The organism is Parafilimonas sp. (assembly GCF_051953455.1).
In the GTDB taxonomy this organism is placed as follows: domain Bacteria; phylum Bacteroidota; class Bacteroidia; order Chitinophagales; family Chitinophagaceae; genus Parafilimonas.
This window is the reverse complement of the sequence record NZ_JBQCIT010000014.1, coordinates 346,029-461,371: the sequence shown is the minus strand read 5'-3', so window position 1 is coordinate 461,371 and position 115,343 is coordinate 346,029. Positions and strand designations below refer to the sequence as shown.

The following is a 115,343-nucleotide window of genomic DNA, read 5'->3' as shown; positions in this document are numbered from 1 at the left end:
TACCGTTATATTAAGGTCTGTTTTATTTTGCGCAGTGCCGCTTGAATAATCAGCGCCTGATTCCACGCCAAAGTTCACGTCAACGCCTTTTATCAAACTGCCTGCAAGATTATTTAATTGTTCGGTTAAAATGCGGCTGGCGCTTGCCCTTAGTTCCCCTTCAACACCGGTGCCGCCGGCAGAGCTTACAAATGGATTTTCCTGTATAAACCTGCCCAGTAATAAAAGTGCAAATACCTGTTTATTTAATTCGCCTTCATCATTGCGCACCTGCTGCAGTTTATCTGAAACATCGCTCCATTGCGCGGCAGTTCTTTCAGGCAATACTATATCGAAAGTTATCACGGGCTTTAATAATTCGCCCGTCATGTGCAATAAAACCTGGAAGGGCAATTTCTCTTTATACCTTGTCATCTCAGCAGTAGAATTACCGGAAACAGAAGATTGCATTAAATCGATAGAAGGTGTGTTGATATCATATACAGCCGTTACATCAATATTAGCTGCCGTGGGGTCGCCCGTCCAGGTAATAGTGCTTCCTTTTTGAATAAGAAACTGTCTTTTTAAAATGCTTAGTGATAAATTATAGGAGCCGCTTTCCAGTTCGTAAGCGCCGGTTAAAGTGGTTTTGCCACTCCTGTCAACACCGCCATTTAAATTGGCCCTTCCTTTCAGCGTTAATGCATCGCCATTTCTTTCATCAATTACCACGGTAAATTTTGCGGAGCTGTCTATTTCAATATTAGCATCAACCGATATGCCTGTGAGTTTGGCGATGGCTGCAGAGTCAATCACCACTTCTGCCGTATCTGCCGGGTTATCCTTATCTATAAAAACAACCACGCCTTCTCTTGATTGTACTTCCGGGTCTGATTGCGGCAGCACAAAAACAAAATCAGTAACCTTATTCACTCTCAAGTCGCCGTTTACAGTTGGCGCAGTTAAATCTCCTTTTATATCTGCGGCGGCATCAATATTCAGTTTGCCATATAGAATGCGGTCGGTGGCCTGTGGAGCATCTACTACTGTAAAATCATCAGCGTTTAAAGTGAGATTAAAGGTGAAGCTTTTATAATCTTTAGTAAGAATATCGCCATCAATGGTGGCTTTATTGCCGGAAGAATCAACGAGGTCAAAATTATTAAAATGAATACCGCGTGAATTGACGCGGATAACATCTTTGGGAATAGTAAACCTTTCTCCTGAAATAGTGGGAACGAATGAAGCATTCGCAAAATTTAACCTGCCGTCTATATTTGGTGCCGAAGTTGTGCCTTTAATAGCAACCTTACCTTTTAAAGAACCTCTTATATCATCCAACTGGCCTGCTGCGAAGCCTTTTATCATAGCCAGGTTTAAATTATTCATGGCCAGGTTCAAGTCCATCCTGCCTTCACCGGTATAATATAAACCGGTTAAACGAACATCGTTGCCCTTACCGGTAATGGCAACATTTGCGTTATATGCATTGGCTGTTTTATTATCAACTTTTATGGCCAGGTTGCCGATTGTATCTGTTTTGTAGGCAAGGTTATTTATAGTTAAGTCTGAAGTAAAAACCATATCCTTTGTGGGATTGGTGATTTCCGCCGTGCCGTTAATAGTGCCTGAGGCTAGCAAAGAATCCTGGTGGGCAATTTTAGTGATGGTAGCTATTTCAAAATTTTTCAGGTCAATTTTTATGGGCGCTGCCGGCGATGGTGCAGTGCTGTTTAATGATAAAGACTGGTTACCCTGGCTGATGGAAAAATTATTGATAACGATCCCTGATGAATCGTATTGAATGGAATTGTTGGCGCCAACATTCCACCTGTCGCCATCTAAAATAAGATCTGGTTTTAAGCTCACCCTGAAACCGCTGTCAACCTGGTTTAATAAAGCACCCAGCGCATACTGTGTTTTATTTTTGGAGTCATTGGAATTAACATCCACATCCAGCTGGTTATTGGCAACCTTTGCACTTAGGGCGGTTTTATATAACTGCGTTGAACCGGCTTTAATCCCATCCACAGAAAGGTTTGCATTAAAAGCATCTGCTGCTGATTGCGCATTTACGTTTAAGCTGTCAATTTGATTGGTGCCGAAAATTATGCGCTGGCTTTTTGCAGTTAACCCCAAATCATTTTGCGCTGAATTCAGGTGTGCATTTACAGCAATGGAATCGCTTCCCTTTAAATCCGGCATTAATTGTAACACCAAACCTTGCGGGCGAACCGTGGCGTCAAACGTCCAGTTTTGCGCCGTAATATTTTTCTGTTCGTAGCCCGGTAGTTTATAGTATTGATTGATGACCTGCTGCAATGCCTGTGCTATTTCCGTTAATTTATACTGGCCAACGAGTGCAGCATCCATATCATTGCCCGCTTTAATTACAATGCTTTTATTAGTGGAGTCGCCGCCTGCAACAAGAGAAATGCTATCTGTATTTAATTTCTGGCCGGCCCTTGTTAAGGAAAGATTATTGATGTTAACTGTTCCAACCAGGTCATCAGGATTGGTGGAAGGAAGATCTGCCGTTATATGCCCGCTTAAACTTAATGTATCACTCATCAAGTTTAATGCTCTTGCATTCAATGTATCTATTAATAAATCTAATTTCAGCGGTGGATAGGTTGAGGGCGTATTCAGCTTGGCCGTAAGATCAAGGTTTAAGGCAATGGAAGAATCTTTAATAGAAGCTTTTGTGGTGTTAACGCCGTCATTAATTTCACCGTTTACATTTAATCCCTGGTAAGTATAGCCTTTTACTTCGGCGCTGGCCACATCAAGATTATATTTTGCATTGGCTTTCTTTATGTCAATGCCTTTGCCGCTTGCCGTTAGATTAGCGGTAATTTTGCCAAGATTATCCGGTTGCTTCATTAAATACCCTGCATCAACATCCTGGAGTTTTGCATTCACCGCATACACATCGCCGGGCTTCATGCTGCCGTCAACATTTATATTGCCTTTGTTGGTTTTTAATGCCAGTTGTGTATTGAAGGCACTGGTGCTGCCTTTAAAAAACCCGGTTAAGGCAAAATGGTCAGGAAGGTTAATATTATCCGGTAAAGTTTTGGGCGGCAACAAGCTGAGTATATCTCTTTTGGTTGAAGTAAACTGGTTAATTTTTACATTATAATAAGCCCGTTTGGTATCGGGCAAACCCTGTAAACGTCCTGATAGTTTTACATACGTATCACCATACCCGCTCAATTCAAATGTTGGTATGGAAAGATCGCGTATAAAACCTTTAACCGCCGCATTCAGTTTTATGGAAGATAATTTATAATTGCCCATCGTTCTTTTATACGAAGGCATGAATGCCAGGAAATCTTTTACAGCGATTTTTGAATTGGGCAGGTTCGCATCAATATATAAAGCGCCAATGTTTTTGGATATGGCTTCTGTTGAAGGATATTTTACAATGAGTTTATTTTGAATTGTTGTGCCGTCAGTTTGCAGCAATAAATCGGTAAGTGATGCGGTTGTATCGCTGTAATAAAATCGTGTATGAAATTTTTGTAAGGCAAGCCCGCTTTTTTCGTTCAGTGCAAGCTGGTCAATATTGCCTTTAAATATCGCCGGCGTAAAACTTAAACTATCACCTTTTAAAATAAAATCTTTTATGTGTAAATGACTGGCGTCAAAACCTTCGGTCAAAGGCTTTGCACTGTTGTCGTCATAAATGAGTTCATTATTTTTAAAATCAGCTTTGGTTAAATAAAATTTCCAGGGATTATTTAACTGGCTGTCGGTTTTAGCGGCAACCACATCTTTTGTTGCTTTAGCTTCCTGCGATTTACCAAGGCCAACTTTAATTACCGAATTATTAAATGTGAAATCCTTCAGGCTTATATGGAGGTTTTGCAGATTGATATTTTCAGGGTGTGTACTTAACTCCCCAATCTTTAAGAATGCCAGTAATGCCGAAACATCGTTCCTGTAATTAAAATAAATGCGCTGCAGGTTTAAGCCACTCAATTCAAGCGTGGGCATTTGCGATGATGATGCAGACGGTGGCGGTACAGGGCTGGTGCTGTCTTTATTTTTAATTAAAGGTTTATACTGGTAAACTTTTGCATTGATATCTGCAATGTTGATATCTTTTATTTTATAAATGAGTTTATCCGGATCGAAAGTATCAATGCTTGTTTTAAAATCACCGAGATAAAAATAAACGTTGTTGCCGCTTTCATCATCTTTAAACTTTGCCGTAATATTCTTTAAAACAATTTTGCCAATCTTGAATTTCATGGCGGCGGAAGAGTCTTCAGGGGCCGGCGTTTTTTTCTCTTCACTTGCAAAGGCTTTTACAATATAATCGAAATTGAAACTGGTGTCGGGATAATTGCGGTAAATGTTTGCCTTAATACCATTCAACTCAAGGTATTGAAGGTTTACTTCGTTGCGCAGCAGGCTGAATAAGGAAATGTCAACTCTTATTTTACCACCATATAAAAGCGTGTCTTTTCGCTGGTCTTCAAAATAAATTTTTTCTAAAACAATTCTTTTGGGAAAATCGAGCCCAAATTTTCCTATTTCAACCTTGGTTTTAATTTTTCCTTCGAGGTAGGCAACGGCTTTATTCTTTGCGAAGTTTTGAACGGCGGGTACCTGTATCAATATATAAACAAGCACGATTAAAAAAATAATGATGCCAATTATCCATGCAGCAACTTTTAAAACCGCCTTGCCAATTTTTTTTGCGTTCAACCGGTATTGTTTTATTATCCTGAATAATTACAGCAATAAATTCTTAAGCCTGCAGCGCAATTATCGTTTTTAATAATTGCTCAAAATACTTCAACAAAATTATTGGAGAAAATCCTCAGACATTCAGGCAGATACAATGCCAAAATTATTTTTTTGCAATATAAATTACCGAGCTGCATTGAGAAGCGTTCTGCAAAGCTTTTATATTTGAGCGAAGGCCGTTAAAAAAGGCTTTTACAAAATTGCTTTTGCCTGAAACATATTTTTCACTTAAAAGGCTCACATAAAAACTGTCGAACCACATGGGCTTGTTGTTCGCAGGTGTAAATTTATGTGCCTGTAAAAGTTGTTGCATGCTTGCAGGAGAGAAGTGGTAGAGATGCCGCGGCACATCATAAGCTGCCCAGTTTCCGTTATAGGTTTCAGCATCAAAACTGGTATAATTGGGAACGGCGATCATTAATAGGCCACCGGGTTTTAATAAGGCGTGAAATGTATCGAGATATTCATGCAGGCGGTGTACGTGTTCCAGCACATGCCATAAGGTAATAGCATCAAAACTGTCGGGCGCAAGATTAAATAAATTTTCTGCCGGTTGTAATTCAATACCAAAATCTTTTTTTGCATTCAATCTTGCCGTTTCATCGGGTTCAAGACCTGTTACATACCAGCCCGCATTTTTCATGGCAGCTGCAAAGGCACCCGTGCCGGCGCCAATATCGAGGAGGTTGCCGGCTTTTATGCCGCTGTATTTTTCAACCAGCTTTCTTTTTGTTTGTAATGTGACGGAACGAACTGTATGATACAGTTTATTCACCATGCCTTTTGACGTATTGGAATGGGAAATATATTCTGATGACTGGTAATAAGGACCAATGCTTTCTTCATCAGGTACATCCTGTGTAAAGCGAAGCGTGCAATTATTACATTGCCATACTTCAAAATATTCGTGGCTTACAGTTTCATCTTTTGCTTTCAGCACGAATTCAATATTCGTACCTGAACAGGCCGGGCAATTATTATAATGAATGGTATTGCTCATGCGGCTTATATAATTTCTTTCAGTTTTTGTACAACAGTATCTATTTCTTCTTTTGTATTATGCCTGCTGAAAGAAAAACGAACCGTTACAAAATCTATATCAGCATTTGGGTTAATGGCGCTTATTACGTGGCTGCTTACGTTAGCGCCACTGGTGCAGGCGCTGCCGCCGCTGGCGCATATATTATTTATATCAAGATTAAATAATATTAATTCGCTCTTTTCATTTTTGGGAAAATTGGCGCTTAATACGGTATATAAACTGTTGCCGGCATAATCGCCGTTAAAACTTGCGCCTTCAATATTGTTTTGCAATTGCTGCAGCATATAGTTTTTTAAACCGCAGATATAGGCTTTGTCAGCTTCATAATTCTTTGTGGCCAATTCCAGGGCTTTTGCAAAGCCCACAATGCCATAAATATTTTCAGTGCCGGCCCGCATATTCCTTTCCTGGCTACCGCCTTGTATAAAAGGGCTTATCTTATTTTTCTCACTTATATAAATAATACCAATACCTTTTGGGCCATGAAATTTATGCGCAGCGCCGTTTATAAAATCAACCGGCGTTGCATGCAGATTGAAGGGAAAGTGACCAACGGTTTGCACGGTATCGCTGTGAAAAACCGCATTGTATTTTTTGCATAGCTCACCCACTGCATGTATATCGGTAATGTTGCCAATTTCATTGTTGGCATGCATTAAAGTAACCAGTGTTTTTTTGTTGGATGCCGAGAGTAATTTTTCCAGGTCATTCAAATCAATATGACCGTCAGGTGAAACTTTTACAAATTGCAGGTCGATGCCTTTTTGTTTATGCAAATGCTCTACCGTGTGTAATGTGGCGTGATGCTCCAATGGGGATGTTATAATTCTTTCACAACCCAAATCGATTATGGCAGCGCACAAAGCCGTGTTCGTGCTTTCTGTGCCGCCGCTTGTAAAAAATATTTCACCGGGGTTAGCGCCTAATATTTTTGCAACTGTTTTGCGTGCATTTTCCACAGCCAGCCTTGTTTCCCTGCCATAACTGTAAATAGAAGAAGGATTGCCGAAATGCGTGGTTAAATAGGGCATCATGGCATCAAGTACTTCCGCATCAAGGGGGGTAGTTGCAGCGTTGTCAAAATAAATTCTTTGCATAGCTTCTCAAATCAAACAATAACAGAAAGCTGCGAAGGTAAAAGCTATCGGTGTAATATATAATTTTTATGCTGTTTAATGATGCTGATATATTCAAAGCACTATAACCGCTTATAAAAAAGAAAAGTAAAAAAGCAGCTTTAATTGTTAAGTTTTTGTCATAGAAATGTTATTTTGGCGCACAGGGAAGTGACCGGCTTACAGTAAACAAGAGTCTCGTATCTGCTTTATTTACATAATTTATTTAAAAACCAAATTCCATGCTTAGATCCACGATCATTACAGGATTTTTTTTGCTGTTATTTTATGGTTTAAATGCACAACCGGGGCAAACAATAACCGGTACGGTAACTGCTTCTGACACAAAGCAACCGCTTGAAAAGGTAGCTGTGCAGGAAAAGGGTACCAGGAATTCAGTGCTCACCGATAATACCGGCAGGTATTCCATTACATTGTCCAAAGGCAATGCAACGCTCGTATTTTCTTATGTGGGGTATGATACCAGGGAATCTGGTGTTGGCAGCTCTGCAATTTTGGATGTAGCGCTTGAGCCATCCGGCAATGCCCTAACCGATGTGGTGGTTACGGCACTGGGTATTAAGAGGGAAGTGAAGACTTTAGGCTATGCCTCGCAACAGGTTGATGCAACTCAAATTGCACAGGCAAAACAACCGAACTTAATTAATGCGCTGCAAGGAAAAGTGGCAGGCGTAACCATACAAAGCTCCGGTGGCGGGCCGGGCCAGGGCGCCAGTATTTTAATTCGTGGCGTAAATTCTATCAGCCCTTCAAATGATAACCAGCCTTTGTTTGTGATTGATGGCCTGCCGGTGGATAACAGCACCTTTACAACCGGCACCACCGGCGACAGAGGCGCCAGTATGCCTAACCGGCTGTCTGATTTAAACCCGGATGATGTTGAAAGTATAAATGTGCTGAGAGGTGGTGCAGCAACGGCTTTATATGGTTTGCGCGGGGCAAATGGTGTTATAGTTGTTACAACAAAGTCCGGCCAGGCCGGTAAAATGCGCGTGAGTTTTAATGCATCTTATAATATTGACAACGTAAATAAAATACCGGATATCCAGTTAAAATATTCACAGGGATGGATGGGCGTGTATGATTCAACCGATTTCTGGCCGGCATGGGGGCCAACCGTTGAAGAAGCCAAAAAAATTGATCCTTCCCATCCTGATAAGCTGTTCAATAACTGGAAGCATGCTTACAATACCGGGCATCAATTCAGATCAGGCGTAAACTTTTCCGGCGGCAGCGAAAAAATTACCTATTCTTCCTCTTTTTCTTATTTAAAGCAGGAAGGCGTTATTCCCAATACTTTTTACCAGGCGGTTAATGGCAGGTTGAATGGCCAGCTTAAATTCAGCGAGAAATTTAAAATGGGAACGTCGATTTATTATACCAATACAAACGGTAATTTTTATGATGCCAACAGGTATAATGAAGACCTGGTTTACTGGACGCCAAGATGGGATGTACGCGACTATCTTACACCGCAGGGAACCATGAAAAGCTACGGCAATGATAATCCCATTTATCAAACTGCCACCAACAAATTCGGCTCGCAGGTAAATCATATTATCAGCAGTGTAAATTTTGCTTACTCACCTGTAAAGTGGCTTACCGCAACCTACCTGGTGGGAGTTGACCAATATGGTGATGCGAGAACGGCAACCGCACCCGGCGCGGTTGGTTTTCCCGGTGAGTTTATTGCCGCCGACAACCAGGATTATGATGGTAAATACGGAACTGGTTTTGTTCATGACTACCAGTTAAACTACCGGCAAATCAATTCGAACCTGCTGCTAACGTTTGATCATACCTGGGCCAATAAATTTCAAACTACATTCCGCGTGGGCAATGATATATTAGACAGGAACATAAAACGTATATCAGCCGAAGGTAGCGGGCTTGATGTGTATAACTGGTTTTCTTTAGCGAATGCAAAACATACACAAATTGACCAAACGAGAACAAAATACCGCATCATTGGTTTATACGGCGATCTTACTTTGGGTTATAATAATTATCTCTACCTGACATTAACAGGCAGAAACGACTGGACTTCATCATTGGAAATGGATAACCGTTCTTTCTTTTATCCTTCTGCAAGCCTGAGTTATATTTTCTCACAGCACTTAACAATGCCATCATGGTTCACGTATGGCAAGTTCAGGGCTTCACTTGCAGGTATTGGAAAGGATGCGCCGCCCTACAGAACCAGTATTACCTATGCGCCTTCCGGTTCTCCAATTTCCAACAATGGTGTAGATATTATTCGCTGGACACGTAATTCAAATGCCGGTTCTGTAGATCTTAAGCCGGAAAAAACCACCACGTTTGAAATAGGCACAGATTTGAGTTTTTTCAAAAGCCGGCTTGGCCTTAATTTAACCCTGTATAAATCTAACAGTAAAGACCAGATCATAGATGTAACTACCACTACCACTACAGGATTTGGTTCCATCACCTTAAACGCAGGTGAAATTGAAAACAAGGGTATTGAAGTTACTGTAACGGGAAATCCTGTAAAATCAAAGAATTTCAATTGGGATATCTCAGCCAACTTTTCAGCCAACCGTAATAAAGTATTATCACTTTATGAAGGCTTAAGGAGTATTTATATAGGCAGTGTATTTGGTTATGGCAGGTCAACAATAAGCAGTTATTATGTTCCGGGCGAGCCTGTTGGAAATATATGGGGAACACCCGTTATGCGCTATGGCGATGACCCGGCAATTGCAGACGATGCCGTTCATGCGAATAAAGATTTGCCCGTGCTTATTGGTGACAACGGTTTTCCTGTTTATGCAGACGGCACCAATCAAAAAATATTGGGTAACTCTTACCCAAAATGGTTAACCGGCGTTAGCAATACGTTGACCTATAAAAACTGGAGTTTGTATTTTATGTGGGATGCACAGTTGGGGGTGCATAAATACGACCAGTTTACCAACTTTCTTGCTGCCTTTGGCGAATCTACAGTTACCCTTAACCGTAATGAAACAATTGTGTTTGATGGCGTAACCGCAGATGGCAAGCAAAACACTAAACCTGTTTGGCTTGGCCAGGGCGTAGGGCCGGACAATGTTGATTATGGGGCAGGATATTACAGGAATATTTATCGTGGCGTTTCAGAAAATTTCGTGGAAGATGCATCATGGGTTAGGCTACGTACAGCAACCCTGTCTTATTCTTTGCCTGAAAACTTAATCAAGAATTCATTTATAAATAATGTTTCGCTTTCATTTACAGGCACAAACCTTATTCTTATTACAAAATATAAAGGATATGATCCCGAAACACGCAGTGATGCCGCACCGGGAAGCAACCTCAATGTAAGCTCAGGTTTCAGTTATCCTGCCTTGCGGAGCTATATATTTTCTCTAAACGTAGGGTTCTGATTGTTAAGCATTATTTATTTTAAAAAAAACAAAGAAATGAGCAAACTTAAAATATATAAAAGATTAATGGTTTTTGGTTGTATGGTTCTTTTGTTGGGCAGTTGTAAAAAATACCTCGACATCAATCAAAACCCAAATGCAGCGCTGCAGCCGCCAATTGCCGGCTTATTGGCAAATGTTACGAATACTGCAGCCATAAATGTGTTCAGAATAGCAGACTGGACATCTTACTATACACAATACCTCGCTTCACCCAGTGCAGGGGCTTCTACCGATACTTATGAAGATGTAGATGCCAGCAGTGCATGGAACAATTATTATAATATAATGACCGATTTGTATGATATGAAGATGCAGGGGCGCGAAAATGGTTTAAATGCTTACATAGGTGTTTCTGATGTATTAATGGCTTTACATATCAATATGGCTTCCAATGTGTGGGGAAATATTCCGTATTCGGAAGCTTTTATAGGGGTTGATAACATTCATCCTGTTTATGATGATCAGAAAGCTTTATATGATACTTGTCTTAAATTACTCAATGATGGCATGGCTGCTTTGAACCAACCTGATGCTGATGGTGAATTAGATGCCAGCAGTGATTTCATTCATGCCGGTGACGTGGCTGCATGGATAAAAACCGCACATGCACTAAAGGCCCGTATGCTGAACCAGGTTTCTAAAACTTCATCTTACAATGCAGATGCTGTTCTGGCTGAATTGGCACAGGCCTATACGAGTAATGAAGATGATGCACAAATAACAGCCTTTGACGGCTTTAATCCTTGGGCGCAGGAAGCACATAATAATGCGAGTTTATTGCTGGACGGATGGCTGTCTGCCAATTTTGTAAATGCAATGAACGGCACTACTTATGGATTATTCGATCCGCGGCTTCCGCTTATTACAGATACCACCCGTTACGGCGATTACAGGGGAACAGTTAATGGTGCTGGTGCAATTGGCAATAATACCGTGCATAATGAATGTTATCTTACAGTAGGCAAATGGTATTCAAGCGATCAATCGCCATTGGAAATTATAACCTTTGCTGAATGTAAATTTATAGAGGCTGAAGCTAAATTCAGAAAGGGTGATAAAGCCGGCGCATACGCAGCTTACCTTGCAGGCATAACGGCAAACATGAATAAGATAGGTGTAAGCGGCGGCGATATAACTTCTTACATAACCAATCCCATAGTTGCCGTAGGTGAAGCCGGTATTACCTTAAAGCTCATATTTAAAGAAAAATATGCAGCGCTCTTCCTGAGCCCGGTAACCTGGGATGATATGCGCCGCACAGATTATGATTATAAAGATTTCAGTTTACCTGTGGGGGCTGCTTTAAATACATTTATAAGACGCATGAATTATCCTTCTACAGAAATTTCAACAAATGGCAGTAATATACCAACCGTTCAGCTCTCAGATCATCTTTGGTGGGATCAATAGTAACGCCGGTTAAATAATTTGCCTGTGAATTACATGATAGTGCGGCAGCAATGCCGCACTATTTTTTATATGTATCTTTTTATATGCACCTTCTTTCTTAACAACCCTTCCCAAACACAAATCTTATCTTTACATAAATTCTTATTCATTATGTGGAAGAACAACATCCTGGAGACTATTGGAAATACACCGTTAATTAAGCTGAATAAAATAACGAAGGACTTTCCGTGCACGGTGCTTGCCAAGGTTGATTATTTCAATCCCGGTAATTCCATTAAAGACCGCATGGCTTTAAAGATGCTGGAAGTGGCTGAACAGGAAGGTAAATTAAAACCCGGCGGCACTATTATAGAATGTACAAGCGGCAATACAGGAATGGGCCTTGCTTTGGCAGCCTGTGTAAAAGGTTATAAATGCATATTTACCACTACAGATAAGCAGAGTAAGGAAAAAATGGATATTCTTAAAGCAGTAGGCGCAGAAGTAATAGTTTGCCCCACGAATGTTGAGCCTGACGATCCGAAAAGTTATTATTCTGTTGCAAGAAGGTTAGCCAAAGAAATTCCCAATTCTTACTTCTTTAATCAATATGATAATCTTGCTAACCGGCTGGCGCATTATGAAACCACCGGCCCTGAAATATGGGAACAAACCGAAGGTAAAATCACACACCTTGTTTGCACAGCGGGTACAGGCGGCACCATTACAGGTACTGCCCAATTCCTGAAAGAAAAAAAACCCAATATACAGGTGTGGGCCGTTGATGTGTATGGTTCACTGCTCACCAAATATTTTAAAACGGGTGAGGTTGACATGAATGAAGTGCACCCTTACATAAGTGAAGGTTTTGGCGAAGACTTTGTACCTGCAAATTATGATATGAGCGTGATTGATCATTTTGAACAGGTAACTGATAAAGATGGCGCTATTATGGCACGCCGCATTGCAAAAGAAGAAGGTATTTTTATTGGTTACAGTGCAGGCAGTTGTGTGCAGGGGCTGATGCAGTTGAAAGATAGATTAAAAGAAGGCGACCTGGTGGTTTGTATCTTCCATGACCATGGCAGCCGGTATGTTGCAAAAATTTATAATGATCAATGGATGATGGAGCGCGGTTTTCTTGATGTAAAAACATTTAAAGATATTATAAGCGCAAGAGAAGGTAAGCAACTTGTTACTGTTCAGCCTTCGCAGACCGTTGCAGAAGCAGTTGAACTGATGAAGAAATTTGATATTGAAAACATTCCTGTAATGAACGGCAGCGGGCCCGTTGGTTCTGTAAGCGAAACGGGTTTGTTTCAAAAAGTGTTCGATCATCCTGAATTAAAAGATTCAACTGTTGAAAGCATTATGGAAAAAGCGTATCCTGTTGTTGATTTTGATACTCCGGTTGAACGGCTTGGCAGTTTAATTAACAAGGGCAACGGCGCCGTTTTGGCAAAAGATGAAACAGGCGATTATCACATCGTCACCAAATATGATGTAATACAAAGCCTGGCGAAATAACATTATTATATCAGGCCCCGCAGGCCAAACCGGCGGGCTTTACCGAAAATGATAAATGCAAATGGCAGCCGTAACAACAGTTGCCATTTTTTTTGTAGTACTTATTAAAGCAAGGCCATGCTGAATGATTCATTGTATAAAAGATTATTTATAAAATCTGTAGAACAGGCTGTAACAAATTTTAAAATCATCAGTTTTGAAGAAAACCACAACCTTCAGTATAAAGCAGGGCAGTATATAACTTTGGTGCGTTTCAGTTATAATGAAGAAATACGCCGCTCTTATTCCATTACATCTTCGCCGGATTTAAATGAACCATTATCAATAGGCGTAAAGCGAATTGATAACGGTTATTTTTCGCGTTTGCTTGTAGATCATGCCGCTCCCGGCAATGAAGTAATAACTATTGGCGCCGGTGGCCTGTTTGTTTTGCCGGATAATATTGATGCCTTTAAACAGGTCTTCTTTTTTGCTGCAGGCAGCGGCATTACACCTGTTTATGCGCTTATAAAAACTTTATTATTTGTACATCAGCATACAAATGTTGTTTTGATTTACAGCAATGCATCAGAAGAAAAAACAGTTTTTTTGAATGAGTTGAAAACACTTGAAGAGAAATTTAAATACAGGTTTACTATAAGGTTTTTATTCAGCAATATTTTACAGCTTGCCAAAGCCCGGTTGCACCGGAATTTAATCATAGGTTTTTTAAGGGAATTGTCTGTTGGAGATTATGGGCAAACCTTGTTTTATATCTGCGGGCCGCAATCGTATATGCGTTTATGCACTTATACATTGCAGGAGCATGATGTGCCGAAGAATAATATTAAACGTGAAGACTTTGGGATCAATGTGGTTAAACGTGATGTTTCTCCGCCCGATAAATCTTCTCATACTGTGTATATAAAGCTGGGTGATAATAATATTCAATTTGGCGTTCATTATCCTGATTCTATTTTATCGGCAGCGAAGAAAGCCAATGTTGTTTTGCCTTACAGTTGCGAAACGGGCCGCTGCGGCAGTTGTGTTGCCAAATGTATAAAGGGCGATGTTTGGCATTCGTATAATGAAGTGCTTACGGAAAATGAAATTCAGCAGGGCCTTGTATTAACATGCGTTGGCCATGCTATAAATGGCGATGTTGAACTGGAAATAAATATTTAACAGCGTGTGAATACTATCGGTCTGACGCTTTATGCGTCTGACCGCACAGCCTGCTATCCCGGAGTTTAACTACTGTTTACCAGACCAATAGTGTATCAATAAGTTGGTTCGCGGCAACGGCCGTTACATTCTTTCCGGCATTTTAATACCTAATAAATGCATACCTGTTTGCAAGGTTTGCGCTGTAAGCTGTGCAAGCTTTACACGTAATGTTTTTTTCTCCTCGCTTTCTGCATTAGCAATGGAATGTTCAGTATAAAATGAATTAAATGTTTTGGCAAGATTGAAAACATACAACGCAATTTTGGAAGGATCATATAACGTTGCTGCTTCTTCAACCGTTGCAGGAAACTGCTCCAGCAGAATTATAATTTCTTTTTCCAGTGGTAATAAGGGCTGATGTTCTGCGCTCACTACTGACCACTCACCACGCACTTTCCTCAATACGCTTTTAATTCTCGCATAAGTGTATTGAACAAATGGGCCGGTAAACCCGTGAAAATCGATGCTTTCCTCAGGATTAAAAACCATTTTCTTTTTCGGGTCAACCCTTAATAAAAAAAACTTTAAAGCGCCAAGGCCGATTGTTTCATACAGCTCAGTTAATTCAGCTTCTGTAAAATCTTTTACCTTGCCCAGCTCTTCTGTTTTCTGCCTGGCAATGCTGATCATTTCATTCACTATATCATCTGCATCCACTACAGTACCTTCACGGCTTTTCATCTTTCCGGAAGGCAATTCAACCATACCGTAGCTTAAATGATGGATGGCTTTTGCATAGGGTAAACCCAGTTTTTCGCAAATAAGTTTTAATACTTTGAAATGATAATTCTGTTCATCGCCCACCACGTAAATGCTTTCATCAATTTTATACTCTTCATATTTATCAACAGCAAGGCCAATATCCTGCGTTATATAAACGGCAGTGCCATCTTTACGGCGAACGATTTTTTTATCAAGCCCGTCATTGGTTAAATCAATCCAAACACTGCCATCTTCTTCTTTATAAAAAATGCCTTTTTCCAGGCCAGCTTCTACTAAATTCTTACCCAGAATATAGGTCTGGCTTTCGTAATACACTTTATCAAAATCAGCGCCGATCCGGTTATACGTTTCGTCAAAACCTTCATACACCCAACTGTTCATCATGCTCCACAATTCAATCACATCGGGCTTTCCGGCTTCCCAGTCAACCAGCATTTGTTGCGCCGCATTCATAATAGCCGCTTCTTTTTCTGCTTCTTCCGCGCTTAAACCTTCTGCTTCCAGTGTTTTTACTTCACCTTTATAGGCTTCATTAAATTTTACATAATAATCGCCCACAAAATGGTCACCCTTTGTGCCTGTTGATTGCGGAGTTGCGCCATTGGCAAACATTTTCCAGGCAATCATGCTTTTGCAGATATGAATGCCGCGATCATTTACAATACAGGTTTTTATTACGTTGTTGCCAATAGATTTTGAAAGCTCTGCAGCGCTCCATCCTAAAAAGATATTTCTTAAATGACCGAGGTGCAAAGGTTTGTTGGTATTGGGTGAAGAATATTCAACCATAATTTTTTTATGGCTGATCTGCTGTTTGCCAAATGAAGTATTGTTGTAATTATCTGAAAGAAAATTTATCCAGTAGCTATCTGCAATAACCAGGTTTAAAAAGCCTTTTATAATATTATAAGATTGAAAAATGTGTGGGTTATTATCAACTAAGTATTTTCCCAGTTCGTTGCCCAAAGCATCCGGCGATTTCTTTAAAGGTTTTAATAAAGCAAATAATACAATAGTATAATCGCCTTCAAATTCAGGTTTGGTAACGTTTACGGTAATGGCAGATTCATCAATTGAAATATTATATAATGTTTCAATTACTTCTTTAGTTCTAAGTTTAATAATGTTTATAAGACTCATAACAAATTGTGAGGCGCAAAAATACTATAGGCAACTTGTAAAATCTTCCTTAAATCTGTAAACAAAAAAACAGGTGCATTTTTTGCTGTTACCTTCGCCCGATGCAAAAACTACATGCATTCATACGAAAAATGGTTTTGGCGGTGGTGGATGCATTTTATCCTTTATTCAGGCGTTTCATGCCTTTGCAAACCTTCCGGTATGCCGCCTGCGGCGGCGCCAATATGATTTTTGACATAGTGGTTTTCATGCTTTCCTATAATTATTTTCTTAATAAACAAATAGTTTATATAGCCGGTGTTGCTATTAGCCCATACATTTTTGCATTTATTATTTCATTTTGTATTTCTTTTCCGGTGGGTTTTTATTTAAGCCGTTATGTGGTATGGCAGCAAACCAAAACGCGTAAACGCGTACAAATTTTCCGCTACTTTTTAATTGTAGTGGCCTGCATTGCGCTCAATTATTTTTTCCTGAAATTATTTGTTGAAGGATTTCACTGGTGGCCTACTTTTTCAAAAATTATCACAACTTTTATTGTTGTATTATTCAGTTATTTCACGCAACGAAATTTTTCTTTTAAAGCTGCGGCCGAAAAGGAAGAAAACGCTGCGATAGCAGAGGATGAATTAATAGATTAGCGCCTCTACTACCCAACCTATCCTGCTAAAAATTTCGACATTGTTATTGCCGGTTTAGCTAAATGGCACGATTTTCTTTTTATAAGCCTAAAAAACCGGTATGAAAAAAATAAGAAGTATTTTCCGTTTATTGTTTATGGCCCTGTTTTTATCTGCAATGATTGTTTCTTGTGCACCTCCGGGAAAAGGCCACAGGCCCCCAAGGCCACCAGCACCTCCGGGAATGCCTAAACATCCGTAACAGTTTAAATATATAAAAAAGCGCTTTAAGGGCGCTTTTTTATTATGGAATTATGCTGTTATTATAATTAAAAGCCAATGGAATTTCCGCCGTCAACCGGTAATACAACTCCCGTAATAAACCCCGCGCCTTCGCTGGCAAGAAATAATGCCGCTTCGCCTATATCATCAGGTTGTCCCATTCTGCCCATTGGCGTTCTCGCAAACACCCGTGTTTTGCGGTCTATATCTTCATTGAGTGCTTTGGCCGTCATATCAGAATAAATAAAGCCGGGTGCAATTGCATTTACGCGAATGCCTTTTGGTGAAAGTTCTGTAGCCATTGCCCTTGTAATGCCGTCAATTGCAGATTTGCTGGCAGAATAAGCAATCACTTTAGGCAAGCCATATTGCGCTGCCATTGAACTGATATTAATGATGCAGCCTGAATTATATTTCAGCATGTCTTTTACCACTTCGCGACTGACAGCAAATACAGCATTAAGGTTTGTATGGATGATGGCAGCAAAATCTTCATCCGTTACTTCAGTAAATTCTTTTTTCATATTAATGCCGGCATTATTTACCAATATATCTATCCGGCCATGTATTTCTACAATTTTTTGTATGAAGGAAGGAATGCCTGCAAGATCACTTAAATCGTAACACATGATATGGCATGATGAACCCAGTTGTTGCTGTGCATGCTCAAGCTTTTCAATATTGCGCCCGATAATGATCGTTTCTATATTATGTTGAGTGAACTTTTTTGCTATAGCCAAACCCAGGCCCGAACCTCCACCCGTAACAACTGCAATTTTTTTCCTGTTATCTTCCATATTCTAAAATGTTGGCTGCTTTATATTTTCGCTTTAAGATAATCTTTAATTAAGCGAAATGGCATTAAATATTGTAATCGGTTGCGTATATTTTATTAAAAATCCGGATAGCACAATAAAGCTACCCGGATTATTTTTTAAGCGCGTTTAAATATATTGGTTAATGATATTTTCCAGCAATTCCTGCTTGCCGCTTTTTACAGCAGGCTCGCCGTTTTCGGCTGCATAATTTCTAAGGTCTTCAAAACTCAGCTCGCCGTTTTCAAAAGCTTTGCCTTTGCCGCTGTCGTAACTGCTGTAACGTTCCTGCTTCATTTTTTTGTAAGGAGATAAGTTCAGCACCTGGTCAGCAATAATCAGTCCCCTTGCAAAACTATCCATACCGCCTATGTGGGCATGAAAAATATCATCTTTATCAGTGGAATTGCGCCTGATTTTGGCATCGAAATTCACGCCTCCTGAACCTAATCCCCCGGCTTCCACGATAATCAACATTGCTTCTGCCAGTTCATTAATATTATTAGGAAACTGGTCTGTATCCCAACCGTTTTGGTAATCGCCGCGGTTGGCGTCAATGCTGCCGAGCAAACCTGCATCTGCGGCGCATTGCAATTCATGTGTAAATGTGTGGCCGGCTAAAGTTGCATGGTTTACTTCAAGGTTAAGTTTAAAATCTTTATCGAGGCCATTATGTCTTAAGAAACCAATCACTGTTTCAGCATCATAATCGTATTGATGTTTCGTTGGTTCACAGGGTTTTGGTTCAATAAGAAATGTGCCGGTAAAACCATTTTTCCTGGCATAGTCTTTTGCAGCATGCAGAAATTTTGCCAGGTGTTCTTTCTCCCGCTTCATATCAGTATTTAGCAGGCTCATATAACCTTCCCTGCCGCCCCAGAAAACATAGTTTTTGCCGCCTAATGCAATCGTTGCGTCTATTGCGCCTTTTACCTGTGCAGCCGCATGCGCCAGCACATGAAAATCGGGGTTGGTGGATGCACCGTTCATATACCGGCGATGCGTGAAAACATTGGCGGTGCCCCATAATAGTTTAACGCCGCTTTCCTGTTGTTTTTGTTTGGCATATTCAACCAGTGCCTGCAGCCTTCTTTCGTTTTCTGCCACATCGCTTGTATAATCCACCACATCTATATCATGAAAGCAATAATAGGGGAGGCCTAATTTTGTAAAGAACTCAAACGCAGCATCCATTTTATCTTTTGCCCTTTCTACCGCATCTTCTTTTTTGTCCCATTCAAAAAACTGGGTTGGCTGGCCAAACGGATCGGAACCATTGGCACAGAAGGAATGCCAGTAAGCGCCTGCAAATGGAAGCCATTCTTTCATAGGTTTGCCTGCTACAACTTTATCGGCATCATACCACCGGAAGGCAAGCGGGTTATCTGTTTTGGGGCCTTCATATTTTATTTGTTCTAAGCCCGTGAAATATTCTTTTTCCCCGATTGTAACTTTCATGTTTATATGTTTTTAAAATATATTTTTTTTGACAGGTACCGTTTTTAATGTCCGGTTGTTTGCAAAGGCTTGCCAGAATTGTTGCATAAAACGGCTATGATGCCTGCCCTTAATCCGGCGGCGGCAAGATACCGATTATAGCATTTTAGCATAAGTGTATTTATGTATAAACCTTTAAACCGTTAGTTTCATAAAGCAAGCCTGCCTTAATAATTGCAAATATATATTGATTGTTATGAAATCGGTTACATAAATAAATAAAGTTTTTTTGATAGCAGGTGAAACATTCGCCTAAGGCATTTTTTTTACAACCCGTAATATAAAAATACCTTTTACATAAAATGTGGTTGCAGAAACAGCCGGATGCTTACCTTCAATTTTTATTACTTTCGATTTTTACCGAATGACAATTAAAGATTCTTTTAGCCTTGCTTATCGCACCGTCCGCAGTAACAGGTTGCGTACGGGTATTACTGTGGCGATTATTGCTTTTGGGATTATGGCGCTTATTGGCATCATTACCGCCATACAGGCCATGAACGAAGGATTACGCAACAGTTTTTCTACCATGGGCGCTAACGGCTTTACCATTTCTTATAAAGAACGTTTCAGGTTTAATGATGATAATGATAACGGAGATGCCGATAAAACTAAAAAAGCTAAAAAATCGAATCTTGATAAACCCATACAATTGAACGAAGCAGAAACTTTCAAAGAAAAGTTTCATTATCCGGCAGCTGTATCTATTTCATTGGGCGGGTACAGTAATTATGAAATTCATTATGAGGATAAAAAAACAAATCCCAATGTCCGCATGAACGGCGGCGATGAAAACTATCTTGCCGTAAACGGTTTTACCATTGAAGCAGGAAGAAACTTAACGCCTGCCGATGTGCATAGCGGCCGCAATGTATGCCTGCTTGGAAGCGATGTTGCTACTAAATTATTCGGACAGTTAAAAGATAAAGCGGTTGACAAATTTGTAAATGTGGGAGGGAAGCCATACCGCGTAATTGGCATACTGAAATCAAAAGGGTCGAGCGCTTTGCTGCGGGCGGATAATGTTATCATAACTTCTTATAACAATGTGCGGGCAACGGGCTTTGGCGCCAGTTCTTTTTTGATAGGTGTATTGGCAGACGATATCTCGCTGGTTGACGGTGCCGTAAATGAAGCCACAGCCGTTTTCAGAAGTGTGCGCAAACTTCTGCCTACAGACACCGATAACTTTGTAATTGAAAAAAGCGATAAACTGGCTGCTACATTCATAAGCTTATTGGGAAGCATACAGGCCGCCGCTGCCGCCATTGGTTTAATCACATTAATTGGCGCAGCCATAGGTTTAATGAATATTATGCTGGTTTCTGTAAATGAACGCACCCGCGAAGTTGGATTAATAAAAGCGCTGGGCGGAAAGCGCAGCAATATCCGCCAGCAATTTTTATTTGAATCTGTTATTATAAGCCTGCTGGGCGCATTGTTTGGAATTGTGCTCGGTGTAATTATCGGTAATGTATTTGCCATGCTGCTTAAAGCCGGTTTCGCCATTCCGTGGGCGTGGGTTATTGCCGGTATCATTATATGCTCAGGTGTTGGTTTGCTTGCGGGCATATGGCCTGCCGTAAAAGCATCAAGACTGAACCCGATTACAGCTTTAAGATACGAATAGCGCCAGGGCTGATTGTATGTGATGCATAGAAACTTATAAGTGCATGAAATTATTTATTCAGTAACTGAATAACGGCGTAACCGATAAGGGAAAGGATTATTACTGCAATGATTGCCATCAGTTCCCATGACAAACCTTTGAAGCTGCGTTTCATTTTTTGCTTTCTTGCAGCAGTTTTTTTGCGCAGGTTATCATTGAGCTGTCTTGTAAAAAGATCTATTTTTTCAGCAGAAGAAAATTGCTGCAACCCTTCAACGCCATCACTTATAAACGCAGAACCGGCCATTTTTTTTTCAAAGGCATTGGCTTCCTCCTCAGTTAATTTACCATTTATATAATTCATTAACTGTTCTTCATTCAGTTCGTCATCCACATTCCATATTTTATTTAACTCACTCATCTGCTTTATGCAATTTTCTTTCAACAAGTAATTTCAAATTACGTTTGCCATTCTGAATATAACTTTTTACCTGCATGAGGCTAAAGCCGGTTAGCTCACATATTTGCTGGTAAGATTTTTTTTCAAGATAAAATAAAGTTATACATGTTTTCTGATCTTCATTTAATTCTCGCAACGAAGTTTCAACCAGCGATATCATTTGCTGTTTTTCAATTTCTTCCTGTAATGGAAACGCTTCATCTGCAATATTATCCGTGAATTCAGCTACATGTTTTTCTCCGTGCCGGCGTAGTTGCATGAGACAATAATTGCGGGCAATCATATACAGCCAGCTTTTAAAATATTGTACAGGATAACGCTGCAACTCATGAATTACCTTTAAAAATATTTGCTGCACTGCATCCTTCGCGGCTTCTTCGTTTTTTAAATATTTCATGCACACACCCAGCAATAACAATGTATAACGCTGCAATAAAATTCCCAGCAGGCGGTTGTCGTTTGTTTGCTTAAACTGAGCCAGTAATTCCTGGTCGCTTATATGTTTTGATTCTTTTTCGCTCAAAGGTGTAAGACTTATTTACCAGATGCATTTATGGGTTAAATTCCATAAAGTTATGTGGATAGCAATTGTAAAGCTGTATTAATTAATTACCATTACAAGATTTTGTTTTTGAACATATTTTACAGGCTCACCATTTTGTAATGCAGGCTGCCAGTGCGGGCTTTGTTCAATGAGGTCAAATATTACCGCATCAGCGGACCATTCAAGGGAGTTAAACAAATAAACATCCTGCGTTTTTCCTTCAGTACTAATAGTAAAACATACTGTGACTGTATATTTCCCGCGCCCAACTATGGAAGTAAACCGGTCGGGCACTTTCAGATTTTTGGAAATATAGTTGGTCCAGTCATTTGCACCCTTCTTAAATACTGCTTCTTTTTGGGTAACCGCTATTTCATGCCCACCAGTTGTATCACTGACGGCCTGTTGGAATGTTTCTTTTTTTAAAAGTTTTCCGTTGTCATATTTTTCATAATAGGTATATTTAGTGCTATCGCCAAGAAAATAATACCAGTAGCGATCTTTTTTAAAATTTGCAACCCATCCGCAGCTATCCATTTTTCCTTTCTTATTATACCAGCAAAAAAGGCCGTTTGGTATACTCAATGCCGCATCCTTATATACTTCCTGTTTAATCATAGGCCCAAGTTTTTGATAATACCTGCACACATATTCCGTATCACTTTTCTTTATCTCCTGCATAAAATAGGTACATTCATCAATAGATGATGCTGCAGACCAGTCGGCATTAAAGGCATAAAAACTTTCGTTTGATTTTTGTGCTAAACTTATTTGTGTTGTACACAGCAATAACACTAAGGGTAAGCATTTAAGGGTTGGTTTCATATAGTTTTATCAAAATAATCCAAATAAAAGTGAATCTACTTTTCTTATTATTTCACCGAGGTCTTCTTCTTTTTCGGGGAATTTATTTTTGTCAACATTTATTACCAGTACCGGGCCTGCTTTATAATTTTCAATCCAGCGGTTATAGAGTTCGTTTAATTTTTTTAAATAATCGAGGCGGATATTTTCTTCATATTCGCGGCCGCGTTTCTGAATCTGATCAACGAGCGTGGGCACAGATGCTTTAAGATAAATAAGCAGGTCTGGCGGCTGCACCATTGATTGTAAGGTTTTGAAGAAATTGAAATAGTTATCAAAATCACGTTTATTCATAAGCCCCATGTCGTGCAGGTTAGGTGCAAATATGTGTGCATCTTCATAAATAGTGCGGTCTTGTATCACCGTTTCGGTGCCGTTATGAATATCGAGCAATTGGTTTAGCCTGCCATTCAAAAAATATATCTGCAGGTTAAAACTCCAGCGCGGCATATCTTCATAAAAGTCCATCAGGTAAGGGTTGTGATCAACATCTTCAAACTGCGGAATCCATTTATAATGTTTGCTCAGCAATTCTGTCAGCGTGGTTTTTCCTGCTCCGATATTGCCTGCTACGGCAATATGTTTCGGTTTTTTTTGTTTCGCCATACAACCTGAAATTCCTAAATTTTTTTAGATAATGAGAGATACTGGAAGTACATTTCAAACTTAGAACATTAAAACTGAATTTCAAACATAATTCAGGTTCATTGCATCCCTTATTAATTTTATTGTTTTCATTGCATTTGCCCTTGCCTTTTCACCGCCTTTTTTTATAACGTAGGTAAGATATTCCTTATCGTTTTCAATGGCCTTTGCCTTCTCACGAATGGGTTTTACAAATGCAGCCATATCTTCTGCAAGTTGTTTTTTCATATCGCCATACCTTATGGTGCAGTTTTCATAATCCTGCTGGTACTTTGAAACAACTTCGGCACCGCTCACAAGCTGCATGAGTAAAAAAAGATTTTCAATATAGTCAGGCTTGGGTGTGCCGGGCTCAGTGGGGCCGCTGTCTGTTTTCGCCTTCATAATTTTTTTTCGAATGAGATCGTCATCATCGGCAAGGTAAATGGTAGCCATCTGGTTGGCACTCTTACTCATTTTTCCATCACCATCGAGGCCCAGGATTTTTGTAAGTGACGCGCCATAGTTAAAGGCAGAAGGTATAGGAAACACTTCGCTGTAACGATGATTAAACCTTTCAGCAAAATTCCTCGCCATTTCAAGATGTTGTTCCTGGTCTTTGCCCACCGGCACCCTTGTGGCGCGATGAATTAAAATATCAGAAGCCATCAATACCGGGTAAGTAAGCAGGCCGGCATTTACGTTTTGCGGATGTTGCCGCACTTTATCTTTAAACGTAACCGTCTTTTCCAGTTCACCTTTATAAGCAAGCATATTTAAATACAAATAAAGCTCTGCAATTTCAGGTACATCGCTTTGCACATAAATAACTGCCTGATCAGGATCGAGGCCTGATGCAAGTAATTCTCCCAACAGCCGGTGCACATTTTGACGTAATGATTTTGTATCGGGATGTGTTGTTAAGCTATGCCAGTCAACAACACAGAAATAGCAATTATATTCATGCTGCATGCGCACCCAGTTCTGTACTGCACCAAAATAATTTCCAAGGTGCAAAAAGCCTGTAGGCCTTATTCCACTTAAAACGGTTTCCTTTACCATGTGGCGAAGATAAGTGCATTGATTATTTGATGCGGCATTGATTCATGTGAATTGTCTTTTTGATTTCCGGCTTCCGGAGACACATACTTTCTATAAAAGAAAAATGGCGGTTACAGTTTACATTTAAATGAATATTATGATAATAATAAAATAGCAGCTACAAAACTGTAACTGCTATAGATATTTGCATCAGGATTTTATATTAATAATCACCGGGATATAATGATCTTTTGAGTAAACTTAATTTCTCCATAACCTATCAGCACTATATATGTTCCCGATGTAAGTGAAGGAAGCAAAACGCGTTGTGAGATGAAATCCGCATTTTGTTTTTGCCAGGCAATTTTGCCCGTGGCATCTATCACCTGTACATTCATTTTTTGAATGGATTTATCTGCCGGCACTTCTATATTGAAATTATTTTGAACGATGGTTGGATAAATTCTTATTTGCCTGTTGTTATTTGCTGCAGTTGATAATGCTTCAGGTGCTTCAAAATGTGAACTTGTAAATGAGGGGCTGGCGGTTGACAGTACGGTGAAATCGCCAAATGCTGTTAAACCCGAACGGCTTATAGACCTGTACGTGGTGCCGGTAGCCGTACCGGCTTTATTTACCTGGTAATCCCAATGATTGCTAACATACCTTACCGGCATACATTTGGTATAATCAAAGTTGGGAAGCTCATCTGCCGGTTTTTTCCATTGTGCTTCTATAACAGCATTAGCGCCGCCGGCCACAGCTTCATTAATAACCCATGCAGCTTTTATGCCGCCGCTGGAAACAGATAAACCAGAACTTCCGTTTAATAAGGCAGAATCCCGGCAACGAACGGAGTATGCATCCGGCGTTCCGTTTTCTGTAATGGTTATTTGATTATAGGTGCTTTTGTTAAACCCTACGGGAAAAACAAAAGGCGTATTCTTTACATTCATCTTTTTTAAAACACCTGTTCCGTTTGTTATAAAAAAGCGCTTGTTATTAAAGTTTTGAATTACACAATTCTGGCCCATTGTAAAAGTTTTGCTGTTAAGCCTGATCCAGTTATTATCTTTTAAAAAAGCGACTGCATTTAGTACCCTTTCATTATCCAGGAGATTAATAAAATAACCCGAATCTTTATTCACCTGCAGCTTGTAAATAGTTCCTCCGGTGTTTTTTAAATTGGAATTGCCTGTGCCGAAAAATTTTAAAACCGAATTGTTATAAGTATAAGTGCCATTGTTGGTAAAGTTTGTTTGCACGCTATAAGCACCGTTCCCTGAAAGTGAGGCGCCGGCATTATTAATCAAATCTGCACCTGTAATTATTTCCCCGTTATTGCTCACAATTCCTGCAGATGTATTGGTAAAAGATGCTGCTGTATAAACAACAGCGCCACTCTGTATTGTAATTTCCGCCCCATTATTTACCATCTGCGAATGCACCTGCTGCGACAGGAGCAATAGTATGGGCAGCAAGGCAATCCGCATAGCACTTTTAATTGATTTCATAATGTAGTTTTTAAGATGAAATAATTGAGGCGCATTAATTACCAAGACACATTATATTCCAGGTAATGCTTTGGTTTATCGTAGAATTGCTTGTGTTAAGAAGCCTGCATTTGCAGCTTGTTGCTGTTACGTTATATATTATAAGCTGGAGCTGGTACAGCGGGCCGGTGGTTCCGCCATTGGAAACAATATTGCCAACATATACCTGTGGTGCACTGCCAAACCCGCCAATAAAGCCTATTGATGCTTCAGGTGATAAGGAATGCGGGGCAAGGTTGTTTATGGTAAAAGCTGCGGTACGTGTGTAGAATTTTATATTGGTGCTGCCGGAAAGATTATATAAAACGCCCTTATTATTATTAACCGTTAAAGTGCCGGTAACTTTTGCAGAACCGTTTACAGTTGTTGTTCCGTTTAATTCTGTTGTACCCACAACATCCAATTTTGCAGAAGGTGCCGTGGTGCCGATGCCTACATTTCCGCCATTGGCTATTGTTAGCCTCGATGCTCCATCCTCAGCAATATTAAAATAATTACCGCCGCTGCTGTAGGTCATTATCCAGTATTTGGAATCTGTTGTATTATGAAGCGCAACGGAGCCATCATCTACCTGCATTTTATATATAGGCGATTGGGTACCTATGCCGAGATAACCGCCCAGGTAGCAATTACTGTTTGAATTAATAGTTCCGTTTACATCCAGCTTGAAAGCTGGTGTTGCAGTGCCAATGCCTACATTTTGGGCAAATGCGCTGCATGCAATAACTAAACATAAAAAAGAGAGTACAATTTTGTTTTTCATCGTTAGTTTTTTTGATTGATAGAATTGGTCGGTGAAACTATTACATGGCAAACAGCGTTTAAAGCTGGTTTATTAAATGGCCGTAACCATTTATTAAGCGGTTAGATTTTTATAAAAATTTTAGAGGGCAGGCACTGTGATTGCAGGCGCAGGTGTGCTTAACTTTTTTCCCGAAACTTTTAGTAAGGCAGGTTACGCAATTTATCTTCATTAAGCAATGTGATGGTGCTGCCTTGTAAATCGATTAATTTTTCGCTTTTAAAATCCGATAAAGTTCTTATTAAAGATTCGGTGGCAATGCCGGTAGCCTGCGCCAGATTTTCTCTTGAAATACTTATGGTGTTGGAGTTTTTTTCACGCTTAAATTTTTCAAACATCTGGATAAGCTGGTAAGCTACTTTTTTTCTGAGTGAACTATATGCCAGGTTAAGCAGGCTTTCTTCTTTATCAAGAACATTATGCGCAATTAATTTTATAAACTGTTTTGCCACCTGCGAATCGCCGGAAATAAGTGCTAAAAATTCTTCTTTGGGAATATGCATTATTTCTGCATCTTCAAGCACCTGCGCATTTTCTTTATAATTTATATCTTCCAGTATATAGGTATAGCCAAAAAAATCGCCTTCGCCATAAATGTTTGTGATCAGGTCTTTGCCGTCTTCGTTGGTTTTATATGTTTTAACTTTCCCGCTTTTTATATAATATACTGTTTTCGGCCGATGACCTTCAAAATACAATGCTTGCTTTCTTCTATAATCATATAATTCCCTTTCAGATGAGGTAAGTGGTATAATGCCTGTTTCTTTTACATCCTGTATAAATGCATCTGCATTTTTATTATTCTTAATGGCATTTTGCTTAATGGATTCCGATTTCTTAAGCCTTATTTCAATTGCATTCAGCAGTTCAATACCATCAAAAGGCTTGGTTAAGTAATCATCGGCGCCCATTTCCATTCCTTTTCTCAAATCTGTTTTTTCGGATTTTGCGGTTAAAAAAATAAACGGGATGCCATAAGTTTCTATTTGTTTATTTAAGAGATGCAATACGCCATAGCCATCTAACACAGGCATCATAATATCGCATACGATTAAATCGGGCCTTGCCTCCAATGCCAGTTCCACGCCTTTTTTCCCATCTTCAGCGGTAATAACTTCATAATTGGAAAGCTCAAGAATTTCTGCAATGTTTTCGCGAACCTGGGCATTATCTTCTATTACAAGGATCTTTTTCATTCGTCCAAGTTTGTTTTTGATTGTCTCATGGAACCGCTATGTACATTCCCCGTGTGAGGAAAATTATCATGCCTGGTTTCATTATAATTTTGGAATGCGGATGGTAAATGTAGTTCCCTCATCCAGTTTACTTTCAATTGTAATATCGCCATTCATCAATTCAATATATTTCGCCACAATATGCAGGCCCAGGCCTGTGCCTTGTATATTGAATGCATTCTTAGCCCTGAAAAATCTTTCAAACAGATGCTGCTTATCGCTCTCTGGAACACCAATACCATAATCCTGTACCGACAAATTAAAACTATCGGGGTTAAAGCCTGCGGTAACATTAATCATGGATGCTTCAGGTGAAAATTTTGTTGCATTGGACAAAAGGTTCATGCAGATATTTCTCAAAAGATGCTTGTCCAGCATTACCTCGCTGTTGCCGGTGTATTTAAAATCAATTTGCTGGCCGGGCTTAAGGTTTATCTGCATTTCGCTTATCACCAGGTGAAATTCTTTCACGCAGTCTTCAGCGCTCATAGACTTAATATCAGCTTTTATCAGTCCTTCATCCAGTTTATCCAGCGACAGAAAATCGTCGAGGATATTTTTCATATCACCCACGGCATTCTTTATGCGTTCAATATGTTTAATGCGTTTCTCCGGTGCATCTATATTGTTATATTGTTCCAGTAAATAAGAAGAAGATAAAATAGTACTTAGCGGTGTTTTAAATTCATGCGAAGCCATCGATACAAACCTTGATTTTAATTCCCCTAATTCCTTTTCTGTTTTTAAAGCTTCGCTTAATTCTCCTTTTGATTTTTCAAGGGCAGTTAAAGTTTCCCGCAACATTTTAGTGCGGTCTTCAATTTTCTTCTCAAGGCCTGCATTAAGCTGTTTCACTTCTTTGCTTACCCTTTCCAGTTCATTTTTTTGTGCAAGCTGAATTTCTTCGGAGTTTTTTCTTATGGTAATATCAATTACAAACGCAATTACAAAAATTGAATTCTCGATAGTATAATTGCTGAGGCTCACCTCAACAGGGAAAACAGAGCCATCCTTTTTTAGCCCGAATAAATCCCTGCCTGCACCCATTGCCCGTGGCGAAGGATGTTTGTAAAACCCCGACCTGTAATGTTCGTGTTTTGATTTTAATGACTGCGGAAGAAGTATGTCAACCGGTTTGCCAAGCACTTCTTCTTTTGTATAACCAAAATCACTTTCTGCCTTCCTGTTAAAGTTGATGATAGAGCCCTGCGCATCCGTTACAACAATACCAATGGTTGCATAATTAAACAAAGCCTCAAATTGTTTTATTGTATCTGGCATTTTTATATTATTGAAATCATCGCTGCAAAATTAATCTTCATTGCGTCAACAAAAATGGTTTAAGCAATGATGATGACAATCTGTAAAATTATTGTACAATCATAAGCATTATTTATTGCATAAAAAATGGAAAGGAAGGTTTTTCAGATTGCCTGCTGAAAAAATAATGATAAAATGCGCTCTGTTTTTAAATGCTTTTGCTAAACACCTGGTTATTTAAAGTGCTTATATTTTGCCTGTGCAGCTTTAAATCGAAAGCGCTGGCGATATTCCTGATAAAAAAATGACCTTCGGGTGTAAGCTTTGCTGCTGTTTTATTAAACACTACAAGGCCATCTTCTGCAAACTCCTGCAAGGCAGGAAAACTGTATTCTTCCAGCAAAGGCAAAGATTCTTCAAGAAAATATGTTTTGCCTTTGCAGCAAATATCCAGTATGTATTGTTTGAAGATTATATCTTCTTCATTTAAAAAATAACCTTTGCGCACCGGTATTTCGCCATTATGCACACGCTGATAATACCCGGCGATTGTTTTTTCATTTTGCGCATATCCTGTACCGCTGTCGCTTATGGCAGAAACGCCAAGACCGGCCAGCATACCGGTTTGCTGGGTTGTATAACCCATGAAATTGCGGTGCAACGTTCCATCCACAGAGGCTTTATATAAAGCATCGTGCGGCAATGCAAAATGATCCATGCCAATATCATAATAACCATTATCAAGCAGCAGTTTTTTGCCCGTTAAATACAGTTCAATCTTTTGTGTGGCGCCGGGCAGGTCGTGCTCATCAAACAGCCGTTGCGCCTTACTTGTCCATGGTACGTGTGCATAACTGTAAAACGCAATCCTGTCGGGCCTTAATTGCAATACTTCATTAAAAGTTTGCTCAATGCTGTCAACCGTTTGAAAAGGCAGGCCGTAAATAAGATCGAAATTCACAGAAGTAAACCCGGTTTTTCTTGCTGTATAAGTTGCTTCTACCACATTTTCAAAAGGCTGAATGCGGTTGATGATTTTCTGCACATATTCATTATTATCCTGCACGCCATAACTTATGCGGCGAAAGCCGAGATCAAACAACGTTTGTAAATGTTCTTTGGTTGTATTGTTTGGATGGCCTTCAATGCTGAACTCATGCTGCGGATGAATAACCACATCATTCAATATATTATTTAACAGGCATTTTAAATTTTCAGGCGAAAAAAATGTAGGTGTGCCGCCGCCAATATGCAGTTCGCGTATTACCGGTTTTGTCTCCATCAAATCGCGGTAAAAACTCCATTCTTTCTGAATAGCCGGTATGTATTCACTTTCCACCTTATGATTGGTGGTTATTTTTTTATTACACCCGCAATACGTGCAGAGCGATTCGCAAAACGGCAAATGCATATAAAGGCTTATGCCCCTGCTTTTATTATTGAGCATAAATTGCTCCCTAAAATTCTCTTTCCAGTCATATACTTTTATTCTATCCTGCCAGTAAGGAACGGTGGGATAGCTTGTATAACGGGGCACAGGTAAATTATATTTGTGCACCAGCCTTTTGTCAATAAATGCTTTATTCACCATTAATCAAAATTAACTGGCCTGCACAGCGTGAAAGATGATTGCCGGCATAACCCACTGCCGGAAAAGATGATTTAAATCATGCTTTGGCTGCAATGAAAAATTTAACCTGCTTATATCTTTGATTTCTTTGCATGATTGCTTTAATTTAAAAGCCTCAAAGCATACATAATAAAAATTGAGAAGAAAGAAATTAATTATACAGAATTATAAACCAGCATTAATCTTTTTTATCAACATAAAGAAGATCGGCGCATAAAATCACAAAACGATTGCAAATGAAAATTCCAGAATTTATTATTGTTGTTGCAGCATTACTTTTTTTTAATACCGCTCCGTTTGCACAAGACCGGTATCAGCCCACGTGGGAATCGCTTTCAAAATATCAAACCCCGGAGTGGTTTCGCGATGCGAAGTTTGGCATCTTCATTCACTGGGGCGTTTATTCCGTGCCGGCGTTTGGAAATGAATGGTATCCGCGCAATATGTACCAGCAGGGATCTGAAGAATATAAGCATCATGTTGAGAAATATGGCCCGCAAAATAAGTTTGGCTACAAGGATTTTATTCCCATGTTCAAAGCAGAAAAATTTAATGCAGATGAATGGGTGGCGCTTTTTAAAAAGGCCGGCGCTAAATATGTAGTGCCCGTTGCCGAGCATCATGATGGGTTTGCCATGTATAAAACAGCTTTGTCAAAATGGAATGCAGCAGAAATGGGGCCGCACCGCGATATAGTAGGCGAGCTGGATACAGCCGTTAAAAAGGCCGGCTTGATTTTCGGTGTATCATCGCATCGCATAGAACATTGGTGGTTTATGAATGGCGGCAGGAAATTAAACAGTGATGTGAATGATCCGGCATACGCAGATTTTTACGGCCCTGCAAGAGAACAAAATGAAACAATGAGCCCCGAATATATGAACGACTGGCTGCTGCGGTGCACGGAGTTAGTAAACAAATACCAGCTGCAATTGTTCTGGTTCGACTGGTGGATTGAACAGCCTGCACTGGAGCCATATCGTAAAAGCTTTGCCGCTTATTATTACAATAAAGGCCTGGAATGGAATAAAGGTGTTGTAATAAATAATAAATATGCGCTTGCTTATCCTGAAGGAACAACCGTGCTGGATATTGAACGCGGCAAACTTACAGGCATCAGGAAACTGCCCTGGCAAACAGATGATGCCATCAGCTATAAATCCTGGGGTTATATACCTAATGATAGTTTTAAAACTGCCAAATATCTCATTAATAATTTAATTGATATTGTTAGCAAGAACGGTAACCTCTTATTGAATATCGGGCCGCGGCCTGACGGAACCATTCCTGAAGAAGCACAGCAGCGTTTGCTTGAAATGGGCAAATGGCTTGCTATAAACGGCGAAGCTATTTATGCAACACGGCCGTGGAAAATTTTTGGTGAAGGGCCCACAGAAGTGGCCGGCGGCGCTTTCAGCGATGCAAAAGATAAACCTTTTACAGCCGATGATATACGGTTTACCACTAAAGGCGATACGCTGTATGCCATAATGATGGATATTCCGCACGAAGATATTCTTATAAAAAACCTGTCATCAGCTTCAGGCAATAAAGCAATTGAATCTGTTGTATTGGTTGGCAGCAATGACAAAGTAAGCTGGTCTCAAACCAAAAACGGTTTAGTTATAAAACCGCACAAAAATTACCCTTCAGATTATGCGGTGGTTTACAGGATAGCATTTATTAAATAAAACAGGTTGTATTAAATTAATGAGTTCAAATTTGAAAGGGTTTCAATCTTTCATTAAATGTTTATCAAATCCCGCGGCAACAAGCTGTTCATAAGCCTGCCAAACGTCATCCGGAATTTGCTGATAAACCTGGAAGCCTTTCGCCGGGTAAAACTTTATGCGTTGCAAATCACCCACCATAATATGAATTACTTTTTCCATCGATATTTCTTGTGTGGGATAATCTTCAAATGCAATTTGTGGGGAAGTAACCACCAGCTTTTTATCCGGCCAGTGCTGTTTGAAAGTGGCATAACTTCTTCTTTCCATATATGGCTTCTGCACTACAATAAAAGATGTTGGATCCAAATTTTTTCCTTTCAGCAGTTGTTGTGTGAACAAAATGTTTTCACCGGTATTGGTTGATTTGTTCTCAATAAGTATTGCATCTTTTGAAACCCCCATTTTTAGGGCAACTTCAGCAAATAAATCTGCTTCAGACTGTGTCCACATTTCTTTGGTGAAATTACCGAGCCCGCCGGAGAAAATAAGCAACGGCGCCCAGCCATCAAGGTATAATTGTGCAGCGCGTTCCGCTACACGCAGGTCGTGGCTGCCCAATGCCAGTATGCAATCCGCTTTTTCCAGTGTATGGTTCGTGTGATGATAATCCCAGAGCTTTTTAGCCAACGCAAGCGTTTCTTTATTCAGCATGGCGCTAAAATAAAACAGGAAATTGTTATTGGTTGCAATCTTTTGCTTTAAAAGATGGGGCTGAGGTTTGATTGCATTTTTGCAAACCTTCTGTGAACTTTTCAATAATAAAATATTAGAATTGCCGCATTAATCGTTTATAAATAATAATTGCTGATAACAATTGCAGAGGAATGGCGAAAGGTAAACGTTCTAAGAAAAAGGCTGGTAACAAATTATTTATTATCGCTTCGGTGATTGTGGCAGCCTTATCGCTATTTATCTGGGTTCAATATCTCATCAAACATAAAAAAGAAGCAGCCCGTTTTGCACTTTATCCCGGTTTTGGCATACAGGTACCGCTGGGTTATACTATTCATGGTATTGATGTAAGCAATTACCAGGGTAATATTCACTGGCCTGCAGTGGCACAGATGCAGGACCAGGACATCAGCATAAAATTTGCATTTATTAAGGCTACTGAAGGGCTTAGTAATGTCGACAGGCAGTTTAAACGCAACTGGCAAAAAGCAAAAGAAACCAATATAACACGCGGCGCTTATCATTTTTTCCTGGCCACCAAAAGCGGCCGCAAACAGGCGCAGAATTTTATTAAGCATGTCCAGCTGGAGCCTGGAGATTTGCCTCCTGTACTTGATATTGAGGAATTATATGGCGTGCGGCCAGACAGTATGCGCAGCCGCATTCGTGCATGGATTACTGACGTTGAAGATGCTTATAATGTAAAACCGGTTATTTATACCAGCGCATCGTTTTACAAAAATTTCCTTGGCCATGAGTTTGATGAATACCCATTGTGGGTGGCACATTATTTTGTAAAAGAACAACCCGGTGTTGCTGAAGGCTGGTATTTCTGGCAGCACAATGCAACCGGCAAAGTAAACGGTATAAAAACACGGGTTGATTTTAATGTGTTTAGCGGCGATACTACTTTATTCAAAAGCCTGCTGGTGCCGTAGCCATTAAAAAAAGCTCACATTTTTGAGTTTTGAATTTTTATTTTTGACTTAATGGAATACATCGAACATTTAAGTAAAGATAAAAAGCTGGCTGCGTTTATAAACGGCCCTGTGCATGAACGCATACAGCCGCATAAGAATATTCCGGTGCAATTAATTGGCAGTATTATGAGCCAGCAGTTGAGTACAAAAGTGGCCGACGTTATTTATAAACGATTTCTTGCCTTGTATAATGATAAACCACCAAAACCGCAGCAGATAATTGATACACCGAATGAAATGCTGCGAGCCATTGGTTTATCAAATGCCAAAGTTAATTATGTAAAAAATGTAGCTGTCTTTTGCATGGAGCATAAGGTAACCGACAAAAAGCTGCATGCCATGAGCAATGAGGATATTATTGCATTGCTTACGCAAATAAAAGGCGTGGGTAAATGGACGGTTGAAATGCTGCTGATGTTTGCGCTTGGCCGTGAAGATGTTTTTTCTATTGATGATTATGGCGTACGTTCAGCCATGATTAAAATTTATAAACTGGAAAAACTTGATAAGAAAAAACTGAACGAAAGGCTGCTGAAGATATCAGGCAAATGGTCGCCTTACAGAACGTATGGCTGTTTGTATTGCTGGCATTTAAAAGATAATGCGCCGGTGGTGGAGAAGGCGTAATTGACAGAGAAAATAATAATATTTAACCTGTAAAATAAAAACACAATGCTTACATCCATTCATCCAAAACTGCCCATGCGCAATAAATCCGTTACAAAAGATTATTACATTAATCAATTAGGCTTTGAACAGTTTGGCGGCGATTATGACGGCTATCTCATGATGCAAAAAGATAATATTCAAATTCATTTTTTTGAATTTAAAGAACTTGATCCAAAAGAAAATTATGGCCAGGTATATATCAGAACAAATGATATTGACACCTTTTATCAATGGTTGCTGGATAACAAAATAGCAATACATCCAAATGGGCACCTCGAATTAAAACCCTGGAAGCAGAAGGAGTTTTCTTTGCTTGATCCGGATAACAATTTGCTCACATTCGGGCAGGATGCATAAAGTTTGAAGAAGATAGTTGCGCCATGCACCAGGCAGGGCGCAACCATATTTTTTTAAGGCGTGGCTGGCGCTATATCTTTAACCGGCACCGGCCATATTCCGGGCACAGGAAATGAAATGCCCTTGTTTGCGCCCATTACCATTGCATCCTGGCCAAAATAATACAATGGCCAGCTTTTATACGTAAGCTGTGTTTTGCCAAATACATCAATGGTATTGAATAAAGATGCATCCAGTGAAGAAGGCGCTACCACATCACCTTGCTGATAAATGGGCCATATGGCATCGTTGGAAAAATCGGGCTTGGTGAAATTATTTTTATCAAACTTATCATTAATAAATGTATACAGCGTAATGCCATTGCCATCTGTAAAATATAATGTTTTCCCTGTTCCTTCTGTATAATCTGAAGTATAATTTTTTCCATCGTGACCCACCAACTGGGCATTGGTAAGCATAATCGTGTAATCAGGTTTTGCAACAAACCATATACCACCAACATTTTCGCCTGTGGTTTCGCCCGGCGCTTCAGGTGTGTTGGTGCCACTTACATCGGGCGCATAATAATAAAGTGGCCTGCCTTTATACACCAATTGCGTTTTACCGGAAGCATTAGTGGTGGTACCGAAATCAGCAACGTTGAGGCCGTCGCCAAATTTATCCGCTGTAATGGCATCTATGGTAAACGCCGGCCATACAGCTTCGCATCCGCCTGAGCATGTGCTCGTGCCCGACGCATCGTTGGCAAAATAGTATAAGGTTCTGCCGTCTTTATCTGTAAGAATTTTTCCTAGTGAAGCATTTGTTGCAAGCTGAACCTGTATAGGCGAAGGCGGTGGTGGGGGCGGTGTGTTATCATTTGATTTTTTACATCCGCTTGCTAAAATGAAACCAGCAAAAGCTATGCTTAGATATATAATAAATTGCTGCCTGCTGCTATGCACTATTAAATGTTTGATATTATTTGAGATGCTTTTCATTGCATGAGTTTTAAATGGTAATAAAAAATCCCTATTAACGAGAATTAATGGATGATATACAGAATCTTTATTCGAAGGGTTGGTTTAACAGTCCTCCGAAAATTGTAATGTTGGCTTAATCAGAATCGATTCGATTATTGCTATGGCATATTAAACCAGCAGGAATTTGTAAAGGTTGCTTTAGTGAAACAAATATTATTTGCGCGGTAGTTTACTGCAATATCTTTTGAATTTGAACCTGAAGAAACCGGCATACATTGTAAAAAAATGAAGCATTTTTTATACGAAAACTTATAATATCACAACCGGACTTTATTTTGCGTCATGGAATTTTTTGAGAAAGTACTTAAGTTCGGTATAGTCGGGTTTATCGGGATGCTTGTTGATTTCCTGGTAACCTGGTTATTAAAAGAAAAATTAAAGATAAATAAGTACATGGCCAATAGCCTTGGCTTTACCTGCGCGGTGATCAATAATTTTTATCTCAACCTTAAATGGACTTTCCAGGCTACGGGCAATACAAATATCTTTTTCATAAAATTTATACTTATTTCTATAGTGGGCCTGGCATTGAATAATATGTTTGTTTATCTGTTTAATGAAAGATTTTCCGTAAACTTCTACGTTTCAAAAGTGCTGGCGGTGGTTTGTGTTTTTGCCTGGAACTTTACCGCTAATAACTATTTCAATTTCCATACCTGATGGTTAGCCTTTAACATATTGGTTATCTTTGGGTAAATAAAAATTCTGAATTATGGCTTTTATCATTCCCTGTCTCGATAAATCTCCCCGTTTTGGCTCAAACTGTTTTATTGCACCCAATGCCGCTGTGGTTGGCGATGTTATTATGGGAGATGAATGCAGTGTATGGTTTAATGCTGTTGTTCGCGGCGATGTAAACCATATAAAAATAGGCAACCGGGTTAATGTGCAGGACGGCGCCGTTATTCATTGCACTTATCAAAAAAATGCAACCGAAATAGGAAACAATGTATCCATTGGCCACAACGCTATTGTGCACGGCTGTACAATAGAAGACGATGTGCTGATTGGAATGGGCGCCATTGTAATGGACAGGTGCATTATAAAAAGCAATTCCATAATTGCAGCCGGCGCCATTGTGCTGGAAGGTACTGTGGTTGAATCAGGGGCAATTTATGCAGGCGTTCCCGCTAAAAAAGTAAAAGATATTTCAACCGACAGTATACATGGCGAAATAGAACGCATTGCCAAAAACTACACAAAATATTCTTCCTGGTTTTCTGAATATAATGCAGCAAAATAGATTAAGTTATTGTCTGATAACTGTTGACTGTTGGCCGCAATTTAAAACTTACTGTTTTTGAAACACCCGGGGCAGTAAGTGTTTCCCCAATCAATATTTACGACGATTAATACACAATTGTGTTAATTCATTGTAACTTAAGTAGTTGAGGAAATGCTTTTGCCAGTTATGGAATGAATATTGTTGAGCAATGCTAACTAATTATTAATATGAAACCATTTGAATACAGCACCTTTACCGAAACGGTTATTAGTGAAAACGGCAACCTGCAGGACTTTTACCGTCTTGCTAATGTATTGAGCAAAACCCGCCATGTGCACCTGATGTCAAAAGAAGATGATGCCATAGTGGTTGAATGGCATTACAAATATCGCGGCGATGCTTTATCCCTTCAATACAGCGTTTACAACGGCGTTACGCTGTTGTATAATGGCAAAGACAAAAAGAACGCAGACAAAATTGCCGGCCGGTTACGTAATGGTTAGTAATTATTTTCAGGAATAGATTCGAGGATGTTATAATAGCTCAGATAACGTTCCATATATATTTTACCTTCTTCTACCGCTTCTTTTACTGCACAACCCGGTTCTTCAATATGCAAACAATTATTAAACCTGCATTGCTGCAATAAATTCCGCATTTCAGGAAAATAATGCGATAATTCAGTCCTTTCCATATTGGTTAATGCAAATTCCCGTATGCCGGGCGTATCAATTATTCTCCCGCCAAAGGACAGGTCGTGCATCTCGGCATAAGTGGTGGTGTGCATGCCTTTGCCGCTCCAGTTACTCACTTCTTTTGTGCGAATCCCCAAATGTGGAAGAAGATAATTAATGAATGTGGATTTTCCGGTGCCGCTGTGACCATACACCAGGGTAGTATTATTTTTCAACAGGCTTTTTATTGCATCCAGCCCTTCATTTGTTTTTACACTTATAGCATACACAGAATAATCAATGCTCTCATAAATCTGTTTAAGCTTGTCAAAAGAATCCCATTCCTTCTTTTTATAAATATCAGTTTTATTGAAAACAATTATAGATGGAATATGATAGGCTTCTGCCGCTACAAGGCACCTGTCAATAAAGCCCTGCGAGGTTCTCGGTTCTTTTAAAGTTGCAAGCAATAAAGCCTGGTCAATATTGGAAGCAATTATATGCTGCTGCTTTTTATTCCTCGGTGAATTGCGGGCTATATAATTCTTTCTTTCATAAATATCATGAATGATAGCATTGTTGCCAGCGGTATCTTCCACTTCAATTTCAACTATATCACCCACGGCAACAGGATTGGTGGAGGTTATATCATCAATTTTAAAAATTCCTTTCATTCGTGCATTGTAAATTGCACCATCTTCGGTTTTTGCTGTATACCAACTGCCTGTTGATTTATAGATACGCGCAAGCATTTAACGAAGATAGAGGAAGGCAATTGATAAATGTAATAAGTGGAATGAGCTTTGCAGCATAAAACAAAAAAAATTCACAGATGCATAATTATAAACTTAGCGGAAATGCGTTTGAACCACGGGCAACGAAATTATATGAAAACAGTAATGTTATAAATGTTGGAAAAACAGGGCGCATCGTTTCACTGGCTGCCGGAGCCGTTTTGTATGGCATGGCCATAAAAGGAAAACAAGGCATAGTAAAGAAGGCGCTGCGTTATGGCGGAATGTATTTTCTTTACAGGGGGCTCTCCGGCAATTGTTTACTAACCGCGTTGGCCAAACGCGAAGAGTACAGAATGCATACCCGTGCTGTAAACATAAGGACTTACTTTATTGTAAAAGCGCCAAGGCAACTGGTTTATGAATCATGGCGAAACCTTGAAAGATTGCCACGTTTTTTAAAGCATATAAAAGAGATTAAGGTGATTGATGAATTGCATTCCGTTTGGGTATTGAAAACCCCTGGACGCCTTCCCGCCATTGCATGGAAAGCCGAAATTATTGACCAGGAAGAAGGCCGTGAGTTAAGCTGGCGCTCCCTCCCGGGTTCTAAAATAGAAACTGCTGGTAAAATTACATTTGCTAACACCACCGGCGGAACGGAGGTTAACCTTATGATCAGCTATCGTCCTCCGGCCGGTTATATCGGGTCTGCCGCAGCAACTGTAATCAATCCCTGGCTGAAGGAAGTAGTAAAGGAAGATTTAACTCGTTTTAAAAGGTATATTGAAGCGAAAGCTATTGAATACAGCCATATAGGATATGATTTTACATAACTGTTTTATTTGCTGGTGCAGATTTCAAAAAAAAATGTTTAAGGGAATTTCCGGAATACCGTATAACGCAGCAAAACTTCAATTAAAATATAAATAACTGCGGCAACAAGCAGGGGCAGAAATTTATCTGTATAACGGTTATAAGTTTTTACTTCTATTTTAGATTTTTCAAGCTGGTTTATACTGCCATAAATTTTTTGCAGGGCAGATTTATCGATGGCATGGAAATACTGGCCGCCCGTTTCATCAGCAAGCTTTTTTAACAGGGTTTCATTGTACTGCAATGTTTTATGCTGCACAACCGGCCCCAGCGGTGAATCCACCACTTCATCCACTTCTTTTTCGGAGCCCACTCCAATGGTATAGATTTTTATACCGTAATATTTTGCCATCTGTAGCGCCATATCAGGAGGAATGGTTCCTCCAAAATCAACGCCATCGGTTAAAAGAATGATTATTTTACTTTTTACTTTGCTGTAACGCAGCCTGTCAACACTCGTTGCAATACCACTGCCGATAGCTGTTCCTTCATCCTGCAGGTAACCACTTTGTATATTTTTTACCTGGTTTAAAAGGGCATTGTGATCGGAGGTGAGCGGGCACAAAGTAAAACTCAGGTTACTGAAAATTACAATGCCAATTTCATCACCCGGCCTGTTGCTTACAAAGCTCGATGCTACCTGCTTCGCCGCTTCAAGCCGGTTAGGGTCAAAGTCTTTTTCGGTCATGCTGCCGCTTATATCAAAGCACAGTACAATATCAATTCCTTCTCCTTCATTTTCCGTTTCTGTGAATTTGATGCGTGGCCTGGCAAGCGCCAGAATTAAACATATTAGGGCAAGGCATCTTAACACAAAAGGCAAATGCCTTAACGATACTCTCAGATTTTTGGTTATCCTTACAAAATAAGTGGTGGTAACCAGCATAGATGCCTGCTGCTTTTTGTTGCGCCTTATATATTCATAAATTAATATGGGCATTAACAATAAAGCACCCAAAACCCAGGTATGCGCAAATTCAATATTTCGGTACCAGTCTGTCAGCATCTGTTTTTGCCCTGTTTATATTTTCATCAATGTCTTTAATTATCCGGATAACTTCCTGCAACGTGCTTTTGCTTTCTGTTTCGCCGGGCAAATACCGGGCAAATTTTACCGATGCATTCAAATCGAATATCCGGCTGAAATTATTTCTTTCAGCTATATCCTGCATATAAAATTTAAGACGGGGTAATAATTCGCCTGCGGTTAAATGCAGCGCTTTTATATTGGTTACTTCTTCAATATACTGCCTCGTGGCATCATCCATATCTGAATGGAATTTCTTTACAGCGGCAGTTGATGATAAGCTTTGTTGCTGCAAAGCCTTTAGCTTCTCCAAAGCCCTTTCCAGTGGTGTTCCTTTTAATTCAGGCTTGGGCTGCGGTGCAGGTTTTTTCTTTCTTTTTATGATGATGAGTGCAATAATCGCTATCAGCAAAACCAATAGCGCAGCTATAATTACGGGCCGCCAGTTAAAGCCTGTTTGCACATCAATAATATCTTTTATGGGATGATATTCTTTTAAAGAAGATACATCCACAGGAAGCACGGTTAAATAAAGCGGTGTGGTTTGAAGCTGTATTTTTTTGCCGGTTGATTTTTCCTGGATAATAAAATTAAAAGGACCAAGCTGCCACCGGCCTGAATCGAAAGATGTAATTACAAAGTTTTGCTGGTAAGTGAAATTGCCGGCGACATTAATGGTATCAATGGCAGCGCGTTTCACAATTTCTGCATGGTTAATGGTATCATTTATTTGCGGCCATGTTGCAACAAAGAAATTATTTTCATCTATCCTGTTAAGACTTATTTTAAGCGTAACCTGTTCGCCCAATAAAATCTTATCCCTGTCAATGGATGCAGATACACTTTGCGCGGAAGATGTAAAAAAGATAGCTGATGCAAAAAGGACTAAGAACGTCTTCATTGCACAAGAGAAAGTTGCAACCACTGTTGACTGTTGACTGTTGACTGTTGACCGGTTTCTCATGCCCGCTTCATAAAAAATTGCTGCAAGGCTTTTACATAATCGTCGCCTGTTGCAAGTTGAACAAGATCTGCGCCGGCAAGCCTGAAAACGCGCCTCGCATCTTCCTGAATTTTGTTGAATTGCCTGTTATATTCTGCCCGCATTACCACATCGCTGGTATTTAATAAAATGCTGCGGCCGGTTTCAGCATCCTGCAATTGCAATAAACCCATTTTAGGCAGATCAATATCCCTTTTATCATGCACCTGTATGCCAATTATATCATGGCGTTTTGCGGCAACTTTAAGCGTTTGCTCATAACCGGCATCAGCAAAATCACTTAATATAAAAACAATACTTTTATGCCTTGTAACACGGTTCAGGTAGGCGATGGCTTTCGTAATATCCGTTTGAGATGATCGTGGCTGAAAGGTTATCATTTCACGCAGCATATATAAAACATGTTCTTTGCCTTTTTTTGCAGGAATATATTTTTCAACTTTATTGCTAAAAAAAATAAGCCCCGCTTTATCGTTATTACTAACAGCCGAAAAGGCAAGCAAGGCCGCCATTTCTGTTATCAAATCTTTTTTACTTTGTTTAAAAGTGCCGAACAAACTGCTGGCACTTACATCAATCAATAAAAAAACACTCAGCTCTCTTTCTTCTTCAAAGATTTTGCTGTAGGTATGATCCATTCTTGCAGAAACATTCCAGTCAATAAACCGCACATCATCCCCCGGCTGGTATTCACGCACTTCTTTAAACGCCATGCCCTGCCCGCGAAAAGCAGTATGATATTCACCCGTAAAAAGGTGATTGGTTAAACGCCTGCTTTTTATTTCGAGCGCCCTTACTTTTTTTAATAACTCGCTTACTTCCATTTATGGTTTGTAGTTTATGGTTTGTAGTTTATAGTTGTTGAACTTCAAAAGTTCCGAGGCTCAAACAATTTTTATGAGTAGCTTGACGCCTCATTAAACTTAAAACCTAACTATAAACTACAAACTCTTTACGGCACATTCACCGTTCTCAAAATCTCTGATATAATTGTTTCCGCCGTTATATTTTCTGCTTCTGCTTCGTAGGTTAAACCAATGCGGTGACGCAATACATCTTTGCAGATCGTTTTTATATCATCCGGAATTACAAAACCGCGTTTATGCATAAAGGCATGCGCTTTTGCAGCCAGTGCAAGGTTAATGCTTGCCCTTGGCGAAGCGCCATAGCTAATGATATCACGTAATTTTGATAAATTATACTGATCCGGAAACCTGGTAGCAAAAACTATATCAACAATATATTTTTCAATTTTCTCATCAATATAAACCTGCCTCGTTAATACTTTTCCTGCATTCACTTCATCCAGGCTAACCACCGGTTCTATAATTGGTAATTGCATACCCTGCACCTGGTTGCGGATAATCATTTGCTCTTCCTGTTTATCAGGATATTTCACAATCACCTTCATCATAAAACGGTCAACCTGTGCTTCAGGCAGTGGATAGGTGCCTTCCTGCTCCAGCGGGTTTTGCGTTGCCAGCACAAGAAAAGGCTCCTGCAAATGATATGTTTGTTCTCCAATAGTAACCTGTTTTTCCTGCATGGCTTCCAGTAAAGCACTTTGCACTTTTGCGGGGGCGCGGTTTATTTCATCCGCCAAAATAAAATTGGCGAAAATGGGCCCTTTGCGCACAATAAATTCGTTGCGTTGCTGATTATAAATCATAGTGCCGGTAACATCGGCAGGTAACAAATCCGGCGTAAACTGTATGCGGCTGAATTTTGCATGTATGGCCTGCGCCAGCGATTTTATGGTTAGCGTTTTTGCAAGGCCCGGCACCCCTTCCAGCAAAATATGCCCGTTGCTCAACAAAGCAATCATAAGACGGTCCACCATTTCATACTGGCCTATTATCACTTTGCCTAAAGTGTTGCGTAATGTTTCAGTAAATATGGAAGCCTGCTGAATTTTTTCATTTAAAATCTTTATATCTTCTCCCGTTTGCATTGATTGTATTTATGATTGAAAAATGCTCTGGTTACAAAGTAATGCGGTATAGTATAATGCAAAAAATAATGTTGCAGCTTTAACCAACAATTATGCCGCAAGCAGGCATTTACATGATATTGTTTTATCCTCATACTATGCACATAATAATCGTTAACGTTTTTACGCAGTGCCTGAAAAAATGATTATCTTATTTTTGCATAATCACTATTATGAGTATGCAAATACCAAAAGGAAAGCTGATTGCAATTGGCGGGGCAGAGGATAAAGGCGTGGAAACGGAGATAGGCGAGTTGCAAAAGAATAATCTTAACTTTTTTGAACTGGGCATTTTGCGCCGGATTGTTGAGGAAGCCGGCGGTATTGAAAAGCGGATAGAGGTGGTTACTACAGCTTCTATGATACCGCACCAGGTTGGCGAAAATTATCTTAATGCTTTTGGCAAAATAGGCTGTATAAATGTGAAGCTAATGCATATCCGCACCCGGGAAGAACTGCAGCAACCTGAATATTTAAAACGGTTGAAAGAATGTGATTGTGTAATGTTTAGCGGTGGTAACCAATTGCGGCTTACGGCAACGCTTGGCGGCACTACGTTTATGAAAACCTTGCGGGAAAGGTATTGGAACGAAGATTTTATTATTGCCGGTACATCTGCCGGCGCCATGGCTATGAGCAGTACCATGATCTATGAAGGCAATGCTTTTCGTGCGCATTTAAAAGGACAAGTGAAACTTACGGCAGGCCTTCATTTAATTGATAATGTTATCATCGATTCTCACTTCGAGAAACGTGGCCGCTTTGTAAGGCTGGCACAAGCGGTTGCCGGCAACCCGGCCTGTATAGGCATTGGGCTGGGAGAAGATACGGGCATGATTATAACAGGCGGCAATAAAATGGAAGCTATTGGCAGCGGCCTTATTGTTATTATCGACGGCCACGAAGTAATACATACGAACATCGCTGATATCCCGGAAGGCAACCCAATGAGTATAGAAAACCTGCGCGTTCATTTCTGTGCAAGAGGTAATGGCTACTTCGTTGATGAAAGAAAATTTGTTGAGAAAATGGGTAAAGAAACCACGCCACTCATGACTGATGTTATTTAATCACACCTATTTATTATCGGCCATTACAGGCAAACTAACCTGGATATTTCTTTTAGTTGCTGTAGTTATAATAATTTCTTTTTTGAAAGACAAAAAACAGAAAGGGAAAAAAGTAATCTTTTTTGGCGATTCACTCACGGAATATGGCGCGAACAGAGGCGGTTATATATATTTAATGAAACGCATGCTGAAAGAGCAGCAAATAAACGATTACAACCTTGTTGGAGCTGGCATTGCCGGAAATAAAGTAACTGATCTTCAGGAACGGTTAGTGCGGGATGTAATTTCGAAATCACCGGATATAGTTATTATATGGATTGGCATAAACGATGTATGGCATAAATACTCGCATGCAAATGGTACCGACGAAGATACTTTCAACAAAACCTACCGCAATATTGTGAAGCAGCTACTCGCAGATAATATAAAAACTTTGTTGATTACCCCCAGTGTAGTTGGCGAAAAAACAGACCGCTCAAACCTGGCTGATGATGAACTTGATACCTATTCGCAATTAATCAGGAATATTGCGGCAGATTATCATTTGCCTTTATGCGATATGCGCCTTCTGTTTGCTTTACATGAAAACGAAAATAATCATGCAAATGTTGAAGCAGGTATTCTTACACATGATACTGTTCATTTGAACGATGCCGGTAATAAGTTTGTTGCAGAAGAAATGTGGAAGGCTTTAAAAGCGATGTAATTCTTTCCATATACGTTAACTGCAAACCGCTTTATCTTTGCCCGCAAAATTTTGTATGCTGAAGATTGGAATTTTTGGCGTTGGCCACCTTGGAAAATTTCACCTGAATAACTGGAAAGAAATTAAGAACGCCGAAGTTGTTGGTTTTTACGATCCCGATGATAATAATGCAAAAGAAGTTGAAGAAAAATACCAGGTAAGAAGATTTACCGATATTAATGCCTTGCTTGATATATGCGATGCTGCGGATATAGTAGCGCCTACCAATCTTCACTTTGAATTATGCCAGGCGGCTATAAAAAAAGGCAGGCATGTTTTTGTGGAGAAACCAATGGCTGACACGCTTGATCAGGGAAAGCAGATAGTACAGATGGTGAAAGAGGCAGGTGTAAAATTACAGGTTGGTCATGTGGAAAGATTTAATCCTGCATTTCTCGCCATAAATAACATGACTTTAAATCCTATGTTTATTGAAGTGCACCGCCTTGCACAATTTAATCCGCGTGGTACCGAGGTTAGTGTAATACTCGACCTCATGATCCATGATATAGATATTATTTTAAAGATTGTAAAAAGCGATGTAAAACATATTTCGGCCAGTGGCGTTGCCGTTATGACCGATACACCTGATATTGCCAACGTTCGCATTGAATTTAATAACGGTTGTGTGGCCAATTTAACCAGCAGCCGTATAAGCATGAAGAAGATGCGTAAGATGCGCCTTTTTCAGAAAGATGCTTACATAGGCATCGATTTCCTTGAAAAGAAAACCGAGATTATTAAGCTTAAAACAAATGAAGATAAAGATGCGTTTACATTTGATATTGAAACGCCATCCGGCAATAAAACGCTTGCTATTATCAACCCGCCTGCCACGCCTGTAAATGCTATAAAAGAAGAACTACAATCATTTGTAAAATCGATCAGCCAGAATAAAAATACCATTGTGAACGAAATTGATGGTTTGCTTGCAATGGAAGTAGCACACAGCATTTTAGAGAAGATTAATAAAGCGGCCAACAATATTTCATAATTAAAATATTACAATTGCTGAAATAAAGCTCTGCATCGCAGGGCTTATTTTTTATTATTTAAAACCTGCGTAGCACTTTTAAAAACATGTAACATTATTATACTTAATTTTGTAAGGTAAACTTACAAGTTTTACTTATAATATGGCAAAGCAATCCAATCTTGAGCTTGTTTCAGAAGTTCGCACCACGGTTACAAGGCTTGTAAAAAAACTGCGCAGGCATTCTGCAACGGGCATTACCCTTTCGCTCACCGAAAGATCGGTGCTGGGCTTATTAAGCCGTTCAGGGGAAATGCTGCCCAACGAACTGGCCACTGCAGAAAAAATTACTACCCAGTCAATGTCGCAGATATTAAATCACCTTACCGAAATGGGGTACATTAACAGGCGCGCCTCAAAGGAAGATAAACGTAAATCGCTCATATCGCTTTCTGCAAAAGGCACGGCAATTGTTAAGCAGGTAAGGGATGAGAAAGACAACTGGCTTTACCAGGCAGTGATGCAAACCTGCACTGCGGCAGAAATACAGGCGCTTAAAAAAGCGTTGGTGCCATTAAAAAAAATAGTGGATTTTGAAGATGACTGAAGCAAAACATAAGCGCAACATCACAACGTTTGAAGCATTCAAGAGCCGTAATTACCGGTTATATTTTTTAGGGCAATCCCTATCGCTTATGGGTACATGGATGCAGAAAACAGCCGTAAGCTGGGTGGTGTATTCACTTACGCACTCTAAGTTTATGCTGGGGCTTTCGCTGTTTGCCACTATGTTTCCTGCATTCATATTTTCTTTCGTAGGCGGCGCCACTGCCGACAGGCATAACCGTTACCGCGTATTATTAATAACGCAGGTGGTCTCAATGGTGCAGGCTGTAGTATTAACGCTTATTGTTTTCTTCGGACATTATTCTGTATGGACAATTTTAGCATTAAGTTTTGTGCTTGGTATTATCAATGCCTTTGATGTGCCTGCAAGGCAATCGCTGGTGAACGAACTGATAGAAGATAAAAAATACCTTGGCAACGCCATTGCTTTAAATTCTTCCATGGTTAATTTATCCAGGTTAATAGGGCCTGCCATTGCCGGTTTTATACTTGAAACATTTGGTGATGTATTTTGCTTTGGCATCAACGCCATAAGCTTTATTGCTGTTATTACATCTTTGTTAATGATACGGCTTCCCAAAGCTGAAGTGCAACGTCATAAGAAGAATATTTTACAGGATATAAAAAACGGGTGGAGCTATTTAAAAAATGAAAAGCAGTTAAGGTTCATTATATTCATGCTTGGGTTGATCAGTCTTTTTGTTTTGCCTTTCTCCACCTTAATGCCCGTATATGCCAAAGATATTTTTAAGGGAAACGCTTCCACTTTTGGTGTAATCGACAGCATGATTGGCCTGGGCGCGTTAAGCGGTGCTATGTTTTTAGCTTCGCTTAAACCCAGGGCTAACCTTAGAAAGGTGCTTGGCATAAATACATTGATCTTTGGCATTGGGCTGATATTGTTTTCTTATATGCATCATTACCCCACTGCGCTTGCCTGCGCCGTATTAACAGGCTTTGGAATGATGTCGCAGGTTACCATTACCAACACCATTGTTCAAACCACGGCAAACCCTGCCATGCGCGGCAGGATGATTAGTTTTTATGCAATGGCATTCTTTGGTATGCAGCCACTGGGCGGATTGATCGTTGGTTCCATATCACAATGGATCGGTGTTCCCAATACAGTATTGGCGCAGGGATGCATAGCGATACTGATCGGCATTTTGCATATCCGCTTTTTGCAAAAAAATAAATTCAGCATTAAAAGGAAAACTGTTCAGCAAATGATTCAACCCGCTGAAGAAGCTCCGGCATCTTAAAAATAAATTATGATAACAGCAATTGATATAAACACAGCCCTGGTATTAATCGATCTTCAAAATTCAGTAATGGCTGTACCCATTGTGCATTCTATGGATGATATATTAAGCAACGTCAATAAGCTTATTTCAGTTTTCAGGAGAAAGGGTTTGCCCATTGTTTTTGTAAATGTAAAACCAGGCGGACGCTGGCTGAATGCAAGGAAAGAAACAAAAATGCCTGCCTATCCTGATGATGAAAACCTGTATAAAATAACGGATAAACTGCATATGGAAAGCAGTGATATTTTCATCACCAAACATACGTGGAACGCATTCTTTGAAACGTCATTGAATGATGAATTAAGGCGGCGGCATATCACAGGCATCGTGTTGGCCGGCGTTGCAACGAGCATTGGCGTGGAGGGTACGGCAAGAACTGCAAGCGAGCTCGGTTACAATATAAGTTTTGCATTCGATGCTATGAGTGACCGGAATGAAGATGCGCATAAGCGCAGCCTGGAATATATTTTTCCAAGAATAGGCGAGGTGGGTAGTACGTACGATATTATTGCGATGGCGGAGCAATTGCAATGATAAATGTTAAGATATGCCGGTAAAGGCTGATAAAAAATAATCCGAATTTATATTGCGCAAAAACCCATGCGCAAACAAAAGTTTTTATTATTCATCATTATTGCTTTTTGCTTTTGCAAAACATCCGCAGTGGCTCAAACTGTATCGGAAAACACCGGCTGGCTGGCCTGGTTTAATACGTATAAATTTTCGAAAAGTTTTGGTTTAACATCAGATGTGCAGTTTCGTTCTGCAGATAACTGGGATTACGTACGGAATATTTTGATAAGACCGGGACTTACTTATTATATCAATAACAAAAGTAACGTAACTGCCGGTTATGCATATATCGGCTCGTTTAACAAATTGCCTGAGCCTGCAAAAAATGCACTTACAGAAAACCGCATTTTTGAGCAATATGTTTATGCTGTAAAACTGGGGCAAACATCTTTGCAAAACCGGTTGCGGCTGGAGCAGCGGTTTATAGAACGGCAGGCTGATCATATTTTTTCTCAGCGGCTGAGATATTTTGCGAGATTAATTGTTCCGTTGGTTAAGCAGGAAGCAGCATTCAGCAAAGGCCTTTTTGCTGCTGTGCAAAATGAAATATTTTTCAATATACAGAACAAAGATGCGCTTAATAACAGCGCATTCGATCAGAACCGGGCTTATGGCGCCGTTGGCTATCGGTTTAGCCATAAGTTTGATATGGAAGCAGGTTATCTTAATCACTATGTAAACGGCGCTGCAAATAATGTTTCCAATAACGTTATACAGCTTGCCCTTTATACAAGATTTTAAATGGCAGCGTTTGGAAAGTTTGCAATTTTCTAAAAGCTAATCGTTAAATTTCTCCAACTGCACAATCAGCATTAATTTGCTGCGTTTCCAGTAAAGTCCCAATCTTCACCAACCATCATTCACCAATAAATTTCATTTAATGGAATCGAATGCGCATTCTTTTTTGGGAAGGGACGATTATAAGCCTTCATCATTCACGCAGTTTTTGTGGTGGCTGGCCACTGCTGAAAAAGAGCTGATAAAAGATTGCTCTGTTGACCGTAACCGCTATGCCATTACCGGTGCAGCCGTGTTGGGAACATGGGCCTTCGCCACACTTGCTTGGAGTTATTTTTTCAGTACGGTTGTAAACAGTATGATTGCTGCCATACTGCTGGGTATCTTCATGGGCTTTATTATTCTTGGCATTGACCGCACTTTAATCAAAGGCATTACAGCCGCCAATAAACGCAAAGCATTACCCATTGTTTTCAGGATGTTACTGGCACTAACCATCGGAACATTTATGGCGCAACCTGCATTATTGTATTTATTCAATAAAGAAATTCATGTGCAGATTTCTTTGGATAATGAACATAGAAAAATAGCCAAGCTGCGTGAACTGGATAGTTTATATGCACCTGAAATAAACGGCTTGCTGCAGCAAAAAAAATCAATTCAGCAACAGCTTAATGCAAAATATAATGAAGTGGCAGCGAGCCGCAATGCTTTTATTGCTGAAACCGATGGCACGGGCGGCAGTGGTAAAATAGGCCTGAAGGATATTGCCCGTGCAAAACAAAATGAGTATATAAAACTTAATGAAGCCTATAATAGTTTAAATGCTGAAGTGCAGCCGGAGATAAATAATATTGACAGTGCATTAAGCACCGTCAATCAAACCAAACAAAAAGAAATGCAGGCTTTTAATGTTTTAATGAATGATGGTTTTTTAACGCAGATAGAAGCTTTACATAACCTTATCAAAAATAATACGGCTGCGCAGTTTCGTTATTATTTGCTGATTATTATTCTGGTGTTAATTGAACTGATGCCTGTAATTGCAAAATCATTATTGCCTGATGGAACGTATGATGAAAAAGTAAGGTTGCGTGAGATAATGGAGAAAGAAATTGTAAAAGAAAATATTCAGCAGGAAGGAAAACTGAAAATGATGTATAATACTGTTGCTGCTGAGCAGGAAGGTGAACTTATACATGCTTTTTTTGATGCTGCACAAGAAGAACGCAGGCAGAAAATGCACAACAAGCTTCAGCGCTGGAAAGAAAATGATGGCGGCAGTTTTAATAAGTTGTGGGGTAATTTTAAAAAGGATGTTTTAATGTGAGTACTCTTTCGGGCTGCACATTGCTTCGCTTATCATGTTACTAAAATTGCCCGCGTATATCTTATTTATCTGAAAGTTTCGGTAGGTTTTAATAATTATCATTGCGCAGCACTACTAATATGCAGCGTGATTCTTTCCGCCCTGAACAACATATCAGTTGCCTGGTATATTTTTCTTTTCAGTATAGGGTTATAATCAGGGTGCTTTTCTAAAAACGAATGCACCATATCAGCAGCGCTCTGCGACTGGTATGAGCCAAATGATGTGTTCAGCCAGCGCATAGCAAAGAACACACTGCCGGTTTGCTGCACATCAGCCAACCAATCCAATGTTTGCGGCAGGTACTTTTCCGAGTAAGCAGTCCTTAGCGGGTGATGCAGGTAAGAGAGTGCCGTCAATACCCAGGCTTCATTCATGCGGTTGGTTTTAACCGATAAAGAATTAAAAAAGGAATCTCTTGTATTTGGATTGTTTGAAAGTGATGGCAGCAAATATTTAAACCTCGCTTTCCTGTCTGCATCTGTTATTCTTGAAAGTTGTGCAGTTAAAATAGTATCGGTAGCAGGATACTGCCGTATGGCAAGGTCAGCCGCCATTGATGTATAATCATCGGGCGTTAATAACACACCCTGCGGTGCTTTTTGCATTTGCCATACATGAAAAATATTTTCTGTGGCAGGCTTTGTTACTGCAATGCTTTTATATAACAAAAACAGGATACGCTTTTTTGCTGCATTGTCAGCACGCAGCATAGACTCCCATACAGATGTTTCCATTCCTGCGGCAATTGTATCTCTTTCAGCAGGCAATAAAAATTGCCAATAAATAGTGCTGAACTGCCCGCTTAAAAGGTTTACGATAAGCTCTTCTTTTTCTGTTGACAGGCTTTTAATACATGTATTCAAAAATTCCTGCGGTGTTAATGTAGAACCATTCAAAACATTTTCATACAGGTTAATGTACCCTGATAAACGCATCAGCGGGTCTTTCAGCAGGTATATATTCGGCGGCATATTTTTACCGGCAGGAAATAATCCATAACCATTACCCAGCGCATTGAATAATATAAATGAAGGCTGCTGTATTTTTTCAGCCGCTTTTAATACAACAGATTTTTTATCCATATTCACAGGCAATATTTTTACACTGTCTTTATATACAAATGCCATTGAAAATTGCTGGCTCCACAAACCCGTTTTTCCGCCTTCACCTGCCTGTGCAATTACAAACTGCGTATATATATCGTTTGCAGTACCCATGGCATAGCTTATTACAGGACGTCCTTCCCCGTTAATCCAGGTATCGTTCCACGCGGTAATATCTTTATTGCCTGATTTACGCATGATAGTTATTAAATCAGGCCATCCTGCATTTTTATAGGCGTAAGTTTTCAGATATTCCTGCGCCCCTTTTTGAAAGGCAGCTGTGCCCACGAGCTTTTCCAGTTGTCTTAAAACGATGGGCGCTTTATCATAAATAATTGCACCATATAATAAACCTGCCTGGTTCAGGTTATCTAACTGCTGCCGGATGGGATGCGTGCCTTCTGTTCTGTCAACCGAATAGGCAGCAGGATAATGATCGAGCATAAAACGGAAATTGCTTTTATCATCAGGCATCAGTTCATCCGCTATTTTATCAGCCATAAAATTGGCAAACACTTCTTTCATCCAAACATCATTGAACCATTTCATGGTAACCAGGTCACCAAACCATGCATGCGCTATTTCATGCGATAATAATTTTAACCTGCCAAGCCTTTGGCTTTGCGTAGCGGATTTATCAAGAAAGAGAGAAGATGCGTTATAGTCAATCGCGCCTACATGCTCCATGCCCCCAAACTGGAAATCAGGCATAGCAATAATATCCAGCTTTTGAAAAGGATAGGGAATACCGGTATATTTTTCCATGAATTGCAGTGCAGCATACTGTAACTGCAAAATAGTATCAATGCTGTAATGCAGTTTAGCTGTATCTGTTTCGCGGTAATAAAGGTTTATGAGTGTGTCATTGAACTTTTTTGTGGCTCTTTCAAATTTCCCGGCTACAATAGAAAATAAATAAGTGCTTATAGTATCGGATGTTTTAAACGAATAGGTTTTTTCATTTCTCCTGGCATGGGTGTTTTGCACAGCGCCATTGGAAACAGCAGTCCAGCCTGATGGCACTGTTGCTTTCACGGTAAAAACCGCTTTAAGGTCGGGCTGATCAAAACAGGGCATAAAAGTTCTTGCCCTTTCAGGAACAAACAAAGTGTACATAAATTCAGGCTTGCGTGTAAGCGCTTCGTTGCCTGCAATAAATTTTACTTTAATATTATTGCTTCCTTTTTTTAAAAGATGCGGCGGTATAAAGATGTGTTCATTTCTTGTTATTACACGTGCCTCTTTTCCGTTTACCTTTAGCAACTTAACATGGCTGGAATCATTCTTGAAATCAATCAGTAAACTATCATGTGCATTGGCAAGATCAAATGCAATCGTTTCTTCCCCGGTAATGGCATTTTCTGTTGCTGCAGGAATATGCACAGCAATTGTGTAATGAATATTATTAAGCAAGGCCTTCCTTTTTTGCGCCAGTGAGAAGGAGATGCCCGGATCATTAACAGAAGTATCTGCGGTTATTGCCTTATCAGCTTTACAGTTCACAAATATTATAGCTATAAGACAACAATAAAAAAGTTTTGGGAAGAAAAAGATACTTGGTTTATTCATACACACCTGCTGTTATTGTTTAATTATATGGCGCAAAATAAAAAGAGTTGTCAACTATACTTCCCAAATTAAACATCTTAACAGGCATTCGGTATAAAAAATATTTAGAGGTTGCTTCGCAATTCTCAGCCGCATGGATGATGCGGGTAAAATTTAATGAGTATTTTTTGAATTCAACGATTATTGAAATACATGAAAAAGCCCTGCTTATGGCAAGGCTTTTTCATGGTAGTATTTTTTAACCTATGTGTTTTGTGACGAATAATTGATCATCCACTTCACACCATATTTATCAGTGAAGCTTCCGAAATAATCGCCCCAGAACTGGTCTGCCATTGGCATTTCCACCTGGCCGCCTGCTGATAAACCGTTGAATAATTTATCAGCTTCTTCTCTTGAATCAGGGAAGATGGAAACATAATTGTTGTTGCCTTCAATAAGTTTATGTCCCATCGATGGAACAATGTCTGAAGCCATCAGCAGGTCGTTGCCAACCGGCAGGGCGATATGCATTACGCGGTTCTTTTCTACTTCAGGGAGATTTTCACAACCGGGCGCATTGCCCATTTTAAACACTTCGCCGCGGAATTCGCCGCCAAAAACGGATTTGTAAAAAGTGAATGCTTCTTCTGCTTTACCATCAAAATTGAGGTAAGGATTTAATTTAGGCATGTCGTTAAATTTAAATTGTTGTTTAAAAATTATTAATAAGGAATAGTTTCGTTTACATCATATTTCATGGCTTCATAACCGAGAATTTTACGCATCAAACCTATCTGGCCGCAGAGATAATCCTCTCTTCCAATGCACATACCAATGAAATTCAAAACATTTTCTTCGAAAAAAGAAACATCCATGCCAAGAGGAAATTTTTCTGCCAGCTTATCGTCGGTTGTTTCCAGTAATTTTTGATACGTTAGTGATGAAATTGTATGAAAATTTTCTTTGAGTTTTTCCAATGAGGGATAATCAAATTTTTCATTTAATGCTTTTGCCTGGAAAAACAATTCATTGTATGGATCTTCTTCACGCAAACCAAGTACCTGACCCAGGCCATAACGCATGTTCACAAAATTGCCGGCCATCCAAACTATATGATTGGTTTTGCCATCAATCCGTTTCATGGCATCTGCCGCTGAAATGCCATCTAATGCATTTAAAAAGATTTGGGAATGCATTCTGTATGCAGGAATAATAATTTCAAGTTTTTGAGATTTCGGTGTATTCATAATTGTGTTGTTTTAATGGTGAGTTGCGAGTAGTTAAGTCTAAATTACTTACTGCTCACAACCGACTATTCACTATATAGTTCAGTTCAGTTACCCCGCAGGTAAATTGCCGGCTGGTCAATAACTTTAATTCTGTTTTGTCTTTAATGCCTGTAAACAATGGAATGCCTTGCCCGAGAATAACCGGATTAACAAATAACCAGTAACCGTCAATTAAATTTTGCTGAATAAGTGAATGTGTTGCTGTCGGGCTTCCGAAAAGCAAAATGTCTTCGCCTGCCTGTTGTTTTATTTTATTTATGTTGTCTGAAAGATTGTCGCTGATAATTGTTGTGTTATCCAGGTCTGCGTCTCTCATGGTTTTTGATAAAACAACTTTATGAACATTGTTATACCACTTTGAATGTTCAATATCATGCCTGCTTGCCGCCGGCTTGTCGCCCGCAGCAGGCCAGTAATCTTCCATCATCTGGTAAGTTACCCGTCCATATAATGCAGTATCGCCTTCACTTATCCGCTTACCCACGTGATCAAAGATTTCTTCATCAACTTTAATCCAGTCCATTTCACCGTTTGGACCGGCTACAAAGCCATCAAGCGATATGTGCATGAATGAAATTATTTTCCTCATCGTTTTATTCTTTATTTTATATAGTTTGTAACTGTCTTTGCAGCCAACTGTTAAATGCATGATCCAACTCACTACACCTACTGTTCTGCATATTGCTTAAACCTGTTCAATACTGATTGGCAAAATGCTTCCTGCACATCCCGTGGTGTTTGTTCTTCGGGTTCAAATGTTTCGCGAATGATGGTATTATTATCTATCTGCTGAAATTCAACAACAGATTTTCTTCCATCCTCCTGCGTGTTTTCAATATATTCAAGCTGGATAACCTTGTTATACTTTCCCTTATAATCAAAACCTTCTTTGCCGTCTTTACTTTCCATGCGAAAGAAAAAGCTGCCGCCTTCTTTTACATCATTTAAAGCTTCAGGGCAATGCCAGTTTTCAAACGGTATATTCCATTGTTTGATATCATCGGCATTCGTCCATTTTTCCCAAACAATTTCCAGTGGCTTCTGTATCAAAACTGCTACGGCTATTGGTTTTATTCCTGGCATTGAACAAGATTTAATAAGAGGATTATTTCATAGAATGCAGCCCGATTGCATTGCCTTCGGTATCGGCAACAATGGAACAAAATCCATACTCGCCAATAGACATTTTAGGTTTGTAAACATTGCCGCCTGCAGCTTCAACGCGGCTTTCTTCAACAGCGCAATCTTCACAGCCAAAATATACCATAATGCCATTGCCGCCACCTTTCATGCGTTCCATTTTAACAAGGCTGCCGCTTGCACCAAAGTTTTCACCGGCGCTTGGAAATGATTTCATTTGCATAGCTTCATCCGCAGGGTCAGACATAGGTTGAAGCTTAACATTCAATACGGTTTCATAGAATTTGGTGGCCCTTTCCATATCATTTACATAAATTTCGAACCATACTGCAGGGTTAATCTGTTTGTTTTCCATATAGCTTTATTTAAAATCAAAAGTAGGATAGTGAACATATAAACGAACTTGCCATTTGGCAAGAAATGAATGAGTGTTTTTGGTCTGAAAGTTTAAATAACAGGACAGGTTGCATTGCCTAATTGCCCGTTGTTTTTACGATGTCTTTTCTTATCCTGCTTAATGAAGTATCGGTAACGCCGAGATAAGTGGCGATTTGTTTTAGCGGTACATTCTGGATGACCTGCGGCTTTTCTTTTATAAGCTTCAGGTAACGGTTGGTAGCTGTTTCGGTAATCATATCCAGCGATCTTTGCTTGAGCGAAAAAAGCTGTTGCGAAAACCAAAGCCTGCCCCATTCCCTGAAGCCCGGAAGATTATGATACAATTGCTGAAAGTCATCAAATACAATTTTCCAGGCGATGCAATCTGTAACCGCCTGCAATGTTTCCTGCGATGGAGTGCGCTGAAATAAAGAAGGAGGGGAGATAATGATTTCACCATCCGTGAAAAAGCCCGTAGTAATTTCATCTTCATTGTAATTAATAACGAATGCCCTTACCAGGCCTGTTTCAAGCAAATAATATTCATTGGCAATACAGCCAGATCTTAAAATAATATCACCTTTATTAAAATTTACCTGTTTATGCAAATGCATAATGCTTTGCAAATCGGGTTCAGGTAAAAGCGGGTGTTTGTATATGTTTTGAAATATGGATTGCATAAATGAGGTGAATTCACTGTGGATTCATTATGGAATATAAAACATCCAGCCGCTTTGCATCCGGCATGGTTTGCGATTGCTGTGTATCGCCTAAAATCATTATGGCTTTTTCGTTTTTATTATAAGGCTTCCATTCAGGCAAACCCTGGCCGTTAGGGTTTCCTGTTTTAATAAAGTTTGCCCAGTAAGAAGACATAACGCCAGCAAGTTTATAATCAATGCCTGTCCATGGCCGGTTAACGAATTTTAAATTGTTATAAGCATAAGGCACTTCGCCCGTATGAAAGGCGCCATACTTTGCATATTGCCCTGTACCGGGCACTTTGCGTGTAAAGCGGTATACATAAACATGATTGCCTTGTCCGCTTGCCATATTGGCCCATGTATAGTTTTGCACACCAAAAATTATATCTCTTGAAAGATCGTATTGCGATGAAGAAGCCATAGAATCATTGGCAGCAGGATAATATTGCAAAAGTGTTTTTGCATTATCACCGTATTGCTGCTGGATTTGGTTGGTATAATCACCTGCATTTTTTATCGTGCCCGATAAACCTTCGTTTTCATTCCAGCCGGTTAGTAAAGCCACTTTGTTGGCTTTATTTTCCTGAAAGATTGCAGCAATTGATTGCGGCAATACATAACCATCAATAATAACACCGCGCTGCGATTGGGCTTTCATTAATTCGGATGCCGGCAAATTTCTTAATTCTTCAATTGAATTGGCGTGTAATGCTGTTGCCGTTTTTACGCCGGCTTCTTCCGCCTGCTGAAGATTATTACCCGAATTATTTCTTAAGAAAGATGCGCCGCTTTCTGCAATGGCTTTATTGAACAGGCCTTTTGCAAGGGGAGAAGCCACCAATGCATTTACACTCATGGAGCCCGCTGATTGTCCTGCTATAGTTACGTTACCAGGATCGCCACCGAAGGCGGCGATGTTATGTTGTACCCATTTTAATGCGGCAATCTGATCAAGTAATCCGTAATTGCCTGAAGCATGATAAGGCGCTTCCCTGGTAAGCGCAGGGTGCGCAAAAAAACCGAATATGCCCACGCGGTAATTAATACTTACAAACACAATACCTTCCTTTGCCATAGCCTCGCCATCATAAATGGGCACATTACTGCCGCCGCTTACAAAGCCACCGCCATAAATCCAGACTAATACCGGTAATTTTTTATCGGCAGAGGTGAAGCTTGTCCATACATTCAGGTATAAACAGTCTTCACTAATGGGTTCTTTTCTTATTAAAAATTCTTCACTCCACATGCTGAAGGGCGCAGGCGAACCCTGCATGGGGCTTGCACTGAATGTATCGCAGTTTCTCACGCCTGTCCATGGCTGCACCGGTTGCGGGGCTTTCCATCTCCGTTCACCAACAGGAGGTGCTGCAAAAGGAATGCCTTTAAAAATATTGATACCATTTTGAACAATGCCTGAAACTGACCCTGCATCTGTTTGTACAGCAGGTGTTTTTGTTTGTGCAAATGATATGGCTGAAATGAATAGTGAAAGAAAAAAAGCAGGCAATCGTTTTATATTCATTTTATTGAATTGATACTATGAATTTTATCTAATCGCTTCCTGTAATATTTAAAGCGCCTGGTAATGCGGATTCCCGGTCTGGCCCGGAACGCATGTGGGAACCAGCTTTGTCATCATACAATTTAAATGAGATATATGATCCTATTATTAGTTTACTCATTACGTACCATTTACCACTCACTTGTTCAGCGCTTCCTTAATGCCCTTCTGTACCAGCGACTCCATTATTTTATATCCTTCCAGGGTTGGGTGCACGCCATCTTTTGACAGGTTTGACGGCAAACCTTTTCTTTCATCGGCCATGGCAGAATAATAATCAACATACACAATATGATTTTTATCTGCATAATCTTTCAGCATCTTATTAATGGCAACCACTTTTTCCGCAGGCTGCAGGCCGGGCCGCCACGGAAAATCGTAGGCCGGTAATATAGAACATATAACTACTTTTATATTGTTGGCCTTGGCCAGTTCAGCCATTGAAACAATATTGCCATACGTATCTTCAGGGCGTATATAGCCGGTGTTTTGTGCAATATCGTTTATACCTGCCAAAATCACTACGGCTGCGGGCTGCAGTGCAATTACATCTTCACGGAAACGCACCAGCATCTGCGGCGTGGTTTGCCCGCTTATGCCGCGGTCCACGTATGGGTTCTTGGAAAAGAAATCAGGATCATGGTTTATCCAGCCATCTGTAATAGAGTTGCCCATAAACACTACACGGTCTTTAATCGCCGGTTTTGATTTTAACTGCTGGTTAGCTTCATCATAGCGCTTGATATTAGGCCAGTCTTTCAACATGCCCTGCATCTGTTCGGCCTGTTGCGCATTAAGCGCCACGGCCGATTTTGTAATGTCCATTGCGCTTAGCCAGTCGCCAAAACGTTCAATCCAGTTATCGGTTGGAATATTTTGTTTACGCATACCAAAACCATGGCCGCCTTTTACATACATGTGCAACTCTGCGGGATGTTTTGCAGCTAGCCATTTGTTATATAAACTTATGCTGTGCGGCGCAAGTCCTAACTGGTCATCAGATGCGGCCGTAAGAAACATTGGCGGCGCATCTGCTGATACGGTTGTTTGAAGGCTGTCGGGGAAAAATGCATATACCGGCGCCACAAAATCGGGTTTGTTATCAGCCGTATAATTAAATGCGGAAGCTGCTGCTACAGTACCGCCTGCAGAAAAACCCATGATGCCTATTTTATTGGCATCAATATCATATTCCTGTGCATGTTTGCGCACATAACTGATGGCTTCGCGCCCATCAGCAATTGCCATTAAAATTGCAGTTGTTGTTTCCTCGTCATTTTCGCTTCCTTTGCTTATCATGTCCATCATTTCCTGGATGGGATTATCGTTTTTGCTATGCACCAGGCGGTATTTTAATACAAAACAGGTGATGCCTTTTTTATTAAGCCACTTGGCCACATCAACACCTTCGCTGTTGATGGATAAAAGATGAAAACCGCCGCCCGGCGCAATAATAACCGCCGTATTTGTTTTGGGCGCCGTAGAGTCGGGCAGGTAAACGGTTAATGTGGGATGAGATACATTGTATACTATCGGTGTTTTAAACAGGTTGCTGTCCTGACGAGCTTCATCCCAGTTCCAGTTCTCCGAACCGGGCGCTGCGCCGTTGTATAAAGGAATTACTTTTTGTGCATGAATGTTTAGTGTGAGAAAGAATAAAAGTAAAACTCCGATAAGATTCTTCATGGCAATTGCTTTTTTAGGCTGAAATATAAAACTGTTTTGGTTATGCAATGTATAAAAATTGCAAAGGCCTGGGTATGCTTAGCCACCGAGATGCAGATTATGTGTGCATCTGTGACTGATAAATCTTTATCTGTATTTTATCATTAATAAGATCAGGTTGCCAAACATTGTTATGCCGGAAATTGAATTTACTTTGCCATTATGAACGAAGCGGAAAGAAATATTTTAGGGTTGCATTTGCCCACCGATCCGCGCTGGGTTAACCTTGCGTCCATCAGCCTGGAAGATATTTTAACCGATCATGCCTACTGTGAACAGAAAGCAGCCACAAGCTGCATTTCATTGATACAACGCTACCCTGATAAAATTGAGCTCGTGAATGAATTGTCGCCAATAGTTACGGAAGAATGGGGGCATTTTCGTTTGGTATTGCAGGAACTGCGAAAACGAAATTTGCAACTGGGCAAACAGCGAAAAGATGAATATGTAAATAAATTATTGCAGTTTGAAGTAAAGGGCGGGAGAGAAGAAGACCGTTTATTGGATAAGCTTTTGATATGCGCTTTAATTGAAGCCCGCAGTTGTGAACGTTTTAAACGTTTGAGCGAAGGTTTGAATGATGATTACCTGCGTAATTTTTATCGCCGTTTTATGGAAAGTGAAGCGGGGCATTATGTAACCTTTATTGAACTGGCAGAAACCTATATTGATAAAGATAAAGTGCGCAAACGCTGGCAGGAATGGCTGGCATATGAAGCGGATATCATTAAAAAACTCGAACCAAGAGGTGACAGGATGCACTGAGGAAAGGTTGAAGGTAAAAGTATAGGGTACGAAACAGCAAACGATGTGTTATGATTTATATTACGCAACTGGTATATATTAAAGAAGGACAGGAAGATGTATTTCATGAATTTGAAAACATTGCCATGCCCATAATTTCAAAATATAATGGGCGGCTTTTGCTACGCATCAGGCCTGCAGAAAATAATTTTATAGAGCATCATATTGATAAGCCCTATGAAATTCATTTGGTAGAATTTGAAAGTGAGCAGGACCTGCTGAATTTTTCAAAAGATGAAGAACGAAAACAATTCCTGCACCTGAAAGAACAATCTGTAAAATCAATTTTGCTGATAAAAGGAACACAGGTTTAATCTATAAATAGCATTCCTCTTACCGGCAAATCAATATTGATAGTGCATATAAGCTCAAATAACTAACTCCACTCTTCTGCTTCTTTTTGCTTTTCACGCTTGTAAACCCTTGAAGATAGATAAACGCCTAATTCATATAGACCAAACAATGGCAGGAACACTATCGTCTGGCTATACCAGTCGGGGCTTGGCGTAATAATGGCGGCAATAATCAATAAAACCACCAACGCATATTTTCTTGAGCGGCGCAGGAAATGCGGTGTAATAATGCCCACTTTTGTCAGGGCATAAGTAAGCACAGGCAGTTCATACGCAATACCGCAGCCTAAAATAAGATTGGTAAGGTTATCAATATAATCGTTAATGGTTGGTTGTGTTTGTACGGTATTAAGCGCACTTACCTGGAAAGTGGCAAGGAAATTAAAAGTAAACGGGCCAAGTACAAAATATCCGAAAGCAGCCCCCAGGAAGAAAAAGAAAGAAATCCAAAAGATGACAAACCGTGTGCCTTTAAGTTCCCTTGGTTTAAGTGCCGGTTTCACAAAACGCCAGAACTCCCAGAAAATATAGGGGAAAGCAATAATTAAACCACCCACAAACGCAATAGAAAAGCTGCTGAAAAATTGCCCGCCGAATGTTGTGGTTTGCATCTTCACGTCAACCGGCGCCAGGCATAATCCATCGCCGAGGCCAAGTTTATGGCTGAGGTTGCAAATAACACGGTAGCTTATAAAATCAGGATTGATGGGGCCTGAAATAATATTATCGAAAACCCATTGTATCTTAATAAAGATAAGTGCTGCAAAAAATAAAACTGCAATTAGTGAACGTACAATATGCCATCTTAATTCTTCAAGATGGTCAACGAAAGCCATTTCTCCTTTGCCCTGGTTTCTGCGGCCAATGAATCCTTCAGTCATTTATATTGGTCTTTTATTTTAAAGGGGTACAAATGTACGGGGCTGAATGACAAATGGATTTATAAAAATTATTTACGCGACGAAGTTTAAATGTTTGCAGGTCTAAGAGTTCACAAGTTTATTTGCCCGAGATTTTTCCTAATCCCATTACAAATTCCCAATTCTGCACTAATCAACCAATCAACTATTCAACTCCTCAGCTTTCATTACCGCAATATCTTCAACTTTACCATTTCAATACGGGTATCGCTTACGGTAATAATGTCAAATTCATATTTATCTATAATGATGCGCTCTTTGGCGCGGGGAATGGTTTCATGCTGATTGATGATATAGCCGGATAAAGTTTCAGAATCAGAATCGGGAAAATCGAGGCTATACTTTTCATTAAGATAATCCAGTTCAAGCCTGCCTGAAAAAATAAATTCATTTTCTGCTATCTGTTTTTCAACAAATTCTTCTGTATCATATTCATCTCTTATCTCCCCAAAAATTTCTTCCAGTATATCTTCCATGGTTATAATACCTGCTGTGCCACCAAATTCATCCACCACCCAGGCAATGGTTTTTCTCTCCTTACTGAATTTATTGATGAGGTCTGTGGCGCTCATTGTTTCGGGAACCACAGGTATGGGCAATAAGATGGAGCGTAATTCTGTAGGCCTTTTAAACAGGTCGAGCTGGTGTACATAGCCTTGTATATTGTCTATATTGCCTTCATACACCACAAGCTTGCTTAATTTGGTTTCAACAAAAAGTTTCAGCACATCATCAATGGAAGTATGTAATTCTATCGCTTCTATTTCTGTTCTTGGAACAAGGCACTGGCGAACCCTGACAGAAGGTAATGATAAAGCATTCTCAAAAAGTTCTGTATTCAAATCCTGTGTTTCCGGGTCCTGTTCGCGTGTTTGCTGATAGAAGTTTTCAAGATCAATTTTTATAAAAGGCTCGTTTTTATCTTTTGCCTTTACATTGAACAGGTATTTTAAAACAGCTTCTGATATTCTTACAAATAAAGAAGCTACAGGATTGAGTATTTTATAAAACAATTGAGCTACCGGCGCAAAAAAATTCAGAAGGCTATTATTCTTTGCACGGAAAACAGCCCTTGGCAAAAACACACCGGTGAGTAAAACAATAAGGGAAGAGACAATCGTATCGGCCAGCAGTTTTACATAAGCGTTGGTTAATTTAAGCGGGTTCCATAACGAAGTGCGCAAAAGTTCGCTGAACAGTAAACCATAACAAACAAGAAAAATGCTCATGCCAACCAAACACATACCAATAAACCCGGACGGGGCTTCCATGAACCTTGAAAGAATAGAACCACTGCTCAATCCCTGCTTTTTTTTAAGTTCTACCGACAACCTGCTGGCGCTGACAAACGCTACTTCAATGCCCGAAAAGAAAGCTATAAAAAGCAGTGTAACTGCAATGTATATAACCAGGTTAACAGAATCCATAATTCGAATATAGGAGAAAATATGATTTTATTGATGTTAGACGGGAAATGTATAGCGGGTGATTGGTTCTACATAAACATATTCATCAATAACAACGAACCTTGAAATTTTTACGTTTAATATTCATCATCCACCTTAACGCTATTCTTTGTTTTCTTCAGCCGGCTCCTGGAATTGCTCTTTCTTTCCCATTTCCAATATCCAGTTTTTGCGCCGCAATTCAAAATTGGTACCTAAGTAGAGCCGTCTTACCTGTTCGTTTGCTGCCAGTTCTTCGGCAGTACCGTGCTTGAATATTTTCCCTTCTATCAAAAGATAAGCCCGATCGCAGATAGAAAGTGTTTCATTTACATTATGATCGGTGATAAGAATGCCGATATTTTTATATTTTAATCTTGCCACCACGCTTTGAATATCTTCCACCGCAATAGGGTCAACGCCGGCAAAAGGCTCATCCAGCAAAATAAATTTGGGGTCCACGGCAAGCGCACGGGCTATTTCAGTTCTTCGTCTTTCGCCGCCGCTCAAACTGTCGCCGTTATTTTTACGAACATGGTTAAGATTGAATTCTTCCAGCAGCTCTTCCAGTTTTTCAAGCCTTTGTTGCTTGGTAAGGTCAGTCATTTCGAGCACGGCAAGAATATTATTTTCCACGCTTAACTTCCTGAATACAGAAGCTTCCTGTGGCAGGTAGCCAATGCCTAACTGTGCCCGCTTGTACATCGGCAGTTTGGTGATATTTTCTTTCTCGAGAAAAACCTCTCCGGAATCGGCTTTTATTAAACCTACCACCATATAAAAAGTAGTGGTTTTGCCGGCGCCGTTCGGGCCCAGCAAACCCACTATTTCGCCCTGCTGCACATGAATGGAAACATCGTTTACAACAGTGCGGCTGCCGTATGTTTTAAATAGATTTTGCGTAGTAATTGTAATGCTCAAAACAAATGGTTTAATAACAAAAGTAAATGAAGCCTGATAAACGCAGCAAAATACCGGGCATATTAACAAGTGTTTGAAAAAGGGTTGCGGGAAACAATTTTAAAATTGAAGTATTACGTATTCAGCTTTATAAAACCGCCATCAATAGGGTAGTCGCAGCCTGTAATAAACGATGCTTCGTTGCTGCATAAATACAAAGCAAGCTGCGCTATTTCTTCCGGCTTGCCCATGCGGCCGATAGGTTGTGTTTTGGATAGCTTCTCAAACATTTCAGCTTCTTTGCCGGGATAATTTTTTGCGATAAAACCATCAACAAACGGCGTATGCACACGGCCCGGAGAAATACTGTTGCAGCGTATGTTATGAGATAAATAATCTTTGGCCACAGAAAGCGTCATGGCGTACACAGCGCCTTTGGTGGCAGAATAAGCAAAGCGGTCAACCAGGCCAACCAATGCTGCTACGGAAGCCATGTTTACAATGCAGCCCCCTTTTTGTTTCATGAAAGGAATGACTTCGTGCAAACAATTATAAACGCCTTTCACATTTACATTCAATATCCTTTCAAAATCTTCTGCCGAAGTATTTTCTGCAGTGCCTATATGTGCAATACCGGCATTGTTAATTAAAATATCAATGGCGGAATGTTGCTGTATAATAGCTGCAACAATGGTTTTTACTTCCGCCTGGCTTGAAATATTGCATTTATAGAAGAATGATTTACCACCGGCTGCATTTATTTCATCAGCCACATTTTTGCTTTCATCATTAATATCAATAATGCAAACTGTTGCGCCCTGTTGTGCAAATAATATGGAAATAGCTTTTCCTATGCCGCTGCCGCCACCGGTTATGATGGCTGTTTTGTTATCTAATCTGAACATGAAATATTATAAAATTTAAATTAAAATCCATACTGATTTTTTAATACGGTGAGGGGCTTACACTCGTCCAGCCGCCATCAATAACCAAACTTTGCCCCGTTACATGTCTTGATGCAGGCGAAACCATAAACAATGCTGCATTGGCAATATCCTCCACCGTTGCTGGCTTACCCATAGGCGTTATACGGCTCCAGGTGGTTATATAATCCCGGTCTTCGCCTGTGCGTTCCGTAACAGTAGCGCCTGGCGCAATGGCATTGATTGAAATATTATAGGGTGATAATTCAACTACCAGCGTTTTTGCCAGCATTTCAAGCGCAGCTTTTGTGATGCCGTACGCCGCCAGGTTTTTATGCGCCTGGTGGCCTGTTACCGACGACATGAGCAAAATACTTCCGCCGCTGTTTTGCTGTTTCATTTGTTTGGCCGCGGCCTGCGCCAGCAAAAAACTGCCGCCAATGTTCAGGTTCATCACAGCCTGTAAGCTTTGTAATTTATATTCAAAAAAATCGCCAAATAAAGTAATGCCTGCATTGGCAACTGCGATCGTTAATTTGCCAAACTTATTTACCGCTTCATCTACCATTGATTGAATAAAGGCAGCATCAGCGGCGTCACCGGCTAATCCTATACAATGTCCATGCATTGAAATTTTTGCAACAGCTTCATCAACCAGCGGTTCATGTATATCATTAATTAAAACAGATGCACCTTTAAGGCAGAGCTGTCTTGCAATTTCAAAGCCAATGCCCTGGCCCGCACCCGTAACTATTGCAACATGACCTGAAAATTCGTTTATGCCCATTATATTTTCTATTGATATTGGTTATTCTGACGAATGCATCAAAGATTATTATTTTTTAGGCTTTTCACAGCGAAAAATATTAACCATTACAATGCAACCGATATCCTTTAATAACAGAAATAGTTAAATAAGCTATTTATGATGCAAAGCAATGGTTGCTATCTTAAATCTTTTTAATTTACAATAATTAAATTTCCTGTTATGAATGTCCATAGGCTTTTGACATATCAAGGCGATGATTATTTAAGGGCATTCCCTGCCCGTGCGGCCGGGCGGGCATCCGGCAATTAAAAAATAAAAGATATACAGATGAAATGGGCTTACCTGGTAAAAGACAAAATGAAGGCGGTTGCGGTGCTCCTGTTGATTATTGTATTAATATTAGTGAATAATATTTCCAACAGGAAAACCTTTTCAAAGCTGAATGAATCCATCGCTTCTATCTATAAAGACAGGCTGATGCCCGCCACTTATATATTTCAGCTTACTGACCATCTTTACCAAAAGAAATTTTTACTGAATGAAATGAAGGCAAATGATAATGCGGCAACTGCTGCCCGGCACGACAGCGCTATTCATTCAATAATAAAAACTTACGAAACCACTTATTTAACACCTGCTGAAAAAAAACAATGGATTGCTTTTAAAAAGGAACTTGAACAATATAATACGCTTACTGCAGGGCTGAATGAAAATAATAAAGCTGTTAATGTAAGTTTTGAAAATGTAATACAGCATTTAAATGCTTTAAGCGAAATACAGGCGAGTGAAGGAAGCCATATTTTCAGCATTGCAAAAATAGATGTTGGCGGAACAGTTATTATGTCGCATCTCGAAGTGGCCCTGCTGCTTATACTGGGCATTTTTGCACTGGTGCTTATTAATGCAAACGATAACAAGCTGATGCAGGTGCAAAAAGCAAGGCTTAACTGATGACACCAGGGCTTATTGCATATATTATTTTAGTGCGCACCAACAGCCGGTAAACGCATACAAACCTTTTACATATAACAATATTATTAATTTGGCATTAATAAAAGGGCAAGTTATTTTTGCCTGCTTTTGGGAAAAAATATAAATTAACTAAGAATGTTTCAAACTGCTTCGCGGCTAATTACGTATTCATTAGTGTCCCTGCTTTTTATAAATCTCGTATCCTGTAAAATTCAGCGTGTTTCCTATTTTAAAGATGTACCGGATTCGGCAAGGGCCCAGAGAATACTGCAAACCTTAACACCACCTGCTGCCATTGTACGGGTAGATGATGTGCTGAATATTAATATTCAAACGCTCGATCCTCAGGCAAATTCGGTTTTAAACCAGGGTAACCTGCCATTAAACTCAGGCGCCATAACAAGCATGGGCGACCGGAATGGCCAGCAATCTATAATTTCCGGCTACCTTGTGGATAAAGACGGGTATGTTCACCTGCCTTATATTGGTGATGTTTTGGTAAAAGACCTTAGCACGCAACAGGTAAAAGACCTGGTTACACAAAAAATTTCTGTTTACTTTAAAGATCCGGTAGTTAATGTAAGGTTTGCCAATTATAAAATAACCGTATTAGGCGAAGTGCGAAACCCCACCACGTTCCTGGTGCCCAATGAAAACCCCACTATTTTTGATGCACTTGGTTTGGCCGGCGATATAACGGTTTCCGGCAGAAAGGATAATGTGATGCTGATAAGAAGTGATGCTAACGGCGCAAAACAAATTGTGAGAATTAACTTAGACAGCACCACTACTATATCATCGCCCTATTTTTATCTTAAGCCAAATGATGTTTTATACGTAGAACCAACAGAAGATAAAGTGGCAGGCGAAAGCAACTACAGGGTAAGGGATATAGCAGTTATATCCAGCGCCATATCTTTAATGATAGTTATTATTGCACGGTTAACCCTGTAATGAAATATCCCCGGCATTATGATTTTGTTTAATTCGGTAAAGTTCAAGAAGCTACTACTATGCAGGATTCATATAATGATTTAAATGTAAACAGAAACGTTTCTCCGCATCACGATATTGATGTTAAGTTTCTTGTAGGCAAAATTTTTGGCAACTGGTATTGGTATGTATTATCAGTTTTCCTATTCATTGTTTTGGCCACCTTTATATTTTTCTACACATCACCTTATTATACCGTAATGGGCAGGGTGCTTGTGAATGGTTATAATTCGCAGGGCCGCCAGATTGTGGGTACAGACCAGGCGACAGTACTGGGCGACCTTGGAAAAAATTCCTATCCCAATTCAGTTTCCAATGAAATTGAAATTATCCATTCAAGAACCATTATCGAAAAAACCATACACGATCTTGAACTGAACCTTCAGTATTTTGGTAAGAATGCAATCCGTTATGAGGAAATATATAAGGAGTCTCCTTATTTCATACATGTATTGTATTTGAATGATGATAAGATTATTGAACCGGTTGAATACGACGTTAAGGCCGACGATAAAAAAGTGTGGTTTGAAGATGAAGATACCGACAGCAGCTTTACAGCTTCTTACGGCGACACGCTTACCTTCTGGTATGGCAGCTGGGTTTTAGAACGAAACCCGGCAGTTGCCATTAAAAACCCCGACCGTCACCTTGGGCTTACTATCAACAGCTATCACGCCACCTTAAAAATGCTGATGGATGATATAGAAGCCATTACTACCACTGAATTTGTAAATATTATAGATCTCAGCATAACGGCGCAGTGCCCTTCAAAAAATGAAGATATGCTGCGGTATATGGTTGACCTGTATGTAAAATCTGATGTGGATAATAAAAACAGGATAGCCGACAGCACCATAGCTTTTATTAATACCCGTTTGATAAAAGTATCGGAAGACCTGAATAATATTGATAAGAATATTGAAACCTTTAAGAAGGAAAACGGCATTACTGATATTACCGACGATTCCAAGCAATTACTCCAGCTTTCCAGCACTGTAAGTAACGACCTCGCTGATAAACAGGTTCAGCTAAAAGTGGTAGACGACCTTGAAAAGTACCTGATGGACGAGCATAATAATTCAAGGGTGATGCCTACAACAGCGCCTATCCAGGATGCGGCATTTGTGCAAACGCTGGAAAAATATAACACGCTGCAGTTGCAGCGCCAGGGCTATTTGCAGAATTCAACAGAGCAAAACCCAAATGTAAAAAGCATAGACATCCAGCTTTCCCAGTTACGCGGCGATTTATTAAGCATGATGCGCACCTTTAAAAGAGGTATAACCACCGAGCAGAATGAACTGCAGAACAGGAATGACCAGGTTACGGGCAACATAAAAAAAGTGCCCACAAAAGAGCGTATTTATATTGATTATACAAGAAAGCAAAACGTGGTGCAGGAGTTGTACCTGTATCTTTTACAAACACGTGAGCAAACTGAAGTTTCAAAATCATATAATATTGGCCCCATCCGCGTTATTGATGAAGTGAAACGCGGCCCTATGCCATTCTTTCCCACGTGGGTTATCTTAATTCCCTGTGCTTTATTTCTTGGTTTGCTGGTTCCTTCTGTTGTAATCTTCCTGAAAGAATTACTTAATACAAAAGTTATTACCACGAATGACATAACGAATGCAACGTATGTTCCGGTGGTTGCAGACATTAATCACACTAAAGATGGAAAAGCAATTGTGGTTTCTAAGGATGACAGGAGCCAGGTGGCAGAACAATTCAGAACATTAAGAACCAACCTGCATTTCCTGCTGCCTGATGCTTCAGATAAAACCGTATTGGTTACGTCGAGCATGGGAGGGGAAGGTAAATCTTTCGTTGCGGTAAACCTTGCGGCAGCAGTTGCCCTTTCAGGCAAGAAAGTTTTGATAATGGAGCTGGATTTGCGCAAGCCTTATATTTATTCCATATTGGGCGTTGATAATAATGAAGGCTTTTCCAATTACATCATTTCTGATATAAATGCCAGGGATATTATAAAACCAACAAGCCTTCATCCTGATTGCTACTATATAGGCCCCGGTATGTTGCCGCCAAACCCGGCGGAATTACTGGCGCATGACAGGGTTAAGCAGTTATTTGATGAGGTGAAATCCGAGTTTGATTATATCATTGTTGATTGTGCGCCGGTAGGCCTTGTAACAGATGCATTGTTATTGAGAAAATATGTTGATACCGTATTGTATGTGGTACGCCAGCGGTTTACTTATAAAAAGCAGGTGAATCTTGTACAGGGATTGGCAAACGATAAAAAGTTCAAGAATATTAATATTGTGTTTAACGATATAAAACGTGTGCCGGGCTATGGTTATACTTATGGATATAACGGCAGCCAGGATTATTATGGTGAACGCAAATCATTCTTCGGCAGAAAAAAACGCAGGGCGCATACTGTGTAGTTATTATTAATCTTGTTGATCTGATAGATATATTCAATAAGCAATACCGAATATTCATCGCAATGGCAGCTTGATTATTGAATTGAGCATTGTTTATTGCTTATTAAAAAATAGAATTTTAAATAAACAATACAGACTTACATATTGCCATAAGCTTGCTTATACAGGCTTGTGGCATATTAGTTCTTAAGGCCGTTTAAGCCCATGGTTAAAAAAAAGCAGGTTATACAATCCGGTGCCTGGCAAATGCTTAATGTGTGTGTTAAGGTAATTTCCCAGTTTGGATATTATGCAGTTATGGCAAGGCTGCTGCAAAAATCTGAGCTTGGTGTTTTCGCCCTGCTTAATTCTTTCATGAATTTCGGCAATATGATTGGCGATGGCGGTATGGGCGATGCACTGCTTCAGCGAAAAGAAACAGAAAAGCAGCACGTAAATGCGGCATTTTTTTCAAGTATGCTGCTGGCGGCTATCATCTACATTGCCATTTTTATACTTGCACCGTTTGCTGCAGAATTTTATAATGAACCGCAGCTAACATCATCACTGCGCGTATTCAGCATTATCTTTTGGTTTGCCGCTATGTATTCGCCATCATTTGCCATGCTGCAAAAGAATTTCAGGTTCAGGAAAATTTTTATTGCAGATGGCGTAATGCTGCTTTTATCAAATGTGCTGGGAATTATCCTGGCTTACAAAGGCTTTGGTGTAATGTCGCTTGTGTGGTCGCAGATATTTTATTTCGGCGCTGAATTGCTTACACTTTTATTTTATTATCCTTTGCGGCTTAAACTTGGGTTTACCAAAAAACACTGGAAAGATTTGATTGGTTATGGTTCGGGCTTAACGCTTATCCGCGTAAATAATTACATCGTAAATTTTGGGATTATACTGGAAGTGGGTAAACTCGTAAGCGCCGCCGTATTGGGTGTTTTCGACCGGAGTTTCCGCATTATGAATATTCCCCAGCGCTTTTTTTACGACATGGTGCAACGGGTAATGATGCCGGCCATGGTAAAGAAAAACGACAATGAAAAAGGAACATATAAAGTATTTTCCAAATCACTTTCATTAATTAATTCTGCCCTTGTTCCGCTAACAGTTTTTCTTATTATTTTCAGTAAACAGGTTGTGCTTATATTATTAGGCAGAAAATGGCTGGATGCTGTTCCGCTGCTGCAGGTGTTTTTTCTCAACCTGCCCTTGCGCACCACGTCAAGCCTGGGCGATACCTTAATGCGGGTGCATGGTTTAATAAGGCTTAATCTTATCAGGAAGGTTCAAAATTCGGTTATCATTTGTGTGCTTATTTATATAGGTTATGTATCAGCCGGCTTAACGGGCATTAGCTGGAGTATTTTTGTTTCCACCTTAATTTCTTATGTGATAATGATTGCCATTGTTAGAAAAAGAATTTTTCAAAACGACTGGAAAACATTGGTCTTCAGGCCTTATTATAATGGCGTGTTGCTAAGCATTGGCTGGGTAATTCCGGCTTATTTGCTTTACCGCTTATTACATATATTTATTGCTGATGAAATTATTGCATTTTCAGCTTTATGCACTGTTGTTGGCGCAGCAGCATTGGTTGCATTTATTAAGAAGCCGAAATTACTTGGCAGTGATATAGTTTATATACAGAAAGATTTTCTGCAGATGTTTAAGAAGAAGAAAAAGAAACAAAAAGGCCAGCCAATAATTACAGATGAGGAACAATAAAAATTAGCAGATAGTATTATTTACAATTAATAATTTTATTGCCGCATGTACGGAGGATATTCAAATAATTTACAGCAACAGCAGGAAAGCGGTATTTATGTTGGAGGTAAAGAATTATTATTTCTCGGGATACTAATCGTAATAGGCCTTACGCTTTATATCTCGCTCATTAATTTAACTTCAGCACCGCTTGTATTGCTCACCATTCCTTTGGTATTATATGACCGTGCCTTTATGTACCCTATGTTCATGACGATTTCTTTATCGCAGGGTGCATTTACCGATACTGCCACATCAGGCGTGGGAACAGCCGATGCTTCATACGCTGAAAGTTTAACCATTGCCACCATTGCGCCCATACTCGCCTGGGATTTACTTTCTCAAAAAAGCAAAATGGTCCCATTCCGGTTTTCCATCATTTACCTGTTTTTCCTGGGTTTTGTTTTCCTGGGTATTTTCGTTTATTACCAGCATCCCCAAAATTTTGCCGGTCTTCCCATAGGAACCGGAAAAAACGCCCCCGCTTTTCATAGTATTGTTAAGATGATAAAACTGGTTTTTTACCTGTTTTTTCTGAGGGTGCTTATTAATTATCCAAAAGAAATGCTTTATAAGATTCCCGAATATACGCGGCGGTGCATGCCTTTTATTATCATTCCTTTGGGCCTCAATTTATTACTTAACGGAAGGGCGCAAAGCGGTGCGGGTTATTCTGATACATTGCAGTTAGGCGACGTGCACCACGGTACATTTACTTCCACTTTGTGCGCTTTATCTGTTTACTTGTTTATAACGCTGTTCAGCCGCAAACCCAATATTGGTTTCTTCACACGTTTCTTTGCTTTTGGAACCATTGTTTTGGTTGGCATTATGATTATGATGATGGGTTCAAGAAACGGCCTGCTTTCATTCATGATACTTTGCGCTGTTGGCGTTTATATTCACCTGGTAAGGCGGAAGATCGATTTTCAGTTTGTTATTGTTTCTGTATGTTTTATTGGCGCTATCGTGGCCTTGTTGCTTTCGCTTAATTCCCCCACATTGCAGCGTGCGATTTACATGACCGATACAGAAGGCGGCGGCGACCGCACTTATTACTGGTCTGCAGGCGCACAGGCACTCAGCACGTCTCCCATTTTTGGCATGGGCGGTGATGAAACGGCTTCTATTGCGGCTGTGGCCAGGTATGCGCCTGCTATGGTGGAAGACAGGATTATGCACAACACTTACCTTGAAGCCGCCGTTGAATACGGTTTAATTGCTGCCTTGCTTTATATAGCATTTGTATTGTTTGTTATAAAATGGGCATACCGTTTATACAAGCTGGCGCTTGACAGGCAGGACATGGTATTGGCAGCGCCGGGTTTGAGTTATTTAATAATGATGATTGCCGCCATGTTTGTAAGTAATCTTTGGGATACGAGTATTTGGTACACGGTGAGCATCATATTTGCCCTGGCCATACGGTTTGTTTATCCGCAATGGGCAGATAAACGACGCATCAATACAAAGCTTTCATTCGAGCAAATGGCCTCACAGGTAAGGGTTGGGCGTTTGTAAATCCCCGCGTTTTATTTAAAATGAGTGTTGGATATTGGGTATTGATTATTCACCATCTCCTCCTAAATCAGCGGCATTCATCAGGCAATTACAATCTCCCTTCTTTCCACCATTTCTCCACAGTGCAAATTGTGTGAATTTAGGCCTGTGTAATTATACTTATGTTCGCAGGCACATTTGTATATACGGATATTCTATTTCGATTCGTTATTAGTAAGTAAATTTTTTAGGTATGAAACGCCCATGTAAAATTTTGACACGCAAGGGAATGTTTACCGGGCGTTCCCTGCCCGTCCGGTCAGGCGGGCATCTGGCCTAATTAAAAAATAAAAATGAACAGATGAAACTGAAGCAGCTTGAAATAAAAGGTTTTAAAAGCTTTGCCGATAAAACCATTCTGAATTTTGATGAAGGGATTACGGGCATTATAGGGCCGAATGGTTGTGGCAAAAGCAATATCATCGATTCTATCCGCTGGGTTATTGGTGAGCAGAAAATTTCACAGCTTAGAAGTGAAAACCTGGAAGCGCTGGTTTTTAACGGTTCCAAAACCCGTTCCGCAAGCGGCCTCGCAGAAGTAAGCCTCACTTTTGAGAATACAAAAAACCTTCTTCCCACAGAATTTAATGAGGTAAGGGTAACACGCCGCTTTTTTAAAAACGGTGAAAGCGAATATCGCCTGAACGATGTGGCCTGCCGGTTAAAAGATATTCATAACCTCTTTCTTGATACCGGCGTAAGCAATGACAGTTATGCTATTATCGAACTGGGTATGGTGGATGATATTATTCGTGATAAGGATAACAGCCGCCGCCGCATGCTGGAACAGGCTGCAGGTATCACTATTTATAAAACAAGAAAGAAAGAAGCCAAACAAAAACTCGATGCAACAGAAGGCGATTTAAACAGGATTGAAGACTTGTTATTCGAAATTCAAAACCAGTTAAAAGTGGTGGAAAGCCAGGCAAAAAAGGCGGAGAAATACCATGAAATAAAAAAAGAATATAAGCTGGTTTCCATTGAGCTGGCTAAAGCTGCTTTGGAAGGTTTCAATCTTACATATAAAAATTTAAATAGGCAGCAGGAAGAAGAAACAGATAAAAAGCATGCATTGGATGCTGAAATAGCAACGGGTGAAGCTGCATTGGAAAAAGACCGCGTTGATTTCCTGGAACAGGAAAAAGCGCTTCAGGAACAACAGCATAATTTTAATGAACTGGTTCAGCAATTGCGTACCAGGGAAAATGAAAAAAACCTTGCCTCACAAAGCCTGCATTTTTTAAAGGAGAAAGATGCTTCATTAAAGGAATTCCTCGAACGCGCCACAGGCCAGTTAAAGAATATTGAAGATTCTATTCAATACACACAATTGCAACACCAGAAAGAAGAAGAAGCATTACAGCAATTGAAAGACAAGCTTGATGCAACCCGTGCAGAAACAGATGCAAAACGCACTTTACTCGATGAGAAACGCTCATCAACCGATAAAGTACGCAGCACGCACCTGCAAACGCAACGCCGGCAGTTTGATGCAGAAAAGAAGCTGGCTGTTGCCGAAACATCTATCCATAATTTGCAGAGAGGCATAGCACAGGTGGAGCAGGAACAGCAGAACCGTTCTTACCAGGTACAGCAGCTCGAAACCGAGGTGGCTGCTAAAACGAAAGGCCTGGAAGAAAAACAACAAACATTACAGCAGTTAAAAGAGCAGCATGAATTAACGCGGCAGCAGATATTGCAGTCGCAGGGCGAATTGGAATCATTGCGGGCAAAGCTTACGGAAGAAAACCGTAAATATGATGCAAAACGTAATGAACATGATTTGTTGAAGAGCCTCGTGGATTCAATGGAAGGCTATCCTGAAAGCGTAAAATTCCTGCATAATAACGGGCAATGGAATTCAAAAGCGCCTATCCTTTCAGATATAATTTATGTGCAGCAGGAATACAGAACGGCGCTGGAAAATGTATTAACGCCTTATCTTAATTATTACATCGTAAACAACCTGCAGGAAGGTTTGCAGGCTGTGGAACTGCTTGATAAAAACAAAAAAGGTAAAGCCAATTTTTTATTGCTTGATAAAATTGCAGGCATCAACATGGTTGCACAACAACCGGAACATACCATTAAAGCAATGGATGTAATTGAGGTGGACGAGCAATATAAAAAGCTTGCAGCGTATTTATTAGGCAATGTATTTATTGCAGAAAATGAAGAAGCCGTGAATAGTGCCGGCAACGGCGTTGTGGTGCTGGAACGTTCGGGCAAATATGTAAAAGGCGAATACACATTGAGTGGCGGCAGCGTTGGTTTGTTTGAAGGTAAAAGAATTGGCCGTGCAAAAAATCTTGAAAAGCTGCGTGAAGAAATTGCAGCGCAGGAAAAAGTTGTGAACGAATTAAAAGCGGCTATTCAGCAGAAACATAACGAAGTTATTGGTTATAACGAGCAGTTGAAAGAAAACCTTATCAAGCAAACCGAGAACGAGATAAACCAGCTCACCAATAATCTTTTTGCTACACGCAACAAGATGGAAAACCTGCAAAACATGCAGCAGAATGCAGCTAACCAGCTTGATGATATGCAGGGCCGTTTGGAAGGCGAACAGGATATTGTAGAAAAACTGCGCGAAGAATTTATTTTACTGAATGAAGAACTAAACGCCACAACGGCTGCAATAAAAGAAGCTGAGGGTGCTTATAAAACTGCCGAGCAGGATTATAGAACTATATCGGGGCTGTTTAATGAAACGAATATTGCGTTTACACGTTTGCAAAGCAAGCTCGCTGCATTGCAGCAGGAAGTAAATTATAAACAGAATCAGTTGAAGGAACTGCATACGCAAATAGAACAGAATAAAACGCAACTGGAAGAAGTGAGCGGCCAGATAACGGAAAGCACTGAAACGCTTGTTTCAACGGAAGAGACTGTACATACTTTATTACGCACAAAAGAAGCGGAAGAAAGGAAGCTGAATGAAGCTGACGCAGCTTATTATCATCAACGCAATGCTTTGCAGGAAAGGGAAAGTTCCTTGCGTCATATAACAAAAAGCCGTGAAATAATCGACCAGCTTTTAACGGAAATAAAAGATAAACTGAGCGAACTGAAATTGAACCTTGCGGGTATGCGTGAACGCCTGCATGTTGAATTTAAGATTGACCTTGATGATATTCTTGATGAGCCGCGTACATCTGATTCAACAACTGAAGATCTGCAGGCTTCTTCAGACCGCATGCGCAAACGCCTTGAAAATATAGGTGAAGTAAACCCTACCGCCATTGAAGCTTTTGTTGAAATGAAAAAACGTTATGAATTTATTATGGAACAAAAGCAGGATCTGGTAAGTGCCAAAGAAAGTTTACTGCAAACCATTGAAGAAGTAGAAGCTACGGCCAACCAGCAGTTTCGCGATACGTTTGATAAAGTGCGTGAGAATTTCCAGCGCGTATTTAAAGCATTGTTTACAGAAGAAGATACAGCCGATTTAATACTTGAAAACCCCGACAACCTTGCTGAAACAGGCATTGATGTGGTGGCAAAGCCTAAGGGCAAAAGGCCATCGAGTATAACGCAGTTAAGCGGCGGTGAAAAAACCTTAACTGCAACCGCATTGTTGTTTGCCATCTATCTTATTAAACCTGCACCCTTCTGTATTTTGGATGAAGTGGATGCACCGCTGGATGATGCCAATGTGGGTAAATTCACCAATATGATACAGCAGTTCAGCGATAACTCGCAGTTTATTATTGTAACGCACAATAAAACCACCATGAGCACAGTGGATGTGATTTATGGTGTTACCATGCAGGAGCCCGGTGTAAGTAAATTAGTGCCGGTGGATTTCAGGAGTTTGAATTAAAGCAAAGTGCAAATAATTTTGTTGTTTATCAAGAAATATAATTCCGGCAATTTTTAAACAACAGTCATTAAATTGCTGCAATGAAGAAACTACTGTTATTCGTTGCAGCATATTTTTTTTGCATAAGCCTGTACGCACAGAAGCCAGCGGTTAATCAACCCACCCCATCATCACGGCAACTGGCATGGCAAAAACTTGATTATTATCTCTTCGTTCATTTTGGCCCCAATACATTTACTGATTTAGAATGGGGGAAAGGCACAGAGCCGGAAGATGTATTCAACCCAACTGATCTTGACTGCGGGCAATGGTGCCGCATTGCAAAGGCAGCCGGCGCAAAAGGCATCATTATCACGGCAAAACATCACGATGGTTTTTGTCTCTGGCCGAGTAAATATTCAACGCACACGGTGGCGCAAAGCAAATGGAAAAACGGTAAGGGTGATGTGCTGCGAGAACTAAGTGATAGCTGCAAAAAATATGATTTAAAGATGGGTGTGTATTTATCGCCATGGGACAGGAACCATCCGCAATATGGAACGCCCGCTTATAATGATGTATTTGTAAACATGATGAAAGAGGTGGTAAATAATTACGGGCCTTTCTTCGAGTTTTGGTGGGACGGCGCCAATGGTGAAGGCCCCAATGGGAAAACGCAGGTTTATGACTGGCAACGTTTTAAACAAACCATGCGCAACATTGCTCCGAATACTGTTGTGTTTAGTGATATAGGCCCCGATGCACGCTGGGTTGGAAATGAAAGAGGTATTGCCGGCGATCCTAACTGGAATACTTTGGATACGATTGGTTTTACACCGGGTGCAGGCGCTCCGAAGCAGGATACACTAAATCATGGGAACGTTAATGGTAAAGCCTGGATTCCTGCCGAATGTGATGTAAGCATAAGGCCAGGCTGGTTTTATCATGCGGAAGAAGATGAAAAAGTAAAATCGCCGGAAGAATTGTTCCAGTTATATCTGAAATCTGTTGGGAGAGGAGCAAATCTTTTGTTGAATGTTCCGCCGGATAGGAACGGGCATTTTAATGCGCATGATTCTGCTGCATTGATTGGGTTCAAAAAATTAAGAGCGGAAAGTTTTGATAAGGCAATAGCCGATAAAAAATTTACTGCAGCTTCATCAACTTATACAATTCAATTTAATGGCAGGCAAAAGCCTAATTGTATTGTGTTGAAGGAAGATATTGCCGCAGGCCAGAAAATAAAATCATTTACTATTCAGCTTCGCTTAAATAATACAACCGTAAAAGAATTGCACGGCAATACAGTAGGTAAGAAAAGGGTTTATACTTTTCCGTCTGTGGAAGCCGACGGCTTTATAGTCAAGATTAATGATGCTAAAGCAACACCCTTGTTAAATGAAATTTCAGCATACAATATTGATGAAAGCTTAATTGAAAAGCCTTAACGGCTGCATTACAATCGTTTGTTGCTTGGCCTTAAACAGGGCAGGAACTTATTAACATACCCGGTAAACAGGAATGATGAAGAAGGTTATTTGAAAAGTGTTACATTTATCTTCTCAATTCTCCGTAATTCTTCACACATAAATTGTATAATATGAAAAAGACTTCTCTCACATCAAAAATTTCCCTGCTTGCAATTGTGTTCAGCGCTCTATCACTCACATCATTCGGCCAGGATAAAAAGAGTATGACTGTTAGCGGCGAAGTATTGGATATGGCCTGTTATTCTTCTTCCGGCGCCAGCGGCGAAGCGCATAAATCCTGCGCTGCAGACTGCATTAAAGCCGGCTCACCCATGGGCATTCTCACAAGCGATGGCAAAGTGTATCTTATTGTCGAAGATCATAATAAGAAAGATGCTTATGCAGAAGCTAAAAAGCATGCCGGCGAACAAATAACAGCTACAGGCACTTTTTCAGACAGGGGTGGTGTAAAGACTTTAATAGTTGATGAAGTAAAGCCAAAGAGTTAGTGTAATATCAATACAACTGTCATAAACAACATCCGTGCCCTGTGTTTTCTTTGTTAGGCCATCCTTCTTGCAACACGTATGCGCGGTGCTTTTATAGCTCCCTCTGCGGGTAGCTTTTAATATTTCCCGCGATACTTTTCTATAATAAGATATAAAAGTAGCGGTCCAGTACTGTTTTGGAAAAAGATGTAGCTGCTCGTGAAAAACGTATTATAGGTGCCGGTTCAACCAGGCATTTCTTATTCCGCGAAACATCAATTCATTCATATTTATTATCAGCCAATGCAACCTTGCCTGATGCCGCTTATCCATGGTTTATAGTTTTACAACCGGATTAAAACAGTTCGTAAAATCTAAACCAAATAACAATGAACGTAAAATTATTATCATCGCTTGCGCTTGTGCTGGCATTGTTGTTTTGCTGTTGCAAAAAAGACAATGATAGCATGACGCCACAGCAGCATGATGAAAATACGGCTACGCCCGCCGGCACGCCAAACGGCGAAGCCGTAACCAAAACAATTGATGAAGCAGGAGGCGAGCTGACGAGTGCTGATGGCCGCCTGAAAATTATTATACCTGCAGGCGCAGTTACGCAGGCAAAAACCTTTAGTATTCAGCCCATAACCAATGAGCTGCCTGATGGCTTTGGTAATGCTTACCGCATCACGCCGCATGGCGAACAATTCAGTAAACCGGTTACCCTTGTTTTTAATTATATGCCGGAAGACACGCTGAATACCATCGCTAACTTTATGGATATAGCTTACCAGGATGAACAGGGCACCTGGCAGGCTGTGCTGAACAGTACACTTGACAGGGCAAAGCGCCGGTTGAGCGTAACCACAACACACTTTAGTGATTGGGGTTATTTCAAAAGCCTGAAACTGGAACCGCAAACTTCAACTGTGGAGCAGGAGGCTGTAATTACATTGAAATTAACAACCCGTTTTCCCCGACTTGATCCCGATGACTCTCCTTCAGGAGATAATACAGCGCCTGTATATACATCACCAAGGCCTTTAAGAATAGACGAAGTAAAAGGCTGGTCATACAGCGGGGAAGGTAGCCTGGATGCTGATGTATCATCAGCCGTGTATGTGGCGCCGGATCATGTGCCGGCTGCAAATCCCGAAGCGGTTAGTGTAAGCATTGATATGCACCGCAAAGGGCAGTTCCTGCTGCTTGCATCTATTACCGTATTGGGCAATAATGGTGTAAAATGGTTACAGGTAGATGAAGATTACAAGAAGGAAGCCAATAATGGAAAGTGTGCACTTTACCTGTATGGTAATTTTGGTAACGACCCCGGCAAAGGCAACCGCAGCGTAGCGATTGACGGCACACCCGCTGAAATTGATCTTTGGTCACCAACCATTCTACGTTGCTTTATTGATAAAACTATTTCCGGCGCCATTGAAATTAAGACCAATGATAAGGTGATAGCCACATCTGTGCTGCGCAAGTTTGAAAGTAATTTTTTATACACACGCTATCATGGCGGCCTGTTAAATTCAGGCAACCCGGATGCTTTGAAAGAAACCGCAAAATTTCATTTGGTGTATCGTGGTTTTGGTGATGCCTGCCCCGCTGATGTGGACCCGTTGTTTGAATTTGATGGCGGGCTTGCCGTGGGGTCTGAGGTAGATTATACACTGTCGGGGAAAGCATCTATAACAGCTTTTGCCGGGTCAGATCACTGCGAAGTAACCACGAGCGTGGCATTGCCGGGCGCCACCGGCTGGAAGCCATTAAGCACGCCATCAGCTATTGGTTTATATCTTTTCATAACGCACGTGCAGGCAGTGAAAGATGGCATTATCGTGCAAATAGATTTCAGTGCCGATGATGTACAGGAAAATGTTCGGGTAAAGCGAACAGATTGTAACGGTTCTTATCTCGATCCGCCAAAAACCCTTGGTGTAAGTTTCGAAGGATTTAATATGAAGCCTATTGAATTGAAATTTTATGGCACCCATGAGCTGGCTTTAAAAAACGGCGATAAAATAAACAGTACGCCTTTAAGTTCAGGCATACTTACTGAAGCATGGGATAATACTGCCGGCGATCCCACTCAATATGAAAGCGATGGTTTTGTGCCGGCAAGTTTTGAGAATACTTATTAATTGCAAAGAAATATAGAATAACGTCCGGCTAATTGCCGGGCGTTATGTGCATTAAAAGGATGGATCTTATACAATTATTTGCCGTAAACATGCGCTACAATGCCGCCGGGGAAAGGCTTTGTTTCCAATAACTTCAGGTCTATTGGAAGCTGGACACTAGTGAAAATAGGTAGCCCTGCGCCCAAAACTACGGGATGGGTATTCAAATGATATTCATCAATAAGCCCTGTTGCTATAAGGCTTTGCATAAACCCTGCGCCACCGAGTGCCAGGATGGGCTTACCCTCTCCCAATTTAAGTTCCTCTATTTCTTTAGTGAGATCGCCATTAAAAATTTTCGCCGTTGCCCAGGAAGCTTCGGCGGGGGATAGTTCTTTACCGGGTGGCACATCAATTCCTTCATAACCACTTTTGGTAAATACGCCTTTGGGTATGGTGTTCATTGGTACGGCAAAAGGACCGGGCGCCGTTGGCCAGTAAGGCGACATATTCTCAAACGATTTTCTGCCCATGATGATAAGGCTTGCATCATAGCTTCGCCCGAGGCTCCAGCTTCTTGAAGTTTCATCAGAGCTTCTGAAAATCCAGTCTGCTTTTCCATTAGAGTCAGCAACAAAACCATCAACGGTTATTGACATTTTCATAATCAGTTTTCGCATAGTGCATTATTTATTTTTCAAAACTAAACTGCACGTTCAAAACTGGCAGTGGCTAAATGCGACGTTTAAAGGTATGATTGCGCCTTTTGCTTCAAGCATCAAAAATGTTTTTTCCCGCACACCTTTTGGCAAAGCCGGGACAAAAACTGCGTTGCGGGAAAAGTAAAAAATATAGCTGTCACGAAATACAATGCAGCGTTTACATGTATGCAGTTATCTCCTATACTGCAATTTTGTTTTTTTACAACATGATTTTAAACAATCAGGTAACAACTACCTGGTGTTTAAGGCAATCAAACTAACTTCTTATTAAGCCTCTTATGCTTAACACTGCTTAAAAAACATAAAACGATTGTTTATGACTAAAATCATTGAATTCAGCCATTGCGGAGAACAAATACGTTCTGTCGCCATTTTTAATTTTGAATCATCAGGATGTTCTGTAATGATAATGCCTTACGCGCATAAAGATGAACTTGGAAACTCAATTGTGATTATCCGTAAAGATCACCACTGGCAAAGCGAAGCGCCCATTGCCACTAAGCACAAAACCACTTACCGCAATATTCTCAGGCAGCTTAGTTTACTGGTTGGCCCCTATAAGAATTAAGTATTTCAGATGAAGGCTGCAGCTTACTGCTTTTGTCTTAATACTTATCATATTATCCAGAGGCCGTTGTAAACCAGAAGTGCCCGAAACCTTTGTAGAAAAGATAAATCATGAGGCACATGCCAACCTTATTGGCGCCTGTATATTTAATAGTATAGTTACCCGTTGGTATAGTTTCTTCTTGCTTTAGTGAGCGCCATCTTTATTGCTGAATTATAATTCCGCATAAATGAAAGAAATAAAATTACCCCAAAACATTTTTATTATATCTTAAGCCGGTAAATATCATATCTCAAAAAATCAACTGTTCAAACGATGCATGATAACCGATACGGCTGCGATGAAACTGAAGTAAAACATTATACCTGCAGCAAAATACAAACGCATCTCACCATAAACGGCGATTTAAGCAAACAGGAATGGGTGAATGCAGTTAAATCGCCGCGGTTTGTAGATATGACTGATGGCAGCCCGGCTTTTTATGATACCCGTTGCGCTGCTCTCTGGAATGACGAATACCTGTACATTGCTTTTTGGGCAGAAGAGCCTTATGTGGCAGCCTCTATAACAGAACGTGACGGGATTATATTTCGTGAAAATGATCTTGAGGTATTTATTGATGGGGGTGATTGTTATTATGAACTGGAAATAAATGCGCTGAATACTGTGTACGAAGTTTTTTTTATATGGAAAGATGCTTATAAAAAAGGTGGAAAATTTGATGTTCCTGCTTTTGATGTGTATAAAGAAAAGGCTTACACTTTTGGCGGGAATGATGACCGCCGGGAAGATTCATTTTGGACGGGACGCCATCCAAGAGGTGTTAAATGGGCCTTTTTGGATTACGATATGGAAGGGCTGCAAACGGCCGTACAAATTGATGGTAAAATAAATGACCCTAATCACGTAGATAAAGGCTGGACACTGGAAATAGCTATTCCCTGGAAAAGCATGCATTGGCTGGCCGATGGCAGGCCGTTGCCGCCGGCAGAAGGCGATACGTGGCGCATTTTTTTTGGCCGCTTTCAAAAACTTATGTCGGGCGGAAAGGAAATACAACCGCATCCTGCATGGGCGTTTAATAAGCACGGTATTAGCGATACGCACGTACCTGAATGTTTTACTTTCGTGCATTTCACGGCCAAAGATCAACTGTAAAGTTTGCATCCTGTAAAGCCTGCAGTTTTTATTCAACACTCAGAATACAATGTGAGTGTAGAACAGGAGCACTTTGATCCGTAAATATTTATGAAAGGAATCCTTTAAATACAGTCTGCAATAAAATAAAACAGCGTTAAGTGCAGCGCTCGCTTGGATGCAATTATAATTTTGCCTGGGTCGTATCTGTAGGTACCGGGTTAGCAGGCATCGCATGTAAGCTATCAGCCGCAGCTTTTTGTTTCTGCTGGAAAGCATATCTTTTATACGCTTTTATTTCGCCGGCGTAATATTGTGTTGGCCAATCTTCATCTTTATCCATAATCGCTATCAAATCGCTGTCATTTTTTGGAACATCAATTGACTGATTGTTTATATACAGAGAGTCGTAATGGTTTAACCTGTTTTGCAGCGCTATTATATGCGCTTTGGCTTTGCTTTTTATATCCGTTTCTTTTACACGCAACACAGTTACCTTTAACCCGGCTATCTTTTCCTGTGTTATAGATTGTTCAATAATTTTTTCCTGTTTTTCCTGGCGGCTGCCGCCTGCAATGGCTATAATGCCATGCGCTGCCACCTTTGCTGCATTTACACCCAGTTGGGCAGCGATATTATTTGTTGGAAGCAAATCCAGCAAAACCATTATAAAAAAAAACTTGCTTAATAGTTTCATTCAGCGTTGTTTTAAGATGGGGTTAATGAATGCTGCATGTTTTTACCTGTATCAAGCGAATCAGAATTGAATAAATATAAGAGAAAAATTTTTTATAAAACAAATTATGTAATGAAGAATAGGTTTAAGTCTCGTTTAATCTCCATCATAATAAAACACAATCCTGGCATTTGTTTTCATATCCGTTTTTACAGATAACCTGTAACTCTGCTTTCCTGCCGTTACCCGCATTAATGCAGAGTTTGGCGGAATGCTGCCAAGATTTTCCGCTACCAGCACAAATTCATGTTCTCTGGTTGTTGCATCAGCATGAATTTTTAACGTAATTGGTTTTTTATCCAGCATTTCGTTGCTTACAATAAGCGTGTCGTTATGATATACGCTAACCCTGTCGCCATCAATTTCAGCGTTATCAAACAATTCAATCAAAATATCCGGCGAAGTAATGTGATAGGTTCCCAGCAATACGCTGGTACGGGCGGTAAGTGCTTTGTCAGAAGAAGTGCTGTCGGTTGCCGGCGGCGGAACAGCTTTTGCCAAAGCTGCCTGCTGCAGGGAATCATCATGTTGTTGTTGTTTACGCACTGCCGCTAAAGAATCATTTATTTGCTCTTGCCTTATTCTTGCCATATTATCCAGTGAATCCTGTATGCGCTGCTGTTCTTTTTGTTTTGCAAGATTGAGCGAGTCGGTTATTTCCTGCTGCCGCTTATTTTTTTGTACAAGCAGGATGGAATCAGCGATTTGCTGCTGCCTTATTCTTGCCACATTATCCAGTGAATCCTGTATGCGCTGCTGTTCTTTTTGTTGTACGAGATTGAGTGAATCAGTTATTTCCTGTTGCCGTTTATTTTTTTGTGCAAGCAGGATGGAATCGGCAATTTGTTTCTGCCTTATTCTTGCCACATTATCCAGCGAATCCTGTATGCGCTGCTGTTCTTTTTGTTGTACGAGATTGAGTGAATCCGTTATTTCCTGTTGCCGCTTATTTTTTTGTACAAGCAGGATGGAATCGGCAATTTGTTGCTGCCTTATTCTTGCCACATTATTTAAGGAATCTTTCGTACTTTTCTCTTTTTCTGCTGTACTTATTGCGGCGTTGGAAACAACATCGTTTTTTAAAGGTTCATTATTATCGCTGGAGGCAACCGGGACATCTTCCCGTGGCCGGCGTGGCTGGAAGCCGATAATATCTGAAGGCCTTCCAAACCGGTCAACAAGGTAACGTTGCGTGGCGCTGTCATATTCAGTAAGTAACCGGTAAAAGAAAGTTTCACCATTGCATCTTTCATCACAGTCTGAAATGCTGTTAACTAAAACAAGGCTGTCTTGTTTTATAACTATTTTAGTTACGGGAGCGCATGCAGAACAATCATAACCCTGTTTGGTTTCCTGTCCTTCACTATGCAGCACTTCTCCATCCTCCAAATACAATCCTCTTCCCCTGAAAGCGCCGGATATGGCAATGGTGGTTGTATGATTACTGATGCCAGATGTTTTGGTGCCGCTGAAGCTTCCGCCAGAAACATTATCAATCTGAATTATTCCACCTGTGCCCTTCCATGTACCCATCATCCAGCTCACAGATTGTGCATGTGTTATCGTGCAAAAAAAAATGAATAAAGCAGGCAGTATTAATTTTTTGCGCATTACCGTTACAGGGTTTTGCCGGATATTTAAGAAAGGTTTAAAAATAGGAACCATCTGCAAAAAAGAATTAATGCTAAAGTAACAGAATAAAGAAACAATTTCACGTTCAGGCTATGTTATTTGTGTGCATGCCTGCACAATCCCGGTTTGTGTTTTTATGGGATGCAGGTATTATTTGATGTAATGGATAACCGTGTTTTCTTTCAATTTAAATTGAATAACATTAAGTGCATCTTGATGCCGGCATTGGTATTTAACGGCAAATATTTGGCACAATGATGTATGATGATGGAATCATAGCTGGCGCATCAAAAGGCCGGTCAAACAAACCAGGCACTTTTGGTTTCTAAACTTCGATAAACGTGTGAAAACAAGGCTGTAGCAGTTTATTTAGCTTAAACCAATAAACATAAATTTCGCTGCTTTACTGGTTAATTATAGGAGTTTTTTTAGTTTTATCATCTTTAAAAAAATAATGATCATGGCAAAAAAAATATTAATGCTTGCAGGCGATTTCGTTGAAGATTACGAAGTAATGGTGCCATTCCAGGCCTTGCTGGCCGTTGGCTTTGAAGTACACGCTGTTTGTCCCGGCAAAAAAGCAGGTGAAACAGTGGCAACAGCTATCCACGATTTTATTGGTTTTCAAACCTATGCTGAATTGCGTGGGCACAATTTTACACTAACCGCAACTTTTGATGAGATAGATGTGACCAGTTACGACGGGTTATATATCTGCGGCGGGAGAGCGCCGGAATATATCAGGCTTAATGCTAAAGTTATTGAATACACAAAGCATTTCTTTGAAACAAATAAACCGGTTGCCGCTATTTGTCATGGCATACAAATATTAACAGCAGCAGATGTGGTAAAAGGCAGAACATTAACGGCCTATCCTGCAATTGGCCCAGACATTGTTCGTGCAGGCGGCACCTGGAAAGATATACCGGTTAATGAAGCTATTACCGAAGGCAATCTTACATCTTCCCCTGCGTGGCCCGGTCATCCTGCCATATTAAGGGAGTTTTTCAAATTATTAGGCGTTACTATCAGCGGTGTATAATTTGCCTTTAACTTCAGATTATCATTTCTGCAAAACATACCAATGAATTTTAAAAAAATAGCTGCCGGAGCAGCCACCGGTCTTATTGCAAGTAATACAATTATTGGCCTGGGTGATGGCGCTGCAATAGGGTATATGGTTGAAGCTTTAACGGCAAATAAAAACAATTCACTTACACTTTTCACTTCTTCCTTCTCTACAAAAAAATTATTAGAAGATGCTGGCTTTACCGTGAATGATATAGCAACTGTAAACGCTTTGGATATTTATTTTGATGGGTGCGATCAGTTTGACAAAAACCTGAATGCCCTTAAGAGCGGCTCAGGCATTCATACCACGGAAAAATTACTGGCTTCAATGGCCGGGCAATTTATTTTAGTAGGCGATGCCTCAAAATATGTTGATGCGTTGCAAACAAAATACCCGGTTGTTATTGAAGTAATTCCTGATTCTATACAATATGTACAGGAGCAGGTGCATACAATTTTCCCTTTTTGTAAAATGCAGGTTCGTGAAAGCAGAACCCGTTATTCAAATTTGCTGATTGATATTTGGTTTGATGAATTTCCTGAATTATCTATCCTTAATCCTGCTTTAAAAAATATTACAGGCGTGCTGGAATCATCGTTGTTTTATAACATGGCGCATAAAGCCGTTATAGCTGGTGAAAATGGTTTGCGTATTATAGAAAAACAAGAATATTCATCTTGAATATATTTTCTTTCTCTGCAAAAATTCTTTTAGTAAAGCCTGTCACCTGAAAGCAATGCACCGCTTAACCCTTTGGTCATTCTATATCGCCGTTCAGCAACTGTAACATTTCAACCCGTTTTTCGTTAAGTAATTTACTAAACATATAAAATTTTCACATGGCACAATTTTTCATCGACCTGCCAAACAACAGGCAGGGAAACGTTAGAACAGGTATTAAGCGTAAAGAACAAAAAAGCTTTCTGCATTTGCTGATGCCCTGGAAAAAAATTGATAAAGAAGAGAAGCTTGCTTATATAATAGAAGTAAATCCTGTAGATGATATTCGTGAGTACCGTTTGCTGAAAACGAGAGATGGAAAATGGTTGCAGGAAGGCGAAGATAAATGGCTTTGCGAAGGTGATGGCAAACTGAACCTGCTTATTAAAAAAGCGATTGATGAATACGAAAGCAACATTCGTAAAACGGCTTAATAATAATACCTTAAGTGTTCTTTTCTCTTTTGTTTGGGCGTGTGCTATCAAACCCAACAAACAATTATAATTATCAGCCAAGCGTTTTTCTCAAACTCCGAAAAAACCGGGTTGGTATTTTCTGCACACAAAGTACAACTTGTATTTAGGCAGGCATTTTGCCCTGCTTTACCTAAAGTTTGTATATGCCTGAAGGCCCGTCTATATTACATATCAGGAATCAGCTGCTGCCATTCAAAAACAGAGTTGTTAAAAAAGCGGGCGGCTATGGGCCAATGCCTGCCGAATGGATAAATGGAAAAAAATTACTCGATATTCAAACATGGGGAAAGCACTTATTGCTGTTGTTTGCAAACGGAACGGTAAGGGTGCACCTGGGTTTATTTGGAGACATATTAATCAATGAACGTAAAAAAGTTAACCGTTCATTTTTTCTTGAATTTACCAACAGTGAAATAAATGGTTATGTGGTGCATGCAGAAAAATTGAAGGCGCCTGCTTCGGAAGTGTATGACTGGCGCACTGATATTTTAAGTAAAGATTTTGATAGGGCCTATGTGAAAAAGTTGCTGAAAACACAAAACGGAAAAACTATCGGTGATGTATTGATGAACCAGCAAATTTTTACCGGCGTTGGCAATATTATCCGCAATGAGGTTTTGTATTTGGCGGGCATTCATCCGCAAAGTATTGTTGGAAAAATACCGGCAGTAAAAATTACAGCACTTATAAAAGAAACAGTGAAATATGCAAAGCAGTGGTATAAAGTTATAGAAAAGAATAAGCACCTGCATTTTTCCGTATATCGCCGGCAATATGCCGATGATGGGAGTGAGGTGACAATGAAAATTTTAAATTCAAAACGTAAAATTTTTTTCAGCGAATACAGGCAGCGATTATATGAGTAATAATATAGTAAGCCGGCCTTACTGCACTAAAAACTGGCTGTGGATATAATCCACCACATCGCTGAAATTCTGACGCTGGTTATATACATCAATCTGCCTGTCAGCGCCCGTTCCCTGCTCCAGCATTTTATGTACATACTCAATAGCGTAGCGGCTGCCTAATTCATCCACCACATCATCTACAAAATCCAGCAATTCATAAATCAGCACACGTGTATTTACTTCCGATTCTTTACCAAAATCAATCAGGCTGCCATCAATGCCATAGCGGCTGGCACGCCATTTATTTTCGTTCACCAAAGCGCGTTGATAAATGATGAAGTTGAGATTTTGCAATCGCAGTTTATACAGCTTGGCACAAATAGCCTGGAACAAAGCAGCGATGGCAATGGTTTCATTGATGGTCATGGGCACATCGCAAATCCTGAACTCAACTGTATTAAAAAAGGGGTGTACGCGTAAATCCCACCATATTTTTTTTGCGTTATCAATGCAGTTGGTTTTTATGAGCAGGTTCACATAATTATCATACGATTCTATGCTATCGAAAAATTCAGGGATTCCAGTTCGCGGAAATTTATCAAAAACCTTGGTGCGATAAGATTTATAACCCGTAATCCTTCCTTCCCAAAAAGGAGAATTTGTGCTTAACGCATAAACGTGCGGCAAAAAATAACGCGCCGAATTAGCTATATGAATAGCCATTTTGCGGTCTTCCATTCCCACATGCACGTGCAAACCGAAAATAAGATTGCTGCGGGCAGCTTCCTGCAGCTCATTCACTATTTGGCTGTAACGTACGTGATCGGTTATCAACTGTCTTTCCCAGTGGCTGAATGGGTGCGTGCCGGATGCGCCCATCCAAAAGCCATTGCTTTCGGCTATTTGTGAAATTACCGTGCGCAATGTGGTCACATCACGCTGGGCTTCTTCAATATCCTTGCAAATGTCGGTGCCCACTTCCACAACAGCCTGGTGCATTTCGGCCTTCACCTTATCCTTAAGCATTTTATGCCCTTCGTTTACAATCTTCTGTTCATGGCTTTTTAATTCCCTTGTCTCGGGATCAACAACCATGTATTCTTCTTCAATGCCAAGGGTAAAATGATTATAATTGATGTGTGGCATAGTTAGTTTTTAAAAATGTCTCTTATTTCAATGTTTAATTCAGGCATAAAATGCGGCGAAATGGTTTTTCCGGCATACATTTTACGCCAAACTTTCGATCTTTTCTCAACAAGGCGTACACCAAAAGGTGCTATAAAACAAAGCCGGGTTTATCCTGCAAAAAGTTTTTAATCTGCATTGCCGGGCTCGTTGCAACAACCTGTATTTGACACGGCCTGCTTGAATGTTTTGCCTTTGAACAATTCATGCTTCAAACTTCCATTGTAAATAACCAGGATGAGCATAAATATAACCCGGTGAAAGTTTCTTAATATTGGTTACTTCGCCGTCATCATCCATTATCGTGAACATAAAATATGTTTATGAAATTAGCGTTTGCTTATCAGCGCTTCTTTTTACATATTCACCCCAGGTAAGGTTGTCTTTTCCTTCTTCATTTGACTGCGCCTTTTCAATTGCATAATCAGCAGCCGTTTCTACCACCCATGCAAAATTTTCTTCACCCACACTATTCCGGTCTGCATCAGGTGCGGGGTTGCAGAAATCTATTGCATACGGAACGCCATCACGCAGTGCAAGTTCTACCGTATTAAAATCGTAGCCAAGATATTTATTAATGCGCAATACAATATCTTCCATCTCTTTCAGCTTTTCTGCGCTGGGTGTAAAACCTGCAACATAACGCAGATGATGCGGGTTGCGTGGCTCATAAGGCATTATGCGCACATGCTTGCCGCCTATGCAATAACAACGATAATATTCTTCAAATACAATTTCCTCCTGCAGCAGCATTACCAACTGGCCTGTTTCATTATGCCTGGCATAAAAGTCTTCTTTATCATTCAGCTTATAAACATTTTTCCATCCTCCGCCAGCAAATGGTTTCATGTAAGCAGGAAAACCGATATAATTAAAAATGCTTTCCCAATCTAAAGGATATGCAAGATTTGAAAAAGAATCGCCTGTGGTATCTGTGGGTAAATCGTAAGAAGGCAGGATTACAGTTTTTGGAACGGGCACATTTATTTTTGTCGCAAGGCAGTTATTGAAAAACTTTTCATCAGCGCTCCACCAGAATGGATTATTGATAACGGCCGTTCCTGTTAAGGCCGCATTCTTTAAAAAAGCGCGGTAAAAAGGCACGTCTTGGCTTATGCGATCTATTATAACAGCATAACCGCAGGGCTCTCCCTGCATTACCTTATCTATATACACGGGTTCTGCTGTTATGCCATCAATATTTTTGCTGTTTACTCTTTCTATAAATGCCTCAGGAAAGGTTCTTTCTTTACCGAATAAAATACCGATCTTATTCATACAATTAAATGTTTGGAGTGAATAAAAATGAGTGCTGACACGGATAACTTTGCGCTGTTAATTTTTATTGAAGATAATAGCTTCAAATTAAACTATCATAAACAAAAGCGGTTTATTTTTTACGGTTGAAATTATTAATGCCGGGCCAGGCGGTTGATGTTAATCTTTATAGACGATGGAATTAATAAACTAATATTTTTAAATGCAACCAGCTTAATGTTTGTAAAAGCCCGGATTTATTTGTGCCGATGTTTGGCAAACAAATACTATAGTCAAAGCAATACAATAAATAAGCTGGTTGCGGGCAAATATGATGTTGCCTTTATTGATCTAAGTAATACCAATGGCTTTACTTCTTTGCAAGAAACTTTTCCAGCATCACGTTCACAATTTCGTTCCAGCCACCGTTAAAGCTTGTAATTGCAAAATCAGGCCCGTTTTCTGCAAAGCTTTCCAAGCCTTCATGTGTAAGTTTTAAACGTGTTGTATTACCTTCTTCAAATAATTCAAACGTTACAACTGAATAACCGGGATAACCTTTATACACCCAGCTATACTGTAATTTTTTATTGGGAATAACTTCCAGCACCTTGCATGCATGCACATATTCTTCTCCTTTGCTGCCTTGTCCTGCAAAGCTGAATTCAAATCCTTTTTCGGGTTTAAAATCGCTTACATTAAAATACCATTTACGCATTTCTTCTTTATCAGTTAAGGCGTTCCAAACCTGTTCTACAGGTGCGTTATACAGTTTTTCAACCGTTACAATACCATTACCCATGTTATTTGTTTTAGTGATTAATGATTATTTTTTTACCGCTTTGGCGTTCAGCACATCTTCCAGCTTTTTAAGTTTTGTTTGCCAGAAACTGTCAAAATAATTTATCCATTGCTGAACAGCATTAAACCCATCCTGTTTTAATACGCAATGCCGCTGCCTTCCTATAGTTTGAATGGATATAAACCCGCCATTGTATAATACCTTTATATGCTTTGAAACGGCAGGGCGGCTCATATCAAAATTTTCAGCCAGCGCATTAATAGTTAAACTTTCTTTTGAAAGCAATTGCAATATCTGCCGCCGGCTGGGATCGGCAATTACCTGGAAAACATCAGGCGTTTGTTGTGCCATGTTGTGCAGTCTTTATTAGTTCATTTATTTCTTTAATATTCTTCAGCCACCCGGCATCCATAGCCATAAACATGCTTACATCTGTTTCCCTGAAACCCGTGTGGTTTAATTCAAGTTCCGTTCCGTTGTCTTTTTCATGCAATGTCCATTCTACAATTGAATCAAGCCTGATTTCATCAGCGCCCCCACCGCCTTTCCATGAATAAACCAGCTTTTTAAATGGGATTACTTCCAGCACTTTGCAGTATATAATGCCGTCAAAATTATGATTGGGTAAGGCGCGGGTAGTAAATTTAAAATCGTGGCCAACCACCGGCTTAAAATCATTTTTCATAAGCCATTGCTCAATTAATTCAGCCTTGGTAAGATAACCCCACACAATATTTGGCGGGAATGAAAAGAAAACTTTGTGATGAATACTGTTTTGCATGATATGTAACTTTTAGGTTACGCAAATATATTGAGTAACTTTTTAGTTACACAGCTTTTTTTTATGATAAAGGCAATTATCGCTACGCAAGCACTTGCTAAAGCCGCTGCAACTGCAAAAACCGGATACGTTTATGCCTGGCCACACAGGAAAAATTGGTGGGAAATGCAGCGCATGAAAACTATTCTTAAAATAACAATCACTTTTCCCATTTTCATTTGTTTATATTAGGTTTGCTGCCACTTTAAAAAACCGGTACATTCAAAATTTCTTACATGAACTTCAAGCGCATTAATAATTATACGGGTTGGGTGGTTTGCCTTATTGCCTGTACTGTTTATATAATGACCAGCGAAGCTGGCGGCAGCCTTTGGGATTGCGGTGAATTTGTGAGCAGTGCTTTTAAAGTACAGATTCCGCACCCGCCGGGTGCGCCCCTATTTGTTTTGCTGGGCAGGATTTTTATTGTGCTTTTTGGCGATAACCCTATGACCGCCGCTAAAGCTGTGAACATTATGAACGCCCTTGCCAGCGGCTTTACCATCTTATTTCTATTCTGGACGATAACGCATTTTGCCCGCCGTATTGCACTGGGCACCAGCAGGAACAATAATGAGCTTACCAAAACGCAACTGGTAACCATTATGGGCGCCGGTATAATTGGTGCTTTGGCTTATACGTTTACCGATTCATTCTGGTACAGCGCCGTTGAAGGCGAAGTATATGCACTAAGCTCTTTCTTTACAGCCATTGTTTTCTGGGCCATTCTTAAATGGGAACATACGGCCGATGAACCCGGTGCCGATAAATGGATTGTATTGATCTTCTTCCTGATGGGTTTATCCATTGGCGTGCACCTGCTGAACCTGCTAACCATTCCTGCCATTGTAATGGTTTATTTCTTCCGTAAGCGTGAACATTTTCGTTATGAGGCTATAAGAAAATATTTTATAAGGCTTACTGTTATCGGTGGTATTTTGGGTTTTATTGTGGCGTTGGCAAGCGCCAGTGCGCAAGGCGACAGTTCAAGGGGCGTGCCAATGGACGCTACGGTTGCCGGCCTTATTCTTTTGGGTGCAGCCGCCGCAATAGGTTTATTATATTTAGTTGAAAGCTATAATAAAGACCGTAAAGATTTTTATGGCGGCACTTATATATTTTTCGTGCTAAGCTGTGTTATCGTTGGCGTGGTGCAGGTGGGTGTAATCCAGGTAACAATTAAGGCAGCCGGTTATTTCGACATCTTTTTTGTGAATTCACTGGGTATGCCATTCTTCTCCGGCTTTACTGTATTTTTTGTGCTTTTGGCGGCGCTTATATGGCTTGGCCTGCGCGTTGCTTCAAAAAAAGGCTGGTATTATTTGCGCCTGGGTTTATGGTGCCTGGCTTTTATGCTGATAGGTTACAGCTCTTATTTAACCACGCTTATCCGCAGTAATGCCGATCCAGCCGTTGACATGTATAATGTTGATAACCCTATGAGCCTGGTTGGTTATCTTGGCCGTGAACAGTATGGTGATTTTCCAATACTATATGGTCAGAAATTTACAGCGCAGCCCATCGATTCAAAAGAAACTGATTCTTACCAGAAAAGTAAAGACAAATACATAAAGGTTGTCCGCAGCTATAAATACGTTTATAACAAAGAAGATAAAATGGTTTTCCCGCGTATGTGGGATGCCAGCAACGATCAGAACCATGCAGATTATTATGCCGTGTTTATGGGCATCCAGAAAAAACAGGATGGCACGTATGAACGGCCGCCTACTTTCATGGATAACATGCGTTTCTTTGTAAGCTATCAGAACTACTTTATGTACCTGCGCTATTTCTTCTGGAACTTTAGCGGCAGGGAAAATGATTTGCAGGGTTTGTACGCAGGCAATGTACGCGATGGCAACTGGATATCAGGCATTCCATTTATGGATAGCGCACTCTATGGCGATCAGACTTATTTGCCTGATAGCATTAAATACAATAAAGCGCATAACACCATGTTTATGCTGCCCTTTATTCTGGGATTGATTGGCATGTTCTATCATTTCCGCAAGAAAGGCAGCGATGCACTGGTTACACTCTTACTTTTTTATTTCACCGGCTTTGCCATTGTCATTTATCTTAACCAGGCCGGTTACCAGCCGCGTGAACGTGACTATGCTTATGTAGGCTCATTCTATGCATTTGCAATATGGATTGGCCTGGCGGTGCCTTACTTTGCGGAAATGGCCACCAAATGGGACCCGAAGGCATTAAAATCTATGCTGATTTCCGGCGGCATCTTCGCCGCGCTGTTTTTATTTGGCGCATTGGCAGCGGGCGGCGGCATAGGATTAGGAATTGGCTTTGCGATTTTGTTTGGTGCTATTGCAGCAGGCGTTCCTTATATTTTTAAAATGCTGAAAAGCCCTTCAACTATTGCGTACGCATCTATAGCTGTATCGCTGGCAGTGCCGGTGTTAATGGGTCAGCAGGAATGGGACGATCACGACCGCAGTAAAAAACAACTGGCCCGCGATATAGCCAAAGATTATCTTGAAAGTTGCGCACCCAATGCCATTCTTTTCACCTTTGGCGATAACGATACTTACCCGCTCTGGTATGCACAGGAAGTAGAAGGCATACGCCGTGACATCCGTGTTATTAATACAAGCCTGCTTGGCACAGACTGGTACGTAAACCAGCTTCGTTATAAAGTAAATGAAAGCGCCCCGATTGATTTAATTCTTTCCGCAGACCAGATTGAAGGTAATAACCGCGACGTGGTTTTCTTTAATACAAACCCTCAATTTCCGGAAGACCGCTTCTATGATCTCTACCAGATGATGAAGGATTATGTGGGAAGCGATGTTTCGCTCGTTGGCGCACAAAACGGTAACAGGTATAATACTTTCCCGGTACATAAAGTGGCATTGCCCGTAGATAAGCAACTTGTATTAAATAACGGCACGGTTAATAAAACAGACAGCGTAGTAGATGCCGTTCGTTTCAGCATTCCTAAAAATAATTTGTACAAAAACGACCTGGCTATTTTATGTGTGATCGCTGCTAACAAGTGGCAACGCCCCATCTATTTCACCATGCCTTATGGTGAACTTGGGTTTAGCAATTATATACGCAGGGACGGCCTTTCTTATCGCCTTGTACCGGTTGAAGGCAGTGGTGTAAACACTAACTGGACGTACAATGTTGTCATGAATAAATTCGCGTTTGGCGGTGCCAATATTCCGGGTGTTTATTTTGATGAAGAAAACCGCAGGCATTTAAATACTATACGTAAAGCTGAAGTTGACCTTGCATTTGATTTAATTGAAAAAGGCAAAAAAGATTCGGCAAAAGCGGTGCTGCAAAAAGTAGATAAGAATATGCTGCAGCAAAACTTCCCCTATGGAATGGTTAGCCGCGGCAACGATCATAACCAGCTTTCACTGGCTGTAATGCAGGCAGCTTATATGGCAGATGATAAAGCCCTGGCTGAAAAAATTGCCACCTCTGTAAAAACCGATCTGCAACAGCAGTTAAAATATTACAATTCACTCTCCGGCTGGCAGGCAAACGGGTTGGCCTACGAAAAACAGGGCGCCCAGGAATTACTGGACCGTTTAAGCCAGGTGCAGCAGGCATTGGGCGGCGGCAATCTTCCCCAGGCACCTGAAGAGGGCGGGGAGTTAAAGCCGGCTGTAGATTCAACAGATACCGCTAAACCGGCAACGGATACAGCTAAATAACAGCGGCACTAAAATAATTTAGCCACAAAGGCACTAAGACGCGAAAAAGATTAGCCCCTGGTGCCTTTGTGTTTTGCAGTATAACTATTAAAAATTTTATGGATGATATTTGCCCCTTGTAATTGTTTTACAGGTTGGTATTAAAACAAGACTACCAATTCATTAATTTGAGTAAAGGTTCATCTTCAAATTAATTGTTATTTATTGGAACGATTTTTACAGTCAATATTTACAGGTAATGCATCCATCCATAACAGAATTACTTCTATTAGGCTTAGGCGTTGGCGCATTTGGCACCCTCATAGGGGCGGGTGGTGGTTTTATACTGGTACCGGTATTGGCTATAATATATCCCGATGCAAAATCTGATCTCATCACTTCTATTTCACTGGCCATTGTATTTTTAAATGCCACATCGGGTTCGGTGGCTTATGGAAACATGCGGCGGATAGATTATAAATCGGCGGTTGCATTTGGCATAGCAACTTTGCCGGGCTCAGTTATCGGGGCCATATTAACAGGTTATGTGCCGCGGCATGCGTTCAATATGATTTTGGGCAGCGTGCTGGTGATTATTGCCATCTTCCTGTTTATAAAACCGGGTGAAGGCGCTTATGCCAAAAAGGAAGATTTAAGAGCCTCCACGCATCGGAGCTTTACCGATAAGCTGGGCAACCATTATGATTATTATTTCAACATCCGCACCGGCATAATACTAAGTTTTTTTGTGGGGTTTCTGTCAAGCTTTTTAGGAATTGGTGGCGGCATTATTCATGTGCCTGCTTTGATAAGCCTGCTTAATTTTCCGGCGCATGTGGCCACGGCCACTTCGCATTTTGTGCTGGCCATTATGGCGCTTTCGGGCACCATTGTGCATTTGGTAAACGGTACGATGCAGGAAGGTTTACGAACGGCGCTGTTTATTGGCATAGGTGTAATAACGGGTGCACAGATAGGCGCCTATTTTTCCAATAAAGTAAAGGCAAAGGGCATTGTAAAAGCACTGGCGGTGGCACTGGTGATAGTGGGACTGAGGTTGTTGTTTGGGTGAAGTGGAATTGTATAAGATTTATCTGAAACGATTTTATTATTTGAGGAATTTAATATCTGCATTTCTATATCCTTCCGGTGTTTGCTCTTGTTCTAAAACAATTTTTGCACTGTCAAGCCAGTCATGAAATGCTGCAGGATCCATAGGCTCTTTTTCACACAAAGAAAGCTCGCCAAGCAACCCTCCAATATCACCAGGCTTTCCCGTTCGTTTCCAATACTTATCCAGGTAATCAAACATAATTAAGTAAGCTTCTTTTAGAGTCACTTTGTTTTCTAAGCTTAGATTTTCCATGTGAAATTTATTAATGGATTTTTTAGCAGTGCATGACCTGCTAATTTAAGTTGAGTTCTGGATAAGCAGTTACAGCAATATATAAAGTGGTTTTTAACTTATTTATCATTATGTAAACACTTCCGCCCTTTGTCATTGTGTTGAATAAAATGGTTGTTCTAAGTTATTTTATTTTGATTGACAACCTTAAATTCCGGAGATTTATTATCGTTAATATTTGTTTTTCAATTGTCTCAATGATTGCTTCGCAGTTCTCAGTCGCATGGATGATTTGAACAAAAGAAAATCATCCTGCAATGCTCCTTCGAATGACGGGGCGCAGTCAAACTGGATTTATTAAATTAAAGCTGATTGAAAAAACTAAACCACGTCGCACGTCATTTCGACGACAGGAGAAATCTCCCGAAATGGATGATTTGCGATATTTAATTGACAGCTTTAAATTCCGGAGATTTATTATCGTTAATAATTGTTTTTCAATTGTCTCAATGATCGCTTCGCAGTTCTCAGTTGCATGGATGATTCAGGTAAAAGAAAATAATTTTGAAATGCTCCTTCGAAATGACGGCCCCCTGGATAATCTTATCCCAACTCACATTAATGTATGTTATATAATGTGCCGCTAAAAAAGCAGCTACTGAAAAATCAATTATCGTTGGTAAAGTTCAATCTTGCCACCGGGTTCCATAGGCTAAAAACCTTTCTTTAGGAGAGATTCTTCAGCAAATCCACCACGCCTTCTTTCTTCAATATCAAATAACCCAAACGATCGTTGCTGATGCCTTCTTTTAAAGTATAATTAAAGTAAAGCTGTTCATCTTTTACTTCCGTTTCAAAATAGCGGAAGAGTATGTTTGGGTATTGCTTTAAGCCATCGCCAATTTCATATAAGTGAGTGGAAAGAATAAACAGGGCATTGGGTATTTTAAGCAGGCCCTCAATAACGGCGGTGCTGCATTTCATGGCATCCTGCACATTGGTGCCTTTAAACAATTCATCAATCAGTACAAGCCAATTCTTGCCATCGGTTATCTGTTCAATGGTTTTGCGTATGCGCTGCACTTCATTAAAGAAATAGCTTTCACCTTTTATGATGTTATCAATCACATGAATATTGCTGATAAGCCCGTCAAAAAAATTCAGTTGCAAATGCCTGGCGGGCACGCCCATACCGATATGCGAAAGATAAACACTAATGCCCACAGCTTTTATAAAAGTGCTTTTGCCGGCCATATTGGCGCCGGTGAGAAAGAGGAAATTTTTTTGCGGCATTAAAGCAATATCATAGGCAACGGGCGTGGACAATAATGGATGGTACAACTGCATCGCTTCAAAATGCGGCACAATATCCTGCGTAAACTGCGGAAAGGTAAACTGGTATTGTATGCAGGCGGTGGCAAGACTGTACAAGGCATCGAGACGGCTGTATATTTCAATCAGTTCCTGTGCATCCTGCTTATAATGAAAACGTATAAAATGCCCGAAGCGCAGGATAACGGCTGTGGAAAGTTTATTTTCTTTTTTATAGTGAATAATTTCCTGCGGCACAGGTTTTGACAGCAGCATGCGGGTGCGTTCCAGCAGCACGGTGAGGCTTGCAGGAATATTGGGTTTATCCAGCAGGTTGTAAATGGCATGCATGCCCTGCAGAAAATCTATGAAATGCGAAACCGAATAACGCAGCAGCGAATAATCGGACGCATATACAAACTTGTACAGGTTGCTGCTGATGACATCGGTGCTTTTGGGAATGTTGTCAATATGCGATTCGTAAAACTTCTCAATCATCAATACCGAACCGTTGGTAATGGTGACGGGCCACTGGTTATGCACGGCAATGATCTGTTGCAATACCTGCTGCCGTTCTTCAATTTCTTTAATGGAAGAAAGGGTTGTTTTAAGATAATGCTCCAGCCATAACACACCATTACTTGTATTGCAGAAATTAAGGTGGTGCATTAATGACTGCTCTTCATTGTGATCGAATATGGAAAGATCGTAGCGTGTTGTTTTGTCTATTTGCATGTATTCTTGGTTGAGAAGTTGATTTGTTGAACAGTTGATTTGTTAACATCGCAACGTATCAACTTTTCAACCGGCAACTAACGAATAAACTTTAATCTCATTCCCCTATTAGATTCATCAAACTTACCTTTTTCATAAATTAAGTTGCCGTTTATAAAAGTATGCGTAACAGAAGATGGAAATGTAAAGTCCTCCAGCGGGCTCCAGCCACATTTATATAAAATATTTTCTTTACTTACGGTGAAGGGCTTATTTAAATCAACCAGCACGAGATCTGCAAAATAACCTTCGCGAATAAAGCCACGGTCTTCAATTTGAAAACAGGTGGCCACTGCATGGCTCATTTTTTCAACAATCTTTTCCAGGTTTATTTTTCCTTCTTTATAGTAATGCAGCATCAGCATTAAAGAATGTTGCACCAATGGTAAACCGGCATGTGCTTTTTCGTATGGTTCATTCTTTTCAGCCCAAGTATGCGGTGCATGATCGGTGGCAATCACATCAAGCCTGCCGTCTAATAAAGCAGGCCACAAAGCCGCTTTGTTATCAGGCGATTTTATAGCAGGGTTACATTTTATTTGATTGCCGAGACGCTCATAATCATCACTGGTAAAATGTAAATGATGCACGCAAACTTCTGCGGTTATCTTTTTTTCTTTTAAAGGAATTAAGTTGGTGAACAACTGCAATTCTTTTTCGGTACTGATGTGCAGTATATGCAAACGGCTGCCATATTTTTTGGCAAACTGGACGGCGCGGAAAGAAGATTCAAAACAGGCATCTTCATTCCGGATGATGGGATGATCGGATGGCCCGAGTGTTCCCTTTTCAGCTTTTAGCCTTGCAAAATTTTCTTTGATGATCTTTTCGTCTTCGCAATGCGTGGCAATTAATAATTCTGAATTACCAAAAATTTTATCCAGGGCAAGCGGGCTGTCAACAAGTAAATTGCCGGTGGAGGAGCCCATGAATATTTTTACACCGCATATGTCTTTTCGCTTTTCATTGCAACGCATTACCTCATCATAATTATCGTTGCTGGTGCCCATGAAAAAAGAATAGTTGGCGAGTGAAGTATGCTTGCCGATGTTGTATTTGTCTTCCAATAGCTGTTGTGTAAAAGCAGGTGGCTTCGTGTTGGGCATTTCCATAAAGCTGGTAACACCACCGGCCACAGCCGCCTTGGATTCGGTATAAATAGTGGCTTTATGTGTTAAGCCCGGTTCACGAAAATGCACCTGGTCGTCTATAGCGCCGGGCAACAAATGCAGGCCGGTGGCATCTATTTCTTTTATGGCATATTTAAGGCTGATGTTTGGGGCAATCTTTTCAATCCTTCCATCTTTAATTAATATATCGCTGTGGAAGATTTTGTTTTCGTTTATAACCGTTGCGTTCTTAATAAGAAAATCCATTGTTTGCTGAATGTTTATTGCAAATTAAGCCTGAAAAGTATCGCCTGCTACAAAAAAATAAACTATTAAAATAATGATTGAAAGATTAAAAATATTTATCAGGGATAATGATGCCATGTTAACAAATGCAGCAGCAGGTTGAATCTAAAATTATATATGAAACTATGCCTGCCACTGGTAGCACAATAAACTCCTGACCGGTTATTCCGTAAATGAAATCATATTCGGTAATAATTTGTAAGCACCTGCAACACCCGATGATAACTGCGTGGGCAATGAAAGCCCGGAAAAAATAAAATGGCCTTCTCCATATTTTTTTATGGCAATGGAATTGTTTACGGTGAATTTATTATCATAATTTATAGATAAGGGCATTTGAAAACCTGCATCGTTATGTGTATCGAAAATAAACTCTGTTAAGTTTCTTTGCCAGCGCCCGAAATCAGTTGTGGTGATGGTATTTGGAAAATTGAATAAGGTTTTTGCCTGTTGCGAGAAACTTATTTCTGAATTGACACACGGAAGTTTTAATAAAGCGGATGATAATTTAAAAGGTGTATTTAAATTCATTTCATTGCGGCTGTCAAGAAAAATAAGGTTGCCACCTTTGCTTACATAATGCACAACGCTGTCATACTTATCCGCTAAATGATATTGAATATTCTCTATATAAGGGCTTACCACTACTGCAGCCAATGTGCTTAAGCTATCGGAAGAAAAATCAGCAGGCGTTAAAAGTTTTACTTTATAACCTAATTGGGTTAAGCTGGAAGGTAGCCAATCATTATTATTATAAATATACCCAATTGTTTGGCCTGTCGTTTTAATTTCATCGGGAATTATTTTGGTGCGATCACTGTAGAAATAATTTATAGCCGGCAAATAGTTATACCTGATGGTTTTTAGGAAAGAAGAATAAGCATTCTTTTCACCATCTATATCTGTATTAATGATTACACTCAAAATAGCAGCAGAGTCTTTATTAATGCCGGTGGTTTTCAGCGGTACATTTATCGTAAAAGACTCGCCTGCAGTTAAATTCATAATGCTGTCTGTTTCAAAAACTGTTTTTCGGGGTACCTGCTTTACCGTTTCGTTGCTGGTCGTTATCGTAAACCCGGGTTCATAGATTTTTAGTTTCAGGTTTACAGAATCCCTGGAAATATTTGGTTTGAATTTTACAGCTAATAGAGGATTGTTCGTGAAATCGTTGCCCGGCTTCACGTTAGTTAAAACAATATTAGGAGATAAGGATACGATTAATGGGATATTAGTGAATACATTTTGAGCGGGCATCATTGCATCACCTCTTTCAGGCCGGTACTCAACCGGCATTGTAACGTACAGTTCCGTACTATCAACTGTAAGCAGGGCGCTAAGGTTATAATCGGGTTCATCTTCATCTTCGCCAATTAAATACTGGTCTTTTACATCATACATGTATTCATTATTCATTGTGTTTCTCAGCCAGTAAGGCTGTGTTGCTTCCTGGTATCTGTTTACTGCGATCGTTTTACCAAACACGGTGTCTTTCAAAAAGGGAATATTGAAATCGTACTTATTGAAATCAAAGCGTGGGTATGCAATTCCATTCAATACCGCATCAACTGATGTTCTTTTACTTATTGATAACTGAACTTTTAAACTATCGCCGGGCACTGCAAACGGCTGATTACTGTAAGCCTTAAGTGAAATGCCACTGCATAAAAGAATCAGGTTTTGTATTTCACCCAGTTTCCTGTTTTTCCAATTGCTTTTCAAATCAGCATTCAATAATGTTTTATACAGTTTGGTTAATTGCTTAATAGAATGCTCCGGCGCGGAAAAGTTGTAGCGGGCAATCACTTCTTTAATGAGTGGTTGTACAAGGTTAATGATTGTATCATGTAAGTGTTGATAATGTTGTTCAATGCCATCCATAATATCTGTAAACGCACTATCTCCGGCCAATGGTTTCAGGTATATGGTTTGCGCGTTTATTTTATAATCCTTGTCATAAATACTTTTTTGGTATTGCAAGGATGCATTTGCTATTTCTGTTGTTGTCAGACCTGTAAGCGCATTGAAAGTATTGGTGTTGATTGATGCAGTATTATTGTTATCCGGAGGGTCTGTGTATGAATAATCATTGAATAATCCCAGTGTTTTCCAGGGAGTTACACCGTAAGCCATTTGATCGGAAAATGCTGCGGAATCTGCCGCCATTGCAAAAGTATGTTTAATTAAAGATGCTGTAATTTCCTGTTCACTATTAAGCATGGTATCGTTTAATGAAAACGGGGTAATAATAACATCCGGTTTAAAATTTCTTATTACCCAAACAATATCGCTCAGTATTTTCAGTGTGTCCCAGCCCAGGTATAATTGTTTCTCATCGCTAGCAGCACCGGCCTCGTATGCTGTAGTGTAGAAGTTCTCAATGCCATCAAATTTATATTGCTGAATGCTTTCTGCCACATGCACCAGCCCCAGTTCAATACCTTCCTCGCTGCCATATTTATTTTTTAGGTTTTCTCCTCTTGTCAGGCTCATAAAACCTGTTCTGTAATTCTTTTGTTTGGAGAAATAATTGAGTAACGGGATATTTTTATCAGCAGGCGTTACGCCTATATATAAAATGCTGCCAAACGTGTTCAAAGCATTAAGTTTCTGATAAATGTTGGCTGAATTGAAATCTGCATGCTGTGCATTCGTTACTTTGCCACACAAAAAAATAAAGGCTAATACGATGGAGGCCGTGTTGAAGTGTTTTGCTGTTTTTTGAAGCATTATTAAGCGTTTAAGAGGTTAAGTGATAGGAGAGATTGATTTTTAAAAATATTGTTTTTGGATAAGTAAACAAAATTTAAAACTAAAAAATTAGTTCGTCGGGCAGCTTTAATTATAATATAATCATGTGGAAATCCGTTGCCGTTTTCTGCGGCTCTAAGTTTGGAAACAATAAGCTGTTTGCACAACACGCAGAAGCTGTTGGTGTGTTGCTTGCTCAGCAAAATATACAATTGATTTATGGCGGCGGCAGGCGAGGGCTGATGGGCGTTGTAGCTAATTCAGCTATTAAACATAATGGAAAGGTGGTGGGTGTTATTCCGTCTTTATTAAGCGACAAAGAAGATATACATGATGAGCTTGAAACGCTGCACATTGTAGAAACCATGCATGAGCGTAAAAAGAAAATGTTTGAATTATGTGAAGCGGCTGTTATTCTTCCCGGTGGCTTTGGCACACTGGATGAGTTGTTTGAAATGATCACCTGGAATAACCTGAGTATTCATGATAAAACCATCATCCTGCTTAATTCGGATGGTTATTACAATAACTTGCTGGCGCATCTTGATCAAATGCAGCAGGAAGGCTTTTTATATTCGCCCTGGAAAGAAAGTTTTTTTATAATATCGGACCCGAAGGAGTTGACCTCCTTGATGGCTTGAGATAAATATCAAAGCCGCCGCGAATGATGGGAACAGCGTGGCCATAACCATCAACATAAGGAGAATTTTTATCAGAAACCAGGTCAAGGCCTATCATTAAAAAATAACTGCCCTGGGTTACAATACGCTGCCCATAACCAACACCTGCAATAAAGCTTAATGAACTATAAGTAGCATTAGGAATACCAACATTTTTATATTTATAGTTAATCCAGTTTATTTCAGGTTGAAGCTGGGCAAACAAAAATGGCAAAGGATAAATTCTCGTAAAAGCGCCGCCGCCATAATTGAAGCTGGATGCTTTTACATCATCAGTGGTGCCTGCATAATTATAATATGTTTGAGATGCATAATTCAGGTTTAGCACAACACCGGCATCAAGCCACCTGTTAAATGAATAACCTATTTCAGGATTGCCGCCCACGGCAAAACTGCCCGATCCAAATCCGAGCGATAAGCTGCCGCCTAAAAAAACATTCTCTTTTTTAAACCCACCCGGCTCATCATAATTATCGTTATCATATTGCGCCTTTGCTGCAGTTAAACCCGTTAGCGCCAGTATTATTAAAAGAAATCGCTTCATTGTATTGGTTTGATGTTGAACGTAAAGATGTATCAGAAATTTTAAACATTAAAAATTTTAAGGCGCTTTAAGATTTTGTTGGGATGAAGAAATTTTTTTTGCAAACACGAGGTGGAAAACCAACTTTGTTATCTTCCGGGTTTTAATTTTCAAACATGGGTGTAACAGCAAAACATATTATAGTCAAAGGAAAGGTGCAAGGCGTATTTTTTAGAAAGTATGCCAAACAAAAAGCCACAGAACTGGGTTTAAATGGGTGGGTAAAAAATACAGTATCCGGGGACGTTGAAATATTTGCACAGGGAAATAAAGAAGCCATTAATACACTCCTGGAATGGTGCAGGCAGGGTTCGCCGAGATCAAATGTAGAAAAAGTGGAAAGCCGTGATGCGGCAGCAGACACAAATCTCTCAGGCTTTTCAGTGCATTACAATTAAGAATTAAACACAATAGCGCTAAATAATTCCATTCAGGGCCGGGACGGCACCTCTTTGAATAATACCACCGCCAATTACATCATCACCTTCATAAAAAACAGCACTTTGGCCGGGTGCAATACTTTTTACATTATCATAAAACCGGACGCGGATATTGCCGCCATCATTATACAAATTGCTTAACGCACCTTTATCCTTATAACGGATTTTTGTAAATGTTTCCCTTCCATCTTCAATGCTATCATATTTAAGCCAGTTTAGTCTGGCAACAGTCATTTCGGTTTGCTGCAGATCTTCTTCATCACCTAAAACAACTGTGTTGGTGGCAGGTTCAATAGCTGTTACATAAACCGGGCGGCCCAAAGCAATATCCAAACCTTTACGCTGCCCGATAGTATAAAAAGGATAACCTTTATGCTGTCCTAATTTCAAACCGTTTTTATCAACAAACCAGCCGCCGGTAACTTCTTCTTCAAGGCCTTTAACACGATGTTTTAAGAAGCCACGGTAATCGTTATCAGGCACAAAACAAATTTCATAGCTCTCACTTTTTTTAGCCAGTTCAGGATACCCAAAATCATGCGCCATCTGGCGTATTTCTGTTTTATGGTATTTTCCCAAAGGAAGAATGGTGCGGCTTAATAAATCCTGCTGCAGGCCCCATAAAACATAGCTCTGGTCTTTTAATTCATCCAAACCTTTGCTTATATAAAACCTGCCCGTATCATGCTGATGAATATTAGCATAATGCCCGGTGGCAATAAAATCGCAACCCAATGCATTGGCACGTTTCAGCAAAGCCCGCCATTTAATATGCGTATTGCACATTACGCAGGGATTGGGCGTTCTGCCGGCGAGGTATTCTTCCACAAAATTGTCGATAACAAAATCGCCAAACTCTTCGCGTATATCTAAAATAAAATGCGGGAAACCATTTTGTACAGCCGCAGCGCGGGCATCGTTGAAACTATCAAGGTTGCAGCAACCTGTTTCTTTGCTGCTGGTGCCGCTGCTGGCATAATCCCATGTTTTCATCGTAATGCCCACCACTTCATATCCTTCATTATGAAGCATCAACGCCGTAACGGTACTGTCAATACCGCCGCTCATTGCCACTAAAACTTTTCCTTTCCTGCTCATAACTTATCCCTGTAAGAGATTTTGTGCAATTTTAAAAACTGCAAATATACAATGGTTTAAAAAGATGCAGGCGGTTTTGAAGGCTATAGGGTTGATATTAGTATTTTTTAAGAATGTATTTAAACACATACCGGTTAACCGGTTTAATGATTACCGGCCTTATGCAGTAACTAACACTATTTTTGCTTTATGGAATAATAAATTCCATAATAAAGCAGGATTATGAAAAAATTTTATCCATATAAAATAAAAAAAGGATCGGCGGTTAAAATGTCGGAATTATTGCAGCATCCGGAATTGATTGACTACAGGATGGATGAACAAATATGCCGCATAACTGACAATTATAAACCTGAAGATTTTATTAAGAAGGAATGGCTTGATTCATTTGCCGGCGACCAGCTTTACCAGGTTAAGACTGCATATATTGATGACAGGACTTTTATAATATTGAAAAACCTGCTGGAACCACTCGCTGAAATTGTTGCTGTTGAAGAGTAAAGAATTCCGGAATGTAATTGAAAGATAAACGGCCGCAAACAGAACTGGTTTATCGTCTGCAATATCTAAATTCCAATTCGTTTAAACGCCCTTTTTTAATTGCTCTTTTCGCAAGGAAGTTAAAAAAAGGTGCTGCAATTTTTTGCAGGCCCGCCATTTTGGAATTGTTTAAATAAACAAATAGAGCAAGATCAGATAATTTTTTGGGTGTTCCTGTTGCGCTTGCAAGGCCATCTTCTGCAAGTCCTTTTGAGATTAAAAGTGCATTTTCAAAATTTTTATTGCCCGGGCTTACTGTCACTTTTATTAAACATCCCTGTTAATAATGCGATTGCAATGAAAATCTTCTTTGTCATAATACTATATATTTTAAATTATGACGCAAAAATCTAAAACCTGAACCCGGGCGTTATGCACCCGGGTTAATAAATCATTTTTGATTAAAAGTTTTTTTGCGGATACGACTGAGTGATTGCGGTTTCACGCCTACAAACGATGCAATATGGTATTGAGAAATTCTTTGCTGCAAATCAGGATGTTCTTTTATAAACTTCTCATAGCGGAGTTTAGGTGTACCAGTATAAAATGAGCTAAGGTCTTGTAATGTTTGTATAAAAACCTGTTCAATAACAAGCCTGCCAAATCGTTCGGCTTGTTTCACAGACTTATAAAATAATTGTAAGTCTTCATAAGAAATCTGAAGGATTTCGCAGTCTTCTAATGCCTGGATAATTTTTGTGGAAGGGGTTTGCGGAATAAAGCTTTCATTGTTACAGATAAAGGTGTTTTCCCGGGCAAAAGCGTATGTTTTATCTTCTCCATCGTGATTAATGTAGTAGCGCATTAGTCCACTTACAATAAAGCCTACCTGCTTGCAAATTTGTCCCTCCGCTAAAAACAAATCTCCTTTTTTAAAAGATTTTTCTTTCCACAGCAGTTTTATACAATCTATTTCTTTTGTATCTAAGTTTATGATAGATTGTATGGTGCTAATTAATTTTTCTGTCATACTTATAAGGTCAAATAAAAATAGCCACTGAAGGAAGTCTGTGAAAATTGTTGTTGCAGATCAAATATACACATGACGTGAATAGTTAAACAGCGTAAGTTATTGCTTTGAAAAAACGTTGTTTTTTGAATAGCTACTCCGAAGATGAGCATGCAGTGACCGGCAGCTACCATAAATTTCATACTGTATTTTTTGGCGTTTTGTCAATGTGTTTTCAAATACTCTCGTGAAACAAATACTCTCGTGAAATGAAAAGACAATTTGGCGAAGGAATTTTCAATATTGTAAATTTATATTAGAGTTGATATGAGGGCTATTTGATATTGAATCAGCAAATGAAATTGTTGCAGTTTCATGTACGGTTAATAATGCTGGCACCGGCAGCAGCAAAACATTAACCTGTGCAGAAAACAATAATAGCCGGGTTGATGCAGTGTTTAAACTATCTGGTTCAACATAAATAAATGTACATGCGAAAATTGTTTTTATGTTTAGTAGTAGTGATCATTACCGCTCCCGTTTTTTCACAATTCAGCGTTAGTGATAACCAGCGTTATTTATTAAAAAATGGAAAACCTTTTTTTTGGCTTGGCGATACGGGCTGGGAACTGTTTCAGCGGTTGAATAAAGAAGATGTTGAAAAATATTTTAAGAAGCGCTCGGAACAAGGTTTCACCATTGTGCAGGCAGTCGTGCTTGCTGAATTGAACGGTCTGGATTCGCCTAATGCAAATGGCGATAAGCCCTTGATCAATAATGATCCCGCCAGGCCTAATGAAGCTTACTTTAAGTTTGTTGATTATGTGGTTGACAAGGCAGACGATTACAACATGAATATAGCGATGCTGCCTACCTGGGGCGATAAAGTTTTTAAAGATCGCTGGGGAGCAGGCCCTGAAATTTTCAACATAAGTAATGCAGAAGTTTATGGCAAATGGATAGGCGGGCGTTATAAAAATAAAACGAATATTATTTGGGTTTTAGGCGGCGACCGTTTGCCCCGGAATGCCAAGGATGTTGCCATCTGGAATGCTATGGGAAAAGGCATAATGGAAGCAACAGATAATAATGCGGTCATCAGTTTTCATCCGCAGCCGTGTGATTCCGGCTCGGCCACATGGTTTCATCATGAAAGCTGGCTGGCTTTTAATATGTTTCAAAATGGCCATTGCAGGGATGCGCCTGTTTATAATAAAATCCAGCTTGCCTATAATCTTACACCAATAAAGCCGGTAATAGATGCAGAGCCGATCTATGAAGATCACCCTGTTTGTTTTAATGCAAAAGACCTTGGCATAAGCAGTGCTTACGACATCAGGAAATATGCGTATCTCGATCTTTTTGCAGGCGCATTTGGGCATACGTATGGCTGCCACGATGTATGGCAGATGTATTCATCCAGGCATGCACCGGTGAACGGCCCGCACATGTATTGGTATGAAGCACTGGATTTGCCTGGCGCAGGCCAAATGCAATATGTAAGAAAGCTTATGGAATCGCATCCTATGCTTGAAAGAGTTCCCGATCAATCATTGATATTAGAAAATGATTATACACCAGCAGAACGCATACAGGCAACGCGGGGTGAAGATTATGCATTTATCTATACAGCCGCAGGCAAGCCCTTTACTGTTCATTTAAATAAAATTAAAGGTGAAACGTTGCATGCACGCTGGTATGACCCGCGCAACGGAAATACCACAGATATAGGGATGTTTAAAAATAAAGGCACACAACAATTTACTGCACCGTCAACCGGTTATGGTAACGATTGGATACTCATAATTGATGATGCGGTTAAGTACAAGGATGCGTTGTAACATTATTATCAATTGAGAAATCTATGCCATCGCAGAGAAAGGAAATGGAGTATGTCTATCAAACGTGAAGATACATACTCCATTATTCTTAATTCTTCTTGGAAAGAGTATTGATTATTGACCGGGAATATTTCTTCCTGTAGCTGCTTTTAAGAGCGAACGCGAATGATCTTCTTTCCGCTGGCCCGGTTGGGCGAGCTAAAGGTGGCAATGGCATCGTCAAGAGAAGATATGCTGCCGATATTCGCTTTCAGGCTTCCCTTACGCAACCGCTGTACAATTTCACTCAATTGGGAAGGAATTGCTTCTACAACAAAGTCGATTGTTGATCCGTTGGCAGGAACGGCATCAATCGGCCCTGCGACGGTTACCAATATTCCTCCGGAGCGGATAAGGCCTGCAGATTTATTAGCAATGGCACCACCTAAAACGTCAAAAACCAGGTCAACCTTTTCAACATTCTCCAGGCTATCGTTATCGAGGTCAACAAATTCCTGCGCACCGAAGCCAAGCACCGTCTGACGATGGGCAGCGCGCCCGGTTCCGATAACGCGGGCTCCCGCTTCACGTGCAAGCTGGACTGCCATAGAGCCAACGATGCCGGCAGCACCATGCACGAGAACGGTCTGTCCCGCCTGGAGGTGGCCATGATCGAACAAACCCTGCCAGGCGGTCAGGCCCGGCATCACGAGCGCTGCGCCAACCGTGAAGTCAACGTCATCGGGGAGCAGTGCAAGGTTGCGCGCCTCAACGGCTACATATTCTGCCAGGGTACCATTGCGGTACCAGTCTGTAAGGCCAAACACCCGTTGGCCCACCGACAGTCCCGTGGTGCCATAGCCAAGTGCGGTGACCACTCCTGCCAGTTCGTGCCCCGGAATTGACGGCGTCCGGTCGTGACCGGCGCGATCAACCCAGGTTGAAGGCCACGACAATTCATCTCCTGTAATACTCGAGGCATAAACCTGAACGATGACATCGTTTATAGCTGCCTGAGGTTCAGGCCGCTCTGCGAGTTTCATTCCGGCTATTCCTGCAGTCTCGTCAGTTACAATGACCGCTTTCATAGTACGCCTCCTTTTTTATTCAACAGCAAAAATTCACCTGGTGAGGTGATGTTGCTGTATGCTAATGTTGTGAATTTGGTTCTCAGCATAATTTACAATATTTAATACTAACAATGATTTTTCTAAACCGGACTATAAAATTAAATTTTAATTTGGTTACCTTAATGGGCCAGTTTTAAAATATACAGGGGTCCAATTATGATTGAAAATTTTTTTAAAATATCATTTAAAAAGGGCGATGGGCACAGCCCGTTATACCTGCAACTTGAATCCGAAATTATCCGGTTGATTTGTCGTGGCATTTTGAGGCCGGGACAAGCCCTTCCATCTTCACGTGAGCTGGCGAAAAGCCTGAAACTGAACCGTAAAACAGTTGTGGCAACATACGAAGAACTGAATGCGCAGGGCTGGGTGGAAACGAGGGAAAGAAGCGGCGTTTACGTTTCAGGCAGCCTTCCGCATACTTCGGCCGGTGTAGTTAAAGAAAATAATAAAAAGCTGGTACGTAGCCGGCAACCCGCCTACTCGCTGGTAAAGCGGACTTCAGTTATAGCAACGGGAGCAGGTTTGTCTATAGACATCGATGGACCGGCAATTCCGGCGCCTATGTATAAAATTGATGATGGCTTTCCTGATCCCAGGATTGCACCCGTTGAGGAGATGGTGCGGGAATACAGGAGGTTTGGAAAAGGCCGTTTAGTAAATCAATTTCTTATGTATGGCCCGGAGCATGGTTCCCATCGTCTCAGGGTTGAGCTGGCTAAGTTTTTAAACAGGACAAGGGGAATGCAGATTACGGAAAAAGAAATACTGATCACTAAAGGAACACAGATGGCTATCTATTTAAGTGCACAACTGCTGATTCGCCAGGGCGATACAGTATTTGTACCCGAACCAGGCTATCTCGATGCCAACGAAGCCTTTAAGCTGGCAGGTGCTAACCTTGTATTTATCCCGGTAGATAAAGAAGGAATGGATATAGACCGCATTGAACAGTTGTGTAAAAAAAGAGCGCCAAAGTTGGTCTATATTATTCCACATCATCACCGGCCCACCACCGTTACTCTCAGTGCGGAACGGCGTATGCGGCTTATGAGCCTGGCCCGTAAATACAGGTTTGCGCTGCTTGAAGACGATTATGATTTTGATTATCACTTTACAAGCGATCCGCTTTTACCGCTGTCAAGCCTGGATTCCGGCGGGCATATTATTTATGTTGGTTCCTTTTGCAAAAGTATCGCACCCGGCATCCGGATCGGGTTCATGGTGGCTCCGGAAATAGTAATAAACGAAGCTGCGGCCATTCGTAAATTAATAGACCGCCAGGGAGAACAGTTGCTGGAAGAAGCAATCGCTGAACTTTTAGGTACAGGTGATATTTCCCGGCACATGAAAAAATCATACAAGGTTTATCAGGAGCGATTGGAAAATACTTGCCGCTTGCTACGGAAAGAGCTTGGGACATATTTAACGTTTGACCGGCCAGGCGGTGGACTGGCGATCTGGGCAACCTACAGAAAGAATATTAGTGCCATGGCCGTTGCCGAAAATGCAGGAAAGCTGGGATTAAAAATCAGTGATGGGCAAAATTATTTTTTTCAACCCAATACTTCCAGGCCAGATAATTTTATACGCATAGGTTATTGCTCTTTAAATGAAAAAGAAATGGCGGGCGCCATTAATATATGGAAACAGGCGCTTATTCCATTTGGTTTAAAGTAAATACTACAAACTACATAATGTGATATAAAGATGTTTAAACATGCTTTATTGGAGCCCGGTACTGCCCCATCATTCCGGCGCTCATTTAAATAATAATTAGCTGAGATAGACCGATTACTTTCCGATACAGAATGTAAGTACTATTGATAAAGAGTTACTTAATAGAAAGAAAATACAAAGGGGATACTCAATTTTTCCCTATTGAATTTGGGAAAAAGAAGAAAAATTTTACTGCACTATAAAAGAACTTACTTCACCTAACCCTTACAGGCTATTACTTGCAAAATAAAGGAAAAATCGGGAACAAAATATTGCTATTGATGCTTTGTAATACATTCAAAAGCAAAAGAAAATCTCCTGCTTTTGAATGTATCTGTTTCCTAAATTTTAGTAGTTCAATCATTACTTATCAATCTATTCTTCGCTAGCAATCCTTCAATATCACTTGCTAAGAAAAAACGCCTGGATTCGATCTTCAGTGGATTGCGAGATAAAAGGAGGTATTGATAAAAGTA

At 40.2% G+C, this 115,343-nt stretch carries 100 protein-coding genes (1 of these 100 only partly in view); 46 read left to right on the top strand and 54 right to left on the bottom strand.

Annotated elements, in window-relative coordinates; translation table 11 throughout:
• The 3 genes from ACTHN6_RS06665 to ACTHN6_RS06655 all read right to left on the bottom strand — a co-directional run.
• Positions 1-4,695, bottom strand: the 5' portion of a protein-coding gene (locus tag ACTHN6_RS06665; protein WP_440434954.1) for a translocation/assembly module TamB domain-containing protein. It extends 387 nt beyond the left edge of the window; 4,695 of the gene's 5,082 nt are visible here — the first part of the coding sequence; the start codon lies at positions 4,693-4,695; its stop codon lies beyond the left edge, outside the window.
• Between the two features lie 145 nt (positions 4,696-4,840).
• A complete protein-coding gene (locus ACTHN6_RS06660; protein WP_440434952.1) occupies positions 4,841-5,737 on the bottom strand; it encodes a class I SAM-dependent methyltransferase in 897 nt (298 codons plus the stop codon).
• A 5-nt stretch (positions 5,738-5,742) separates the two neighbouring features.
• Entirely contained in the window at positions 5,743-6,876 is a 1,134-nt protein-coding gene (locus ACTHN6_RS06655; protein WP_440434951.1) for a cysteine desulfurase family protein, read from the bottom strand.
• A 260-nt stretch (positions 6,877-7,136) separates the two neighbouring features.
• Between ACTHN6_RS06655 and ACTHN6_RS06650 the strand changes: the two genes are divergently transcribed.
• The 4 genes from ACTHN6_RS06650 (at position 7,137) to ACTHN6_RS06635 (ending at position 14,420) form a co-directional block, all read left to right on the top strand.
• Complete coding sequence (locus tag ACTHN6_RS06650; RefSeq protein ID WP_440434950.1) at positions 7,137-10,298, top strand: SusC/RagA family TonB-linked outer membrane protein; 3,162 nt, start codon at positions 7,137-7,139, stop codon at positions 10,296-10,298.
• A 36-nt stretch (positions 10,299-10,334) separates the two neighbouring features.
• Positions 10,335-11,750 (top strand): SusD/RagB family nutrient-binding outer membrane lipoprotein, encoded by a 1,416-nt coding sequence (locus tag ACTHN6_RS06645; RefSeq protein ID WP_440434949.1) that lies wholly within the window; start codon positions 10,335-10,337, stop codon positions 11,748-11,750.
• 150 nt (positions 11,751-11,900) lie between these two features.
• On the top strand, positions 11,901-13,256 hold the full coding sequence (locus ACTHN6_RS06640; RefSeq protein ID WP_440434948.1) for a pyridoxal-phosphate dependent enzyme: 1,356 nt from the start codon (positions 11,901-11,903) through the stop codon (positions 13,254-13,256).
• A 117-nt stretch (positions 13,257-13,373) separates the two neighbouring features.
• Positions 13,374-14,420 (top strand): flavin reductase family protein, encoded by a 1,047-nt coding sequence (locus ACTHN6_RS06635; protein ID WP_440434947.1) that lies wholly within the window; start codon positions 13,374-13,376, stop codon positions 14,418-14,420.
• A 123-nt stretch (positions 14,421-14,543) separates the two neighbouring features.
• Here the strand turns inward: ACTHN6_RS06635 and argS are convergent, their stop codons facing one another.
• Positions 14,544-16,325 carry an arginine--tRNA ligase gene (gene argS / locus ACTHN6_RS06630; protein WP_440434946.1) on the bottom strand — a complete coding sequence of 594 codons (1,782 nt, stop codon included), beginning with the start codon at positions 16,323-16,325 and terminating at the stop codon, positions 14,544-14,546.
• 101 nt (positions 16,326-16,426) lie between these two features.
• Between argS and ACTHN6_RS06625 the strand changes: the two genes are divergently transcribed.
• Complete coding sequence (locus ACTHN6_RS06625; RefSeq protein ID WP_440434945.1) at positions 16,427-16,966, top strand: GtrA family protein; 540 nt, start codon at positions 16,427-16,429, stop codon at positions 16,964-16,966.
• A 308-nt stretch (positions 16,967-17,274) separates the two neighbouring features.
• Here the strand turns inward: ACTHN6_RS06625 and ACTHN6_RS06620 are convergent, their stop codons facing one another.
• Entirely contained in the window at positions 17,275-18,024 is a 750-nt protein-coding gene (locus ACTHN6_RS06620) for an SDR family NAD(P)-dependent oxidoreductase (protein WP_440434944.1), read from the bottom strand.
• A gap of 147 nt (positions 18,025-18,171) precedes the next feature.
• Positions 18,172-19,500 (bottom strand): xylose isomerase, encoded by a 1,329-nt coding sequence (gene xylA / locus ACTHN6_RS06615; protein WP_440434943.1) that lies wholly within the window; start codon positions 19,498-19,500, stop codon positions 18,172-18,174.
• A gap of 403 nt (positions 19,501-19,903) precedes the next feature.
• On the opposite strand from xylA, the gene ACTHN6_RS06610 reads away from it, so the two are divergent.
• On the top strand, positions 19,904-21,169 hold the full coding sequence (locus ACTHN6_RS06610; RefSeq protein WP_440434942.1) for an ABC transporter permease: 1,266 nt from the start codon (positions 19,904-19,906) through the stop codon (positions 21,167-21,169).
• Between the two features lie 49 nt (positions 21,170-21,218).
• Here ACTHN6_RS06610 and ACTHN6_RS06605 read toward each other — a convergent pair whose 3' ends face one another.
• From ACTHN6_RS06605 to hemN, 10 genes are all read right to left on the bottom strand, one after another.
• Positions 21,219-21,569 (bottom strand): hypothetical protein, encoded by a 351-nt coding sequence (locus ACTHN6_RS06605; protein WP_440434941.1) that lies wholly within the window; start codon positions 21,567-21,569, stop codon positions 21,219-21,221.
• Positions 21,562-22,131 carry an RNA polymerase sigma factor gene (locus tag ACTHN6_RS06600; protein WP_440434940.1) on the bottom strand — a complete coding sequence of 190 codons (570 nt, stop codon included), beginning with the start codon at positions 22,129-22,131 and terminating at the stop codon, positions 21,562-21,564. Before ACTHN6_RS06600 ends, ACTHN6_RS06605 begins: the two co-directional genes overlap by 8 nt.
• Before the next feature lie 78 nt (positions 22,132-22,209).
• Positions 22,210-22,977 (bottom strand): energy transducer TonB, encoded by a 768-nt coding sequence (locus tag ACTHN6_RS06595; protein ID WP_440434939.1) that lies wholly within the window; start codon positions 22,975-22,977, stop codon positions 22,210-22,212.
• Positions 22,978-22,986: 9 nt separating this feature from the next.
• Positions 22,987-23,622: a deoxynucleoside kinase gene (locus tag ACTHN6_RS06590; RefSeq protein ID WP_440434938.1), complete on the bottom strand. Its 636-nt coding sequence runs from the start codon at positions 23,620-23,622 to the stop codon at positions 22,987-22,989.
• Positions 23,623-23,703: 81 nt separating this feature from the next.
• A complete protein-coding gene (trpS, locus tag ACTHN6_RS06585) occupies positions 23,704-24,702 on the bottom strand; it encodes a tryptophan--tRNA ligase (protein ID WP_440434937.1) in 999 nt (332 codons plus the stop codon).
• Positions 24,703-24,911: 209 nt separating this feature from the next.
• Positions 24,912-26,195, bottom strand: coding sequence for a T9SS type A sorting domain-containing protein (locus ACTHN6_RS06580; RefSeq protein WP_440434936.1), 1,284 nt, complete (start codon positions 26,193-26,195; stop codon positions 24,912-24,914).
• A 34-nt stretch (positions 26,196-26,229) separates the two neighbouring features.
• Entirely contained in the window at positions 26,230-26,997 is a 768-nt protein-coding gene (locus tag ACTHN6_RS06575) for a hypothetical protein (protein ID WP_440434935.1), read from the bottom strand.
• Between the two features lie 179 nt (positions 26,998-27,176).
• Positions 27,177-28,232 (bottom strand): response regulator, encoded by a 1,056-nt coding sequence (locus tag ACTHN6_RS06570; RefSeq protein ID WP_440434934.1) that lies wholly within the window; start codon positions 28,230-28,232, stop codon positions 27,177-27,179.
• Positions 28,233-28,313: 81 nt separating this feature from the next.
• Positions 28,314-29,552 carry a PAS domain-containing sensor histidine kinase gene (locus ACTHN6_RS06565; protein ID WP_440434933.1) on the bottom strand — a complete coding sequence of 413 codons (1,239 nt, stop codon included), beginning with the start codon at positions 29,550-29,552 and terminating at the stop codon, positions 28,314-28,316.
• A gap of 187 nt (positions 29,553-29,739) precedes the next feature.
• The gene (hemN, locus tag ACTHN6_RS06560; protein ID WP_440434932.1) at positions 29,740-31,122 is read right to left on the bottom strand and encodes an oxygen-independent coproporphyrinogen III oxidase; all 1,383 of its coding nucleotides are present in this window, start codon (positions 31,120-31,122) and stop codon (positions 29,740-29,742) included.
• Positions 31,123-31,397: 275 nt separating this feature from the next.
• Here hemN and ACTHN6_RS06555 point away from each other — a divergent pair, with 275 nt between their 5' ends.
• The gene (locus tag ACTHN6_RS06555) at positions 31,398-32,852 is read left to right on the top strand and encodes an alpha-L-fucosidase (protein WP_440434931.1); all 1,455 of its coding nucleotides are present in this window, start codon (positions 31,398-31,400) and stop codon (positions 32,850-32,852) included.
• A 42-nt stretch (positions 32,853-32,894) separates the two neighbouring features.
• On the opposite strand, the gene ACTHN6_RS06550 is transcribed toward ACTHN6_RS06555, so the two are convergent.
• Entirely contained in the window at positions 32,895-33,650 is a 756-nt protein-coding gene (locus tag ACTHN6_RS06550; protein ID WP_440434930.1) for a YdcF family protein, read from the bottom strand.
• Between the two features lie 68 nt (positions 33,651-33,718).
• Between ACTHN6_RS06550 and ACTHN6_RS06545 the strand changes: the two genes are divergently transcribed.
• The 3 genes from ACTHN6_RS06545 to ACTHN6_RS06535 are packed head-to-tail and all read left to right on the top strand — an operon-like array spanning position 33,719 to position 35,572.
• On the top strand, positions 33,719-34,504 hold the full coding sequence (locus ACTHN6_RS06545; protein ID WP_440434929.1) for a glycoside hydrolase family 25 protein: 786 nt from the start codon (positions 33,719-33,721) through the stop codon (positions 34,502-34,504).
• A gap of 51 nt (positions 34,505-34,555) precedes the next feature.
• Positions 34,556-35,173, top strand: a complete 618-nt coding sequence (locus ACTHN6_RS06540) for a DNA-3-methyladenine glycosylase family protein (RefSeq protein WP_440434928.1) — start codon at positions 34,556-34,558, stop codon at positions 35,171-35,173.
• Positions 35,174-35,218: 45 nt separating this feature from the next.
• Positions 35,219-35,572 (top strand): bleomycin resistance protein, encoded by a 354-nt coding sequence (locus ACTHN6_RS06535; protein ID WP_440434927.1) that lies wholly within the window; start codon positions 35,219-35,221, stop codon positions 35,570-35,572.
• Positions 35,573-35,625: 53 nt separating this feature from the next.
• Here ACTHN6_RS06535 and ACTHN6_RS06530 read toward each other — a convergent pair whose 3' ends face one another.
• A complete protein-coding gene (locus ACTHN6_RS06530; RefSeq protein ID WP_440434926.1) occupies positions 35,626-36,552 on the bottom strand; it encodes a COG4315 family predicted lipoprotein in 927 nt (308 codons plus the stop codon).
• Between the two features lie 324 nt (positions 36,553-36,876).
• Here ACTHN6_RS06530 and ACTHN6_RS06525 point away from each other — a divergent pair, with 324 nt between their 5' ends.
• From ACTHN6_RS06525 to ACTHN6_RS06515, 3 genes are all read left to right on the top strand, one after another.
• Positions 36,877-37,254 carry a GtrA family protein gene (locus ACTHN6_RS06525; RefSeq protein ID WP_440434925.1) on the top strand — a complete coding sequence of 126 codons (378 nt, stop codon included), beginning with the start codon at positions 36,877-36,879 and terminating at the stop codon, positions 37,252-37,254.
• Positions 37,255-37,306: 52 nt separating this feature from the next.
• A complete protein-coding gene (locus ACTHN6_RS06520) occupies positions 37,307-37,837 on the top strand; it encodes a gamma carbonic anhydrase family protein (protein WP_440434924.1) in 531 nt (176 codons plus the stop codon).
• A 209-nt stretch (positions 37,838-38,046) separates the two neighbouring features.
• Positions 38,047-38,322: a hypothetical protein gene (locus ACTHN6_RS06515; RefSeq protein WP_440434923.1), complete on the top strand. Its 276-nt coding sequence runs from the start codon at positions 38,047-38,049 to the stop codon at positions 38,320-38,322.
• Here the strand turns inward: ACTHN6_RS06515 and rsgA are convergent.
• Entirely contained in the window at positions 38,319-39,245 is a 927-nt protein-coding gene (gene rsgA / locus ACTHN6_RS06510) for a ribosome small subunit-dependent GTPase A (protein ID WP_440434922.1), read from the bottom strand. The two genes, ACTHN6_RS06515 and rsgA, sit on opposite strands and share 4 nt — an antisense overlap.
• An 80-nt stretch (positions 39,246-39,325) precedes the next feature.
• On the opposite strand from rsgA, the gene ACTHN6_RS06505 reads away from it, so the two are divergent.
• Positions 39,326-40,063: an SRPBCC family protein gene (locus ACTHN6_RS06505; RefSeq protein ID WP_440434921.1), complete on the top strand. Its 738-nt coding sequence runs from the start codon at positions 39,326-39,328 to the stop codon at positions 40,061-40,063.
• A 38-nt stretch (positions 40,064-40,101) separates the two neighbouring features.
• On the opposite strand, the gene ACTHN6_RS06500 is transcribed toward ACTHN6_RS06505, so the two are convergent.
• The 4 genes from ACTHN6_RS06500 to ACTHN6_RS06485 form a co-directional block, all read right to left on the bottom strand.
• Positions 40,102-41,109: a VWA domain-containing protein gene (locus ACTHN6_RS06500; RefSeq protein WP_440434920.1), complete on the bottom strand. Its 1,008-nt coding sequence runs from the start codon at positions 41,107-41,109 to the stop codon at positions 40,102-40,104.
• Positions 41,081-42,031, bottom strand: a complete 951-nt coding sequence (locus tag ACTHN6_RS06495; RefSeq protein WP_440434919.1) for a hypothetical protein — start codon at positions 42,029-42,031, stop codon at positions 41,081-41,083. Before ACTHN6_RS06495 ends, ACTHN6_RS06500 begins: the two co-directional genes overlap by 29 nt.
• 59 nt (positions 42,032-42,090) lie before the next feature.
• Positions 42,091-42,957 (bottom strand): DUF58 domain-containing protein, encoded by an 867-nt coding sequence (locus ACTHN6_RS06490; protein WP_440434918.1) that lies wholly within the window; start codon positions 42,955-42,957, stop codon positions 42,091-42,093.
• Positions 42,958-43,085: 128 nt separating this feature from the next.
• Complete coding sequence (locus ACTHN6_RS06485; RefSeq protein ID WP_440434917.1) at positions 43,086-44,084, bottom strand: AAA family ATPase; 999 nt, start codon at positions 44,082-44,084, stop codon at positions 43,086-43,088.
• Between the two features lie 212 nt (positions 44,085-44,296).
• Between ACTHN6_RS06485 and ACTHN6_RS06480 the strand changes: the two genes are divergently transcribed.
• The 8 genes from ACTHN6_RS06480 to ACTHN6_RS06445 all read left to right on the top strand — a co-directional run bounded on the left by ACTHN6_RS06480 (position 44,297) and on the right by ACTHN6_RS06445 (position 51,483).
• Positions 44,297-45,193, top strand: coding sequence for a cyanophycinase (locus ACTHN6_RS06480; protein ID WP_440434916.1), 897 nt, complete (start codon positions 44,297-44,299; stop codon positions 45,191-45,193).
• An 82-nt stretch (positions 45,194-45,275) separates the two neighbouring features.
• Entirely contained in the window at positions 45,276-45,899 is a 624-nt protein-coding gene (locus ACTHN6_RS06475; protein ID WP_440434915.1) for an SGNH/GDSL hydrolase family protein, read from the top strand.
• A 55-nt stretch (positions 45,900-45,954) separates the two neighbouring features.
• On the top strand, positions 45,955-46,932 hold the full coding sequence (locus ACTHN6_RS06470) for a Gfo/Idh/MocA family protein (protein ID WP_440434914.1): 978 nt from the start codon (positions 45,955-45,957) through the stop codon (positions 46,930-46,932).
• Positions 46,933-47,074: 142 nt separating this feature from the next.
• On the top strand, positions 47,075-47,518 hold the full coding sequence (locus ACTHN6_RS06465) for a MarR family winged helix-turn-helix transcriptional regulator (RefSeq protein WP_440434913.1): 444 nt from the start codon (positions 47,075-47,077) through the stop codon (positions 47,516-47,518).
• Positions 47,511-48,800, top strand: a complete 1,290-nt coding sequence (locus tag ACTHN6_RS06460) for an MFS transporter (RefSeq protein ID WP_440434911.1) — start codon at positions 47,511-47,513, stop codon at positions 48,798-48,800. Before ACTHN6_RS06465 ends, ACTHN6_RS06460 begins: the two co-directional genes overlap by 8 nt.
• A 9-nt stretch (positions 48,801-48,809) precedes the next feature.
• Positions 48,810-49,376 carry an isochorismatase family protein gene (locus ACTHN6_RS06455; protein ID WP_440434910.1) on the top strand — a complete coding sequence of 189 codons (567 nt, stop codon included), beginning with the start codon at positions 48,810-48,812 and terminating at the stop codon, positions 49,374-49,376.
• A gap of 129 nt (positions 49,377-49,505) precedes the next feature.
• The gene (locus ACTHN6_RS06450; RefSeq protein WP_440434909.1) at positions 49,506-50,156 is read left to right on the top strand and encodes a DUF2490 domain-containing protein; all 651 of its coding nucleotides are present in this window, start codon (positions 49,506-49,508) and stop codon (positions 50,154-50,156) included.
• Positions 50,157-50,295: 139 nt separating this feature from the next.
• Positions 50,296-51,483 carry a DUF4407 domain-containing protein gene (locus ACTHN6_RS06445; protein WP_440434908.1) on the top strand — a complete coding sequence of 396 codons (1,188 nt, stop codon included), beginning with the start codon at positions 50,296-50,298 and terminating at the stop codon, positions 51,481-51,483.
• Positions 51,484-51,581: 98 nt separating this feature from the next.
• On the opposite strand, the gene ACTHN6_RS06440 is transcribed toward ACTHN6_RS06445, so the two are convergent.
• The 10 genes from ACTHN6_RS06440 to ACTHN6_RS06395 all read right to left on the bottom strand — a co-directional run bounded on the left by ACTHN6_RS06440 (position 51,582) and on the right by ACTHN6_RS06395 (position 60,940).
• Positions 51,582-54,131, bottom strand: a complete 2,550-nt coding sequence (locus ACTHN6_RS06440) for a M1 family metallopeptidase (RefSeq protein WP_440434907.1) — start codon at positions 54,129-54,131, stop codon at positions 51,582-51,584.
• A gap of 309 nt (positions 54,132-54,440) precedes the next feature.
• Complete coding sequence (locus tag ACTHN6_RS06435; protein ID WP_440434906.1) at positions 54,441-54,869, bottom strand: VOC family protein; 429 nt, start codon at positions 54,867-54,869, stop codon at positions 54,441-54,443.
• Positions 54,870-54,901: 32 nt separating this feature from the next.
• The gene (locus tag ACTHN6_RS06430; protein ID WP_440434905.1) at positions 54,902-55,426 is read right to left on the bottom strand and encodes a DinB family protein; all 525 of its coding nucleotides are present in this window, start codon (positions 55,424-55,426) and stop codon (positions 54,902-54,904) included.
• A gap of 55 nt (positions 55,427-55,481) precedes the next feature.
• On the bottom strand, positions 55,482-56,057 hold the full coding sequence (locus ACTHN6_RS06425) for a dihydrofolate reductase family protein (RefSeq protein ID WP_440434904.1): 576 nt from the start codon (positions 56,055-56,057) through the stop codon (positions 55,482-55,484).
• A gap of 77 nt (positions 56,058-56,134) precedes the next feature.
• Positions 56,135-56,551, bottom strand: a complete 417-nt coding sequence (locus ACTHN6_RS06420; RefSeq protein WP_440434903.1) for an SRPBCC domain-containing protein — start codon at positions 56,549-56,551, stop codon at positions 56,135-56,137.
• Positions 56,552-56,573: 22 nt separating this feature from the next.
• A complete protein-coding gene (locus ACTHN6_RS06415) occupies positions 56,574-56,963 on the bottom strand; it encodes a VOC family protein (RefSeq protein ID WP_440434902.1) in 390 nt (129 codons plus the stop codon).
• A 118-nt stretch (positions 56,964-57,081) separates the two neighbouring features.
• Positions 57,082-57,666 carry a Crp/Fnr family transcriptional regulator gene (locus tag ACTHN6_RS06410; protein ID WP_440434901.1) on the bottom strand — a complete coding sequence of 195 codons (585 nt, stop codon included), beginning with the start codon at positions 57,664-57,666 and terminating at the stop codon, positions 57,082-57,084.
• 13 nt (positions 57,667-57,679) lie between these two features.
• A complete protein-coding gene (locus ACTHN6_RS06405) occupies positions 57,680-59,215 on the bottom strand; it encodes a carboxylesterase/lipase family protein (RefSeq protein ID WP_440434900.1) in 1,536 nt (511 codons plus the stop codon).
• 28 nt (positions 59,216-59,243) lie between these two features.
• Entirely contained in the window at positions 59,244-59,375 is a 132-nt protein-coding gene (locus ACTHN6_RS06400) for a hypothetical protein (protein ID WP_440434899.1), read from the bottom strand.
• A gap of 17 nt (positions 59,376-59,392) precedes the next feature.
• Positions 59,393-60,940 carry a GDSL-type esterase/lipase family protein gene (locus ACTHN6_RS06395; protein WP_440434898.1) on the bottom strand — a complete coding sequence of 516 codons (1,548 nt, stop codon included), beginning with the start codon at positions 60,938-60,940 and terminating at the stop codon, positions 59,393-59,395.
• 201 nt (positions 60,941-61,141) lie between these two features.
• On the opposite strand from ACTHN6_RS06395, the gene ACTHN6_RS06390 reads away from it, so the two are divergent.
• Together ACTHN6_RS06390 and ACTHN6_RS06385 are read left to right on the top strand one after the other, a co-directional pair.
• Positions 61,142-61,744 (top strand): tRNA-(ms[2]io[6]A)-hydroxylase, encoded by a 603-nt coding sequence (locus ACTHN6_RS06390; RefSeq protein WP_440434897.1) that lies wholly within the window; start codon positions 61,142-61,144, stop codon positions 61,742-61,744.
• Between the two features lie 50 nt (positions 61,745-61,794).
• Positions 61,795-62,097, top strand: coding sequence for a DUF1330 domain-containing protein (locus tag ACTHN6_RS06385; protein ID WP_440434896.1), 303 nt, complete (start codon positions 61,795-61,797; stop codon positions 62,095-62,097).
• A 62-nt stretch (positions 62,098-62,159) separates the two neighbouring features.
• Here ACTHN6_RS06385 and tatC read toward each other — a convergent pair whose 3' ends face one another.
• The 5 genes from tatC to ACTHN6_RS06360 all read right to left on the bottom strand — a co-directional run bounded on the left by tatC (position 62,160) and on the right by ACTHN6_RS06360 (position 67,111).
• Positions 62,160-63,017 carry a twin-arginine translocase subunit TatC gene (tatC, locus tag ACTHN6_RS06380; protein ID WP_440434895.1) on the bottom strand — a complete coding sequence of 286 codons (858 nt, stop codon included), beginning with the start codon at positions 63,015-63,017 and terminating at the stop codon, positions 62,160-62,162.
• Positions 63,018-63,223: 206 nt separating this feature from the next.
• Positions 63,224-64,483 carry a hemolysin family protein gene (locus ACTHN6_RS06375; RefSeq protein ID WP_440434894.1) on the bottom strand — a complete coding sequence of 420 codons (1,260 nt, stop codon included), beginning with the start codon at positions 64,481-64,483 and terminating at the stop codon, positions 63,224-63,226.
• A gap of 141 nt (positions 64,484-64,624) precedes the next feature.
• Entirely contained in the window at positions 64,625-65,422 is a 798-nt protein-coding gene (gene lptB, locus ACTHN6_RS06370; protein WP_440434893.1) for an LPS export ABC transporter ATP-binding protein, read from the bottom strand.
• 113 nt (positions 65,423-65,535) lie between these two features.
• The gene (locus tag ACTHN6_RS06365) at positions 65,536-66,306 is read right to left on the bottom strand and encodes an SDR family NAD(P)-dependent oxidoreductase (protein ID WP_440434892.1); all 771 of its coding nucleotides are present in this window, start codon (positions 66,304-66,306) and stop codon (positions 65,536-65,538) included.
• Between the two features lie 40 nt (positions 66,307-66,346).
• The gene (locus ACTHN6_RS06360) at positions 66,347-67,111 is read right to left on the bottom strand and encodes an SDR family NAD(P)-dependent oxidoreductase (RefSeq protein WP_440434891.1); all 765 of its coding nucleotides are present in this window, start codon (positions 67,109-67,111) and stop codon (positions 66,347-66,349) included.
• Between the two features lie 309 nt (positions 67,112-67,420).
• Between ACTHN6_RS06360 and ACTHN6_RS06355 the strand changes: the two genes are divergently transcribed.
• The 9 genes from ACTHN6_RS06355 to ACTHN6_RS06315 all read left to right on the top strand — a co-directional run bounded on the left by ACTHN6_RS06355 (position 67,421) and on the right by ACTHN6_RS06315 (position 82,693).
• Complete coding sequence (locus ACTHN6_RS06355) at positions 67,421-68,044, top strand: MCP four helix bundle domain-containing protein (RefSeq protein WP_440434890.1); 624 nt, start codon at positions 67,421-67,423, stop codon at positions 68,042-68,044.
• Positions 68,045-68,200: 156 nt separating this feature from the next.
• A complete protein-coding gene (locus ACTHN6_RS06350; protein WP_440434889.1) occupies positions 68,201-69,019 on the top strand; it encodes a polysaccharide biosynthesis/export family protein in 819 nt (272 codons plus the stop codon).
• A 59-nt stretch (positions 69,020-69,078) separates the two neighbouring features.
• The gene (locus tag ACTHN6_RS06345) at positions 69,079-71,469 is read left to right on the top strand and encodes a GumC family protein (RefSeq protein WP_440434888.1); all 2,391 of its coding nucleotides are present in this window, start codon (positions 69,079-69,081) and stop codon (positions 71,467-71,469) included.
• 204 nt (positions 71,470-71,673) lie between these two features.
• Positions 71,674-73,188, top strand: a complete 1,515-nt coding sequence (locus ACTHN6_RS06340) for a lipopolysaccharide biosynthesis protein (protein WP_440434887.1) — start codon at positions 71,674-71,676, stop codon at positions 73,186-73,188.
• 45 nt (positions 73,189-73,233) lie between these two features.
• Positions 73,234-74,748, top strand: a complete 1,515-nt coding sequence (locus ACTHN6_RS06335) for an O-antigen ligase family protein (RefSeq protein WP_440434886.1) — start codon at positions 73,234-73,236, stop codon at positions 74,746-74,748.
• Positions 74,749-75,088: 340 nt separating this feature from the next.
• Positions 75,089-78,610, top strand: a complete 3,522-nt coding sequence (gene smc, locus ACTHN6_RS06330; protein ID WP_440434885.1) for a chromosome segregation protein SMC — start codon at positions 75,089-75,091, stop codon at positions 78,608-78,610.
• Positions 78,611-78,690: 80 nt separating this feature from the next.
• Entirely contained in the window at positions 78,691-80,037 is a 1,347-nt protein-coding gene (locus ACTHN6_RS06325; protein ID WP_440434884.1) for an alpha-L-fucosidase, read from the top strand.
• A gap of 152 nt (positions 80,038-80,189) precedes the next feature.
• A complete protein-coding gene (locus ACTHN6_RS06320; protein WP_440434883.1) occupies positions 80,190-80,567 on the top strand; it encodes a hypothetical protein in 378 nt (125 codons plus the stop codon).
• A gap of 368 nt (positions 80,568-80,935) precedes the next feature.
• The gene (locus tag ACTHN6_RS06315) at positions 80,936-82,693 is read left to right on the top strand and encodes a hypothetical protein (protein ID WP_440434882.1); all 1,758 of its coding nucleotides are present in this window, start codon (positions 80,936-80,938) and stop codon (positions 82,691-82,693) included.
• Positions 82,694-82,767: 74 nt separating this feature from the next.
• On the opposite strand, the gene ACTHN6_RS06310 is transcribed toward ACTHN6_RS06315, so the two are convergent.
• Positions 82,768-83,352: a dihydrofolate reductase family protein gene (locus ACTHN6_RS06310; RefSeq protein ID WP_440434881.1), complete on the bottom strand. Its 585-nt coding sequence runs from the start codon at positions 83,350-83,352 to the stop codon at positions 82,768-82,770.
• 358 nt (positions 83,353-83,710) lie between these two features.
• On the opposite strand from ACTHN6_RS06310, the gene ACTHN6_RS06305 reads away from it, so the two are divergent.
• On the top strand, positions 83,711-83,962 hold the full coding sequence (locus tag ACTHN6_RS06305; protein ID WP_440434880.1) for a hypothetical protein: 252 nt from the start codon (positions 83,711-83,713) through the stop codon (positions 83,960-83,962).
• 315 nt (positions 83,963-84,277) lie between these two features.
• Positions 84,278-85,120 (top strand): carbohydrate-binding family 9-like protein, encoded by an 843-nt coding sequence (locus ACTHN6_RS06300; protein WP_440434879.1) that lies wholly within the window; start codon positions 84,278-84,280, stop codon positions 85,118-85,120.
• A gap of 163 nt (positions 85,121-85,283) precedes the next feature.
• Here the strand turns inward: ACTHN6_RS06300 and ACTHN6_RS06295 are convergent, their stop codons facing one another.
• Together ACTHN6_RS06295 and ACTHN6_RS06290 are read right to left on the bottom strand one after the other, a co-directional pair.
• Complete coding sequence (locus ACTHN6_RS06295; RefSeq protein WP_440434878.1) at positions 85,284-85,796, bottom strand: hypothetical protein; 513 nt, start codon at positions 85,794-85,796, stop codon at positions 85,284-85,286.
• Between the two features lie 135 nt (positions 85,797-85,931).
• Entirely contained in the window at positions 85,932-87,500 is a 1,569-nt protein-coding gene (locus ACTHN6_RS06290) for a hypothetical protein (RefSeq protein ID WP_440434877.1), read from the bottom strand.
• A 427-nt stretch (positions 87,501-87,927) separates the two neighbouring features.
• On the opposite strand from ACTHN6_RS06290, the gene ACTHN6_RS06285 reads away from it, so the two are divergent.
• The 4 genes from ACTHN6_RS06285 (at position 87,928) to ACTHN6_RS06270 (ending at position 90,601) form a co-directional block, all read left to right on the top strand.
• The gene (locus ACTHN6_RS06285; RefSeq protein WP_440434876.1) at positions 87,928-88,509 is read left to right on the top strand and encodes a DJ-1/PfpI family protein; all 582 of its coding nucleotides are present in this window, start codon (positions 87,928-87,930) and stop codon (positions 88,507-88,509) included.
• A gap of 42 nt (positions 88,510-88,551) precedes the next feature.
• Positions 88,552-89,220, top strand: a complete 669-nt coding sequence (gene rpiA / locus ACTHN6_RS06280; RefSeq protein ID WP_440434875.1) for a ribose 5-phosphate isomerase A — start codon at positions 88,552-88,554, stop codon at positions 89,218-89,220.
• A gap of 158 nt (positions 89,221-89,378) precedes the next feature.
• Positions 89,379-89,693, top strand: a complete 315-nt coding sequence (locus ACTHN6_RS06275; protein WP_440434874.1) for a hypothetical protein — start codon at positions 89,379-89,381, stop codon at positions 89,691-89,693.
• 185 nt (positions 89,694-89,878) lie between these two features.
• Positions 89,879-90,601: a DNA-formamidopyrimidine glycosylase family protein gene (locus tag ACTHN6_RS06270; protein ID WP_440434873.1), complete on the top strand. Its 723-nt coding sequence runs from the start codon at positions 89,879-89,881 to the stop codon at positions 90,599-90,601.
• 18 nt (positions 90,602-90,619) lie between these two features.
• Here ACTHN6_RS06270 and ACTHN6_RS06265 read toward each other — a convergent pair whose 3' ends face one another.
• The 5 genes from ACTHN6_RS06265 to ACTHN6_RS06245 all read right to left on the bottom strand — a co-directional run bounded on the left by ACTHN6_RS06265 (position 90,620) and on the right by ACTHN6_RS06245 (position 94,608).
• Positions 90,620-91,729: a carboxylate-amine ligase gene (locus ACTHN6_RS06265; RefSeq protein ID WP_440434872.1), complete on the bottom strand. Its 1,110-nt coding sequence runs from the start codon at positions 91,727-91,729 to the stop codon at positions 90,620-90,622.
• Between the two features lie 360 nt (positions 91,730-92,089).
• Positions 92,090-93,046, bottom strand: coding sequence for an ATP-grasp domain-containing protein (locus ACTHN6_RS06260; protein ID WP_440434871.1), 957 nt, complete (start codon positions 93,044-93,046; stop codon positions 92,090-92,092).
• A gap of 349 nt (positions 93,047-93,395) precedes the next feature.
• On the bottom strand, positions 93,396-93,827 hold the full coding sequence (locus ACTHN6_RS06255; RefSeq protein ID WP_440434870.1) for an SRPBCC family protein: 432 nt from the start codon (positions 93,825-93,827) through the stop codon (positions 93,396-93,398).
• 24 nt (positions 93,828-93,851) lie between these two features.
• Positions 93,852-94,178 (bottom strand): ArsR/SmtB family transcription factor, encoded by a 327-nt coding sequence (locus tag ACTHN6_RS06250; RefSeq protein WP_440434869.1) that lies wholly within the window; start codon positions 94,176-94,178, stop codon positions 93,852-93,854.
• Entirely contained in the window at positions 94,159-94,608 is a 450-nt protein-coding gene (locus ACTHN6_RS06245; RefSeq protein WP_440434868.1) for an SRPBCC family protein, read from the bottom strand. Before ACTHN6_RS06245 ends, ACTHN6_RS06250 begins: the two co-directional genes overlap by 20 nt.
• Before the next feature lie 275 nt (positions 94,609-94,883).
• Here ACTHN6_RS06245 and ACTHN6_RS06240 point away from each other — a divergent pair, with 275 nt between their 5' ends.
• Both ACTHN6_RS06240 and ACTHN6_RS06235 read left to right on the top strand, forming a co-directional pair.
• The gene (locus tag ACTHN6_RS06240) at positions 94,884-98,333 is read left to right on the top strand and encodes a glycosyltransferase family 117 protein (protein ID WP_440434867.1); all 3,450 of its coding nucleotides are present in this window, start codon (positions 94,884-94,886) and stop codon (positions 98,331-98,333) included.
• A 238-nt stretch (positions 98,334-98,571) separates the two neighbouring features.
• Positions 98,572-99,384 carry a sulfite exporter TauE/SafE family protein gene (locus tag ACTHN6_RS06235; RefSeq protein WP_440434866.1) on the top strand — a complete coding sequence of 271 codons (813 nt, stop codon included), beginning with the start codon at positions 98,572-98,574 and terminating at the stop codon, positions 99,382-99,384.
• 36 nt (positions 99,385-99,420) lie between these two features.
• On the opposite strand, the gene ACTHN6_RS06230 is transcribed toward ACTHN6_RS06235, so the two are convergent.
• The 4 genes from ACTHN6_RS06230 to ACTHN6_RS06215 all read right to left on the bottom strand — a co-directional run bounded on the left by ACTHN6_RS06230 (position 99,421) and on the right by ACTHN6_RS06215 (position 105,887).
• Entirely contained in the window at positions 99,421-99,678 is a 258-nt protein-coding gene (locus ACTHN6_RS06230) for a hypothetical protein (RefSeq protein ID WP_440434865.1), read from the bottom strand.
• A gap of 705 nt (positions 99,679-100,383) precedes the next feature.
• Entirely contained in the window at positions 100,384-101,703 is a 1,320-nt protein-coding gene (locus tag ACTHN6_RS06225; RefSeq protein WP_440434864.1) for a MutS-related protein, read from the bottom strand.
• Between the two features lie 77 nt (positions 101,704-101,780).
• Positions 101,781-103,118: a dihydroorotase gene (locus ACTHN6_RS06220; RefSeq protein ID WP_440434863.1), complete on the bottom strand. Its 1,338-nt coding sequence runs from the start codon at positions 103,116-103,118 to the stop codon at positions 101,781-101,783.
• A 201-nt stretch (positions 103,119-103,319) separates the two neighbouring features.
• Positions 103,320-105,887, bottom strand: a complete 2,568-nt coding sequence (locus ACTHN6_RS06215; protein ID WP_440434862.1) for a hypothetical protein — start codon at positions 105,885-105,887, stop codon at positions 103,320-103,322.
• 125 nt (positions 105,888-106,012) lie between these two features.
• Here ACTHN6_RS06215 and ACTHN6_RS06210 point away from each other — a divergent pair, with 125 nt between their 5' ends.
• Positions 106,013-106,549 carry a TIGR00730 family Rossman fold protein gene (locus ACTHN6_RS06210; protein WP_440434861.1) on the top strand — a complete coding sequence of 179 codons (537 nt, stop codon included), beginning with the start codon at positions 106,013-106,015 and terminating at the stop codon, positions 106,547-106,549.
• Here the strand turns inward: ACTHN6_RS06210 and ACTHN6_RS06205 are convergent.
• Complete coding sequence (locus ACTHN6_RS06205; RefSeq protein ID WP_440434860.1) at positions 106,506-107,132, bottom strand: hypothetical protein; 627 nt, start codon at positions 107,130-107,132, stop codon at positions 106,506-106,508. The two genes, ACTHN6_RS06210 and ACTHN6_RS06205, sit on opposite strands and share 44 nt — an antisense overlap.
• A gap of 155 nt (positions 107,133-107,287) precedes the next feature.
• Here ACTHN6_RS06205 and ACTHN6_RS06200 point away from each other — a divergent pair, with 155 nt between their 5' ends.
• Complete coding sequence (locus ACTHN6_RS06200) at positions 107,288-107,569, top strand: acylphosphatase (protein WP_440434859.1); 282 nt, start codon at positions 107,288-107,290, stop codon at positions 107,567-107,569.
• Between the two features lie 18 nt (positions 107,570-107,587).
• Here ACTHN6_RS06200 and mnmA read toward each other — a convergent pair whose 3' ends face one another.
• Positions 107,588-108,709: a tRNA 2-thiouridine(34) synthase MnmA gene (gene mnmA / locus ACTHN6_RS06195; protein WP_440434858.1), complete on the bottom strand. Its 1,122-nt coding sequence runs from the start codon at positions 108,707-108,709 to the stop codon at positions 107,588-107,590.
• Positions 108,710-108,931: 222 nt separating this feature from the next.
• Here mnmA and ACTHN6_RS06190 point away from each other — a divergent pair, with 222 nt between their 5' ends.
• Positions 108,932-109,210 (top strand): hypothetical protein, encoded by a 279-nt coding sequence (locus ACTHN6_RS06190; RefSeq protein WP_440434857.1) that lies wholly within the window; start codon positions 108,932-108,934, stop codon positions 109,208-109,210.
• 430 nt (positions 109,211-109,640) lie between these two features.
• Here the strand turns inward: ACTHN6_RS06190 and ACTHN6_RS06185 are convergent, their stop codons facing one another.
• Positions 109,641-110,219, bottom strand: a complete 579-nt coding sequence (locus ACTHN6_RS06185; RefSeq protein ID WP_440434856.1) for a Crp/Fnr family transcriptional regulator — start codon at positions 110,217-110,219, stop codon at positions 109,641-109,643.
• A gap of 470 nt (positions 110,220-110,689) precedes the next feature.
• On the opposite strand from ACTHN6_RS06185, the gene ACTHN6_RS06180 reads away from it, so the two are divergent.
• On the top strand, positions 110,690-112,039 hold the full coding sequence (locus ACTHN6_RS06180) for a glycoside hydrolase family 140 protein (RefSeq protein ID WP_440434855.1): 1,350 nt from the start codon (positions 110,690-110,692) through the stop codon (positions 112,037-112,039).
• 149 nt (positions 112,040-112,188) lie between these two features.
• On the opposite strand, the gene ACTHN6_RS06175 is transcribed toward ACTHN6_RS06180, so the two are convergent.
• Positions 112,189-113,106 (bottom strand): NADP-dependent oxidoreductase, encoded by a 918-nt coding sequence (locus ACTHN6_RS06175; RefSeq protein WP_440434854.1) that lies wholly within the window; start codon positions 113,104-113,106, stop codon positions 112,189-112,191.
• Between the two features lie 198 nt (positions 113,107-113,304).
• On the opposite strand from ACTHN6_RS06175, the gene pdxR reads away from it, so the two are divergent.
• Positions 113,305-114,828, top strand: a complete 1,524-nt coding sequence (gene pdxR / locus ACTHN6_RS06170) for a MocR-like pyridoxine biosynthesis transcription factor PdxR (protein ID WP_440434853.1) — start codon at positions 113,305-113,307, stop codon at positions 114,826-114,828.
• Positions 114,829-115,343 lie beyond the last annotated feature (515 nt).

Excerpts from the sequence above, each read along its gene's own strand:
- ACTHN6_RS06660 (WP_440434952.1), bottom strand. The coding sequence starts at position 5,737 with ATGAGCAATACCATTCATTATAATAATTGCCCGGCCTGTTCAGGTACG.
- ACTHN6_RS06655 (WP_440434951.1), bottom strand. The coding sequence starts at position 6,876 with ATGCAAAGAATTTATTTTGACAACGCTGCAACTACCCCCCTTGATGCG.
- ACTHN6_RS06650 (WP_440434950.1), top strand. The coding sequence starts at position 7,137 with ATGCTTAGATCCACGATCATTACAGGATTTTTTTTGCTGTTATTTTAT.
- ACTHN6_RS06645 (WP_440434949.1), top strand. The coding sequence starts at position 10,335 with ATGAGCAAACTTAAAATATATAAAAGATTAATGGTTTTTGGTTGTATG.
- ACTHN6_RS06640 (WP_440434948.1), top strand. The coding sequence starts at position 11,901 with ATGTGGAAGAACAACATCCTGGAGACTATTGGAAATACACCGTTAATT.
- ACTHN6_RS06635 (WP_440434947.1), top strand. The coding sequence starts at position 13,374 with ATGCTGAATGATTCATTGTATAAAAGATTATTTATAAAATCTGTAGAA.
- argS (WP_440434946.1), bottom strand. The coding sequence starts at position 16,325 with ATGAGTCTTATAAACATTATTAAACTTAGAACTAAAGAAGTAATTGAA.
- ACTHN6_RS06625 (WP_440434945.1), top strand. The coding sequence starts at position 16,427 with ATGCAAAAACTACATGCATTCATACGAAAAATGGTTTTGGCGGTGGTG.
- ACTHN6_RS06620 (WP_440434944.1), bottom strand. The coding sequence starts at position 18,024 with ATGGAAGATAACAGGAAAAAAATTGCAGTTGTTACGGGTGGAGGTTCG.
- xylA (WP_440434943.1), bottom strand. The coding sequence starts at position 19,500 with ATGAAAGTTACAATCGGGGAAAAAGAATATTTCACGGGCTTAGAACAA.
- ACTHN6_RS06610 (WP_440434942.1), top strand. The coding sequence starts at position 19,904 with ATGACAATTAAAGATTCTTTTAGCCTTGCTTATCGCACCGTCCGCAGT.
- ACTHN6_RS06605 (WP_440434941.1), bottom strand. The coding sequence starts at position 21,569 with ATGAGTGAGTTAAATAAAATATGGAATGTGGATGACGAACTGAATGAA.
- ACTHN6_RS06595 (WP_440434939.1), bottom strand. The coding sequence starts at position 22,977 with ATGAAACCAACCCTTAAATGCTTACCCTTAGTGTTATTGCTGTGTACA.
- ACTHN6_RS06590 (WP_440434938.1), bottom strand. The coding sequence starts at position 23,622 with ATGGCGAAACAAAAAAAACCGAAACATATTGCCGTAGCAGGCAATATC.
- trpS (WP_440434937.1), bottom strand. The coding sequence starts at position 24,702 with ATGGTAAAGGAAACCGTTTTAAGTGGAATAAGGCCTACAGGCTTTTTG.
- ACTHN6_RS06580 (WP_440434936.1), bottom strand. The coding sequence starts at position 26,195 with ATGAAATCAATTAAAAGTGCTATGCGGATTGCCTTGCTGCCCATACTA.
- ACTHN6_RS06575 (WP_440434935.1), bottom strand. The coding sequence starts at position 26,997 with ATGAAAAACAAAATTGTACTCTCTTTTTTATGTTTAGTTATTGCATGC.
- ACTHN6_RS06570 (WP_440434934.1), bottom strand. The coding sequence starts at position 28,232 with ATGAAAAAGATCCTTGTAATAGAAGATAATGCCCAGGTTCGCGAAAAC.
- ACTHN6_RS06565 (WP_440434933.1), bottom strand. The coding sequence starts at position 29,552 with ATGCCAGATACAATAAAACAATTTGAGGCTTTGTTTAATTATGCAACC.
- hemN (WP_440434932.1), bottom strand. The coding sequence starts at position 31,122 with ATGGTGAATAAAGCATTTATTGACAAAAGGCTGGTGCACAAATATAAT.
- ACTHN6_RS06555 (WP_440434931.1), top strand. The coding sequence starts at position 31,398 with ATGAAAATTCCAGAATTTATTATTGTTGTTGCAGCATTACTTTTTTTT.
- ACTHN6_RS06545 (WP_440434929.1), top strand. The coding sequence starts at position 33,719 with ATGGCGAAAGGTAAACGTTCTAAGAAAAAGGCTGGTAACAAATTATTT.
- ACTHN6_RS06540 (WP_440434928.1), top strand. The coding sequence starts at position 34,556 with ATGGAATACATCGAACATTTAAGTAAAGATAAAAAGCTGGCTGCGTTT.
- ACTHN6_RS06535 (WP_440434927.1), top strand. The coding sequence starts at position 35,219 with ATGCTTACATCCATTCATCCAAAACTGCCCATGCGCAATAAATCCGTT.
- ACTHN6_RS06530 (WP_440434926.1), bottom strand. The coding sequence starts at position 36,552 with ATGAAAAGCATCTCAAATAATATCAAACATTTAATAGTGCATAGCAGC.
- ACTHN6_RS06525 (WP_440434925.1), top strand. The coding sequence starts at position 36,877 with ATGGAATTTTTTGAGAAAGTACTTAAGTTCGGTATAGTCGGGTTTATC.
- ACTHN6_RS06520 (WP_440434924.1), top strand. The coding sequence starts at position 37,307 with ATGGCTTTTATCATTCCCTGTCTCGATAAATCTCCCCGTTTTGGCTCA.
- ACTHN6_RS06515 (WP_440434923.1), top strand. The coding sequence starts at position 38,047 with ATGAAACCATTTGAATACAGCACCTTTACCGAAACGGTTATTAGTGAA.
- rsgA (WP_440434922.1), bottom strand. The coding sequence starts at position 39,245 with ATGCTTGCGCGTATCTATAAATCAACAGGCAGTTGGTATACAGCAAAA.
- ACTHN6_RS06505 (WP_440434921.1), top strand. The coding sequence starts at position 39,326 with ATGCATAATTATAAACTTAGCGGAAATGCGTTTGAACCACGGGCAACG.
- ACTHN6_RS06500 (WP_440434920.1), bottom strand. The coding sequence starts at position 41,109 with ATGCTGACAGACTGGTACCGAAATATTGAATTTGCGCATACCTGGGTT.
- ACTHN6_RS06495 (WP_440434919.1), bottom strand. The coding sequence starts at position 42,031 with ATGAAGACGTTCTTAGTCCTTTTTGCATCAGCTATCTTTTTTACATCT.
- ACTHN6_RS06490 (WP_440434918.1), bottom strand. The coding sequence starts at position 42,957 with ATGGAAGTAAGCGAGTTATTAAAAAAAGTAAGGGCGCTCGAAATAAAA.
- ACTHN6_RS06485 (WP_440434917.1), bottom strand. The coding sequence starts at position 44,084 with ATGCAAACGGGAGAAGATATAAAGATTTTAAATGAAAAAATTCAGCAG.
- ACTHN6_RS06480 (WP_440434916.1), top strand. The coding sequence starts at position 44,297 with ATGAGTATGCAAATACCAAAAGGAAAGCTGATTGCAATTGGCGGGGCA.
- ACTHN6_RS06470 (WP_440434914.1), top strand. The coding sequence starts at position 45,955 with ATGCTGAAGATTGGAATTTTTGGCGTTGGCCACCTTGGAAAATTTCAC.
- ACTHN6_RS06465 (WP_440434913.1), top strand. The coding sequence starts at position 47,075 with ATGGCAAAGCAATCCAATCTTGAGCTTGTTTCAGAAGTTCGCACCACG.
- ACTHN6_RS06460 (WP_440434911.1), top strand. The coding sequence starts at position 47,511 with ATGACTGAAGCAAAACATAAGCGCAACATCACAACGTTTGAAGCATTC.
- ACTHN6_RS06455 (WP_440434910.1), top strand. The coding sequence starts at position 48,810 with ATGATAACAGCAATTGATATAAACACAGCCCTGGTATTAATCGATCTT.
- ACTHN6_RS06445 (WP_440434908.1), top strand. The coding sequence starts at position 50,296 with ATGGAATCGAATGCGCATTCTTTTTTGGGAAGGGACGATTATAAGCCT.
- ACTHN6_RS06435 (WP_440434906.1), bottom strand. The coding sequence starts at position 54,869 with ATGCCTAAATTAAATCCTTACCTCAATTTTGATGGTAAAGCAGAAGAA.
- ACTHN6_RS06430 (WP_440434905.1), bottom strand. The coding sequence starts at position 55,426 with ATGAATACACCGAAATCTCAAAAACTTGAAATTATTATTCCTGCATAC.
- ACTHN6_RS06425 (WP_440434904.1), bottom strand. The coding sequence starts at position 56,057 with ATGAGGAAAATAATTTCATTCATGCACATATCGCTTGATGGCTTTGTA.
- ACTHN6_RS06420 (WP_440434903.1), bottom strand. The coding sequence starts at position 56,551 with ATGCCAGGAATAAAACCAATAGCCGTAGCAGTTTTGATACAGAAGCCA.
- ACTHN6_RS06415 (WP_440434902.1), bottom strand. The coding sequence starts at position 56,963 with ATGGAAAACAAACAGATTAACCCTGCAGTATGGTTCGAAATTTATGTA.
- ACTHN6_RS06410 (WP_440434901.1), bottom strand. The coding sequence starts at position 57,666 with ATGCAATCCATATTTCAAAACATATACAAACACCCGCTTTTACCTGAA.
- ACTHN6_RS06405 (WP_440434900.1), bottom strand. The coding sequence starts at position 59,215 with ATGAATATAAAACGATTGCCTGCTTTTTTTCTTTCACTATTCATTTCA.
- ACTHN6_RS06400 (WP_440434899.1), bottom strand. The coding sequence starts at position 59,375 with ATGAGTAAACTAATAATAGGATCATATATCTCATTTAAATTGTATGAT.
- ACTHN6_RS06395 (WP_440434898.1), bottom strand. The coding sequence starts at position 60,940 with ATGAAGAATCTTATCGGAGTTTTACTTTTATTCTTTCTCACACTAAAC.
- ACTHN6_RS06390 (WP_440434897.1), top strand. The coding sequence starts at position 61,142 with ATGAACGAAGCGGAAAGAAATATTTTAGGGTTGCATTTGCCCACCGAT.
- ACTHN6_RS06385 (WP_440434896.1), top strand. The coding sequence starts at position 61,795 with ATGATTTATATTACGCAACTGGTATATATTAAAGAAGGACAGGAAGAT.
- tatC (WP_440434895.1), bottom strand. The coding sequence starts at position 63,017 with ATGACTGAAGGATTCATTGGCCGCAGAAACCAGGGCAAAGGAGAAATG.
- ACTHN6_RS06375 (WP_440434894.1), bottom strand. The coding sequence starts at position 64,483 with ATGGATTCTGTTAACCTGGTTATATACATTGCAGTTACACTGCTTTTT.
- ACTHN6_RS06365 (WP_440434892.1), bottom strand. The coding sequence starts at position 66,306 with ATGTTCAGATTAGATAACAAAACAGCCATCATAACCGGTGGCGGCAGC.
- ACTHN6_RS06360 (WP_440434891.1), bottom strand. The coding sequence starts at position 67,111 with ATGGGCATAAACGAATTTTCAGGTCATGTTGCAATAGTTACGGGTGCG.
- ACTHN6_RS06355 (WP_440434890.1), top strand. The coding sequence starts at position 67,421 with ATGAAATGGGCTTACCTGGTAAAAGACAAAATGAAGGCGGTTGCGGTG.
- ACTHN6_RS06350 (WP_440434889.1), top strand. The coding sequence starts at position 68,201 with ATGTTTCAAACTGCTTCGCGGCTAATTACGTATTCATTAGTGTCCCTG.
- ACTHN6_RS06345 (WP_440434888.1), top strand. The coding sequence starts at position 69,079 with ATGCAGGATTCATATAATGATTTAAATGTAAACAGAAACGTTTCTCCG.
- ACTHN6_RS06340 (WP_440434887.1), top strand. The coding sequence starts at position 71,674 with ATGGTTAAAAAAAAGCAGGTTATACAATCCGGTGCCTGGCAAATGCTT.
- ACTHN6_RS06335 (WP_440434886.1), top strand. The coding sequence starts at position 73,234 with ATGTACGGAGGATATTCAAATAATTTACAGCAACAGCAGGAAAGCGGT.
- smc (WP_440434885.1), top strand. The coding sequence starts at position 75,089 with ATGAAACTGAAGCAGCTTGAAATAAAAGGTTTTAAAAGCTTTGCCGAT.
- ACTHN6_RS06325 (WP_440434884.1), top strand. The coding sequence starts at position 78,691 with ATGAAGAAACTACTGTTATTCGTTGCAGCATATTTTTTTTGCATAAGC.
- ACTHN6_RS06320 (WP_440434883.1), top strand. The coding sequence starts at position 80,190 with ATGAAAAAGACTTCTCTCACATCAAAAATTTCCCTGCTTGCAATTGTG.
- ACTHN6_RS06315 (WP_440434882.1), top strand. The coding sequence starts at position 80,936 with ATGAACGTAAAATTATTATCATCGCTTGCGCTTGTGCTGGCATTGTTG.
- ACTHN6_RS06310 (WP_440434881.1), bottom strand. The coding sequence starts at position 83,352 with ATGCGAAAACTGATTATGAAAATGTCAATAACCGTTGATGGTTTTGTT.
- ACTHN6_RS06305 (WP_440434880.1), top strand. The coding sequence starts at position 83,711 with ATGACTAAAATCATTGAATTCAGCCATTGCGGAGAACAAATACGTTCT.
- ACTHN6_RS06300 (WP_440434879.1), top strand. The coding sequence starts at position 84,278 with ATGCATGATAACCGATACGGCTGCGATGAAACTGAAGTAAAACATTAT.
- ACTHN6_RS06295 (WP_440434878.1), bottom strand. The coding sequence starts at position 85,796 with ATGAAACTATTAAGCAAGTTTTTTTTTATAATGGTTTTGCTGGATTTG.
- ACTHN6_RS06290 (WP_440434877.1), bottom strand. The coding sequence starts at position 87,500 with ATGGTTCCTATTTTTAAACCTTTCTTAAATATCCGGCAAAACCCTGTA.
- ACTHN6_RS06285 (WP_440434876.1), top strand. The coding sequence starts at position 87,928 with ATGGCAAAAAAAATATTAATGCTTGCAGGCGATTTCGTTGAAGATTAC.
- rpiA (WP_440434875.1), top strand. The coding sequence starts at position 88,552 with ATGAATTTTAAAAAAATAGCTGCCGGAGCAGCCACCGGTCTTATTGCA.
- ACTHN6_RS06275 (WP_440434874.1), top strand. The coding sequence starts at position 89,379 with ATGGCACAATTTTTCATCGACCTGCCAAACAACAGGCAGGGAAACGTT.
- ACTHN6_RS06270 (WP_440434873.1), top strand. The coding sequence starts at position 89,879 with ATGCCTGAAGGCCCGTCTATATTACATATCAGGAATCAGCTGCTGCCA.
- ACTHN6_RS06265 (WP_440434872.1), bottom strand. The coding sequence starts at position 91,729 with ATGCCACACATCAATTATAATCATTTTACCCTTGGCATTGAAGAAGAA.
- ACTHN6_RS06260 (WP_440434871.1), bottom strand. The coding sequence starts at position 93,046 with ATGAATAAGATCGGTATTTTATTCGGTAAAGAAAGAACCTTTCCTGAG.
- ACTHN6_RS06255 (WP_440434870.1), bottom strand. The coding sequence starts at position 93,827 with ATGGGTAATGGTATTGTAACGGTTGAAAAACTGTATAACGCACCTGTA.
- ACTHN6_RS06250 (WP_440434869.1), bottom strand. The coding sequence starts at position 94,178 with ATGGCACAACAAACGCCTGATGTTTTCCAGGTAATTGCCGATCCCAGC.
- ACTHN6_RS06245 (WP_440434868.1), bottom strand. The coding sequence starts at position 94,608 with ATGCAAAACAGTATTCATCACAAAGTTTTCTTTTCATTCCCGCCAAAT.
- ACTHN6_RS06240 (WP_440434867.1), top strand. The coding sequence starts at position 94,884 with ATGAACTTCAAGCGCATTAATAATTATACGGGTTGGGTGGTTTGCCTT.
- ACTHN6_RS06235 (WP_440434866.1), top strand. The coding sequence starts at position 98,572 with ATGCATCCATCCATAACAGAATTACTTCTATTAGGCTTAGGCGTTGGC.
- ACTHN6_RS06230 (WP_440434865.1), bottom strand. The coding sequence starts at position 99,678 with ATGGAAAATCTAAGCTTAGAAAACAAAGTGACTCTAAAAGAAGCTTAC.
- ACTHN6_RS06225 (WP_440434864.1), bottom strand. The coding sequence starts at position 101,703 with ATGCAAATAGACAAAACAACACGCTACGATCTTTCCATATTCGATCAC.
- ACTHN6_RS06220 (WP_440434863.1), bottom strand. The coding sequence starts at position 103,118 with ATGGATTTTCTTATTAAGAACGCAACGGTTATAAACGAAAACAAAATC.
- ACTHN6_RS06215 (WP_440434862.1), bottom strand. The coding sequence starts at position 105,887 with ATGCTTCAAAAAACAGCAAAACACTTCAACACGGCCTCCATCGTATTA.
- ACTHN6_RS06210 (WP_440434861.1), top strand. The coding sequence starts at position 106,013 with ATGTGGAAATCCGTTGCCGTTTTCTGCGGCTCTAAGTTTGGAAACAAT.
- ACTHN6_RS06205 (WP_440434860.1), bottom strand. The coding sequence starts at position 107,132 with ATGAAGCGATTTCTTTTAATAATACTGGCGCTAACGGGTTTAACTGCA.
- ACTHN6_RS06200 (WP_440434859.1), top strand. The coding sequence starts at position 107,288 with ATGGGTGTAACAGCAAAACATATTATAGTCAAAGGAAAGGTGCAAGGC.
- mnmA (WP_440434858.1), bottom strand. The coding sequence starts at position 108,709 with ATGAGCAGGAAAGGAAAAGTTTTAGTGGCAATGAGCGGCGGTATTGAC.
- ACTHN6_RS06190 (WP_440434857.1), top strand. The coding sequence starts at position 108,932 with ATGAAAAAATTTTATCCATATAAAATAAAAAAAGGATCGGCGGTTAAA.
- ACTHN6_RS06185 (WP_440434856.1), bottom strand. The coding sequence starts at position 110,219 with ATGACAGAAAAATTAATTAGCACCATACAATCTATCATAAACTTAGAT.
- ACTHN6_RS06180 (WP_440434855.1), top strand. The coding sequence starts at position 110,690 with ATGCGAAAATTGTTTTTATGTTTAGTAGTAGTGATCATTACCGCTCCC.
- ACTHN6_RS06175 (WP_440434854.1), bottom strand. The coding sequence starts at position 113,106 with ATGAAAGCGGTCATTGTAACTGACGAGACTGCAGGAATAGCCGGAATG.
- pdxR (WP_440434853.1), top strand. The coding sequence starts at position 113,305 with ATGATTGAAAATTTTTTTAAAATATCATTTAAAAAGGGCGATGGGCAC.